This is a genomic window from Tsukamurella sputi, assembly GCF_007858445.1.
Taxonomy (GTDB): Bacteria; Actinomycetota; Actinomycetes; order Mycobacteriales; family Mycobacteriaceae; genus Tsukamurella; species Tsukamurella sputi.
The window spans coordinates 222,998-335,208 of sequence record NZ_VIGV01000004.1 but is presented as its reverse complement, the minus strand read 5'-3'; the positions used below and the strand labels follow the sequence as shown (position 1 = coordinate 335,208).

Below are 112,211 nucleotides of genomic sequence, written 5' to 3'. Positions count from 1 at the left end.
ACCCCGGGCGAGGCGGTCGACGAGGCTATCGGCACCGTCGACGTGCGGCTCGCCGTCGACGAGATCTCGTCCTCCGGCGGCACCCCGCTCGTCGTCGCCTACGCCGAGCCCGGCGCGGCCCCCAGGCTGCAGGGCGTCGTGCACCTCAAGGACGTGGTCAAGGCGGGCATGCGCGAGCGCTTCGCGCAGCTGCGCGAGATGGGCATCCGCACCGTGATGATCACCGGCGACAATCCGTTGACGGCCAAGGCCATCGCGGAGGAGGCCGGCGTCGACGACTACCTCGCCGAGGCCACCCCCGAGGACAAGCTGGCGCTGATCAAGCAGCAGCAGGAGGGCGGCCGCCTCGTCGCGATGACCGGCGACGGCACCAACGACGCGCCCGCGCTCGCGCAGGCCGACGTGGGCGTCGCGATGAACACGGGCACCTCCGCCGCGAAGGAGGCCGGGAACATGATCGACCTGGACTCCGATCCGACGAAGCTCATCGACATCGTGGAGATCGGCAAGCAGCTGCTCATCACCCGCGGCGCGCTGACCACCTTCTCCATCGCCAACGACATCGCGAAGTACTTCGCGATCATTCCCGCGATGTTCGTGCCCCTGGCCCCCGGCCTGGACGTGCTCAACGTGATGCGCCTGCACAGCCCGCAGTCGGCCATCCTCTCGGCGGTCATCTTCAACGCGCTGATCATCGTCGCGCTGATCCCACTGGCGATGCGCGGGGTGAAGTACACCGCGAAGTCGGCCGACAAACTGCTCGCGCGGAACCTGACCATCTACGGCCTCGGCGGCATCGTGGCCCCCTTCCTCGGGATCAAGCTGATCGACCTCGTCGTCGCTCTGCTCCCGGGGCTCTCCTGAAAGGCTCTGACATGCTCAGTTCCACACCCCGCCAGCTCCTCGCCGGCCTGCGCATGCTGATCGTCATGACCGTCGTGCTCGGCGCCCTGTTCCCCCTCGTCGTCTGGGGCGTGGGGCAGGTCGCCTTCAGTGCCAAGGCGAACGGCTCGCAGATCGAGCAGAACGGCGCCGTCGTCGGGTCCGAGCTGCTCGCCCAGAAGTTCGACGGTCCGCAGTGGTTCCACCCGCGGCTCTCCTCGGGCGGCTACGACACCCTCGCCTCCGGCGGCACCAACCTCGGTCCGAACAGCGACAAGCTGGTCGCGCTCATCGCCGAGCGCCGCGCCACCGTCGCCAAGGAGGACGGGGTGGCACCGTCGGACGTGCCGACCGACGCGGTCACGGCGAGCTTCTCCGGCCTGGACCCGCACATCTCCCCCGCGTACGCGCGGCAGCAGACCGCGCGCGTCGCGAGGGCGCGCGGTCTGGCGCCGGAGCGGGTGACCGCGCTGGTCGCCGCGCACACGGAGGGCCGCCAGCTCGGATATCTGGGCGAGCAGCGGGTTAACGTGGTGACGCTGAACGCCGCGCTCACCGACCTGGCCGCGGCGAAGTAGGCCGGGCACGGCAGGAGGGGCGACATGCCGAAGGGACAGCTGCGCGTCTACCTGGGTGCCGCGCCGGGTGTGGGCAAGACCTACGCCATGCTCACCGAGGGCGCGCGTCGCGCATCGCGCGGGACGTCCGTCGTGGTGGGCTACGTCGAGACCCACGGTCGCCCGCAGACGGAGGCGCAGGTGCAGGGCCTGCAGGTGATCCCCCGTCGCCGCGTCGAGTACCGCGGCGCGGTGCTCGAGGAGATGGACGTCGACGCCGTCATCGCCGCACACCCGACGGTGGCGCTGGTCGACGAGCTCGCGCACACCAACGCCCCCGGCTCGCGGAACGAGAAGCGCTGGCAGGACATCGCCGAGCTGCTCGACGCCGGGATCACCGTGATCACGACGGTGAACATCCAGCACCTCGAGTCCCTCGGCGACGTGGTCGAGTCGATCACGGGTGTGCGGCAGCGCGAGACGATCCCCGACACCGTCGTGCGGCGGGCCGAGCAGATCCAACTCGTGGACATGACACCCGAGGCGCTGCGGCGCCGCATGGCGCACGGCAACATCTACGCCCCCGCGAAGGTGGACGCCGCACTCTCGCACTTCTTCCGCATCGGCAACCTCACCGCGCTGCGGGAGTTGGCGCTGCTGTGGCTCGCCGACCGGGTCGACGAGAAGCTCGAGCAGTACCGCTCCGAGCAGGGCATCTCCGCCGCGTGGCCCACCCGCGACCGGACCGTCGTGGCGCTGACCGGCGGCCCGGAGGGCGGCACGCTGCTGCGGCGCGGCGCCCGGATCGCGGCCAAGGGCGCGGGCGGCGAACTGCGCGCGGTGTACGTGGCGCGCAGCGACGGCCTGTCCGGGGCGTCGCCCGCCTCGCTGGCGCAACTGCGCCAGCTCACGGAGTCCCTCGGCGGCACCTTCCAGATCGTCACCGGCGATGACGTGGCCGCCGCGATCCTGCAGTACGCGACCTCGGTCAACGCATCGCGGATCGTGCTCGGCAAGTCCCGGCACCGCGCGCTGACCTCGGTGGTGCGGTGGCCCGTCTCCGACGCCGTGATCGAGGGCTCCGGCGACATCGACGTGCAGGTCGTGACGCACGAACGGGCCGCGGGCGCGGGCCGGCGAAGGCTCCTCCCCCGCATCGACGGCCCCGAGCCCGTGCTGCTCGGGAAGCGCCGCACCATCGCCGGCTGGGTGCTGGCGATCGCCGGGCCGGTGATCCTCACGGCGCTGCTCGCACAGACCCGGCAGTGGCACTCGCTGCCCACCGAGCTGATGCTCTTCCTGATGCTCACCGTGGCGGTGGCGCTGGTCGGCGGCATCCGCCCGGCGGTGCCCGCCGCCATCCTCGGCTCGGTACTGCTCAACTACTACTTCGCGCCACCGCTGTACACGTTCACGGTGGCCTCCGGCGAGAACGTCTTCGCCGTGGCGATGTTCGTGCTCACCGCGATCGCCGTCGCCAGCGTGGTCTCGATCGCGGCCCGGCAGACCGCCCGGGCCGCCCGGGCCCGGGCCGAGGCGGACGTGCTCAGCGGCCTCGCCGACACCCTGCTCGCCGCGGAGAACGCCGACGACGAGATCCCCGCCCTGCTGGACGAGGCCATGGTGACCTTCGGGCTGCGCGGCGCCTCGCTGCTGCGGCGCGCCGACGCCGACTCGCCGTGGCAGCTGGTCGCGGGGCGGCGAGAGTCGCCGCTGAGCCCCGATGCGGGCACGGACGCCGCGCTGGTCGGCGACACCGTGGCCCTCGCGGTCAACGGCGATCCGCTCAGCGCGTCCGAGCACGGCCTGCTCGTCGCCTTCGCGGCGCACGCCGCCGCCCGGTTGGACCGCGAGGCGCTGAGCGCGGAGGCCAAGCAGGCGCGCGCGCTGGCCGAGGGCAACCGTGCGCGGACCGCCCTGCTCAGCGCCGTCTCACACGACCTGCGGACGCCGCTCGCCGGGATCAAGGCCGCGGTGAGCTCGCTGCGCAGCGACGATGTGGAGTGGTCCCACGAGGACGAGGCCGAGCTGCTCGCGACCATCGAGGAGAGCGCCGACCGGCTGGACTCGCTGGTGGGGAACCTGCTCGACATGTCGCGGCTGCAGTCCGATTCGCTGACCCTGCTGACCCGCGAGGTGGGGATCGAGGAGGTGCTGCCCGCGATCTGGACCGCGCTCCCCGACGCCGACCTGGCCTTCGATTTCGCCGAGGACGCCCCGACCGCGCTGGCCGACCCGGGCCTGCTCGAGCGGGTACTGGCCAACCTCGTCGAGAACGCGGTGCGGCACTCGCGCGGCGGGCCCGTCACGGTCGGCGTCTCCGGCGTCCACACGCCCGACGGAGACCGGCTGCAGGTGCACGTGCGCGACCGCGGGCCGGGCGTGCCCCAGGAGCAGCGCGAGGCGATGTTCAAGCCCTTCCAGCGGATGGGCGACGCACCGGCCGGCAACGGCGTCGGCCTGGGACTCGCGGTGGCCCGCGGCCTCACCGAGGCGATGGGCGGGACGCTCACCGCGGAGGACACCCCGGGCGGCGGCCTGACGATGATCGTGGACCTGCCCGCCGCGCAGCCGGTGGACAGTGGTGAGGTGGTCTCGTGACATTCGTTCTGGTGGTCGACGACGAGCCCGCGATCCTGCGGACCCTGCGGATCAACCTCAAGGCCCGCGGGTACGAGGTGGAGACCGCGGCCGACGGGCGGTCGGCGCTGCAGATCGCGCGCGAGCGCACGCCCGACGTGATCGTCCTCGACCTGGGGCTGCCCGATCTCGACGGCACCGCGGTGCTCGCGAAGCTGCGCGAGTTCTGCACCTCGCCGGTGATCGTGCTGTCGGCGCGGCACGGCAGCGACGACAAAGTCGAGTCGCTCGACATCGGCGCGGACGACTACGTGACGAAGCCCTTCGCGATGGACGAGTTCCTCGCCCGCGTGCGCGCCCAGGTGCGGCGGACGGGCCTCGTGGACGCCCCGGCCCCCGCGCGGACCGAGGCCTTCGAGGTGAACTTCGAGGCGCGCACGGTGACCCGCGACGGCGCGACGGTGCGCCTGACCCCCACCGAATGGAAGATCGTCGACGTCCTGGTCCGCAACGCCGACCGCCTCGTCTCGCAGCAGACCCTGCTGCACGAGGTGTGGGGCCCGTCGTACTCGCGCGAGACCAACTACTTGCGCGTCTACATGGCGCAGCTGCGCCGCAAGCTGGAGCCGGACCCCGCGCACCCGCGCTACTTCGTGACCGAGCCCGGCATGGGCTACCGCTTCATCCCGTAGGCCTTGATCCCGGGGCGGAGTCTCCGGTCGGCCCGCGGGCTCCGGTCAGCGCTCGACGACCGTGCCCTGGTGGAACATCACGGACCACCGGTTCTCACGGCGGCGCCAGACGGTGAGCCGCCGGGTGACCCGCTCGCCCTGCACCAGCGTGTAGGTGAGGAGGTACACGGAGGCGCCCATCGCCCTGACGTGGAACTCGCTGGTTTCCCAGTCCGATTCGTCCTGCGGCGTGGTCAGCCGCTGCTCGATCACCTTGCGGACGTGCTCGCGGCTGTACCGCTTCCCCGAGGCGCCGACCTCCCAGAAGTCCGGTGCCACGGTGTCGTCGAAGTCGGCGAGCGAGCGCCACGCCGGGCCGTGGAAGACGGGTTCGCGGTGGCGCAGGTCCGCGAGCACCTCACGCAGCTCCGGCGCCGTGGTGCGGTCCGGTTCGTACGCCTCCTCCATCACCTCCTAAGGCTATCCTCACTGCCAATCCCGGGAGCGCGAGGGCACCGACAGGTCCATCCGCTGCAGCCGGTCGGCGACGACGGTGACGGCGCCCTCCGCGTTCTGCAGCCTCCCCCGCACCAACAGCGCGGGCGCCGATTGCGCCAGCCTCCGATAGCGCGCCCACAACCCCTGACTGCACACCACGTTCACCATTCCGGTCTCGTCCTCGAGGTTGATGAAGGTGACGCCGCCCGCGGTGGCCGGCCGCTGCCGGTGCGTGACGGCGCCACCGACGAGGACGCGGTCACCGTCGGGCAGCCCGAGCAGGCGGTCGGCCGGGACGACGCCGAGCTTCTCGAGGGTGGGTCGGAGGAACTCCGTGGGGTACTTGCCGACGGTGACCGACGTGGCCCACACGTCCGCGGCGGCGAGCTCCGTCTCGCTCATGCCGGGCAGGGCGGGCGGCGCGCCCGCGGTGGCGGTACCGGGCAGCCGATCGGGGCGCTCCCGCGCCGCGGCGCCGGCCTCCCACAGCGCCTGCCGGCGGTCCCGGCCGAAGCAGTCCAGAGCCCCTGAAGTGGCGAGGGCCTCGGACTGCGCCACGGTGAGCTCGACGCGGCCCGTGAGGTCCGTCAGGCCCGCGTAGGGACCGTGCGCGGCGCGGTCGGCGACGATGCGCTCGGCGAGTTCGTCGCCGATGGTGCGGATCGCAGCGAGCCCGAGCCGCACCTCCATGCCCGCGTTCTCCAGGTCCGCCCACGGCAGGCTGCGGTTCACGCACGGCCCGTGCACGGTGACGCCGTGCCGCCGCGCGTCGGCGACGAGGGACTGCGGCGAGTAGAAGCCCATGGGCTGGGCACGCAGCAGCGCGGCGCAGAAGGCCGCGGGGTGGTAGAGCTTGAACCACGAGGAGTAGAAGACCAGCGACGCGAACGACTGCGAATGACTCTCGGGGAAACCGAAGTTGGCGAACGCCGCGAGCTTCTCGAAGATCCGGTCGGCCACCTCCCCCTCGATGCCGTGCCGCTGCCGCGCACCGTCGTAGAAGCGCTGCCGCAGCTGCTCCATCTTCTCGGTGGAGCGCTTGGAACCCATGGCTCGACGCAGCTGGTCGGCCTCCGACGGGCTGAAACCGGCGACGTCGGTCGCGAGCTGCATGAGCTGCTCCTGGAACAACGGCACCCCCAGCGTGCGGTCGAGAGCCTTCCACATCGACGGGTGCTCGACGGTGGGCTCCTCGAACCCGTTACGACGGCGGATGTACGGGTGCACCGAGCCGCCCTGAATGGGACCGGGGCGGATGAGGGCGACCTCGACGACCAGGTCGTAGAAGGTGCGTGGCTTCAAGCGCGGCAGCGTGGCCATCTGGGCGCGGGACTCCACCTGGAAGACGCCGACGGAGTCGGCGCGGCAGAGCATCTCGTAGACCTTCTCGTCCGTGAGGTCGAGCTGCGCGAAGTCCACCTCGATGCCCTTGTGCTCTCCCAGCAGATCCTTCGCGTAGTGCAGCGCGCTGAGCATGCCGAGGCCCAGCAGGTCGAACTTCACCAATCCCGCCGCCGCGCAGTCGTCCTTGTCCCACTGCAGCACGCTGCGGTTCTCCATCCGGGCCCACTCGGTGGGGCAGACATCGGCGATGGGGCGGTCGCAGATCACCATGCCGCCGGAGTGGATGCCCAGGTGCCGCGGCAGGTCCGCGATCTGCGCCGCCAGCTCCACCACCCGGTCCGGAATCCCCTCGGGTACCGGATCCTGCCGCCAGCCGTAGCTGGAGACCTGCTTGCTCCACGCGTCCTGCTGGCCCTGCGAGTAGCCGAGCGCCCGCGCGGTGTCGCGCACCGCGGACCGCCCGCGGTAGGTGATGACGTTCGCGACCTGCGCGGCGTACTCGCGGCCGTACTTCTCGTAGACGAACTGGATCGCCTCCTCGCGGCGATCGGACTCGATGTCCACGTCGATGTCGGGCGGGCCGTCGCGCTCGGGAGCCAGGAAGCGCTCGAACAGCAGCTGGTTGCGCACCGGATCCACCGCGGTGATGCCGAGCGCGAAACACACCGCCGAATTGGCGGCGCTCCCGCGCCCCTGGCACAGGATGTCGCTCTTCCGGCAGAAGTCGACGATGCTGTGCACGATGAGGAAGTAGCCCGGGAAGGTCATCGTCTCGATCACGTTCAGTTCGTGCTCGATCTGCCGGTAGGCCTTCGGGTTCGACTCCGGCGGGCCGTAGCGCTCCAGGGCCCCGCGCCGGGTCAACTCGCGCAGCCACGTGGCCTCCGTGTGGCCCGGCGGGACGTCGAAGGGCGGCAGGTTCGGCGCGATCAGCTTGAGGCTGAAGGCGCACTCGGCACCGAGTTCGGCCGCGGCCGCGATGGCACCGGGGTGCTCGGGCAGCAGGAGCGCCATCTCGTCGCCCGAGCGCAGGTGGTCGCCACCCGCCGCCGGAAGCCATCCGTCCAGCTCGTCGAGGCTGCGGCGGGCCCGGATGGCCGCGAGCGTGGACGCCAGGCGGCGTTGGTCCGGCCGGGCCATGTGCGCGCCCGTGGTGGCGACGGTGCCCACCCCCATGCGGGCGGCCACGCCCGCCAGGAGGTGGTTGCGCTCGTCGTCCTCGGGGACGCCGTGCACGGTGAGCTCCATGCTCACCCGCTCCTCCCCGAACCGGTCGATGAGCTGCGCGAGGGCGGCGGCGGCACCGTCGGCCCCTCGGGCGGCGAGGCCGCGCCGCACCGCACCCTTGCGGCAGCCGGTGAGGATCTGCCAGTGGCCGCCGGCCCACTCGGCGAGCCGATCCGGATGGAAGCGCAGCAGCCCCTTCTCCCCCGCCTCCATGTGCGCCTCCGCCATGGCGCGGGAGAGGCGGCGGTAGCCCTCCTGCCCGCGGGCCAGCACCAGCAGGTGCTCACCCGGCGGATCCTCGGAACCGGTGCGCTCGGCGTCGTGCTGCAGGGACAGCTCCGCCCCGAAGACCGTTGGAACGCCCAGCTCCAGCGCGGCCTCGGCGAACCGCACCACCCCGTAGAAGCCGTTGTGGTCGGTGACCGCGAGGGCCTTCAGCCCCAGTGCGTGCGCCTGCTCGACCATCTCCTCCGGCTGCGCGGCACCGTCGAGAAAGCTGAAGGCGGTGTGCGCGTGCAGTTCCGCGTAGGGCACGCGCGAGGAGCCGGGTCCGCCGCCGGGCGGCGGGACGTAGGGCTCCCGCTTGCGGGACCACGCCGGGGAGTCGCCACCGTCACCCGGAGCTTCCTCCGCCCGGCGCACCGGGGCCCGGCCGGAGAGCACTCGCTCCATCTCCGACCAGCTCGGCCCGTTGCTCCAACCCACACCCCGATAATACGCTCATACGTTCGATCAACCGATCGGTGATCCGCGGCGTAGGCGCGTGAGCAGGACCAGCAGCGCGGGCATCGGGTCGTAGCCGTCCGTCGGCATCGCGAGCTGCCGCGTGATCAGGGCGTCGGTGGCGTCCATCACCAGTGCGGACTCGGTGATCCCGAGGCCGATCGCGGCGCCGATCTTCTCGCCGACCTCCTCGACCGCACGGCGTCCGCGGCGCAGCGGCTCCCGCAGGTCCGGCTCCACCGAGGCCGCGGCGAACAGGTTGAGCCGCGCCACGCCCCGCACCCGGCCGGCCCCGATCGACCAGCGGACGAATTCCGCGAGGCGCTCCGCCACTTCGCCCGGCGTGGACTCCTCCACCCCGTCGAAGGCCGCCCAGAAGGCGAGATCCTCCTCGACCATGCGATCGACGACGCCGCGGACCAGCGCGGCCCGCGAGCGGAAGTAGTTGGACGTCGTACCCGCGGGCACCCCCGCAGTGCTGTCGACGGCGCGGTGCGTCAGTCCGCGGAGCCCGAGCGTGCCGAGCACCTCGATCGCCCCGTCCAGGACCTCGTGACGTCTTCCCATGAGCGAGGACTGTACCCAATACTACGTATGTAGTACGGTGGAGTCATGACCACGGCAGCGATCATCGGCGGCGGAATCGGCGGCCTCGCCACCGCCGCACTCCTCACTCAACAGGGATGGGAGGTGGAGATCTTCGAACGCGCCTCGTCGCTGCCCACCACCGGCACCGCCCTGGGAATGTGGCCGGAGGCCATGGCCGTGCTCGAGCGGGTGGGAGCGGCGGACGCGGTGCGGGCGATCGGCATCGACCAGCGGATCGCCGAGATCCGCAGCACCGACGGCCACCGGCTCGGCCCCGAGATCCAGGCCAAGGGCGCCACCGTCATCATCTCGCGGCCGCGCCTCCTCGAGGCACTCGCGGCGTGCGCACCGGCGATCCGCTTCGGAGACAGGCGGTCCGACCTGGCCGGCCTGGACCACGACGTGATCGTCGGTGCCGACGGCATCGGCAGCATCACCCGCACGCACGTCGTCGGACACGAGGTGGCGCCGCGTCCGCTCGGTGTCGACGTGCTCATCGGGCGCTGCCCCGGTGAGACCGACACGTTCACCGAGTACTGGGGTCCGGGAAGACTGTTCGGCGTGACGCCGCGCGACGGCGGCTACATCAACTGGTACTCCGAATTCGACCCGCGCGCCGTCCCCGCGGGCACCCCGGACCCGGACACCGATCCGCGCGGCTTCCTCCGGGCCATGTACCGCGACTGGGATCCGCGGGTGACCCGGACCATCGAAGGCATCGAGGTGGAGACGGCGCTGCACTACCGCTCGCGCGACCTGCCGCGGCTGCCACGGATCGTGCGCGACAACGTCGCCCTGATCGGCGACGCCGCACACGCCATGGCTCCCAACCTGGGGCGCGGGGCCTGCGAGACCCTGCTGGACGCGGCGGCGCTGGCCGATGCCCTCGGCGCGGCCGCGGACGTCGACGATGCGGCTACCGCCCTGCGCGCCTACGAGGCGGCACGGCGCCGGGCCGGACAGCGCACCATGCTGCTCTCGCGGATGATGCGGCACACCGCCCTCACGTCGCGGCTGCGCACGCCGCGGGATCTCCTGATGCGCGCCGTGGCCGCGGTGGCGTGAGCCCCGTCAGCCCTCGTCGGCGAGGCCGGGGGTGATCCTGGAGAGCGCGGCGCGCAACGCGGTGACGTCGCCCGGAGTGAGGCGGTCGAAGACCAGCCGGCGCACCTCCTCGACGTGGCCACGGGCCGCGCCGTCGAGCGCCGCGAAACCCTCGTCGGTGAGCTCGGCGTACGCGGACCGCCCCTCCGCGTGCCGCACCAGCCAGCCGCGTTCGCTCAGCTTCCGCAGGACGTGCGACAGGCGCGAGGGCGAGGAGTTGGCGGCCTCCGCCAGCGCCGACAGCCCGAGGGTGCGCTGCGGGGCCTGGGACAGTTGCGAGAGCACCATGAACTCGTAATGGGTGATCCCGGCGTCGGCCCGCAGCTGTGTGTCCAGCTTCGCCGGCAGTCGCATCGCCACGTGGATCAAGGGCAGCCACGCCGCCATCTCCTCGTCCGACAACCACCGGGTGCTCCCCGCGTCCACCATCACACCCCCGAACATCACGTGGAGACCCAGTTTACCGGCTGCGCATTTCGGTGAACGGCGCATCACCGAGGTGGGTACATTGACCGTATGAGCAGTCCGACCACGACGCCGGGACCGACCTCCGATGCGGAGATCCCCGCCTACCTGGAGGCCCTCGGCATCCCCGGCCTCGCGGACATCCACGTGCACTTCCTCCCCGAGCCGATGCTGGTCAAGGTGTGGGACTTCTTCGATCGCGCGAGCGCGGAGTACGGCCGGGAATGGCCGATCCGCTACCGGTTCGACGAGGACACGCGGCTCGACCTGATCCGCGGCATGGGCGTGCGCGCGATCCCCGCGCTGACCTACCCGCACAAGCCCGGGATGGCCGTGTGGCTCAACGACTGGTGCGCGGAGTTCGCGCGCCGCGTGCCCGACGCGATCCACTGCGCCACGCTCTATCCCGAGCCGGGGGTGGGCGAGTACGTCGCGCAGGCCGTCGCCGACGGCGCCCGACTGTTCAAGATGCACGTCCAGGTGGGCGTCTTCGCGCCCGACGACCCGCTGCTCGACCCCGCATGGGAGACCCTTGTAGCGGCACGGATCCCCGTGGTGATCCACGCCGGCTCCGGCCCCGTGGAGGGCCCGTACACGGGTCCCGACCGCGTGGCGGAGGTGCTCCGGCGCCACCCCGAGCTGACGCTCGTCATCGCCCACCTCGGCATGCCGGAGTACGACCGCTTCGCCGATCTCGCCGAGCGCTTCCCGAACGTCCACCTCGACACCACGATGGCGGCCACCGACTTCACCCAGCGCACCGCACCGATGCCGCCCGGTTACGTCGAGCGGCTCGGGGCGCTGGCCGACAAGGTGGTGCTGGGCAGCGACTTCCCCAACATCCCGTACGACTACGCGCACCAGCTCTTCGGCCTCGCCCGCTTGGGCCTGGGCGACGAGTGGATGCGCAAGGTGCTGTGGCACAACGGTCGCGCCCTACTGGAGCGCGCGGGCGCCTGAGTCCGGGCCGATACGATGGCCCCATGCAGATCCGGCGCGCCGTGGTGGCGCTGCTCGTCGCGGGGACCCTCGCGGCGTGCGGCGGCGCCCCGTCGGCGCCCGAGGCCCTCTCCCTCGAACGCTCGAAGGCCCGCTTCGAGCAGGTGGGCGTCGACGAGACCCGCGCGGACGTGACCGCACTGGTGGCCGCGGCCACCCGCCTGGGAGCGCGGCTCGCGGTGGGCGATCCCCGCGCGGGGAGCACCGCCGTCTCGCCCTGGTCCGTCCTGAACCTGCTGGGCATGCTCCGAGCCGGCGCGAAGGACGAGACCGCCGGGCAGCTCGACACCGCCGGGCTCGGTGCGGCCGGGAACCTGCCGCGGGCGATGGCGGCCCTCACCGGCCAGACCGCGCAGTGGGCGGGAGACCCCGGCACCGTCCCCGCGAGCTCCCCGCCCCCGACGCCGCTGTTCCAGTCGCAGGTGGCACTACTGACGGCGAAGCAGCCCGAGGACCGCCGCGTGCGCGCCGACTACCTGGACCGCCTTTCCGCCTCCTACGACACCGGCGTCTACCCCGTGGACTTCGGCCCCGGCATCGGCGAGCCGCTGGGCGAGTGGGTCGCGGTGAACACCGGCAGCAGCTTCACCTCCGCCCCGCTGCGCACCGATCCGGACACCCGGCTCGCCGCCGCGACCACCGCCTACCTCGCCGCCGCGTGGCGCTCGCCCTTCGACGCCGCCCGCACCCGGCCCGCACCGTTCACCGCCGCCGACGGCACCGTGCTCGATCCGGCCACCATGCACGGCACCGTGCCCGCGCGCGTGGCCGCCGGCGAGGGCTACACCGCCCTGCAGCTCGACTACGGGACGACGCTGGCGCTGCAGATCGTGGTTCCCACGCCCGGGACACCGCTCGCCGACGCCGCGAGCGAGGGTCATGCCACCGCGGCACGGATCGCGCTGGCCGGCGCACCGTCGGCCTTGCACGAGGTCAGCCTGCCGAAGTGGCGCGCCGCCACGTGGACCTCGCTCGTGGCCCCGCTCCGGGATGCCGGCCTGACGGGGCTGTTCGCGGGCCCGGGGCTGGACGGCATCGCCCCGGGATCCCCGACGCTCGCCGACGCCCGCGCCGCCGCCGTACTCACCGTGGGCGAGAAGGGCACCGCGTCGGACGCCGCGACGACTCCCGCAGCCCCCGAGCCCGCGCCCGGACCCGCCCCCTTCGTCGTGGACCGTGCCTTCGCGTACTCCGTGGTGGACACGGCGACCGGGCTCCCCTTACTCATGGGAACGGTCAGCCGCCCGGGCACTTAACACCCGAACCCGCGTCTACTATTGCTGCATCAAAATTGTTCTCAGGGTTATCTTTTCGCCAAAGTCTCGACTTCACGTTAAGGTTGAGACATGACCTCGACGTTGACCCGCCCGCTCCGCGCGGCGGCTCGTTCCGCGTGGGCCCTCACGGGCACCGCGCTGCTCGCCGTGCTGATCGCGCTGGTCGCGGGTGGCGCCGCCTTCCTCGTGGCCGCGGGGACCACTCCGCCCGCCCCCGCTCAGGAACGGGAGAACGCCGAGAACACGCGCGTCGCCCTCAAGGCGGCCGATGAGTCCCGCGCCCTGTTCGGGCTGCTGTCCAACGCGGTCGTCTCCGCGAGCACCGGGCTGAACACCTCGGCGAGCTCGGTGCCGCAGATCTTCGACAGCGTCGACACCGCCAAAACCGGTGCGGAACAGTTGGTCTCCGGGCTCGATGAGGCCTCCTCCCTGTCCGCGGCGCTGAACCAGGTGAACCGCGCGACGGCGGCCCTGGGCGGCGCCCTCGAGCGGACGCAGGGCCTGCAGCAGGTGACCGCCGGTACCCGCGCGACGCTGGTGGCGCTGCGGGGACGCCTCCTCGAGCATCCGTCGCCCGGGTCGGCCGAGGCGGTCGCGCAGCTCGACCGCGCGCTGGCGGGTTCGAAGGGCGTGGGCGCACTCGACGACGTGGCGGGGCTGCGCAGCACTCTCTCGACCATGACGGGCAGCCTGAGCAGCGCCTCCGCGAACGCGGACGCCTCGCTGGCCTCCGCGCGGAGCGCCGCCCGGCAGCTGCGGGACGGACTGACGAAGCTGGCCTCGGCCCGCAAGGACGTCAACGCCTCCGTCGCCAATCTGACCACCGGCGTCGGCCAGCTGAAGACGGCACTGGGCGCCATCGACGGACAGCTCGCCCTCACGCAGACGCGACTGCGCTCCGTGACCAGCGCTCCTGCCCCGGCACCCGATCCCGGCATCGCGCGTCCCCTCGCGTGGGCGCTGGTCGTCGGCGGCGCGGCGGGCACCGTGACCTACCTGGTCTCGCTGGGCGTCGCGCACCTGCTGCGCCGCCGGACGGACGCCTCCGACGCCGAGGTAGTCGCCGAGCCCGAGGCCGTCGCCGGCTCTGAGGCCGTGGATACCGCTGCGGCGGAGAATGGTACGGCGGAGACCGCCGAGACCGGCCACGGTCGCGTGCTGCCACCCGTCGTGGCGGAGGACGGCACGCCCATCGAGGACACTCCCGCCGACGAGGCCGAGGCCTCCGCTGCGCCGGCCGCATCCGACGACGCGGACCCGGTCCGGCCCGAGGGCACGGCGCTCACGCCCGGGAAGCGAGCGAAGCACCGTCGGAACCGGTTCCGCGCAGCGCCGGCCGACGACACCAACCCCTATCTCTCGGTGGCCTTCTCCGGCAGCGCGGGCTGACCCGCGAGGGCGGCGCTACTCGTACACGCCCTCCACCTCCCATCCGCCGGCGTACTGCAGGAGCAGCGCCCGCCCGTCGTCACGGCCCGGCGCCGGCTCGAGCAGTACCTGGGCGCGGGCGCGCGGCTCGGCGGTGCCGTCCGCCCACCACCGCTCGTCGATCAGCCACGGCCCCGCCCACCAGCTGAGCGTCCAGTCGCGCGAGCCCCAGGCGAGGTGCGTGGGCTCGCCCGTGAAGGCCCCGCGCTCGGTGACCCGTACCGCCTCCCCCGCGGCATCGGTCACCGTGACCGCGGCACCCGTGATCAGTACCGCGGGCGCGGGTTCCGGCATCCGCCCCGGCCACGGCGCCGCCGGATCGTGCGCCGGGACCACCTCGTCGCCCAGCGGTACCCAGGTGACCCGCTCGGCCGGACCGCGGCCGCCGCTGCGCACCGCCATCCGCACCGCCTCTCCCCCGAGCAGTCCCTGCACCCGGACCAGGGCCCGGCGGAACCGGGCGGCGGCATCGGCATCGTCACCCCACATGCCCGCCTGGAGCGCGCCCGCGTCCACCACCTCGACCGGTTCGAGCCGCAACAGGGAGATGGGCGCTCCGGGGCCCGCGCCCGAACCCGCGCCCCGTTTCGCACCCCGGCCCCCGGTGAGCCAGCCGTCGATCTGCCAGCGCACCCTGTCCGCAGTGCCTTCGGGGGTGAGCGGTTCGGCGCAGCGCCAGATCCGGCTGTGCCGCTCGCCGTTCTCCGCGATCGCCGAGACCTCCAGCCGCAGGCAGGCCACGCCCGCCGCGGACAGCTTCCCGTGCAGCTCCGAGGCCAGGGCGCGGCCGGCGAAGGCCGCCGCGTCGACCCGGTCGATCGGTGGATCCGGCCGCAGCTCCACCTCCAGCCCGGGCGGCAGGGCCGCGGTGGACGGCGGCCGGTCCGGCACTGCGCGGGCCTGCCGGTGCGCGGCGATCGCGTCGGTCCCGAAGCGGGTGGCGACGTCGGTCGCGGAGAGCGCCGCGAAGGCCCCGACGGTGCGCAGCCCCAACCGGCGCAGCAGATCCAGCAGCTCGGTGCGATCGCCGGCGGCGAGCGCCGGCTCGGCCCCCAGCTCGGCGATGGGCAGCGGCGACAGGAAGAGCGGCGACTCCCCCGGCGGCACGACGACCCCGCGCCGGGCGGCCAGGGCCGCGGTGAAGACCTCGTCGGCGATGCCGACGAGGGACTCCACCCCCACCGACGACGCCGCGTCCACCAGTCGCTCCGCCGCCTGCTCCTCGCCGCCGAAGAAGCGCACCGCGCCCCGTGCGGGGATCACCACGAGGCCCGGGCGCAGCACCTCGATGAGCGGGATCAGCGCGGCCACGGCTCCCGCCACGGGTTCGAAGAGTCGCGCGTCGCGCCCCTCGTCGGCCTGGGTGACGTGCAGCCCCGGGCATCGGGCCTGCGACTCGCGGCGCTTCATGCCGCGCCGCACCCCATCGGCCCGGGCTGCGGCGTTGCACGCCACGACGCGGTTGCCGTGCAGCACCGCGACCGGGTGGTCGGGCGCCAGATCCGCATCCGCCGCCGCGGCGGCCGCGGGCCAGTCCGGGCACCACAGCGCGAGGATGCGCTGCTCCTTCGCGACGGTCGCGGTCACCGGGCCACCGCCAGTCCGGTGTTCGACGGTGCCGCGCCCCGGTAGGGGTTGACGCAACCGCGGCCGCGGGCGGAGAAGACCAGGTCGATCCCGCGGATCCGGCCGCGGCCGGGGCGGGAGCCGAGGCCGGTGTATCCCTGCACCCGCGCCCCGAGGTGCAGCGAGGCGCCCTCCCAGCGACCGCCGGTGACCAGCAGCACCGATCCCCGGGAACGGGCCCGGGCGGCGATCGCCCGGCCCCGGCTGGGCGGCACCGCGATGCCGCCCAGCTCGCACAGCACCACGTCGGCACCGTCGAGCAGGATCGAGGCGACGGCCACCGGATCCGCGAGCGGGCCCTCGATGAGCGCGATCCGCTCCGGATCGGCCCCCTGTTCGAGTGCGGCGGCCATACCGAAGCCGGACACGCCGCACAGAGCGACGCTCGATCCCGCCCGCGAGACGCTGGCCACCAGCGAGACCGCGAGCGAGCCCGCGCCCGCGATCTCGGCGACGGCGCCGCGCGGCAGGCCCCCGCCCGGAAGCATCCGGGCGAGCTCCTCATGGACCGGCAGCACACCCGTTCCGATCTGCGCGGATTCATCCTGCAGCGGCACCTCCCTCGGTGCGCGCGCCTTCGCCGGACGATGCTTCTCCGGTAGCGCCGCGAGCCGCTTGCGCAGCTCCGCCAGCTTCTCCTCGCGGTCTCCGGCCAGCGCTTGAACACGTGCGGACACTTGTCACACCCCTCCCCTACTTTCGGATCCCGCGTCACCGATCAGTGCGGAAGCCGAGCCACGGGGAAGACATGACTAGAACTTCTGTTCGATCTGATCTCAGCGTAGATCCGCGCTCCGAACGCCGTCAAGCGTCGAGGTAGGAGAGGTTTCCGTAGCGCGATGCGCACGGCGCATCACGGGATCGGCGCAGCTCACAGCCGCTTTCCCACAGCGAGGCGATGCGTCGCGCCCATCACCTCGGCATCCGGCCACAGCCCTCGGAATGACAGCAGTCAAGTATCCCAAGGTACATGTTTACACCCACACTGGTTCGCCTCAATATAGCGTGTAAGCATGACCACTACCTCCGACCTGATCGAGAAGCTTGAGTACGCCTTCGAGGCCGGTCGGTTCTCAGGCGACACAATCTACGCCGAGAGTGAGACTGCCCACACGTTGGGCAAAGAGAGGTTTGACGAGGCGGTCCGCCTGACTCGTCGCGAGTGCCCATTCTCGGACGCGGAAAAGGCTGCCGAGCTTTACGGCTGGGCGGCAGGGATTTCCAAAGCGAACAACCTCGGCTACGAAGAGGATTGTGAAGCGCGCTTAGCGATGTTGCTGGAGTGGGTTGTTGTCCCGAACAGGGATGAGGCGCGCCTTCGGGCCTCTCAGTTGATGTACGAAATCGGCGAACGATTTCTCGTCCGGGGCGAAAAGAACCTGGGAGCAATGCAACTTACTAATGGTGCGTTAGCAATCGCAGAGATGAATAATGCCACTCCCGCCCAGCAGGAATCTGCGGCAGCTACGCTTCGCCGTGCATTAAAAATGCGAGCGCCTGGCTCAGCAGATTTCGCCTACGGTCTGACCAATCTCGCAGTTATCGAGACCCAGCAAGTCGGGAGATTGCCGAAAACGGAGCGGTCGGCTGCGTACAGGAACGTGCTTCGAAAGCTAAATAGAGCGAACAAGCTGTTTGTAGCGAACAAGGAGAGGGTGCCTCGTTCGATATACCAGGACGCCGTGCTGGAAGCGCTTACCCGCTGGTTGTCCCACGAACTCGACTTGGCCAGAGACAAGGCCTATTCAAGCTCAATTCCCGAGTCAGAGAACGTAGACCTTAGGGGACTATCGAAAGCAGAATACGTATCAGCAATAGTTTCCAATTTTGCTGCACTAGGCCTAGACTCGCTTCCTGAATGGGTGCCTAAACCTGAACCAATCACACAGGCCGCGATCGCCAAGATTCCGATGTTTGAGGATTGCATTAGGCGGGCGAAAAGCTACCTAGACGCGACTACATCGACACATGCCCCGATCCATCTCAAACTGTACAATCTGCGACGGATGGCACGCCAGGAAGTTGACTTCCCATATAGTGCGATGGACAACTTATTTTCTTCAGGGCAGTCGGAGCTGTTCCTCATGTGGGCAGTAAAATGCATGAAATGGCAAGACAGTGTTGCTCCCCCCGAGGACGGACGATATCGGAACTTGATGAAGCGTTCTGGGCAATGCATCCGAACACTTCGAGCTACTTGGTCTGATCGCGACATCGAGAGACTTCTGGCGAGGAATCCCCTTGAGTTCCGCTTCATTGCCTGCGAGTTGGCTCGATTGGGAGAGTGGCAAGATTCGTTCGAGTTACTAGAGGCAACACGTGGGCTCGTATCGTCGAAGACCCTGAACGATGACACCGACAGGTTAAGTAATGTCGTCGATTCTTTAACCTGGGTGCATGTCACGAATAGTCCGATGGGGACATACGCGGTGTGTCTCCGAGACGGGAACTTTTCCGGGCGCGAGTTCCCTTCTCTTAATGGTTCCAAATTGTCAGCCCTTTTCGCGAATATCACGGGCTCTGGACTGCTACTCGAGCAGAACGCAAAAGGGCCGACCGCGGCGAATACGGCACAAGAGATCGCGCGTGCAATAGCGCCTGTGGGAGACTGGATCTTTGAAGCTTCTGGGGCCGAGATCGTCCTGATGCCAGGGGGCTACTACCAAGCCTTTCCCGTGTGGTCAATAGGTATGCTAGGCGAGGCCGTTTCGAACGACGAAAAGCGGGTAAGCAATTCTCCGTCAAGGAACATCGCTTACAAGAATTCCGTTGCTCGCGCTCAGCGGCATCAGCGTCGACCCTTGATTGCGATTGAAGAGGCTAGCTCTGCTCCTGGGTTCGACCCGCTCCCGTGGTCCCAGCACGAGCCTAGAGTCCTGTCTTCGATATGCGACTCTATCGAAGTTGAGACCAGCCCGGCGACATTTGATTCTCTGTCAAACTCACTTGCCAGATCTCTGGCCACGCATTTTACGGGGCACTCATACGCAGACCCCAATCCGTATTTTTCAGCGATTGTAACCTACGGGGAACGTGTAACTGTCGGAGATCTACTTGGGTTGGAGATTTGCAATGATCTGGTAGTCCTGGGATCATGCCAGTCAGGACTAGCGCTCAACTTCATGCAGCAAGACGAATACCTCAGCATTCAGTCGGCTATATTCTACGCGGGTGCCAGGTACTGCATCGGGACATCATGGCCGGTGAAGGATTACGTTGCTTTCGCATTCAGCGTGCAGTTCTATTCGGCGATGAAGGGGCTTCGTCACGCCGGTGACGTTGGATTCGCCACCACGCGGGAGTCGGTTGCACATGTGGTTCGCTGGATGCGCAACTCAACACTTGAAGATGTCAATAGACTATTTTCCGAGCACCGGGTTCCGCTACTGGAGGGCGATCCTGCGGCGCCAGCTTTTAGGTACTACGACTGGGCGGCCTTCGGTGTAATCGGCACATCCTTGTGAACTGACGGAGACTTCCATTTGGCGTTGTCGGCAAGGACGCGCGCGGTCCAACTCTGGCGGCGTTTCCACACCTTACGTACTGATCCACGCCACCCAGCAGTCCTCAAGCAACCTGTTCAGTTCATCGCCCATATTGGTTAGACGCACCAGCCAGGCGATCGGTTCCCAAGCCGTCCCGCGCGCCTCACGTACGCGTGTACACGTCGATGTGCGCGCATTGCGCAGTCGGGCGCGCAGCATTGCGCTCGGGAGCCGTGTGGACGTGCTGCACGTGCTGTTGCTGGTCACGGCGCTGACGTGGCTCTTTCCCTACGCCTTGGAGTGCCGGCCCCAGTCACTTATGGTCCTCACGTTCAACCGTGAGCAAAGCTCACGACCCCACCGAAAGGACCAATCATCGTGGCTACCAACAACTTCACCAGCATCGAGGCCGCCGAGAAGGTCAGGACTCCCGACGCTATGGCGTCTCGCAAGTTCCTCCGCGCGGTCGGCTACGATAAGCGCGCCGAGGAAGGACATGCACGCTACGCGTTCGGCTCCAAGGACTTGACCGCTCTCAAGCGCCAGTACGGGGCCTACCTCAAGGAGCAGGAGGCCAAGCGCACCAAGGCCGACGACGCGACCGACGAAGCCTGACCACACCCAACGGGAACATCGCCTCCGCTCTCATGCGGGGGCGGTGGAATAGACCCGGCTCAGGGCGCCCTGTAAGGGACGTCGGATGTGGTCACCGCGACGTGACTCAGGTCAGGTTGACCGGCTAAGAATCTCTCGATCGAGTATTTTCGGGCCTCTTCATGCGGGCCCGGACCAACCATAACCTCACGCACAGACTTGGGATCGAAACCGATCCGCATTCGCGGAATCAACCCTAATGCGGACTGTGAATAGAAGGTCTCCGCACCGCCAGATATACAGATACGTCGTTCCCGCTCCGGCCAGAAGGACTGGTGCTTCAAGAGCATTGATATCTCGACTAGTCGCCTAAGAAACGCCCGAAGAGACGGGGATTGATCGTAGGTTAGATCGCCTTCCTTCCCTGCTCGAGTTCCCTGGAGAAAATCGTTCACCGCTTCGTCTACGCGCTTTTGCAGGTTCCATGTCTGATACTCAACAAGCGCTGCAGTGATCGTTGGCTGGTCTGTTAGCGTGGCACCACTCTCATCCACCTGTTGGATCGATTCTTCAAACGCTTGTCCGTCGAACTGAATTGAGTACCCCCCGCCTCGGTTGCCATACGCCTGCCACTGCGTCAGTGAGTCGCTTGCACACGACAGACATGAGACAAACGGAGCGCTGTCCCGAAGCAAGGTGTCGCGCGAGGTCAATGCTGCAGCACCCACGAACTGGTACAGCTTGTGCAGGACGTTCGCCGTGCTAGTCCATTCCTCGTCAGCCTCCTTGTCGACCAGTTTCGCGGCCTCCTTCTCACCATGCTTGAGCAATTCATTGATCCAGGATAGGCCAAACTCGATCTCGGACGAGTCGTTTAGGTAGTAGGTATGAGTGGCCCAGATTTGACTGCTTGAAAGTATCCCCCACAAGCCTCCAATATCGGTGTAGTGGAACAAACCCATGTCATCGTGCCACGGGTCGACTCGCGAGGCGTCGAGGTTGTAAGACCAGTTCGCAAGACTGAATTCGGTGTTCGCCTCAGGGGGCTTAATCTTCACGGCCACGCAGAAAGCATCCCAGGTAATCCCGACATGCTGTGACCGATTCGCCGCATGCACGACCTCCGGTGAGCGCGTGTTGGGCTCTCAGCACCGATCTCAGGCGCTGCTACGCGCCTCGGAGCTTGACCCGTCCACATGGAAGAACACGATCACGTCGTATTGCGCGGGATCACGAAGCCAACGACCAAGCTGCGGACGATCGAACGGCGAGCTCTTACCTGCCGACACATCGACATCTTCGGCCACACCAACCACGTCGTACCCACGTGCCTGACATAGCTCCTGACATGCGGCAAGCTGACGTTCAGGGCTTGTGGTCGCGTCGGTCACGCGAGACAGTCGAACAAGGTCTTCAGGTGTGCGCTGAGGGCTGCCCCTAGTGCCTATCCCGCGGCGCGCAAACGATCAGTGCTCTCATGAAGTGATCCCAGCCGCCACTCCCGAAGATCGCCGCGTCCGACTTCACCGCGCCCGGACGAATGCATGCGGATCGCCCGCATACCGGGGCGATCCGCCTTCATCGAGCGATCGGAGTATCAGCCCACGCGGTTCGGATCGTGGTGCGCGGAGGCGGCCGCGACGGGCGACAGGTCCGCCGTCGCCGCGTCGACGGTCGGTGTCCTGGTGATCAGCTTGTGCCCCCACCACAGCCCGAGGAACAGGATCAGGGCCGCGTACGTGGTGAACCAGAGACCGATGCTGGGGCCCGAGCCGGAGTCCTGGTAGGCGAGATAGCCCTGGCCCGCGATCACCGCGATGGACATGAGCAGCGCCACGATCGGTCCCGCCGGGTACAGCCACGCCTTGTACGGCAGCGCGTCGAGCGAGCGGCCCTGCACGTTCCACGCCCTCCGGAACTTGTAGTGCGCCCATGCGATGCCGATCCAGGTCACGAAACCGGCCACGGACGAGGCCGCGACCAGCGCGGTGTACGCGGCACCGTCGCCGACGAAGCTGGTCAGGAAGCACAGCGCGCCGATGGCCACCGTCGCCGCCGTGGCCGCCACGGGAACGCCCGACCGGGAGACCTTGGCGAAGATCCGCGGGGCGTTCCCGTCGACCCCGAGCCCGTACAGCGCGCGGGTCGCGGCGAACAGGCTGGCGTTGCCGGCGGAGAGGATGGCGATGAGGATGACGGCGTTCATGATCGACGCCGCGGCGTCGATGCCAGCCAGCTTGAAGACCAGCGTGAACGGCGCGACGGCGACGTTCTCCTCCGAGGCGTCCAGCAGCTCGGGGCTGGTGTACGGGATGAGGAAGGAGATGATCGTCAGCGTCCCGATGTAGAAGACCAGGATGCGGAAGAAGACGGTGCGCACCGCCCGCGGGATGGCGCTCTTCGGCTCGATCGCCTCTCCCGCCGCGACCGCGATCATCTCCGTGCCCTGGAAGGCGAAGCCGGCGATGAGGAAGACCGAGAGCATGCCGAGCGGCCAGTTCACGAAGGGCGCATCGCCGACGGTCCAGTTCGAGAAACCGGGGGACGGGCCGTCGCCGACCACACCCAGCACCATGAGCACGCCGACGATCAGGAAGACCACCACGGCGATCACCTTGATCGAGGCGAACCAGAACTCCGCCTCGCCGAAGGCCTTCACCGCGAACAGGTTCAACGCCAACAGGCCCGCCAGGAAGATCAGCGACCACAGCCACGAGGGCACGTCGGGCAGCCAGAACTTCATGATCAGGCCGCCCGCCACCACCTCCGCGGCCAGCGTGATCGACCAGTTGAACCAGTAGTTCCATCCGGCCGCGAAACCGAAGGACTTGCTGACGAACCGGGTGCCGTACTCCTCGAACGGGTTGCTGCACGGCATGTAGGCCGACATCTCGCCGAGGCTCTGCATGAGGAAGAAGACCATGACGCCCATGAGCGCGTAGGCCAGAAGGGCGCCACCGGGGCCGGCCTTGCTGATCGTGGCGCCGGACGCCACGAACAGGCCGGTGCCGATCGCGCCGCCGAGCGCGATCATGCTGATGTGGCGACTCTGCAGACCTTTGCGGAGAGTTTCGTCTGGGGTGATTCCAAGCGGGCTGGACACCCGATGAGAGTAGCGACCCCGACACCGCTGCGGTTAGCATTCGCAGCGTCATGTTCTCCTACGACACCCGATCCGCACTCGCGAGCGCCGCCGACCTGGTGAACACCGCCCCCGACGCGCGCACCGAACGCGTCGAGCGCCTGCCCGACGTCGATGCGCTGCGCGCCTTCGTCGAGCGCTGGGGATGGACCGGACCGATCCCCCTGCGTGAGGACGAGCTGAGCCGAGTACACGCCGTGCGGCGCGTCCTGCGGGGCCTCTGGGACCTCGCGGGCGACGAGGCCGGCACCGTCGACCTGGTGAACCGGATGCTGCGCGATGCGGCCGTCCTCCCGCAGCTCGTCCGGCACGACGACTGGCCGTACCACCTGCACGGCTGGAACGACGCGACGCCGATCGCGGAGCGCTTCCTCGCCGAGCCCGCGATGGGCATGGTCGACGTGGTGCGCGCCGGTGCCCTCGATCGGCTGCGCCGCTGCGCCGCGCCGGACTGCGCGGGCGTGCTGGTGGACTTCAGCCGCAACAGCTCCCGCCGATTCTGCGACGACGGGTGCAACAACCGCTTGAACGTGGCCGCGTACCGCGCGCGCCGGGCCTGACCCTTAGGATCAACGGCGTGGCGGAATCGACGGGTGCGGGCGGAGCGATCAGGGGCGTTCCCGGGCCCGACTACCTCGTTGCCGGACGATACCGCCTGACCTCCAAGATCGGCGGCGGCGGCATGGGCGCCGTGTGGCTGGCCCGCGACGAACGCCTGGAGCGCGACGTGGCCGCCAAGCAGGTGATCTCCACCGCGGGCCTCACCGAGGAGGAGGCGCAGGAGCTCCGCCGGCGCGCACTGCACGAGGGGCGTCTCGCGGCACGCCTGCAGCACCGCAACGCCGTCGCGATGTACGACGTGGCCCTCGACCGCGGCGAGCCCTGGCTGGTGATGGAGTACCTACCCTCCCGCTCGCTCGCCCAGGTCCTGCACATGACGGGCACGATGCCGGAGCGGCAGGTCGCGCAGATCGGCGCACAGATGGCCGATGCCCTCATCGAGGCCCACGAATCGGGCATCATCCACCGCGACATCAAGCCCGGCAACATCCTCATCGCCAACCGCGGCCGGGCGTCGGGCACCGTCAAGCTCTCGGACTTCGGCATCGCCCGGGCCAAGGGCGACGAGGCCGGCCCCGCCGGCATCATCACCGGCACGCCCGCCTACTTCGCGCCCGAGGTCGCCCGGGGCACCGAGCCCTCGGAGGCCTCCGACCTGTACTCGCTGGGCGCCACGCTGTACACCGCGCTCGAGGGTGCGCCGCCCTTCGGCGTCGACGAGGACTCGATCGCTCTACTGCACAAAGTCGCTCTGGGACAGATCAATCCGCCCAAGCACGACGGTCCGCTGATCCACGTGATCCTCGACATGCTGCAGCCGAGCCCGAAGCGCCGCCCCTCGCTCACCGAGGCGCGGGACCGGCTCGCCGTGGTCGCCGCCGGCGGCGGCAATCCCGCGGCGATCCTCAGCGCACCGCTCCAGGCCGGGGACGGCGCGCCGGCCGTCTGGCTCCGACGGTCCGCCGGCGAGCGGACGCCCGGCGACCGGGCGGGGTCGGCGCGCACGGCATCGTCGGGCCCGATCGAGCGCAAGCGCCCCGTCCCTCCCGCGCCGCGGCCGAGCACCTACACGCCGCCGCCCGTCGCGCCGCCGTCGAAGATGTCGAACGCCGTGCTCGCGGCATGGATCATCGGCGGCTTCATCCTGCTCGCCGCGATCGTCGCGGGCGTCATCATCGCCCTGGGCTGAGCCCCGCGATCAGTCCGCGAGGTGGCGCGTGTGCGCCCAGCGGGTCAGGGCGTTGCGGTTGCTCTGCTGCGTCTTGCGGAGCACGTTCGAGGCGTGCGTCTCGACGGTCTTGACCGAGATGAACAGGTCCTCGGCGATCTCCCGATAGGTGTACCCCCGGGCGAGCAGGCGCAGCACCTCCAGCTCACGAGGGGTGAGCGAGTCGAGCTCCGGGTCCAGCGCGGGCTCCGGCACGGGCGAGCGGCCGGTGAACGAGTCGAGCACGAAACCGGCGAGCCTCGGAGAGAAGACCGCGTCGCCCTCCGCGACGCGGCGCACCGCATCGGCCAGCTCCTGCCCCGAGATGGTCTTCGTGACGTAGCCGCGGGCGCCGGCGCGGATCGTGGCGATCACGTCCTCCGCGGCGTCGGACACGCTGAGCGCCAGGAAGACCGGCGCCTTCTCCAGCTTCGCGCGCGGGGCACCGTCGGCCACGCCGCGCAGCACGGCGACACCGCCACCGTCGGGCATGTGCACGTCGAGCAGCACGACGTCCGGTGCGGTGGTCAGGATGCCGGAGACGGCCTCCCCGACGGTGCCCGCCTCACCCACCACCTCGATGGCGTCCTCGCGGGCCAGCTCGGCGCGCACGCCGGACCGGAACACCCCGTGATCGTCGACCAGGAACACCCGGTAGCTCACGCACTCTCCTCCGCATTCTCCGGCGCGACGCTCTCGTCGTCGCCGATCCTCGCCATCGACAGCCGCACCTCGGTACCCCGGCCCGGGGAGGTGCGCACCGCGACGCTGCCGCCGCGACGCTCCATCCGGGACCGGATCGACTTCGCCAGGCCCTGCCGGTCCGACGGTACCGCGTCCGGGTCGAATCCGACGCCGCGGTCGCGGACGAAGACGGAGACCGTGCGGTCGTCGACCTCGGCGTAGGTGTCGATGCTCTCGCACCCGGAGTGCTTGGCGGCGTTCACCATCGCCTCCTTGGCCGCGCCGAGCAGGGCCGTGAACCGATCGTCGACCCCGAGCTCCGCGCCCTCGACATCACCCACGGTGATCACGTCCACCGCCACCGAGTGCGCGTCCTCGACATCGGCCGCGGCGGCCTTGAGCGCCGCGGCGAGGGACTGCGCGGGAGCCTCCGCGCCGCCGAACAGCCACTCGCGCAGTTCGCGCTCCTGGCTGCGCGCGAGGCGCTTGACGGCGGCACCGTCGGCGGACTGCTTCTGGATCAGGGCGAGCGTCTGCAGCACGGAATCGTGCAGGTGCGAGGCGATCTCCTCCCGCTCGATGGTGCGTACCCGGGCGGCGCGCTCGGCGCTCAGGTCGCGCCACATGCGCACCCAGACCGGCACGGTGAGCAGCGCGACGCCCACCAGGGTGAGGACGACGGCGGCGAGCGCCGTCGGGAGTGCGGCCACGTCCACACGGCCCAGGAAGACCACCGCCAGCCCGACGATCACCAGGGTGACACCGCCCAGCATGCGCAGCCAGGTGATCAGGCGCGAGCCGCCGCCGTGCGTGGTCGACGGGCTGCGGGCCGAATCCGCCTCGCGCCAGACCAGGGCGGCGCCGACGCCGATGACGATCACGGGGACGACGAAGCCGGCGCTGGTGCTGCTCGCCACCGAGGCGAGGGTCGCGGCACCGACCACGCCGAGCACTGCCAGCGCGAGGCCCTGCCTGCGCTCCGCGGGGTCGGGCGGCGCTGTGTCGGCGCCTGGGCGGCACATGAACCACAGCAGCGCGTACATCACCACGCCCGCGCCGAGGAGCGCGAGCAGGGTGAAGGCGATGCGGACCTTGACGGCGTCGACGCCGAGGTGATCGGCGACGCCCCCGCACACGCCGCCGATGACGGCGCCCCCGTTGCGGCGGTGCAGACGGGGGTAGGTCGGGGCGGGGGCCGGCTGCACCTGCGGCGGCACGACGGCGGGCGCCGGCACGGCCGGACGGTACGTGGCGGCAGGCGTCCGTACCGCCTGCTGCCAGTTCTGCCAGGCCTGCTGGCGAGCCTGGTGCCGCGCCCTCCGGCGCTGCGTGAGTCTGCTCATGATCCCTCGATGGTGGCACGGATCGTGGCGCACGGGTATCGGGGAAGCCCCTGAATCCCGGTCGCACCCCGAGTCGCGGACCGGGGAATTCAGGGTAGATCCCGATGGACCGGGGCCGCCGCGCCCCGCAGGATCGAAGGCATGGATACGACAACCCTCTCCAGCCAGGTACGGCAGATGTGGGAGACCAGGCCGCTACGGGCCCGGCAGGCGCCGATCGGCGGCGTGTGCACGGGATTCGCGCGCCGCTACCAGGTGGACGTCGCGCTGGTGCGCGCCGCCTTCATCGGTGCGACGGTGTTCGGCGGGCTCGGTTTCGTCGCCTACATCGTCGGAATCTTCGTGCTCCCCAAGGAATCCGAGTACGCCTACGGCACCCCCGTCCAACGCTCGGGCCCACCGACCTTCGTGCTCATCATCGCGGCGGTGCTCGCCGTGACCTTCGGCGGTGGCATGAGCTCCTCATGGCCGGGCGCCGGATTGATCAGCCTGGCCCTGCTGCTGGCCGGTTGGTACGCGCTGCACCAGCGTCTGCCGGTGCCGCCGCCCGGCACGGCCGTCTCCACGCGACTCGCGCCGGCCGCCCCCGTCGGGGCGTGGCAGCCGCCGGCCGCACAGTTCCCGTGGCAGCCCGTCTGGACGCCGCCCGCGGGTGCCCAGGGCTCCCCCGCCGCACCGCCGGCCACGCCTCCGGCCCCGGCGCCGGAGGACGACGGGACTCCGGCGCAGGCATCGGAGCCCGCGGCCCCGACCGGGCCGGCCGCGGCACCGTCGGAACCGGTGAACCTGCGCAGGGCTCCCGAGTCCGCTCCCACCGTGCAGACCCAGCAGACCGAGGAGATCCACCCGCCCCGCTGGGATCCGTTGGGCGCGGCCCCCTTCGCCTGGGATCTCCCCGAACCGGCCGCGGCGACCGCACCCGCCCCGGTCACGCCCAAGCGGCGAACCCGCGTCACCCCGGTGACGCTCGGCATCGCGCTCCTGACGGCGGCCGCCATCGCCACCGTCGACCTCGTTCTCGGCGTGTCGATCTCGCCCGTCGTCGCCGCCGCCATCGTCCTCGGAGTGGTGGGCGCCGGACTCGTCGTCGGCGCCTTCCGGCGCAGCGGCTACGGCCTGCTCGCCGTCGCGATCCCGCTGGCCGGCTTCGTCGTCGTGGGCACGATGGCGCAGAGCGTGATGACCGGCCTCGCCGACGCACCGCGCGGCGACCGGCAGTTCACGATCGCCGACCCGAACGCCCTGCAGGAGCAGTACGTCCTGCAGGCGGGATCGCTGAAGCTCGATCTGCGCGAGCTCACCCTGGACCGCGACCGCACGCTGACCACGCGAGTGGGTGTGGGCGAGACCCGGATCCAGGTCCCGCAGGACATGAACGTGAAGGTGCGCTGCACCGTGACCGTGGGTGACGCCCAGTGCCCCGACGGCCTGAACGCATCGCCGAAGCCCGGCGGCCCGACCCTGACGATCGACGCCCAGAGCAACGTGGGCAGTGTGGAGGTGGACCGTGTCCGCTGAGAAGACCACGGCCGGTAGAACATCCGCCTCGCCCGCCCTGCTCGTCGCCGGGATCGCCGCCCTCGCCATCGCCGCCTGGGCGATCGTGGGCGGCCCCCGCCTCGTGGATGCCCGCACCCTCCTCGGCTTCCTCGCGATCGGCGCCGTCGTCGTCGCGGGGGTGACCCTGATCAGGCCCCGAAGAGGCTCCGATTCCGCTCCGCCCACTGCGCCAGGCTCATCGGCGGACGGCCACTGAGTTCCTCGACCAGCGAGTTCGCCTCCTGCCGGTACCGGCGGGAGGCGTCTTGCAGGTCCAGGTACCAGCCGGCCATCTCGTCGCCCATCTGGGCGGCGAGCGCGGTCTGCGCCGCCTCCCGGCCGACCTGCTCGAACCGGACCGGGCGCCCGATCCCCTCGCCGATCGCCGCGGCCATCTCCACGCGGGTGAGGAAGCTCGGCCCGGTGAGCTCGTAGACCTTCCCGACGTGCGGGGCCCGCTCGTCCGCGGCGAGGAGCGCCGCGGCGACGGCGGCGATGTCCTGCATGGCGATCGGTGCGCTGCCGGCATCGGGGTAGGGCTCACGGACCACGCCGGTGGCGACCTGTCCGGCCCAGCCGGCGAAGTTCTCCATGAACTCGCCCGGCCCCAGCACCGTCACGTCGATCCCGCTGGCGAGGATCGTGTCCGTGAGCGCCTGCCAGTGCGCGCTGCCGGACGTGGCGACCACGTACTGCACGCCGGCATCCTTCGCGCGCCGGAGCACCTCCGCCGCCGTCGGCTCGTAGGGCGCGAGGTACATGGCGGTCACGCCCTCGAAGGCGCTGCCGTGGGCACCGTCGAGCGTCTGCGGCTTGCCGATGAAGCCCCGGAACGCCTCGACTCCGTGCGGCAGTGCCGCTTTCGCGGGGTTCGTGGTGAGCGCGCGGATGTCCGTCACGCCCCGCGCCAGCAGCTCGTCGACCACTTTCCGCCCGATGTTCCCCGTCGCACCCGTCACCAGAATCGTCATGGCATCGACGGTACCGACGGCAGCGGTCAGAAGCTGACCGTTACTCCCACTCGATGGTCCCCGGCGGCTTGCTCGTCACGTCGAGCACCACACGGTTGACCTCTTCGACCTCATTGGTGATGCGGGTCGAGATGACCTCGAGGGTCTCGTAGGGCACGCGCGTCCAGTCCGCGGTCATGGCGTCCTCGGAGCTGACGGGCCGCAGCACGATCGGGTGGCCGTAGGTGCGGCCGTCGCCCTGCACGCCCACGCTGCGCACATCCGCGAGCAGGACGACGGGGCACTGCCAGATGGTGCCGTCGAGGCCCGCGGCGGTGAGCTCCTCGCGGGCGATCGCGTCGGCCTTGCGCAGCAGGTCCAGCCGGTCCTTGGTGACCTCGCCGACGATGCGGATGGCCAGGCCGGGCCCGGGGAAGGGCTGGCGGCCGACGATCTCCTCCGGCAGGCCGAGCTCGCGGCCCACGGCGCGGACCTCGTCCTTGAACAGCAGGCGCAGGGGCTCGACGAGCGTGAACTCCAGGTCCTCCGGCAGGCCGCCCACGTTGTGGTGGCTCTTGATGTTCGCCGTGCCCGCGCCGCCGCCGGACTCCACGACGTCCGGGTACAGCGTGCCCTGGACCAGGAACTCCACCTTCGTGTCCGCGTTACCGACGACCTCGCTGACGGCGCCCTCGAAGGACCGGATGAACAGCTCGCCGATGGTCTTGCGTTTGGTCTCGGGGTCGCTGACTCCGGCCAGGCGGTTCAGGAAGGTCTCCTCGGCGTCGACGGTGACCAGGCGTGCGCCCGTCGCGGCGACGAAGTCGGTCTGGACCTGCTCACGCTCGCCCTGCCGGAGCAGACCGTGATCGACGAAGACACAGGTCAGACGGTCGCCGATGGCCTTCTGCACCAGCGCGGCCGCGACGGCCGAGTCGACGCCGCCGGACAGGCCGCAGATCGCCAGGCCGCTCTCCCCGACCTGCTCGCGGACGTCCGCGATGAGCTGCTCGGCGATGTTCGCCGCGGTCCACGTGGGCTTCAGCCCGGCGATCTCGTACAGGAAGCGCGTGAGCACCTCCTGGCCGTGCGGGCTGTGCAGCACCTCGGGGTGGTACTGGACGCCGGCCATCTTCTTCTCGACGTTCTCGAACGAGGCGACGGGGGCGCCGGGGGTGGAGGCCACCGTCGTGAAGCCCTCGGGGGCGACCTGCACGGCGTCGTTGTGGCTCATCCACACCGGCTGCTCGGCGGGCAGGCCCGCGTGCAGCAAGCCCTCGCCGTTCGGGGTCAGCGTGGTGCGACCGAACTCGCGCCCGCCCGTGTTGGCGACGGTGCCGCCCAGCGTGCGGGCCATCATCTGGAAGCCGTAGCAGATGCCGAAGACCGGAACACCCAGGTCGAAGACCTCGGGGTCGAGGTTGGGTGCGTCCTCCGCGTACACCGACGCGGGGCCGCCCGACAGCACGATGGCGGCCGGGTTCTTGGCGCGCACCTCGTCGGCGGTGATGGTGTGCGGCACCACCTCCGAGTAGATCCGCGCCTCGCGGACTCGGCGCGCGATCAGCTGCGCGTACTGCGCGCCGAAGTCGACGACCAGAACGGGGTTGGGTGAGGAGTCCGTCACCCGGGCCAGTCTAGTCGCGGGCGGCGGCGCCCCACGACATCAGGGCGGGACATCAGGGCACGTCCACCAGGTCCCACAGCGGCACGTGGGCGTACCAGGGGAAGTCGTCGGGCGTCACGTGGACCTCGCGCCCGGCGAGAATCGCCTCGTTCTCACCGCGCGCGTGCGGGGACAGGACGTCGATGGCAGCCTCGGCGACGCGCTGGAGATCCGCCCCGTCGAACCGGGCCCACAGCACCCGGCAGCGTCGGTCCGCCGGGGGCACCAGCGGGTGCTCGACTGTCCACTGGCGGTGGAGCGACGGATCCTCCGGAGAGGCCGTGAACTCGAACGACGCCGCGCTCGCGGCGAGCCGGTCACCGATCGACGCGATGACGCGCGGCTCGTCGTCGGGTCGGATGAAAACGGTCACGAGCGGGAATCCTGCGGACATGCGGTCACGCTACGACGCCGGGCCCGCCCTGGTCATCAGGGTTTCTCCGGGTCCCTCCCCTGATCCGTCGACGTTCAGGCCTCGCGGCGGCGGACCATCTCCGTGATCCAGATCGGGGCGAAGGGCGAGACGCAGCCCTTCGACACCGGGTAGTCGGCGAGCACCTGCAGCTCCTCGCCGATCTCGATCGCGCGGGCGCGCCGGGACTCGTCCTCGATCCCGATGGTCGCGAGGGTCTCGTTCATCGCCCACTGCAGCTTCGGATCGGCGTCGCGCATGTCGCGCTCGATCTCGTCCAGGAGCGCGTCCCGGTCCAGGTCGGCCGTCGTGACCGCGTGCGTCGTGAGCGTCCACCCGGCCGCGCGGACCCGCGGGTCGGCATCGCCCCACCACCGCGCCCGCAGGTCGGCGGCGTGGAGCGACTTCTTCACCAGGTAGTTGAGCAGCCAGTCGTGCGCCTTGTCGCTGCGGGTGGAGCGCAGCATGGCGTCCAGCTCGTCGGCCGAGAACTGCTTCGGCTTCACGATGAGCAGCGCCACCAACTGGGCCGCCACATCGCCCGAGGTCCACAGGTCGGCGGCCAGCTCGTGGTCCGTACCGAGCGACTTCGCCAGCGCCCGCAGCTTCGTGAGGTTCACGCCGTGCGGGTCACCGTGCCGCTCGTTGACGGCGCGGGCCTTCGGGTCCTCCAGCGCCGCCAACTCGGCCAGTACGTCGTCGACCTTCGTCATGGCATCGACGGTAGCGCCTGTGAATCCACGGCCGTACCGACCCACGAGGCCAGATCCGGCCTCCTGTAGCCGCTGAGCCGTGGATTCACAAGGGACGTCAGGCCTGGGAGTCCTGCGATTCCTGCGCCGGCCGGACCTTGGGCAGCGGCAGCAGCAGCTGGCCGGGGGCGCCCGCGGGCACCGCCGGCGACGTCGGCGCGACCGGCGCGATCCGCTGGTAGCCGGTGCCCTGCGCGGGACGCGGGTCCTGCTCGCCCTTGTTCGGCCACAGCGACGCCGCGCGCTCGGCCTGCGCCGCGATCGACAGCGACGGGTTGACGCCGAGGTTCGCGGAGATGGCGGCACCGTCGACCACGAACAGCGACGGGTAGTTGTGAATGCGGTGGTACGGGTCGATGACGCCCGTCTCGGGGGTGTCCGAGATCGCGGCGCCGCCGAGGAAGTGCGCGGTCATCGGGACGTTGAAGATGTCGCCCCAGGTGCCGCCCGCCACGCCGTTCAGCTTCTCCGCGCCGATCCGCGCCGCCTCGTTGCCCGCGGGGATCCACGTGGGGTTCGGCGCGCCGTGGCCCTGCTTGGAGACCATGCGCCGCTTCTTCGAGCCGGGGATCTTCTTCGTGTACGTGGTGATCGAGTTGTCGAGGCTCTGCATCACCAGCAGGATCAGCACGCGCTGGCCCCAATCCTTCTGGGTGAGCAGCAGCTTCAGGTCCGACGGCTTCTTCGCGAGGCCCTTGACGAAGCCCGAGAGCCGGGTTCGGCCCGCGCCACCGTCGACCAACAGGGTCTGCAGCAGGCCCATGGCGTTGCGGCCGGGGCCGTAGCGGACGGGCTCGATGTGCGTGTCCGGTGTCGGGTAGAAGGAGCTGGTGATCGCGACACCCTGCGAGAGGTCCTGCTCGGGGTCGGCGTGCACACGGGCCGACCCCAGGATCGACTCGGAGTTGGTGCGCGTGAGCACGCCCAGGCGGTCCGAGAGCTTCGGCAGCGCGCCGGTGTCCTTGAGCGAGTGCAGCAACGTCTGCGTGCCCCAGGTACCGGCGGCGAAGACCACGTTGTCGGCGGTGTAGACCGTCCGGTTCTTGCGCGCGACGGCACCGGTGCGCACCGTCGACACCTCCCAGACACCCTTGCGACCCTCACGCAGCCCCGTCACGGTGGTCATCGGGATGAACCGCGCGCCGCCCGCCTCAGCCAGGTGGATGTAGTTCTTCATCAGCGTGTTCTTCGCGCCCACGCGGCAGCCCGACATGCACTGCCCGCACTCGGTGCAGCCCGTGCGGGCGGGGCCCGCGCCGCCGAAGAACGGATCCGGATCCGTGCGGCCCGGCTGGTTGAAGTACACGCCCACCGGCGTCTCGGTGAAGGTGTCCGCGACACCCATCTCCTCCGCGATCTGCTTGATCACGCGGTCCGACGGGGTCTCGTGCGGGTTCTTCACCACGCCCAGCATGCGACGGGCCTGGTCGTAGTACGGGGACAGCTCGTCGTCCCAGTCGGTGATGTGCTTCCACTGCGGATCGTTGAAGAACGGCGCGGGCGGCTTGTACAGCGTGTTCGCGTAGTTCAGCGAGCCGCCGCCCACGCCGGCGCCGGCGAGGACGACCGCGTCGTTGAGCAGATGGATCCGCTGGATGCCGTACAGGCCCATCTTCGGCGCCCAGACGAACTTCTTGAGGTTCCAGGTGCTCTCGGCGAAGTCCTCGTCCTCGAATCGCTGACCGGCCTCGAGCACACCGACGCGGTAGCCCTTCTCCGTCAGGCGCAGCGCCGTGACGCTGCCGCCGAACCCGGAACCGATCACGAGCACGTCGAAGTGATCGCCCGACTTCTGCGCGATTGCCTTTGCCATCTGGCACTCCTCACCCGTCCACGAGGACATGTGTCTCCACCGAGCCGCGGCTGAACGGCCCTACTGACGGGTAACGGTACTACTAAACGCCACTCAATAACAGGCCTTCGCGCTCAGTACGCGACGTTCAGTCCCACCTTCTGGAACTCCTTGAGCTCGCTGTACCCGGCCTTCGCCATCGACCGGCGCAGGCCCCCCACCAGGTTCAACTGGCCGTTCGGCTCGGTCGACGGGCCGGTGAGGATGGTCTGCAGCGAGGGCGCCGCTCCGGCCGGGGCGTCCTCGCCCGCGTCGAGTCCACCGAGCTGCGCGGGCGCGACCGCGCCGCGCGGCATCGACGGATGCGCCGCCACCGACGGCCAGTACCAGCCCTTGCCCGGCGCCTCGGCGGCGATCGCCAGCGGCGCGCCCAGCATCGTGGCGTCGGCGCCGCACGCGATCGCGCGCGCCACGTCGCCCGCGCTGTAGATGTCGCCGTCGGCGATGACGTGCACGTACCGGCCGCCGGTCTCGTCGAGGTAGTCCCGACGGGCCGCCGCCGCGTCCGCGATCGCCGTCGCCATCGGCACGCCGATGCCGAGCACCTCGCGGGTGGTGGTGGCGCCCTCGGCCGAGCCGTAGCCGACGATGACGCCGGCTGCGCCCGTCCGCATGAGGTGCAGCGCGGTGCGGTGATCGCTCACGCCGCCCGCGACCACAGGAACATCCAGATCGCCGATGAAGGTCTTGAGGTTGAGCGGCTCCCCCGCCGAATCCTCGGCCGAGACGTGCTCCGCCGAGATGATCGTGCCGTGGATCACCAGCAGGTCGATGCCCGCCTTGATCAGCACCGGCGTCAGCTCGCGGGCACGCTGCGGCGAGACGCGCACGGCCACCGTCACCCCGGCGTCCCGCACCCGGCCGACGGCCGCGGCGAGCAGCTCCGGATCGAGCGGCGCGGCGTGCAGCTCCTGCAGGCGGCGGATGGCCGCGATGCCGGTGATGTCGCCCGCCGCCAGCTCGACGACCTGCTCGAGCTGGGCCTCCGCGTCGCGGTGCCGGGAGAACAGGCCCTCGGCGTTGAGCACGCCCAGACCACCCAGCTTGCCGAGCTCAATCGCGAAGTCCGGCGAGCCGATCGCATCCGTCGGGTGCGAGAGGATCGGGGTGTCGAAGCGGTACGCGTCGAGCTGCCAGGCGGTGGACACCTCCTTCGAGGAACGGGTGCGCCGCGACGGGACGATGTTCACGTCCTGCAGCTCGTAGGTGCGCCGAGCCGTGCGGCCCATGCCGATCTCAACCATGTCGCGCAACGCGCTCAGTCCTTCCGATTCCGGAGCGGCCGCTCCGAATGTGCCTGGTCAGCAGGGTCTCTAGCGCGTGGTGTAGTTCGGCGCCTCGACCGTCATCGTGATGTCGTGCGGATGCGATTCTTTCAGACCGGCCGCGGTGATCTGCACGAACTGGGCGCGGTTGAGGTCCTCGATCGTCTGGCTGCCGGTGTAACCCATGGCCGCGCGGAGGCCACCGGTGAGCTGGTGGATCACCGAGCTGAGCGGGCCGCGGAAGGGCACGCGGCCCTCGATGCCCTCGGGGACCAGCTTGTCCTCGGAGAGCACGTCGTCCTGGAAGTAGCGGTCCTTCGAGTAGGACTTGCCCTGGCCGCGGCCCTGCATGGCACCGAGGCTGCCCATGCCGCGGTAGCTCTTGAACTGCTTCCCGCCGACGAGGATCAGCTCGCCCGGCGACTCCGCGGTGCCCGCGAGCAGCGAGCCGAGCATCGCCGTCGACGCGCCGGCCGCGAGGGCCTTCGCCACGTCGCCCGAGAACTGCAGGCCACCGTCGGCGATGACGGGGACACCGGCCGGCGCGCACGCCGCCGTCGCCTCGAGGATCGCGGTGATCTGCGGGGCGCCGACACCCGCGACCACGCGCGTGGTGCAGATGGAGCCGGGGCCGACACCCACCTTCACGCCGTCGACGCCGGCCGCGACCAGCGCCGCCGCACCGCTCCGGGTGGCGACGTTGCCGCCGATGAGCTGGACGTCGTCACCGATCTCGTGCTTGAGCTTCTCGATCATGTTGAGCACGCCGCTCGAGTGACCGTGCGCCGAATCGACGACCAGCACGTCGACGCCGGCGTCGCGCAGCGCCATCGCGCGCTCCCACGCCTCGTCGCCCGCGCCCACCGCGGCGCCGACGAGCAGCCGCCCGTCGGAGTCCTTGGTGGCGTTCGGGTGCTGCTCGGTCTTGACGAAGTCCTTGACCGTGATGAGCCCGGTGAGCCGGCCGCTGCCGTCGACGATGGGCAGCTTCTCGATCTTGTGCCGGCGGAGCAGGCCCAGCGCGGCCTCCGCGGTGACGCCCTCCTGGGCCGTGATCAGCGGCGCCTTGGTCATCACCTCGGCGACGGGGCGCTCGAAGTCCACCTCGAAGCGCATGTCGCGGTTGGTGATGATGCCGACCAGCGTGCCCTTCTCGTCCGTGACGGGCAGGCCGGAGATGCGGAACCGTGCGCACATCTCGTCGACCTCGCGCAGCGTGTTCGACGGGCTGCAGGTGACCGGGTCGGTGACCATGCCGGCCTCGGACCGCTTCACGGTCTCGACCTGCTGCGCCTGCGCCTCGATCGACAGGTTGCGGTGCAGTACGCCCATGCCGCCGTTGCGGGCCATCGCGATGGCCATCCGCGCTTCGGTGACGGTGTCCATCGCGGAGCTGATGAGCGGCACCTTGAGCGTGATCTCGCGGGTGAGCTTGGTCGAGATGTCCACGCCCGACGGGATCACGTCGGAGGCGGCGGGAACGAGGAGCACGTCGTCGAAGGTGAGACCGAGCATCGCGACCTTCGCGGGGTCGTCGCCCCCGATGAAAACATTGCCGGATGTGGGCGCGGAAGAGGCGGAGCGCGTCATGTATCCATGGTACGCGGCGGATTCCTGGGTCCGTACAGCGCGTGTGACTGGCCTTCCCCGGCCGTTTCTGCGTACCGTGGAGGCGTGCGCAACAATCTTCCCCCCGGTCTCCCGCCGGACCCGTTCGCCGACGATCCGAGCGATCCCACCGCCGCCCTGGACTCGCTCGACCCCGGCCAGCCCCTCGACCCCGCCGAACGGCTCGCGGTCGAGGAGGACCTCGCGGACCTGTCCGTGTACGAGGCGCTGCTCGCGCACCGCGGCGTCCGCGGCCTCGTGATCTGCTGCGACGACTGCCAGGAGGATCACTACCACGACTGGGACATGCTGCGCGCGAACCTGCTGCAGCTGTTGGTCGACGGCACCGTCCGGCCGCACGAGCCCGCCTACGATCCGGCGCCCGACGCCTACGTCACGTGGGACTACTGCCGCGGCTACGCCGATGCGGCGATGAACCTCGCCAACGAGGACTGACCGCCGCGGGCACCACCGCAGCACGACGAAGGCCCCCACCGCGAGGTGGGGGCCTTCGTCGTTCCATCCCGTGGGGACTACCGCGGGAAGAGCTCCTCCGGTGCGACGGTCAGGACGGACGTGGCCGCGGCGCGGCGGTCGTCGTCGTGGCCGTCGGCCTGGGCCGCGACGTGGTGGTCGTCGGCGACGTCGTGGTCGGCTCGGTGGTCGTGGTCGGCTCCGTGGTCGTGGGCGTCGTCGTGGGCACCGTCGTCGTCGGCTCCGGCGTCGTGGTCGGCACCGTCGTCGTCGGCGTGGTGGGGCGCGGCGTCGTCGGGCGGGTCGGATGCGTCGTCGGCAGCGGGACCGTGGTGGTCGGCTCCGACGTCGTGGTCGGCGGCACCGAGGGCGAGGGCTCCGGCGGACGCGTCGAGGTGGGCAGGTCGGTGGAACCGACCGGCAGCCCCGCGCGCGCCTCCGCGGCGCGGATCCGCTCCTCGAGCGCGGCGCGGTCCTTGTCGTTCTTCACCTTCGCGGCCTGCTGTCGGGCACTGACCAGGGCCGTCTGCGCGGCGGCCTGATTGCTGGCGTCGATCTGCTTGTCCGCGTTCTCGAGCTGCGCCTTGACCTCCGAGGTCGCCATGGTCTGCGAGGCGGCGTCGGAGAAGACGACCTCCTTGACGCTCCACAGCGGACCGTCACCCGGGCTCGCCGAGTTCACGAGCACCGTGCCGCCACCGAGGATCGCGACGGCGGCCGCCGCGGCGCCGGCCACCAGGCCGAAGCGCCGGCCGCGCCGCGAGGGCGCATCGCCGATCGGCGTGACGTCGCCGCCATCGTCGTCCGACGGTGCGCCGCCGGTCACCGGGACCGGGGGCGGCGCTACCGGACGGGTCTGTCGGGCGGGGCGGAAGCCGCGCCCACGACGCCCGGTCTCGGTGGCCGCGACCAGCTCATCGATCGACGGCCCGGAGGGAACCGGGGTCGTGACGATCTCGTCGCGCCAGTCGGCGAGGAGCGATGCGAGCGCGAACTCGGTCTGGTCCACGGTGCTCACGGCACCACCGGCGGCGAGCGCCTCGATCAGATCGTCGTCCCGGCGGACCGCGGCCACGTCGACGGGAGCACCGTCGTCGGTCACGCGATCGACGAAGCCGGTGTCGTCGGCACCCACGCCGCGCGGCGCTCCAGGACGCATGGGACGCATCGGAGGACCAAGACGGTGAGCGGCCGTGCGCTCGGGGTCATGGGGGTCGAAGCGCCCGTGATCGGCGCCGCGCCCGTCCTTGTCGTCGGCCATGTCAGTTCTCACCTTCTTTCGCGATCTGGTTCTTCAGCTTGGTCAGCGCGCGATGCTGAGCCACACGGACGGCACCGGCGGTGCCGCCCACGGCCTCCGCGGTCTCCTCGGCCGACAGGCCGACGACCACGCGGAGGATCAGGATCTCGCGCTGCTTCTCGGGGAGCGTGCTCAGCAGGCGGGCCATGTCACGGCTCGCCTCAGTGGCGAGCGCGTGGTTCTCGGGTCCGCCTTCCAGCGACGCTCTCTCCGGAATCTCGTCGACGGGGTCGGATTTGTTACGCGCGGCGCTGCGGAAGCCGTCCGCGACCTTGTGCGCGGCGATGCCGTACACGAAGGCCATGAACGGACGCCCCTGGTCTTCATACCGGGGCAGAGCCGTCATCACAGCCATGCACACCTCCTGCGCGATATCCTCAGCCGACAGCGAGTGACGCTCGCCACCACCGACCCGCGCGCGGCAGTACCGCACGACGAGAGGACGGATGGAATCGAGTACGTCTGCGAGCGCCGACCTGTCGCCGCGCGCTGCCTCGCGCACGGCCCGGTCGAGCTCCTCACCTGTCAGATTCATCGCCAGCCTGCATTCCGCCGTTACACCCCTGCCAGATCCGCGCCATCACGAATCCATTCCGCCTCCAGAGCGGCCACGACAGTCGTCATGGCCCCGCCCCGCCCCTCTCCTGGCGATCCGCTGATCATTTTTGCACCGGCCCACCTTAGAGGATTCAACCCCGACTCCGTGGCCGTGCGGTACGCCTTGCCCACAAGTTCTTCGGCGCGCGCGGCGTCGCCCGAGGCCATCGCCGCGGCACCCGCGATGAGCAGGGTCTTCGCGTGGTGACGGGGCCTGGCCGCTCCAGGATCCGCCGCGAGCAGTGCATCCACCGACGTCGCCGCACCCGCGGCGTCCCCCGAGTACACGGCGAGCTCCGCGGCGACCCAGTCCCTGCGCAGGCGCGCGCGGGGCACCGTCCACCACGGGACCGGTGCGTCCGGTCGGACGTCGGCCCGACCGGCTCCGGCCGCCTCCTCGGCGAGACACTCGTCCGCGCGCGCGAGCAGCGCGCCGCTCAGCGCGTACCGTCCGGTGCCCAGAGCGTCCGCAGCGAGCCCCACCGTCGCATCGACCGTCAGCGCCACAGCCAGACTGCAGCCGGGTTCCCCATCCTGTGCGGATGCAAGGGCGAGGGCGGCACCGTCGGGCCCGGTGGCGGCCCGATGACGCCCCGACTGCCGCAGCATCGAGGCATCCAGGCACCGCGCCGCCGAGGCGAACGGGCCGTCGGCGATCCGGGCCGTCAGGGCGCGCGCGGCAGCGAACCGGCCCTCCCCCGCCCGCGCGACGGCCCGCAGCCAGAGCCGGCCCCCCGGCCCGTCGAGCGGACCGACGGGACCGCAGTCGACACCGAACGCCCCGACGAGGAGAGCCTCCGTGGAGACGCCCGATTGTCCAGTTTCCAAAGATTTAACCTTCCAGAATTTGCAGCCGTGACAATGGATCACCAGGGTCATTCGCGGGCGTCGACGTTACAATCGTGTAAGACGATTTCCGCTCCTCAGCCGATCAGGGTCACCTCATAGTTACGGCGTACGACAATTCAAAACATATCACTACCTGCATCGATCATGCGACGCACCCGCGGTTCACGGTCGCAATTCCGCAGCTGCATACCGCTGAGACGAATGAACACGACGTTAATTTTCACCGTGATCGAAACACCCCTCGGATACGCTCCAGCGGGTTGACCTTCGTCTAGCGAACTGCCTACGGTGAGAGCGCGAGAGGAACAACGACGTTTCCACGCCCGCGAGACCGCCGAGTGTCTGGAGAATGCGCATGCCTCAACCGAACGAACTGCCCGGTCCGAACACGGACTTCTGGGACTGGCAGATGCACGGTGTGTGCCGCGGCGTGGACAGCTCGGTCTTCTTCCATCCGGACGGCGAGCGCGGCCGGGCGCGCGCCCAGCGGGAGCGGCGCGCCAAGGAGCTGTGCCGCACCTGCCCCGTTCTGACGCAGTGCCGGGCGCACGCCATCACCGTCGCCGAGCCCTACGGCATCTGGGGTGGCCTGTCGGAGTCGGAGCGCGCAGCACTGGCCTCCAAGTCGCGCGTGAAGGCGAACCGCATCGCGGGCTGAGCCCGCCCCGGACGACGGAGCGCCCCCGACCGGCTGGTCGGGGGCGCTCCGGTTTCGTACGGGCGTGCTCGGGTGATCCCTAGTGGGAGTGGCCCGCGTGCGCGTCCTCGGCCTCCTCGGCCGGCTTGTCGACGACGGTGGCCTCGGTCGTGAGGATCATCCGCGCCACCGACGCGGCGTTCACCACGGCGCTGCGGGTGACCTTGACCGGGTCGATGACACCGTCGGCGATGAGGTCGCCGAAGGCCAGCGTGGCGGCGTTGAAGCCCTTGCCGGTCTCGGTGACCTGGTTGACGATGACGGCACCGTCCTCGCCCGCGTTGGTGGCGATCCAGAACAGCGGGGCGGTCAGAGCGCGACGGAAGGCGCGCACGCCCAGCTTGTAGTCGCCCTCGGCGCCGTCCTCGAGATCGGCCAGCTGCGCGCTGACCTTGACCAGGGCGGTGCCGCCGCCGGAGACGATGCCCTCCTCGACCGCGGCACGCGCGGCGGAGACGGCGTCCTCGACGCGGTGCTTGCGCTCCTTGAGCTCGGTCTCGGTGTGCGCACCGACGCGGATCACGGCGACGCCGCCGGCCAGCTTCGCGAGGCGCTCGGAGAGCTTCTCGCGATCCCAGTCGGAGTCGCTGTTCTCGATCTCGGCCTTGATCTGCGCGGCGCGCTGCTGCACGTCCTCCTTGGAGCCGGCACCGTCGACGATGGTGGTGGCGTCCTTGGTCACCTCGACGCGCCGGGCGCTGCCCAGCAGGTCGATGCCGGCCGTGGCCAGCGTGAGGCCCAGGTCGGTGTTGATGACGGTGCCGCCCGTGACGATGGCGAGGTCCTCGAGGAAGGCCTTGCGGCGATCACCGAAGAACGGCGCCTTCACGGCGACGGCGCGGATGGTCTTGCGCAGGGTGTTGAGCACCAGGGTCGACAGGGGCTCGCCCTCGACGTCCTCGGCGACGATGAGCACCGGCTTGCCGGTCTCGACGATCTTCTCGAGCAGCGGCAGGAAGTCCGGCAGCGAGGTGATCTTGTCGCGCACCAGCAGCACCAGGGCGTCGTCGAAGACGACCTTGCGCTCCTCGAGATCCGTGACGAAGTTCGGGGAGATGTAGCCCTTGTCGAACTGCACGCCCTCGGTCACGACGACGTCGGTCTCGACGCCCGAGCTCTCCTCGACGGTGACGACGCCGTCGGCGCCCACCTTGCCCATCGCGGAGCCGATCATCTCGCCGAGCTCGGCGTCGCGCGAGCTGACGGTCGCGACCTGTGCGATCGCCTTCTCGCCGTCCACCGCGGTGGCCTGCGAGATCAGGATCTCGGCGGCCTTGTCGGCGGCCGCACCGATGCCCTTGCCGAACTCGATCGGGTTGGCGCCGGCGGCGACGTTGCGCAGCCCCTCCTTGACGATCGCCTGCGCGAGCACGGTGGCGGTCGTGGTGCCGTCGCCGGCGATGTCGTTGGTCTTGGTCGCGACGGACTTGACCAGCTGGGCGCCCAGATTCTCGACCGGGTCCTCCAGCTCGATCTCCTTGGCGATCGTCACACCGTCGTTGGTGACGACGGGGCCGCCGAAGGCCTTCGCCAGCACCACGTGGCGGCCACGGGGGCCGAGCGTGACCTTGACCGCGTCGGCGAGCTCGTCGACTCCGGCCTCCAGGCTGCGGCGCGCCGACTCGTCGAATGCGATTTGCTTAGCCATGTTTGAAAGCTCCTCAGCTCTGCGGAAACGGCCGGACCGCCCCGCCCCGGCTGTATCCCAGGGGGTCGGGGCGGTCCGGAATTCGCACGGTGTGCGCCGTTACTTGCCGATGACGGCCAGGACGTCGCGCGCGGAGAGCACGAGGAACTCCTCGCCGTTGTAGTTGAACTCGGTGCCGCCGTACTTGCTGAACAGCACGGTGTCGCCCTCGTTGATGCCGGTGGGAACCCGGTTGCCCTGCTCGGTCACGCGGCCCTCGCCGACGGCGACGACGGTGCCGGTCTGCGGCTTCTCCTTGGCGGTGTCCGGGATGACCAGGCCCGACGCGGTGGTGGTCTCGGCCTCGGTGGCCTTGACCAGGATCTTGTCGTCAAGCGGCTTGATGTTCACGCTCGCCACAGTTCGCCTCCATGTGTGGAATCTCTGTCAGTTTGGGTGGCCCGAAAGTCACAGCCGTCGTCGCGGGTGCCGGCGTCACCTTGTACGTCCGGGTTGCCCCGTCCGCACGAACCACTTAGCACTCTACCCACGGGAGTGCTAGCACTCAAGGGCGGCGTTGCGATAGATCAGTGGGTCAGGTGCTCCACCATCAGAACCTGCAGTTCACCGACGAGGAAGCCGAGGATCGCGCCGACCATGATGAGCGTCTTCTCATCGGCCTGGAACGCCGGCCGCAGCACCCCCTCGAACTCGTCGGGCGTCATCGCAGCCATCTTCTGCACCATCGTGGTGCGGATGTCCAGCTTGGCGTCGAGGTAGTCGTTGGCATCGGCCAGCATGACCGGCATCGAGGTGACGAAGTCGTCGGCACCCGCCCGCGACATGGCCGCGATCCGGGTCATGTCCAGGCCGCCCGCGACCTTCCCCACCGTGCCGCCGACGGCACCCCCGACCATCCCGACCGCGTCGGCGACCACGCCGACCAGGTTGCCCGCGGTCAACGGACCGAGCCCCACCTTGCCGAGCCCCAGGTTCTCCGAGTTGCTCCGCAGCGCCTTCTCGACGCTCGGGATCTCATCCTCCATCGCCTCCCGCAGCACTCCCGCCACGACCGTCACCAGCTGATCGCGCTGCGGCCCGGTGAAGAGAGACCGGACCAGCCGCTCCGCAGTCAGCACGCGGGTGGCGATGAGCGCGCCGTACTCCTCGGAGACCGGGAGGCGATGCTTCTGGAACAGGCCCTGCCACGGGATGACGCCGAGATACTTCTTCGGCTCCTTCGGGTTGAAGATCAGGCGCAGCGCCGCCCAGTCGGTGAACCAGCCGGTGAAGAGGCCGAACAACGGCATGATCCACGGATTGCGGAAGAGCGCCCAGCACGCGGCCTGCAGCAGGCCGATGAAGAAACCGAAGACAAGGCCGCTGTTGCGGATGAAGGCGAACTCCCGGCGGCCGACGTCGAGGAACATCTTCTCCAGCACGTCGGGATCGGCCAGCACCTCGCGCGTGACCATCTCCTTGAGATCGAAGACCTCGTCGATGTTCTCCCGGATCGCGGCGACCAGCTTCGGCACGAGGTCCCGCGCGATCACCTGCGCGCGCTGGATCACCAGATCCTTGGCCGTGGTGGGGAGCAGGTTCCACAGCGCGGGCTGGTACTCGGCGGCGACCTCGGGCACGATCCGCGCGACCTCGCGGCGCAGCTGTCGCTCCATCCGGTCGCCCAACTCGTCCGGGTCGACCTTCTCGAGGATGTCCGACGCCGAGACCAGCCGGTCGGTGAGGGTGTCGCACAGCACCTCGACCATCTGCGGTGCCCGCTTCGGGATGATGCCCTGCCAGCCGAGCTTGCCGATGCCCTTGAAGGTGTGCGGCCGGAACATCATCCGGATGGCGACGACCTTGGTGCCGTAGCCGATGAGGGCCGCGATGATCGGCATCGAAGCGTAGACGAGCCAGTTCCGCTGAACGTCCGCAGTGATCTCGGCCCACGACTGCATGGCGTCACCCTACGCAGCGGGGTCGGCCCCGTGGGGCCGATCCGCGCAGGTCACCCGACGGTGCGCCGTCCCCGCTCCGAGCGCGCGGCGTAGCTCGCGCCGACTCCGAGCAGGGTGACGCCGACCAGGAGGAAGGCGATCACCCGGACCACTCCGTCGAGGGCGGCGAGGTCGAACAGGAAGAGCTTGGCGACCGCTCCACCGATGAGCACCAGGCCGGCCACCGCTCCCCCGTCGCGGCGGCGCTGCAGCAGCAGGTACGCGCCGGTCGCGATCCACAGGAGGGTGGCGAGGCCGTGGCCCCAGCGGGCGCCCTCCGCACCGGCGAGCGCCCAGCCGAGATTCGCGAGCAGCGCGGTAGCCGCGCCCAGAGCGGCGATGCCGCAGACCACCCCGATCAGGCTCCGCGTCTCCGCGGACACCCACGGCACCAGGCGCCACGCCGCGACGACCGCGAAGGCGAGGGCGAGCGCGGCTGCGGCGATCGCCGGCAGACCGCCCGCGCCGGGGACGGTCCCGTCGAGCAGGGTCACCGTCGGCCCGTATTCCGCGAGGGCGAGGACGAGGCCCATCCCGCCCAGCGCCGCAGCGGCCCAGCAGGCCGACGGTGCGCGGCCGGCCGCGACGAGACCGCCGACCGCCGACGCGAGCACGACGGCCGGCAGCGAGCCGGCGGGCACGGAGACCAGCGCGCCGATCAGGGCGCTGAAGGCGGCCGCCCCGAACCACACCGCACGCACCGGCGACGCCGTTCCGGGCATGACGCCGAGGGCGATCGTCGCCGCGACGAGGGCGAGGGCGGCGAACGCCGAGGCCCAGTCGGGAGCGCCGGCCATGGCGAGGAGAACGGGTGCCAGGGTGACGAGACCCGCCGCGACGAGCGGCCACGAGCGGGCGGCACGCGCGTGGGCATCGGCGGCCGCGAGCAGCCCGACGACGGCGCCGAGCACGGCGCCACCGAGGATCGGGAGCGCATCGGACTGCGCGGCGGCGAGGGCGAGGACCGCGAGGGTCCCGGACGTGCCGACGGAGCGCACCACGTGCAGCCACGGCCACGCGGCGGGACGGGCGACGCCGAGCGAGGCGATCGCGAGGATGAGCGTGAAGCCGCCGAGCAGGTAGCCGTTGTCGGCCAGCGGCGGCGCCAGCAGGTAGACGGGGCCGAACAGGGCGATCCCGAGCCACTGGCTCTTCCACCGCGCGGCCAGCGCCAGCCCGCCGAGGGCGATCAGTCCGGAGAGAGTGAGCCCGACCGTCGGGTGGACCCAGTCGTAGATCCCGGTGACGGCGACGGTGTCGAGGTAGGCGGCCGCGATGCCGGTGGCGGCCAGCGCCGGGCCGCCGATCCGGCCGCCGGGACGTCGGTGCAGCCAGAGGGCGGCGCCGAGGAGCCCGACGGCGAGCGCGGCGCCCAGCCCCACGCGCACCGCGGGCCCGAGCAGGCCGGCCTGCGCCGCGAGCACGAGGAGCAGCGCGACGCCGATGAGCGTGACGAGCACGCCCGCCCCGGCCAGCACCCGCGCGACGGTGAAGATCGACGCACGGGCGGGCCCGGCGGTGACGGGCCCGCGCGCGACGGGCGGGGCGGGGAACGGGACGGGCGGGGGCGGGGCCGGCCGCGGGTGCGGCGCCGGCGCGGGCGCCGTCCGGGGAGCCGCGGACGTCATGAGCACGGGCGCGGCGCCGGGCCGCTGCACCTGCGCCAGCTGGCCCTGCATCCATTGCAGCCGTCTGACGGTGATGTCGAGTTCGACGGCGAGCCGGTCGATCCGGGGGTCGGTGATGGTCATACCCCTACGCTGCCGCGCCGGGGCGCGGCGCGGCAGCGTAGGACTACTCAGTTCGCGACGGTACTTCCCACCTCGGACGGGGCCCGCGAACCGGCGGCGACACCGTCGGACCCGCGACCGCGGGAGAGGGCCCGCACCGACACCGTGCCGGCGAGGCCGACGAGGGTGAGCCCGACGACGACGGCGATGGCCGTGGTCATGCCCGGCAGCAGCTGTCCGGGCAGGGCCTGGGAGCCCGCGCTGGTGGTGATCGCGGTGACGACGGCCATCATCACGGCGCCGCCCACCTGGATGAAGGTGTTCAGCAGGCCGGATGCGAGGCCCTGCTCGTCGTCGTCGACACCCTCGGTGGCCTGCGAGTTCACGGCCGGGAAGGTGAGGGCGAAGCCCACGCCGAGCAGCAGGATCGTCGGGAACAGGAACAGCCAGTAGCTGGCCCCGGCCTCGGCGCGGAGGAACCAGACGTACGCGCCGAGGAAGGCCGTGAGGCCGATCGCGACGAGCACGGTGCTGTTCACTCGGTCGAGCACGGCGTCGATCTTGGTGGCCGACGCGACGACGAGAAGCCCGGCCGGCAGGAAGGCGAGCGACATCGCGACCGGGCTCCAGCCCAGCGAGTCCTGCACGTACAGGGTCACCAGGAACTGGAAGGCCGCGTAGCCGCCGAACATCACGAAGCCGGCGAGGTTGGCGTGCACCAGCCGGACCGAACGCAGGATGCCCAGCCGGACCAGCGGATGCCGGTGCTTGGCCTCGATGACGACGAAGGCCACCGCGAGCAGCGCGGACACCGCGAACAGGGTCAGCACCGTCGGCGAGGCCCAGCCGAGGTGGGGCGCCTGGACCACGGTGTAGACGAGGATCAGCAGCGCGCCGGTGGAGGTGAGGGCCCCGGCCACGTCGAAGCGCTTGAGCGCGAAGGTCTCCGACGGGGCGGTGCGAGGGATGACCTTCCAGCCCAGCACGACGAGCGCGAGCGCGATCGGGCCGGGGAAGAGCAGGGTGAGCCGGTAGGAGACCTCGGTGAGCAGGCCGCCGAAGACCAGTCCCATCGAGAAGCCGGAGGCTCCGGCGACCGTGTAGATGGAGAAGGCCTTGTTGCGCGCCGGCCCCTCCGCGAAGGTCGTGGTGATGATCGACAGGCCCGCCGGGACGGTGAACGCCGCGGCGACGCCCTTGACGAAGCGCAGCGCGATGAGCGCGGCGGGGAGGTCGACGAAGGCCGTGGCCACGGATGCCACGCCGAAGACGAGGACGGCGCCGAGGAAGACCGGACGCCGGCCGATCAGGTCCGCCGCGCGGCCGCCCAGCAGCAGCAGGCCGCCGTAGCCGAGCACGTAGCCGGAGACGATCCATTGCAGCGCAGACGGTTCCATGCCGAGCGCGGATTTGATGGAGGGCAGGGCCACGCCCACCATCGAGATGTCGAGGGCGTCGAGGAACAGGGCGCCGCAGAGGACGAGCAGGAGCAGCCAGGTGGTCCGGGTCCAGCCGGACGCGGTGGTGACGTGGAGTTCTTCCCGCCCGGGGTTCGGGGTCGACGGTGCTGTCGGGGGTTCGTGTGTCGTGGTCACCCCGAGAACTCTATGCGCACGCATTAATTGTGTCTACATTTATTTCTCAGGAATATTTCTGGGCCGTCGGATGTAGACTGCGGACATGAGCGTGAAAGACCAGGTGGCGGTGGATACGTGCACTCCCGCCGACGATGCGCTGGCGGCGCAGTGGCACCGCCTGATGCGGGACTACTCGCGGATGACGTGCGCTCTGGATCGCGCGCTGGGCGCCCACGGGCTCACCTCGTCGGAGTTCGAGGTGCTCGAGCAGTTGGTACGGGCCCGCACCGCCGACAGCGGCAAGGTCCGCATGTCCGACCTGGCCGAGCACGTGCACCTGTCCCAGTCCGCGCTCTCCCGGCTGGTCGCACGGCTGGAGAAGGACGGGCTCGCCACGCGCAGCATGTGCGAGAGCGACCGCCGCTCCGTGTTCACCGCCATCACCGACAGCGGCCGGGAGCGCTACGACGCGGCTCGGCCGACCCAGCGCGCGGTGCTGCGCGCCGAGTCGGCCGAGTGCGAGATGCGGGAGTACCTCTGCGGCGAGGAGTGACTACTCCGCGTCCGCCGGTGCGGGCTTCGGGATCAGCAGCGCGATGACGCCGGCCAGCACCGCGGCGACGGCCGCGACCACGAAGATCGTCTCGAAGGCGCCCTGCGTCGGGATCACGTGTCCGGCCATGGTGACCGACTTCGCGGAGATGATCGCCGCGGCGACCGCCGAGCAGATCGTGGTGCCCAGCGAGCGCATGAGCGCGTTGAGGCCGATGGCCGCGCCGGTCTCGTTCTGCGGCACCGACGACATGATGATCGTCGGCATCGCCGCGTAGGCGATCGCGACGCCGACGGTGCCGACGATCGAGGCCAGCGAGAGCTTCCACGCCGCGTCCATGAGGAAGTAGGCCAGCACGTAGCCGGCGGCCACCACGAAGGCGCCGATCGCGAGGGTGACGGCGGGACCGACCTTCTTGATCAGGATGCTCGACACGGGCGCGAAGATCATCATCATGATGCCGCCGGGCATCATCCACAGACCGGCCTCGAGCATGCTCTTGCCCAGGCCGAATCCGGTCGCCGTGGGGTACTCCATGATCTGCGGGACGCAGAGCATCATCGCCATCATGCCGAAGCCGATCGTGACGGTCGCGATGTTGGTGATGAGCACGCGGGGCCGCGCGGAGGTGCGAAGGTCGACGAGCGGGTCGTCGTGGCGGAGCTCGTAGAAGCCCCACGCGAGAAGGACGACGAGGCCACCGACAAGCAGGCCGATCGTGGTGCCGGAGGACCAGCCCCAGTCGTTGCCCTTCGAGACCGCCACCAGGGTGGAGACCAGGCCCACGGCGAGGCCGATCGAGCCGATCACATCGATGCGCCCGCCGACACCGGGGGCACCGTCGGGCAGGACGAACAGGACGGCGGCCAGGATGAGCGCGGCGAGCACCGTCGACACCCAGAACAGCATGTGCCAGTCGTAGGTCTGCGCGATCCACGCCGACAAGGGCAGGCCGATAGCGCCGCCGACACCGAGCGTCGCGCTCATGGCGGCGACGGCGGTCGCGGTCATCGACGGCGGGGTGACCTCGCGCATCATCGAGATGCCGACGGGGATGAAGGCCATCGCCAGCCCCTGGAACACCCGGCCGGTGAGCATGAGCAGCAGGCCACTGGACAGCGCGGCCGCGAGCGAGCCCGCCACCAGCAGCGCGGCGCTGAGGATGAGGACGCGGCGCTTGCCGATCATGTCGGCGAGGCGGCCGCCGATGGGCATCGCGACCGCGGCGGCGAGCAGCGTGGCCGTGATGACCCACGAGGCGTTGGCCGACGTGGTGTTCAGCAGCTGCGGCAGTTCGGGCTGGATCGGGATCACGAGCGACTGCATCAGCGCGGCCACCATGCCGCCGAAGCACAGGATGACCACGGTCACGAGTGGATGGTTCCGGCGGGAGCCGCTCGCGAGCGTGCCCTCCGGCGCGGTAACGGTGCTGGTCACGAAGACCACCTCTCTACGCGGGGAACGACTGCATGTGTGTAACATACACATCGTTGAACTGTGCAACCATATGCCTCGGCCCCGCACCGTGCAACACGGACATTTCCCAGGAGGACCCATGGATGACGCGGCCCGCCGGCTCGAGCGCGAGATCAACGCACTGGGGCAGCACATGCGCGCCCGCCCCCGGACCATGGGGTTGCACCTCGACCGGTCGGCGTACCACGTGCTGCTGCTCCTGGACTACGCCGGGCCCAGCACGCTCAAGGAGATCGCCGTCGCGCTCGAACTCGAGCAGTCGACCGTGAACCGGCAGGTCAACAAGGCCATCAGCCAGGGACTCCTCGAGGCCGACGGTGCCCTCTCGGGGCCCAAGCGCATCCGCGCGACCGAGGCCGGGCGCGCCGCCTACCTGCGTGACCGGAAGGTGAAACTGCAGGGCATCGGAGAGATCCTCGGCGACCTCGACGAGGCCGACCGCGAGGCGCTGATCGGCGGGCTGACCGCGCTCAACGCCGCACTGGCGGCGCGCGCGGAGGAGCGCTGAGCCTCAGCCTGGTCCTACAGCTTGGTGCGGGTCACCGACAGGCCCGGATCGGTGGCGGCGCCCAGGTCGGTGGGCGTCGGGTCCGCATCGATCACGTGCGCCCCCAGGGTGGCGATCATGACGCCGTTGTCGGTGCACAGTCGCGGCTTCGGTACGCGCAGCTCGATTCCCGCGGCGTCGCACCGCTCCTGCGCAAGGCTGCGGATCCGCGAATTCGCGGTGGCACCGCCGCCGAGCACCATCGTCTCGACGCCCACGTCCTGCGCAGCGCGGATCGCCTTGAAGGTCAACACGTCCGCGACGGCCTCCTGGAAGGACGCGGCGATGTCCGGCACGTTCAGCTCGCGGCCGGCCGCCCGCTCCGCCTCCACGTGCCGCGCGACCGCGGTCTTGAGACCGCTGAAGGAGAAGTCGTTCCGCGCGTCCTGCTGACGCATCATGGCGCGGGGGAAGCGGATGGCCTGCGGGTCACCGTCTTCCGCGAGCCGATCGATCACCGGTCCGCCCGGGTAGCCGAGACCCAGGAGCCGGGCCACCTTGTCGAAGGCCTCGCCCGCGGCGTCGTCGACGGTGGTGCCGAGCTCGACGATCGGCGCGCCCAGGTCGGTGACGTGGAGCAGATGCGTGTGCCCGCCGGAGACGAGCAGCGCCACGCACGGCGGCATCGGCCCGTGCTCCAGGGTGTCGACGGCGACGTGTCCGCCGAGGTGGTTGAGGCCGTAGAAGGGCACGTCCCACGCCGCTGCGTAGGCCTTCGCGGCCGCGACGCCCACGAGCAGGGCGCCGGCGAGGCCGGGGCCGATGGTGACGGCGAGCGCGTCGGGGCGATCGACGCCCGCGGCTGCGAGGGCGCGATGCATCGTCGGGACGATCGCCTCCAGGTGGGCGCGCGAGGCGACCTCGGGCACCACACCCCCGAACCGGGCGTGCTCGTCCTGCGATGAGGCCACCTCGTCGGCGAGCAGTCGGGCGGTGCGGGACTGCGGATCCCACTCGACGACACCGACGCCGGTCTCGTCGCACGAGCTCTCGATGCCCATGACGATCATGCGCGCTCCCCCTTCGGTTCCCGCTTCATCGTGTACGCGTCGGCACCGGAGGGCCGGTAGTAGTTCTTCCGCACCCCGACGGTGGCGAATCCGTTGCGCTCGTACAGGGTCCGGGCGGTGTCGTTATCGGTGCGGACCTCGAGGAAGACGGCGCCGCCGTGCCGGTCGGCCTCGTCGAGCAGGGTGCGCAGCAACGCGAACCCCACTCCCCTGCCCTGGTATTCGGGATCGACGCCGATCGTCAGGACCTCGGACTCGGGGAAGAAGGTGTTTCCCAGCAGGCCGATCCCGGCGTAGCCGACGAGTCGATCGCCCGCCTCGGGGTCGCGTGCCGCGAAGAAGCGGGTGTGCCGCTCGGGCGCGAACGAGGGTGCGGGCCAGGGGCTGTCACCTGCGAAGAGGATCTGCTCCAGCTCCGCGCACCGATCGGCCTCGTCGGGACGCAGCGGTCCGATCGGGATCTCAGGCACGTGCGGCCGTTTCGACGGCGTCCGGACGGCGCAAGTACAGCGGCACCAGTGGTTGCGGCGCGGTGCCGAGTAGGTGCTCACCCACTGCGACGAGGCTCGACGGGCTCGGCGACCCCTCGACGACGCGCGCGCCCTCGGTGTCCAACTCGGCCGGCTTGATGACGCCGGGCCCGGCGGTGCGGACACCGTCGGTGTAGCGGGCCCAGTAGACCTCCTTGCGCCGCGCGTCCGTGACCACGACGATCTCGCCCGGCTCGCCGTGCGCGATCGCGTCGAGGCTGCACACACCGTGCACCTCGATGCCGAGCGCATCGCCGAAGGCGGCGCCGGTGGCCATGCCGACCCGCAGGCCGGTGAACGGGCCGGGGCCGCAGCCGACGATGACGGCACCCAGGTCCTCGCGGCGAAGACTCGCCTCGGCGAGGCATTCGAGCAGGTAGGGCACCAGCACCTCCGCGTGGCCGCGGGCGTGCGTCCGGTCGCGACGGGCGAGCACCGCGCCGGTCTCGGAGTCGACGATGCCCACCGTGAGCGCCGGTGTGGCGGTATCCAGGGCGAGCACGTACATACCTGCAGGTTACCGCCTCACCGGCGCCCGTCCCGAATCCGCTCGGGCATCAGGATGGGAGCATCAGGCCCCGCACGACGCGCGCCATGACGACCCTGATCTCATCGAGTGCAGAATCGCGGTTCTCCGCACGACTGACGTAGAGCGCCGATTCGTCCAGCATGCCGAGCAGCAGATGAGCGACGGCGCGAGTCGGCTGGGGCGCGATCGTCCCCTGTTCGACCGCCCGAGTGATCACTGTCTCGATCAGCGCGATTCCGTACTTCTCGCCCCGGGCACGCCAACCTTCCCAGCCGAGTACCGAGGGGGCGTCGATCATCGTGATACGCGTGACGCCGGGGTCGGCGATCGCATCCATGAAGCTGTCGACAGCGACGAGCATCGTCTCGACCGGGTCGAGCTCGCCCGCTGCGAGCACAGCGCGGGCCGCGACGCCGATCGTGCTCTCCTCCAGTGCGTCGAAGACGGCCTCGAACAGTCCGCGCTTGTCACCGAACTGGTGATAAAGCGCACCGCGGGTGACGCCCGCGGCTTCGACTATCGCCTGCGTCCCCACACCGGCGTAGCCGTGCTCGCCGAACAGCGTTCGCGCCGCGCGCATCAGTGCAGCGCGGGTCGCGGCCGTTCGTTCCGCCTGCGTCCGACGTCCCCTCGGTTCTGCACCATTGACTTCCATACAGGCTGCACGTAACTTTCATACCGATTGACTGTAACTGCACCCCGACATTAACCCTCGACCACTCGAAGGATGCGCCATGCGGTGGTTCTACCTGGTCATGATGGTCATCAGTACCGTGGTGCCGTGGGTCAGCTTCGGCGGGTTCTTCGCCGCCGAGGGACTCGATCCCCCTCTCTTCCTGACGAGTCTGTTCCCGAACGGGGCGGCGTCCGGCTTCACCGCCGACGTGTTGCTCTCGATCGCCGTCTTCCTGGTGTGGTCGGCGACGGACGCGCAGCGCACGGGCGTGCGCCGGTGGTGGCTCGTAATCCCGACGACCTGCCTCGTCGGGCTGTCACTCTCGCTTCCGCTGTACCTCTACCTGCGGGAGACCCGCGCCGTCCCAGAGGCCACCCGCGGCGCGGCGACCGCACCGCCAAGAGCGCCCGCGTGAGTTTCGCCTCCCTCCGTCCGGCACCGCCGACTTCATCGAGAATCAGGGACTGCGGGGGGGTGCGCGCTCGTGGGCGACGACACGGGCGGCGCGAACTGCCAGTGCCTGCCGCGGGACCTGCCGCGAACTGGTCGGGCGGGTGGTGCTCACGAACTGCGACGCCTTCGACACTCTTCCGCCGCAGCCCTCCCCGCGCTACTCGCGCTACTCGCGCTACTGCGGTATCGCGTACTGATCAAGCCGATCACGTCGACTCTGAAACGGCCAGCACTACGCCGCTGCCCGTCGGCTTCGGTCTATTGGTCACTGATCCCGATCGACCCCTCCTCCTCCCCCCGGAGCGACGCCAACACAAGCGGCGGCGAAGATCCGTCGGACCACGCGCGTGTCTCGCCGACCGCGCCCTTCAATCCCACGCTGAGGCGCAGGCTCGCCGCCGCCTTCGGGGACGATCACCCGGGCGGCACGCGGTTCATCGAGGTCGAGGGTGAGCACGCCTACTTCCCACCAACCAGCCTTCGTTCCCTCAACCAGCCGCAGGCGGTCATGCCGGCGATCGCCAAGGCCCGCTGGTACAGCGCCTCGCGCACCGCTCGACCCACTAGAAGGGAGGCGGCTCGTCGGGCGGCGGGTGGTGCGCGGGGTCACGCCCGGTAAGGACCGTTTCAAGGCGATGGTCGATGGCGCTGAGGCTCTCACGTTCTCGGTCGAGGGCGCGCAGATGCGCCGCGCGGAGACGCTCGCGGCGCTGGTGTTCCCGTTGGAGTCGCGTGAGCCCACTCGGCAGTGACGTCTTCCGAATCCGGGTGGAGGTAGGTGCGGTCCACGCGACGCGGGCAAGGTCGGGGAACAGCGCACGCACGGTACGGCTCGGGTCGACGATCACCCGTTGGCCGGTGGGGCCGATCCAGAGGATTCGGCCGTCGGACATGCGTGCGTCGGTCCAGACACCTGCGGTCTTGAGCTGATGGTGCGGCACGCAGAGGGGCTGCCCGTTCACAGCACTGGTCGCGCCGCCCCGGGCGGGAGCGTCATGGTCGTACTCGCGCGAGTGGTCGAGCTGACAGCGGGACGCAGGCCGGGTGCAGAACGGGAACACGCAGCGCGGGTAGACGAACGCGAGATAGCGGGTGAGGTCGGCGGAGAACCGGTATCCGCTGCTGCCCTGCGCGATCACCAAGGCCCGCGGGCTCACGACCGGCCCGGACGGCGCGGTAGCGGGGCTCTGGCCGTCCGCATCCGGGGTCGCCGGAGGCAGAGCTCGCCCCTGTACCTCAGTCGGTGATTCCGCATCCGCTGGGGCGGAATCATGTGCTGAAGGAATGACTTCCGCAACCGATGCCGATGCCGAGTCCGCGACGTCGACCACAGGCGGACCCGCGTGGCAGCAGCGGGCGGCGACGAGGACCGCCGACGGCGCTGGGCGCGCCACGTCGACGCCCGTCGCGCGGAACCAGGCCGATCGCGGCCCGGATCCCGCAGGCCGACCGGGCTGCACAGGAAGGTGCTCGCGTTCGACGCCCGCATCAGGAGGAGGGTGCACTGCCGCAGCATCATCAGCATCGTTAGCAGGGTGCGCGTCTGCAGCAGCCGGTGTTTCCGTGGCAGCGCCCGAGTCATCCGTGTCGGGGAGTTCGACGCCGAACGGGCGGAGCACAGCGTCGTCGCGGGCGGCGAGATCGCGGGCGTGCTGGGCGGTCACCGGACCGTGGCCCATCAGGAACCCGGAACCGGTGTGGCCCGGATCGGCGAGCGTTTTCTCGTTGACCACCACGTGGATGAGCGTGCGGTACCGGACGACGACCCGCGCGCCCTCGTCGTCGGCTCCGCAGTCGCCGGCCGGTCGGGCTTCCCGTACAGGGCACCCCTCGTCCTCACACCAGCACCCGAGCGTGACGAAGCCGCGGATCAGCATCATCAAGCCGTCCGCTCGGCGCTGCGCCGCCGTGCGCGGGTCACCGTCGCAGACCGACGCGGCGATCCCGTCCACCCGGACGTCGAGCTCGCGCCCCTCGTGTGCCGTCAGCAACGCGTACGCCGCGGCCATTCCGTCCTCGGCGGGCCGGACCGTCAGCCGGCGATCATCCTCCGCCATGCGCCGCCTGCGTTCGGCGGCCACGGGGTCAATGTCCTGCACCAGCCGATCCGCCGCCTCGCGCAGCGCCGGCACCGAGACGATCGACAGCGGATCCTCGGCCAGCAGCTCGGCGAGCTGATCGTCGAATTCGAGTGCCTGCGCGCCGGTGAGCGCCCGCGCCCGGCTCAGCGCCTCCATCCCGCCGCGCGGGGACAGGACGCCCCGCCCGATCAACGCGAACACCCGCGGGAGCCGTTCGACGAATCCCACCGCCTGCTCGATCACCGTCTCGGTGGCCGTCGACCCGATCCGCAACGCGACCGAGATCTCCGCCTTCACCGCCGCATACGCCGCCGACAGCTCCCGCCGCACCGCGTAGAAGTCGGCACCGCCCATCGGATCCGACGACAGGAACGCCGACTCGCGCTCCCCGTACCGGTCGCGGAACAGCGCATACACCGCCGAGACGGTCCGGCAGAAGGCGAGGTTCTCGCACCGTCGCTGCTCCAGCAGGGCCGGCCCGAGCTGCGCGGACCCCGGCACACCCTCGACGAACTCCGGCGGCAGTAGAGCCTCCGGAAGGTTCGCCAAAGCGCCGGACCCGTTCATGTCTTCATCGTACACCTGTTCGATTATTGTGCAAGAGCAGAAGGTGACGAGAACCCTCGAACTTGTCAGTGCAGGGGAGCACGATGGAGTCATGAGCGAGAACACCGAAACCCACCCCGACTGGGCGCCGCTCGTCCGCGGCCTGCACACCCGGTTCCGCACCCGTGATTTCACCGCCGGCCTCGAACTCGTGACCGCGTTCGCGTCAGCGGCCGAGGAGGCGAACCACCACCCCGATCTCACATTGCGGTACGGCACCGTCGACGTGCTGCTCTACAGCCACGACGCCGGCGGCGTCACCGACCGGGATCGACGGCTCGCGGCGCGGTTCTCGGAGATCGCCCGCGAACGGGACGTCAGCGCCCACCCCAGTGAATCGTCGGTCGTCGAGCTCGGCCTAGACACCGCGGACGCTGCGGAGATCGCGCCCTTCTGGTCCGCGCTGCTCGGTGCCGAGGTCCAGGACGACGACGGCGGTCTCGAGGTCCAGCGGCACGGCGCCGATGCGATCCTGTGGTTCCAGCGCACCGAACCGCACGAGCCCCCGCGGCAGCGCTTCCACCTGGACGTCTGGGTGGACCCGCGCGAGGCGCGGGACCGCATCGACGCCGCCGTCGCGGCCGGAGGACGCCTGGTGTCGGACGCGCATGCCCCGAGCTTCTGGGTGCTCGCCGACGCCCAGGGCAATCACGCGTGCATCTGCACCGCGACCGGCCGGTCCTGACGGTCAGGCCCCGTCGACCCACTCCCAGGTCACGGTGCGCACGTCGGTTCCCTCGGCCCGACGGAGCCGGATCATGAGGTGGCGATCGGTGAGTCGCTCCGCGACGCCCTCTCCCCACTCGACCACGACGACGCAGTCCTCGAGGTCGGTGTCGAGATCGAGCGCGTCCAGCTCGTCGAGGCCGCCGAGCCGATAGGCGTCGACGTGCACGAGCCCGGGGCCGCCGGACGGGCCCGGACGGTGCTCGCGGGCGATGATGAACGTGGGTGAGGAGACGCGGCCGAGTACGCCGAGCCCCGCAGCGATCCCCCGAGTCAGCGCGGTCTTGCCCGCGCCGAGGGGACCGTCGAGGATCACGAGATCACCGGCCGCCAGCTGCGCGGCGAGTTCCCGGCCGAGCGACTCGGTGTCCTCGACCTCCGGCAGGACGCGCTCGCCACCGCGCGGCGCGGCGCTCACGCGGGCACCGCCCGCGCCACGAGATCGGCGATCGCCCGCGCCACCCGCGGTGCGGATTCGAGGATGAGCATGTGCCCGGTCTCGGCGAGCACGATGAGCTCCGAGTCGAGTTCCTCGGCGAGCGCCTTGGACTTGCGCAGCGGCGTCATCCAGTCGTGATCACCGCAGACCACCGAGGTCGCGATGCGGCGCAGCACGGGGAGAGCGCCCCGCTCGTCGTACTCCTCCAGCGCCGGCATGAAACCCGCGTACGTGCCGAGAGGCGCCGACAGGCTCATGGTCGACGAGAACTCGGTCATCGTGGCGCTGCGGTCACCGGGCGCGTAGGCGCCCGCGGTGATGAAGGGCGTCGCGATAGGCGTGATGATCTCGCGCCCGCGGCCCACGACCGAGGGCAGGAAGCGGATCGCGGCACGGACCACGTCGAGCACCGGATTGCGCAGCGCGGCAGCCAGCCCCACGTCGGTGAGGGCGTGCGATGCGGTACCCAGCAGCGATGCGCCCACCACACGGGAACCGATCAATTCGGGGTGCCCGGTGGCCAGCGCGCAGATCGCCATGCCGCCCATCGAATGCCCGACCAGCACCACAGGTCCCGTGGGGATCAGGGTCCGGATGACGGTGGCGATGTCGTCCCCCAGCAGACCGACGGTGCTCTGCTCGGGCGTGCACGAGCCGGAGTCGCCGTGGCCGCGGCAGTCCGGGAAGACCATCCGCACGTCGTCACCCCAGCGCTCCTGCAGTTCGTTGCGCACCAGGACCCACGACCCCGTGCGGAGCGTGAAGCCGTGCACGAAGAGCACCGTGACCGGGGCGTCGCGCGGTCCGACCTCGCGGACGTGCAGGGGCACACCGTCGACGCTCATCACGATCGATTCGCGGTCGGACCGGAACACCAGATCGTCCGGAGCCACCGGATCATCACCGGCGCCCCGGACACCGAGCACCCGTGCGGCGGCGGCGATCCCGGTGAGCGCCGCCACAGCTACCCCGGTGCCGAGGCCCGCCAGCAGCGCGGGCCCCGCAAAGTGCTCGGGAATGTGGACGCGGCCACGGTTCTCGTCGTTCACTGCTCCCCCGGGTACGTCCGGACGGCGCGCCCACGCACGCCGGTCAGGACCTCGTAGTCGATGGTGCCGAGTAGCTCCGCCCAGTCGGAGGCGCGATCCGCGCCGGGCGCGTCTCCGAAGAGGACCGCGGTGTCGCCCTCGGAGACCCCGCCGCCGTCGGGGCCGAGGTCGATCACGCTCTGGTCCATACAGACCCGACCTACCTGCGGGAACCGCCGGCCGCCGATCGCCACCTCGATCCGGCCGCTCAGCGGTCGCCACACACCGTCGGCGTACCCCGCGGGGATGAGCCCGACGACGGTGTCGCGGGGCGCTGTCCAACTGTGCCCGTAGCTGACGCCGTCGCCCCGGCGGATCCGCTTGATCAGGATCACGGGCGCGGCGAAGGTCATCACCTGCCGCAGCCCGAAGTCCCTGCCGGGCACCGGGATCCCGCCGTAGAGAGCGATGCCGGGGCGGACCAGGTCGAAGTGCAGATCGGGGCGGGTGAGCGCGGCCGCCGAGTTCGCGGCGTGCACCTGCGTGGGCGCGAGCCCATGTGCCCGGGCGTCGGCGACGGTGGCGGCGAGCGCGTCGCGCTGCACGTCCAGGAACGGGTGCCCGGGCTCGTCGCCGTGCGCGAGGTGGGTGAAGACGCCCTGCAGCTGGACGTGGCCGGCGCGCTCGGCGTCGACGAGGCCGTCGCGGACCGCGACCCATTCGGCGGCGGACACTCCGTTGCGGCTGAGTCCGGTGTCGACCTTGACGTGCACCACTGCCGGCCGCCCGACGGCCCGCGCGGCGGCCACGACGGCGGCCAGCTGGCGCGGCGAGCTCACGCCCAACCGCACGTCGGCGTCGATGGCCCGTTCGTACCCGCTCGTGCTCAGCCAACTCAGCAGCGGCACCGTCACGCCGCCCTCGCGGAGCGCCACGGCCTCGTCGACGGTGGTCACGCCGATCTCGGTGGCGCCGCCGGCGAGCACCGCGCGGGCGACGGGCAGCGCGCCGTGGCCGTAGGCGTCAGCCTTGAGCACCGCCATCACCGCGGCGCTCGGCGCGTGGTCGGCGACGATCCGCGTGTTGTGCGCGACCGCGCCCAGGTCGATCTGCGCGGTGAGGCGCTCCAGGCCGGACGCGGGAATCGATGTCTTCATGGCGCTGCTCAGCCTAGTCGCGCAGCACGTCGCGCAGGACGCCCGGCACCGCCGCGCTGATCGCGGATGCGTGCGTCGGGGCGCCGTCGGCGGCGCGGGCGGCCGCGAGTCCGTGCACCCGCGCGGCGCACGCCGCGGCGTCGAGGGGCGCGAGACCGGAGGCGAGGAGCTTGCCCACGAGGCCCGTGAGCACGTCTCCCGAGCCGGGCGTGGCCGCCCAGGACGAGCCCGCGGTGTCGGCCACGACGGCGCCGTCCGGGGCCGCGATCACGGTGACGTGCCCCTTGAGCAGCACCGTCGCGTCGAACTCGCGGGCCGCCTCGCTCGCGGCGGCCACCCGGTCGTTGCCCACCGGCCCCGCGAGCCGGGCGAACTCGCCGGCGTGCGGGGTGAGCACCGTCGGCGCGGTGCGGCCGGCCAGCAGGCCCGGGTGCTCGGCCAGCAGGGTGAGCGCGTCCGCGTCGAGCACCGTCGGGAGGTCCTGGTCCAGGACGCGGGCCAGACGGTCCGCGGCGGCACCGTCGACACCCATGCCCGGACCGGCCGCCCACGCCTGCACCCGCCCCGCAGTCGCGACGTCCGCGCTCGCCACCGTCTCGGGCCAGGCGCTGAGGACGGCCTCGCCGGCGGTGCCGGCGTACCGGACCATGCCCGAGCTCGCGCGGATCGCCGCGCCCGTCGCCAGCACCGCGGCGCCGGGATAGGCCTCGCTACCGGCGACGATGCCGAGGACGCCGAGGCTGTACTTGTCGTCGGCCGGCCCGGGGACGGGCCAGAGCGCGGCCAGGTCGGCGTCCTCGAAGGAGCGGAGCTCGCCGGGGCCGAGCGCCAGACCGATGTCGATCAGCTCGACCCGGCCGCACCGGGCGGGGGCCAGCGCGTGCACGGGCTTGAGCGCACCGAAGGCGACGGTGACCGCGGCCGTCACCGCGGGGCCGTGCACGACCCCGGTACGTACGTCGACGCCCGACGGGGTGTCGGCGGCGACGATCGGCGCGGCGATCCCGGCGACGAGCTCCGCGGCCTCGGGGCGCAGCGCGCCCCGGGCGCTGATCCCGACGATGCCGTCGATCACCAGGTCGGGGCGCGTCGGTGTCCCGACGACCCGCCCGCCCGCACGACGCAGCGCGCGCAGCCCAGCGGCGTGGGCACGATCGGGGGCCAGCAGCACCGCCTCGACGGCCACGCCGCGCCGGCGCAGAAAAGCCCCCGCGAAGAGCGCGTCACCGCCGTTGTCACCCGAGCCGACGAGGAGGGTCACGCGGCGCCCGGCAGTGCCACCCGTGCGGGCGAAGAGCTCCTCCGCGCAGACGCGCGCGAGGCCGTACGCGGCACGGCGCATCAGCGCACCGTCGGGCAGGGACGCGAGGAGCGGTGCCTCCGCCGTACGCACGGAGTCGGGATGGTGATAGTGCCGCACGCCGCCACGGTACGGCAGAGCTCGCGCGCTCGGTGGGGGGTCGCGGAGCGGCCGACCTCGGCGCGCGACGGCGGTCATCCGCTAACGTGAGCGGCGTGACGGATGCGAACAAGCTGGTGAAGCAGTTGCAGCGCCGCGGCCCGCACCGCGTGCTCAAGGGCGACCTGGGCGTCGCGGGGCTGCCCGGCGTGATCTACACGCCCGAGAGCGGCTCGAACCTGCCCGCGGTGGCGTTCTCGCACGATTGGCTCACCCCGTCGAAGCGCTACACCAAGACTCTGCAACACCTCGCGTCCTGGGGTTTCGTGGTCGCTGCTCCCGATACCGAGGGCGGCGTCCTGGGCTCGGACGGGCGTCTCGCGATCGACCTCGGCACCGCACTCGACGTGATCACCGAGGTCCGCCTCGGCGACGGCGCCATCACGGTGAACAAGGCCAAGCGGTCCGTGGTCGGTCACGGCTGGGGCACCGGTGCGGCGCTCATCGCGGCCGCCGCGGATCCCCGCATCGAGTGGCTCGCGGCGCTGTTCCCCGCGCCCACGTCGCCGCAGGCCGAGAAGGCCGCGACCGGGACGCACGCGAACGCACTGATCCTGGGCGCGCCCGGCGACGAGCACTCCATGACCTCGAACGCCGGCGTCCTCTCGCTGCGCTACTCGGGGCCGACGGAGCTGCGGATCGTTTCCGACGCCGTACCCGGCGGGCTCGCGGAGGGCATCTCCTTGCGCGGCGCTCTCGGCGCCGGCGGCTCCGACAAGACCACGCAGAAGAGGGTCCGCGCGCTGCTCACCGGCTATCTGCTGGGCGGGTTGGCCGACGACAAGGAGTACAAGGCCTTCGCCGAAGTCGGCGCCGATCTGGGCGAGAGCTCCTTCGTCTGGGATCCCGACGCCGAGCCCGAGCAGCCCAGCGCCCTGCAGCGCCTCCGCAGCCTGGCCTGAACCGGCTCTCAGCCGGCGCTGAGCCAGGACTGCGGCTGCTCCGTGCCGGCGATCACCGGGATCGGCCGGGTGATCTCGGCGGGCTCGGGGGTGGCACCCGCGGCCCGCATCAACTCGTCGAACAGGTCCCTCCGCGCAGCGATGCGGACCGCGCGCGCATGGTCCTCCGGATGGGGATCGGTACTGCTCATCGTGGCTCCTACGTTCCGCTGACCGCGAATTCGGCACCGGTGCCCTGCTCCGCGGGCGCCTCGGGCGGACACGGCTCCTCCGCAGGGGCGGGGTTCTGCCCGCCGACCTTCGGCGGCGTGGCCGGCCCCGTGGGCGGTGCCGTGGGTCCGGCGCCCCCGGCGGACGGTGTCGCGCCTGCGCCCGAGGGAGTCGCTCCCCCACCCGCACCCGTCGGGGTCGTTCCGCCGTTCGCGCCCGTCGGGCCCGAGGACGGCGAGGCCGGCGTGGCACCGGTCCCCGTGTCGTTCGGCGACGGGGTGGCGCCGGTGGCCGGCGAGGGCGTGGCGCCCTCCTTGCCGGCCCCCTCCTTGCCGGCTCCCTCCTCGGCTTGCACCGGGGTGAGCCTGCCGTCCTCGCCGACCGTAAGGGTCACCTTCTCGGTCGTCCCGTCCGGCTTCTTCACGGTGACCTCGACCGTCTTGCCGTCCGGGCTGAGGGTCGCGGTCACCGTGCGACCGAGCGCGTCGGTGCCCAGCACCTTCTCGCCCTTCGTGTTCTTGTCGGCGTCCTTGCCGTCCTTGGTGTTCGAGGTGTCCTTGTCGGAATCCTTGTCCTGATCCTTGCCGCCGCCGGTCTTGTCCTTCTCGCCCAGGCCCAGCTGCTCGGCGATCTTGGGCAACAGCTGCGAGAGCCACGACGTTCCGCTGTCCTTCCCCGTACCGGTACCCGCACCGGGGGTCGAGCTCGCCGGGGTGGTGGCCGACGGGGTCGTCGCCGACGGACTGGTCGACGTGGGCGTCGTCGGGCTCGTGCCCGACGGCGTCCTCGTGGGGCTCGCCGTGGTCGTCGTCGGGCTCGCCGTCGGGCTCGCCGACGTCGGGGCGGTGCTCGACGGGGAGGACGACGTAGGAGATCCCCCACCACCGCCGCTACCGGTGCCGCCACCCCCGTTGCCTCCGCCTCCGTTGCCACGGCCCCCGGTGCCGCCGCCCTTGCCACCGTTACCGCCGCCCGGGACCTCGGTGGTGCTCCCCGTGATCGTGCCGAACGACGGCGCGGGGAAGGCCGACGAATCCATGGCCTTCGCGGCCGCCGGCACTGTGGCGTAGGCGTTGCGGATCGTGGTGCTCGCCGTCGTACAGGCTCGGGTGAAGGTGGCCAAGTCCTCGGCCAATTGCTTCTCGAACCGAGCTCTGAGGTTGTTGACTTCCGTGGCGGTCAGCGCTCCCATCGTGAGCAACCCCGCCGTCAGCTTCAGGCCGCTGCCCCAGCCGATGGTGAACTCCTTCATGGTGAACTCGCTGAGCGCGGCGATCTTGGTCGCCACCGCACCGACCACCGCGTCGGGCACGTTCTCCGCCGCCTCCGCGGTGCGCTCCAGCACCGTGGCAGCCGGCTCACTGCGATTCTGATGCGCGTTCAGCGTGGTGACCGCCGCACTGCCCGCGTTATCGGGCCACGCGGTCTGCACACCGGCGCGTGCCCCGGCCTGATCCGTCACGGCCTGCCGCGCCGCGGTCGCCCGGCCCCGCAGCATGACCGCGTCGCCGCGGAGCGAGTCGAGGTGGATGCCCTTCTCGTTGTCGTACGCGCGGCAGATCTCATCACGCCAGTCCGGCCAATCCCGCGGGGACAGCCACGTCGCGATGTCGAGCATCTCCTTGAAGTACTGCAGGCACGCCGCGCCGCCGTCGAGCATCTGATCGACGGTCTGCTCCGCCATGGGTCAGACTCCGTTGACCGCGGCGGCGCCGCTGTCGTCGGTCGTCGTGTGAGCGGAGGCCGACGTGGTCAAGCCGGTGCCGCAGGCCCGCGCGCCCAGCTGCCACGCGTCGACGCCTTTCGCCAGGGTCTCCATCGCACCGGCGTATGCGGCGCCCTCCGCGGAGTACTCCCGGCCGAAGTGACCGGCCGTGGCGGTGAATCCGCGGATCCGGCTGGCGATGGTGCCGAGGTTGTCCGCCACCGTCGAATAGCTGCCGCCGGCTTTCGACACCGCGGCCGGGTCGATCTTTGTGCCCATGCGATCCCCCTCGCTCAGACGTCCCCTTATTCATTGGACGCATCAGCGGGCCGATCGGTTCCCGCAGGATCCCTCAGATCACGCCCGCGGCGCGCACCGCGTCGAGCAATCCGGTGGGACGGGCGTCGACGGGGAGCGGTTCGACCTGCGCGAAACCGCACCCGATGGCGCGGGAGGCACCGTCGGCCTCGGCGCTGTCACCGACCATGAGCACCCGCTCCGGCGGGAGGCCGAGCGCGGCGGTCGCGGCGCGGAAGACCGCGAGATCCGGCTTGGCGTGGCCCACCTCGAAGGAGAGCACGAACTCGTCGACGAGGCCGTCGATACCCTCCCGCTCGAAGGCCGGGCGGATGTCGTAGCCGATGTTCGAGAGCACGCCGACCCTGAGGCCGGCGTCGCGCACCGCGCGGAGCACGGCGGCCGTGTCGGGGTAGATCGTCCAGTTCAGCGGGTTCGAGAACTCGCCGTAGAGCCGCTCGCGCTCGTCCGCGTCGTCGACGCCGGAGTGCTCGAGGACGTGCAGGTAGGCGCCGCGATGGTCGGCCGACGAGAGATCCCGCGCATGCCAGGTCCGGCGCGCCTGCTCGTCCATCGGCACGGGCTCGCCGACGGGCACCGTCATCCGGTGCAGGAGCTCTCGCTGGGCGGCATCGTCGAGGACGCGCCCCGCGGCGTCGGTGAGCTCGGCGAACCACGCCGGGTCCGGCTCGAGCCGGAACAGCGTCCCCGAGAAGTCGAACAGCACGCCCTCGTAACCGGTCATGCCCACACCGTACCGGTTATGAAAACGTTTCGACAGATGGTTTCAGGAGATGAGACCGGCCAGCCGCTCCGCAGTGCCGCGGGCGACCTCCTCGGTGGGCGCCTCGACCATGACGCGGACCAGCGGCTCCGTGCCCGACGGTCGCAGCAGTATCCGGCCGGCCCCGCCCAGTGCGGCCTCCTCGGCGGCCAACGCCGCGGCCAGGTCCGACGAGGACATCGCGGCGGCCTTGTCGGTGACCTTGACGTTGACCAGGACCTGCGGCAGGACGGTGAGCACGGAGGCCAGCTCGGCCAGCGACGAGCCGGTCTGCGCCATGCGCTCCATGATCTTCAGGCCGGTGAGGACGCCGTCGCCTGTCGTGCCGAGAGCCGGCAGCACGATGTGACCGGACTGCTCACCGCCCAGCGCGTAGCCACCGGTGCGCAGTTCCTCGAGCACGTACCGGTCGCCCACCGCGGCGGTTCGCAGCGTGATGCCCGCGGCCTTCATCGCGAGGTGCAGGCCGAGGTTGCTCATCACCGTGGCCACCAGCGTGTGATCGGTGAGCTCGCCGGCCTCCTCCATCGCGATGGCGAGGATCGCCATGATGGCGTCACCGTCGACGGTCCGGCCGGACGCGTCGATGGCGAGGCAGCGGTCCGCGTCGCCGTCGTGACCGAGCCCCAGGTCGGCCTCGTGCGCGAGCACCGCCGCGCGCAGGCCCTCGAGGTGGGTCGAACCGCAGTCGCGGTTGATGTTGAGCCCGTCCGGAGCGTCGTGGATGGCGATCACCTCGGCACCCGCGTCGCGGTAGGCCCGGGCGGCCACCGTCGAGGCGGCGCCGTTGGCCGCGTCGACGACCACCTTCAGGCCGGCGAGCGGGACGTGCACCGCCGACTCGAGGTGCGCGACGTAGCGGTCGACGGCATCGAAGGCGCGCTTGACGCGGCCGATCGCGGCCCCGGTCGGGCGCGGCGGCGCGGGATCGTCGAGGGCCGCCTCGATGGCGTCCTCCTGCGCATCCTCGAGCTTGTGCCCACCACGGGCGAAGAACTTGATGCCGTTGTCCGGCATGGGGTTGTGCGAGGCGGAGATCATCACGCCGAGCGCGGCGTCGTACTCGGCCACCAGGTGCGCAACGGCGGGCGTGGGCATCACGCCGACGAGCAGCACGTCGACGCCCGCGCTGGTCAGGCCCGCGGAGACCGCCGCGGAGAGCATCTCCGACGATGCCCTCGGGTCCCAGCCGACCACCGCGAAGGGCCGTTCACGGCCTTCCGGATCGTGCGCGCCCAGCACGGCGGCAGCCGCGGCCGACAGCCGCAGCGCCAGATCGGCGGTCAGATCCTTGTTGGCCAGGCCGCGCACACCGTCGGTCCCGAACAGACGCCCCATGAAGAAAACCTCACTGATGAGAAGTGGTGGAGAAACGCGCCAGGGCAGGCACTCGCACGAATGCGAATACCTGCCCTGGACGGTAAGACTGCAATCAGCGCTTGCTGTACTGCGAAGCCTTGCGGGCCTTCTTCAGGCCGTACTTCTTGCGCTCGACGGCACGCGGGTCACGCGTGAGGAAGCCGGCGCGCTTGAGCGCGGGGCGATCCTCGGGCGAGACCTCGATCAGCGCGCGGGCGATGGCGAGGCGCAGCGCGCCCGCCTGGCCCGACGGGCCGCCACCGGTGAGGTTGGCGGCGATGTCGAAGGACTCGAGACGCTCGACGGTGACCAGCGGGGACTTCACCAGCTGCTGGTGCAGCTTGTTGGGGAAGTAATCCTCGATGGTGCGGCCGTTCAGCACGAAGTTGCCGGTGCCGGCGGTCAGGCGCACGCGGACCACGGCCTCCTTGCGGCGGCCGACGGTCTGGATGGGACGCTCGACGACCACGGGGCCGCGGGGGGCACGGGTCTCGGCAGCGGCCTCAGGGGTCTCGGACGTGTACTCGTTGGGAACGACCTCTGCGTCGCCCTCGAAGTTCTCGATCGTGTCGCTCACTGCTGCGCCACCTGCTTGATCTCGTAGGGAACCGGCTGCTGCGCGGTGTGGGGGTGGTTCGGGCCGGCGTAGACCTTCAGCTTGCCGCCGATGGCGCTGCCCAGCTTGTTCTTGGGGATCATGCCGAGAACGGCCTTCTGCACCACGCGCTCCGGGTTCTTGGAGCCGAGCACCTCACCGATCGAGCGCGAGCTCAGGCCGCCCGGGAAACCCGAGTGGCGGTAGTGCCGCTTGTCGGTGAGCTTGGCGCCCGACAGGGCGACCTTCTCAGCGTTGATGATGATGACGTAGTCGCCGCTGTCCACGTTGGGGGCGTAGGTCGGCTTGTGCTTGCCGCGCAGCAGGTTGGCAGCTGCGACAGCGAGGCGGCCGAGCACCACGTCGGATGCGTCGATGACGTGCCACTGCCGGGTCACGTCACCCGCCTTCGGGGTGTAAGTAGGCACAGGAGATCCTCTGCTCGATGGTTCGGTGCCGGTCCCATGTGCGGCAAGAGCACCCCCGGCGACCAACGGAGACCCGGGACTCGACTCCGCGTCACCCCCGAAAGGGCAGCGCGGCGCCACACACCAGCGCACCAGAGTACGCGGGTGCCCACCAGCAGGTCAAAACGTCGCCGACGGTGCGCTCGCCCCCGCTCGGCGGGGCGGCTCCCGGAAGCACGGCGCACGCACCCCAGGTGCGGGTTCAGGGTGCGGTCCCGGGTCTTCCCCGATGTGCTCGCGCACCGTCGGGAAATACCGTTCCGTTCATGACGACCCCGACTGTGGAGACGCCCGCGGCGACGGCCTCCGAGACCCCGCCCCCGCGCTGGACCACCGCCCAGCTCATCGGCTTCCGCCTGCTGTTCACCCTCGGTGGCGGCCTGACGATCCTCTCCGTCTTCGGCAGCCTGCTCCTGCACGTCGTGCTCGCGCCCGTGCAGGGCGTCTTCGGGCGGCTCGGCGCCCTGGTCACCGGCACCGAGTACCAGGCGATCGTCGACACCAGCTCCGGGGATTCGGTCGCGATCTGGCAGTACCACGCGGGCTGGGCCGCGACGGCCGTGGTGATCACCGTGGTGTGGACGCTGCTCGACCGGCGCGCCACCGACTACCGCGCCCTGGGCGGCCTGCTGTGGCAGGTGGGCCGGATCGCGCTGGCCTCCGGCATGATCTTCTACGGCCTCGGCAAGGCGATCCCGTCCCAGTTCGTGTTCATGCAGCTCCCCACCTACGCCTTGCAGCCGGCGGGCGACATCAGCCGGATGAACATGCTGTGGGGCTTCATGGGCGCCTCGGACGGCTACTCCATCGCGACCGGCCTCGTCGAGCTGATCTCGGGACTGTTCCTGCTCTCCCGGCGCACGTGGATCCTCGGCGCCCTCGGCTCGATCATCTCGATGGTGCAAGTGGTGCTCATGGACACCTTCTACAACGTGCCGGTGAAGTGGCTCTGCTTCGAGTTCCTGCTGATCGCGCTCACCCTGCTCGCTCCGCAGTGGATCAACCTGATCCGCGTGGGCTTCGGCCGCGCCGCGGGCCCCGCGCCCCGGATCTGGCGCGCGGCGGGCGCCGACCGCGCCTGGCTGCGCCGCACAAGCATCACGGTGGCCGCGCTGATCCTCATCGTCACCACGGCCCTCGGGACCTTCATGGGCGTGTCCTCCCAGTTCGCCCTGAAGCAGCCGCGCACCACGCTCGACGGGGTGTGGCACGCCACCTCCTTCCGAGTGGACGGCAGGGAGGCGACCGTCGCCGAGGACCCGTGGATCAACATCGCGATCACGCACCGCGGCCGCGGATTCTGGGAGTTCATCGGCGACGGCTACACCAACCTCGTCACGCAGGACAACAGCGCCCGCGTCACGCCCTGGCTGCTGACGATCGACGACGGCGCGCTCACCGTCAAACCCCGCAAGTCCGCCCCGGAGACGGTGCTGAAGTACACGCAGCCCGATCCCGACCGGCTCGTGATCACCGGGCGGCTGGACGGCCGCGAGATCGCCGCCGACTACGCGCGCCGGCCGATGCAGCGCCAGTCCGAGGAACTCCGGTTCACCCACCCCACGCCGGACAAGGACGCACCGACTCTCGACTTCCCGTGATGTCCGGTTACATCTGTCACTAGGAGTGATCGTGAGTGAGCCATACGATCGGGGCATGAGCGCACCTCAGAGCCCGATGAGCCCGATGGCCCCGGTCGGCTCGGCCGGCCCCTTCGGCCCGGCCGGGCCGGTGACCCCGCCGGCGCCCCCGGCGCCCGAGCCGCAGTGGTCCGGCGCGCAGAAGCTGGCCTTCCGCCTGCTGTTCGTGCTCGGCGGCGGCATCGTGCTGCTGTCGCTGTACGGCAACGCGGGTCTCGCGCTGCTCTGGAAGTCGACCGGGATCTGGTGGGCGCTCGCGCAGATCGGCAGCTACATCAGCCGCGGCGAGGGCGTCGACATCGTCGTCTCCTCGGGCGGCGACAACATGTGGCAGTGGTGCATGCACCTCGGGTGGATCGTCGTCGGACTGGTGATCGTGGCGGTCTGGACGGCGCTCGATCGGAACCGGCCGAACTACCGCTCGCTGCTGGGGCTGTTGGGCGTGCTGGCGCGGTTCGTGCTGGCGATCTCGATGATCATCTACGGCCTCGCGAAGGCGATCCCCACGCAGATGGGGTTCATGATCCTGCCCTCGCACCAGTTGCAGCTCACCGGCGACACGAGCATGTTCACCACGCTGTGGGGCTTCATGGGCGCGTCGATCCCCTACATGGTGATCACCGGCCTGATCGAGCTGACTGCCGGCATCCTCCTGCTGTGGCGCCGGACGACACTGCTGGGCGCGCTGATCGCGATCGTGGCCATGGGGCAGGTCTTCCTGCTCAACCTGTTCTACGACGTCCCGGTGAAGCTCGTGGCGGGCGAGCTGCTGATCGTCGCCGTCGCACTCACCCTCCCGGCGGCGCCGAACCTCCTGCGCGTCGTCTTCAACCGCCCCGCGCCGACTCCGGTGACGCCGCTCCCCGTGGCCGGCGCCGGTCCCGCGTGGTCGCGGATCACTGGCCAGGCCGTGAAGTTCTCGGTGGCGGGTCTGATGTTCGTCCTGATCGCGGCGCAGGGCGTGCTGATGACCTACGTCATCCACACGCCGCGCTCCGATCTCGACGGTGTCTGGCGGGCCACGTCCTTCTCGATCGACGGTGCGCCGGCGGGCCTGACGCAGCGCGACCCCGCGCCGTGGTCGAACGTCGCGATCACTCTGCGCGGCAGCACCTCGAACACGACCATCGCGGCGCTGGGTGAGCAGTACGACAGCGTCGTGACGCAGGAGCCCTCCGGCTACACCACGGCATGGCGGCTCGATCTCGACGGCGACGTCCTCGAGCTGCGCAAGCGGGAGGAGGACGCTCCCCTCCGGGTGACAGCGCGACTGGAGGGCGATCGGCTGCACCTGACCGGCACCCTGCGCGGCAAGAGCTTCGACGGTGTCTACGAGCGGCGTTTCATGGAGCGGGAGCGCTCGCACTTCCGGTTCGTCCAGCCCGACGATCCCGGCGCCACCAGTCCGGAACAAGGAGGTTCATGACATGACCAGGCCCTTCCGATTCGCGGTGACCGCGCTGCCGGTGCCGCAGCTCGGCGACTGGGCGAGCTACGCCCGGTCGGTCGAGTCCGACGGTTTCGACGTGCTCGCGCTGCCCGAGAACTATCCGCTGCCCGACGGTTTCACGTCGGCCGCGGTGGCGTTGGGTGCGACGTCGACACTGGAGGTAGCGAACTACGTGGTCGCCTCTCCCCTGCACGACCCGAAGCACGCGGCGTGGCAGGCGCATTCGCTCGCGACGATCAGCGGTGGCCGGTTCCGGTTCGGCATCGGCACGGGCAGGCCCGCCGTGGCCGCCGACGCCGCCGCGCTCGGCGTGCCCTACGGGACGGGCGCCGAGCGCCTGGCACGGGTGGTGGACACCCTCGACGCGCTGGCCGCGCTCGACGGTGCCGGCCACACCCCGGTGCTGATGGCCGCCGGCGGCCCGAAGGCCCTTGCGGTGGCGCGGGAGCGGGCGGACACGGTGGCCGTGGCGACGGCCCCCACCACCACGGCGGAGCGCCTCGCGGAACTCACCGCGCCGCTGCGGGACCGGGTGGAGCTGGCGTGCTCGATCTTCGCGGTGAACGGCATCGCGCCCGACTATGTGAGCGCCTTCGTCGGCACCGACCTCGACGCCCTCCGTGCGGTGGACTCCCCCGCGCTGGTGGACGGCTCGGCGGAGGAGATCTGCGAGACCCTGATCCGCCGCCGCGAGCAGTACGGCTTCTCGCTCATCGCGCTCGGCGGGCACACCCTCGACGCGATGCGCCCGGTGGTCTCGCGCCTGGCCGGCACGTGACACGCCGACGGTGCCCGTCCCCCACGGTCTGGGCGCATGATGGAGGCATGCGCCCAGAACTGAGGTCCGTGCCCGGGGCCACCCCGCGGGGCGTGGTGTTCGGCGGATGCGGGCGAGGAAGCTCTCGTACAGGCCCCGGGCGAGACCGCCGCTGCGGCGCGCGATGACCACCTTGAGGCCGATGTCGCGCGCCTGGGGCAACAGGTCCAGCAGCGGGGCCAGCGGGTTCCCCGCTGCACTGGCGACCAGGTCGTAGTCGTCGACGATCAGGTAGATGTCCGGCCCGGTCCACCAGGAGCGTTCCTTGAGCTGTTGCGGGGTCACATCCGGACCCGGGCACCGTTGTCGGAGCACCTGCACCAGGTGGGTGACCATGGGCGTCAACGCATCCGCCGACGAGGCGTATCCGGCGAGATGATCCCCGTCGACCACGCCGAGCAGCGTGCGCCGGTAGTCGACCAGGACGATCTTCGTCTGCTGCGGGGTACCGCCGGCGACGAGACCGGCGACGATCGTCCGCAGCGTCTCCGTCTTGCCGCATTCGCTGTCGCCGAGCACGAGGAAGAAGGGCTGCGCCTCGAACTGCAGAGTGGCCGCGGCCAGTTCGGATTCGCCCACTCCGAAGACCACGTGCGTGGACGGCGCGTCTCTGCGCACGGGGATCCGGTCGCGGAGCACCCGATCGGGCAGCATCCGGACCTCGGGCGCACGCTCGTCGTACTTGTCCGCGAGCGCGACCACCGCGGCCTCCTGCCCCGCGGGCAGGTCGTCGTCCGTCGTGCAGCACGGCAACGCGACCAGCATGTGCAACTGCTCGGAGGTGATGCCGCGCCCGGGGCGACCCACCGGCACCGAACCGGCTACCCGGCGCCCCATCTCCGAATCCATCGGGTCGCCGAGCCGTAGCTCGATCCTGGTACCCAGCTGGTCCTTCACGGCGGGCCGTACCTCGCCCCACCGGGACGCGGAGATCACCAGGTGCACGCCGTAGGACAGGCCCTGCGCCGCGACGGCGTTGACCTGCGGTTCCAGAGTCTCGAACTCGGTGCGCAGAACCTGCCAACCGTCGATCACCAGGAAGACGTCGCCGAACGGATCCGTGGCCGCCGCCGGGTGGGCGCGGTACTGCGCCATCGACGCGACCCCGTGCTCCCGGAAAGCGGCCTCGCGCCGGCGGATCACTCCCGTCACCTCGGCGACGGTGCGGCGCACCCGATCCGGGTCGAGGCGGCCCGCCACCGACCCGACGTGCGGAATCCCGGACACCGCGGCCAGCGAGCCGCCGCCGAAATCGAGCACGTAGAACTGGACCTGCCGCGGCGTGTGCGTGAACGCCGCCGAGACGATGAGCGTTCGCAGGGCCGTCGACTTGCCGGACTGCGGTCCTCCGACGACCGCGACGTTGCCCTGCGCACCGTTGAGATCCACGACCAGGAGGTCGCGCCGCTGATCGTAGGGCCGGTCGACGACACCGATGGCGACCCGCAGGGGCGTGGAATCGTTGCGGCGCAGATGCTCCGCGAGCTCGCCGACGGCCGCCGATTCGTCGAGCGGCGGGAGCCACACCTCGTGCGCCGGCAGACCGTGCCCGGCCAGGCGGGCCACCATCGTCTGCAGCAACGACGGTGCGCCGTGCACCGGGCCCGAGGCCCCGGCACCCGCGACGGGGTGCGGATCGCCCGGCTGGGCCGGGATCCGCATCAGTCCGTCGGGAAGCCCCGTGCGCCGCCGCTCGATCGGCGCGGGCGCGTTGAGGTACTCGCGCACCGTGGCACTGCCCACCGCGCTGCGCCGCGCCGCCGATGCGGCCGCGACCGGCGGCTCGTACTCCCCCGAGACGTAGCAGGCGTGGAACCTCCGCGGCGGGTCCGCGTCGAACTTCAGGAAGCCCGCTCCCGGCGTCGACGGCAGATGGTAGGCGTCCGGGACTCCCAGCACGGCGCGGGATTCGCTGGCGGAGAAGGTCTTCAATCCGATCCGATAGGACAGGTGCGAATCCAGGCCGCGGAGCTTGCCCTCCTCGAGCCGCTGCGAGGCCAGCAGCAGGTGGATGTGCAGCGACCGCCCGAGCCTGCCGATCGCGACGAAGAGCTCCGCGAAATCCGGCTGCTGCGAGAGCAGTTCGGAGAACTCGTCCACGATCACGACCAGGGCGGGCATCGGATCCAGTGGAGCGCCGGCATGACGGGCCTTCTCGTACTCCCCGACGTTGGCGAAGTTGCCCGCGCGACGCAGCACCTCCTGGCGACGGTTCATCTCGCCGGAGAGCGCGTCGCGCATGCGGTCGACCATCGCGATCTCCTCCTCCAGGTTCGTGATCACCGCGGCGACGTGATGGAGCGATTCGAGACCGAGGAAGGTGGCGCCGCCCTTGAAGTCGACGAGCACCAGGTTCAGCGCCTCGGGCGGGTGCGTGGCGACCATGGACAGCACCAGCGTGCGCAGGAACTCGCTCTTGCCGGAACCGGTGGCGCCGATGCAGAGGCCGTGGGGCCCCATCCCGTTCTCCGCTGCCTCTTTCAGGTCGATCTCGACCGGCTCGCCGCGCGGCCCGACCCCGATCGGCACCCGCAGCCGTTCGCGGGCGGTGCGCTCGCGCCACACCGACTCGGGAGTGATGGTCGCCGCATCGGCGATCCCGATGAGCGCGGGCAGACCCGGATCCGCCGGCCCTGTCTCCCCGTCGAAATCGAGGAGCTCGGCCATGGACGCCGGACGGAACCGGCCGATCCGGCGGGCGGTGACCTGTGCGGCGCCCGCGGTCACCGCGTCCGGCTGCGCGAAGTACTCCACGCCGGCCGCGCTGCGCGCGCCGAGCCGCCGCGACTCGTCGATCACCAGGTGCAGGCCGCTGCGCGCGGCGAGGGAGTCCGGCTCGGGCGACAGGTCGAGGACCGTGACCCCGTCGATCCCCACGGCCGCGTCGAGGACCCCACCGGGCGTCACCGCGATACCGCGGTCCAGCAGGATCACATAGTGCGGGCGGGCGGGGTCCACCGGCGCCGAACGGGCGAACGCGCCGCGCCCCGAGAGGTCGGCGGCGATCGCGTCTTCGAGCTCGGCCGCCGATCCGTACACCGAACGCACCGGGCCGAGGCCGTCGCACTCGACGGGATGCGCCACGTGGGGAAGCCACTTCAACCAGCTCCACTCGGCGGAGTCGACATCGGGCGTCGCGGCCACGATCCGTACGTGATCCGGACCGTGCAGCACGGCGAGCGCCACCAGCATCGCACGCGCGGTGTCGAAGACCTCCGCGCGCGGACCGCTCAGTCCCACGGCCGGGAACCCGCGCAGGGCGACCGCGACGGGCAGCCCCGGCACCGATGCGCCGTACCGCACGAACCGGCGCAAAGCCACCGTCGACACCGGTTCCAGATCCTCCAGCGGCCCGGTCTCCGGCGGCACCAGCCGCGTCGCGAGGCGTTGGCCGCCCACGCCCACGCGCACGTGCAGGAAGTCCGGATCGGCGGGGCGCCGCTCCCACATGCGCCGGGAGCCCACGCATCCGGGCAGCGCCGCGGGATCCGGGTGGATCCATTCGAGGGCGGCGCGCTGCTCGGTCCGCGTGCGATCCACCTGGGTACGGATCTGCCCCAGGTAGCGCAGATAGTCCTTGCGGTCCTCGTTCAGCTCTGCCGCGGAGGCCCCGTTGCCCTGCTTGTTCATCCCGTACATGCCGAACATCGACATCAGCATCATCAGGGGGAACATCATCATGAACGGGCTCTGCATCATGGCGCTGCCCGAGGTGAACATCAGCGCGATCATGCCGATCACCGCGACCACCATGACCACGGGCAGCAGCTTGCCCAGCAGGCCGCCGGGCACGGCGCGAGGGATCTCGGGCGGAGCCTGCAAGGCGACCTCCCCGCCGGGCGTACGGGGCGGCGCGAGTCGCTGCTTGCGTGCGAAACCCTCTGTGACCGGCTCGAAAACCACGTCGGTCGTGTCAGCCACCCTCGGCCTCCCCCGGGAATGCGGCACGCCCCCACGCGCCGTCGTGGCACCACTGTGCACCGCCACGGCGGCGGAGGGCACGGTTTCGGCGAACTTCGCGGGAACGGGAACCGATCACCCCGCTGGTGCGTCCAATCAGTATCGGGCCCTTTCACGGGCACGGGCGAGGGCATGCGAGGGGGCGTTGTGACCGACACCCTGGGGGAGACATCGACCGAGGTGGCGCGGCTCAGTCGCGTCTCGGTGCTGTGCGGCGGATCGCAGGTGGACGTCTCACTGCCGTTGATCACGCCGACGGAAGTGCTGATCCCGGAACTGGTGCGGCTGTTCGGGGATCGGATCGGCGGCTCCGCGGAGTCGGCGTGGTCGCGGCCGTGGCGCCTCGCGCCGGTCGGCGGAGAGCCGCTGCCCGGGCCCCGTACTCCCGCGGACGCCGGCATCACCGACGGTGCGCTGTTGGTCCTGTTCGTGGCCGACGCTCCGCCACCGCCACCGGTCTTCGACGACGTCTTCGACCGCACCGCGGCCGATCTCGTGGTAGGTCGCCGCTGGGACGAGCGCGCCGCGTCGACCGTCGGGCTGGTGGTGCTCGGGCTGGTCACCCTCGCGACGGCGGCGGTCTCGCTCCGGCTGGGCCTCGCGCTCCGCAGCGCCGACGGTGCCCGACCCGCGGTCGATCACGTCTTCGCTCAGCTGTGGTGCGCCGCCGCCACTTTCGCGCTGCTCACCGGCTCGGTGCTGTCCGCGCGGCGCGCCGCGGCCCCCGGACCACTGCCCACCGTCCTCGCGGTGTGTGCGGCCGTGCTGGCGGGCGTCACCGGCGCCCTGGTCGTGCCGCTCGGAGCCGACGGGCGCTACGGACCGGCACATGCCCTGTTGGCCACGGCGATGTCGGCGATCACGGCGCTGGTCGCGATCCGGTTCACCGGCCGCGGCACCGTGGTCCACACCTCCGTGCTCACCGCGGCGGCGCTCGCCGGCCCCGCCCTGTTCACCGCCCTCTGGCTACCGGGCCGCCGTGCGGCCATCGCCGCCACCGTCGCGATCGCCGCCTACCTCGTGCTGGTCTTCGCTGCCCGCATTGCCGCCGTGGCGGCCCGCCTCCCGCTGCCGCACGTCCCCGCCGCGGGCGAGCGGATCGATCCCATCGACGACGATCCGCCGCCCACCGTCGCCGGAATCGGCGCGGTGGCTTCGGGACTCGACGACGAGAGTCCGGAGCGCGAGGCGCCACACCGCTCCGATCTGGCTCAACTCATCTGCACCGGGATCACGGTGGGTGCCGCGGCGGCGGGCACTGTCGCGACCCTTGCCGTCGGCGCCGCGTCGCGCGGGATCCCCGGGCATCAGCTGGCATTCGCCCTGGTGATGGCACTCGCGTTCTGCCTGCGCGGCCGGACGCACGCCGAACCGCTCCAGGCGGGCGCAACGGTGCTCGGCGGCGCGGTGATCGCGATCGGTACCGCGACCAGCCTGGCCTGGGGGTACGGCTCCTGGCCGGTCGTCGGGCTGGTCGGGCTGGCCCTGATCGGCGCCCTCGCGCTCGCGTGCGGCACCGTCGCCCCCACGATCGTCTTCAGCCCGGTGCAGCGTCGCCTCGCGGAACTCGGCGAGTACCTGACGATCGCCGCCGCGGGCCCGCTGCTGGGATGGGTGTGGGACGTGTACTCGACCGTCCGGAACCTCTGATGGGCAGGCGCATCCGGGCCACGACGGCCGCGGCCCTGCTGGCTCTGGCGGTACCCACCGTCTCCGGCGGGCCCGCATCCGCCGACCCGCCACCCGACGGAGCGCCACGCGGTCCGGTCGCACCACTGGCACCGACGGTGCAACGCACCCAGTGCAACAGTCTTCGCACGCAGCCCGGAACCGATTACAGCCGTGCCGATCACGTCGCGCGGTCGTTGCGATTCGACCTGGCGTGGCGGTTCACCCGGGGCGAGGGGCAGAAGGTCGCGGTGATCGACACCGGCGTCAGTCCGCACCCGCGGCTCGGCGAGGTGATCGCCGGCGGAGACTACGTCTCGTCGGGCGACGGGCGCGACGACTGCGATGCCCATGGCACGGCGGTCGCCGGGATCATCGCGGGGCGGCCGGCGCCGAACGACGCCTTCGCGGGCGTCGCCCCGGCGGCGTCGATCATCGCGATCCGCCAGGCCAGCGCCGCCTTCGAGCCCCAGCAGCGGGGCGTCAACAGCCACGGCAATGTCACCACCATGGCCTACGCGGTGGTCCGGGCCGTCGATCTGGGCGCCACCGTCATCAACATCTCGGAGGTCGCCTGCGGCGGCTCCACCGCCGCCCTGGGCGACGACGCGCTCGGGCGCGCCGTGCGGTTCGCGGCCGAGCGGAACGTGGTGGTGGTCGCGGCGGCCGGCAACGTCGGCTCCGGGAGCGCGTGCGCCGAACAGAACACCGAGCCGGCAGCGCCGGTGACCTTCGCATCGCCGGCCCGGTTCGCCGACCACGTGCTCGCCGTCGGAGCCACCGAGCCCGACGGCCGCGCCGCGCAGTTCTCCCTCGCCGGCCCGTGGGTCTCCGTCGCCGCACCCGGCACCGACGTGACCACTCTCGAACCACGCGGGACCGGCCTCGCCAACGCCCAGACGACCCGCTCCGGCGTCACGCCGCTGGCCGGGACCAGCTACGCCGCACCGTACGTGGCCGGTGTCGCCGCGCTCGTCCGGGCACGCTTCCCCCAGCTGAGCGCCGCACAGGTGCGCGCCCGGATCCTCGCGACGGCCCGCAGCTCAGCGGGGACGAGCGGGGCGGGCATCGTCGATCCGGTGGCCGCGGTGTCCGCGGCGCTTCCGGGCGAAGCACCGACACCCGGGCGCCTCGAGGTCACCGCCGGTCCGGCGCCGGACACGCGTCCCCGCACGGTCGCGCTCGCCGGGGTCGCGCTGGTGCTGGTTGCCGCGATCGGTGCGTGCCTCGCGCGTCGCTGAGGATCAGCGCGAGACCGAGATCGGCGTCCCGTCACGGGTGACCGACGCCGCACTGCGCGTCAAGTCCGGCCCTGCGGGGATCGCGGACAGCACGGACCAGGCCACCGGTCGCGGCTTGTGCTTGAGCCCCAGGATCTGTGCCGTCTCGCTGTTCGGAATGCCGAAGCGCACACCCGAATCGGAGACGTAGAAGAGTCCGTCCCGCCGTTCCCCACCCGGCTCGGCCGCCACGACGTACTCGCCCGATCCGGACGGGATCGCCGCCGCGTCCAGCGCGTCACCGGAGCCGTCGGCGCCGGCCAGGGTCACGGGTGCCGCGGAACCGGGAGTGCTGCGGAACGTGCGCAACTCGACCGCGCCGCCGCCCTGCCCGTCCGCCGACGCGGCGGCGCAGGCCACCGGTGCGTCCCGTACCGTCCGGAGCGCGGGCCGCCGATCGGGCAGGCCGCCCACCGGGACCGAGCGGCGGACCGCGGCCGCCGCGATCGTGGACGCGGGCACGGTTCCGATCGGCGCGCCCGCCGGATCCCCTGCGCGGATCAGGTCGGCCGCCCACTCGCCCACCGGCTGCACGCCGTCGGCGAGCACCACGTACAACCGGTCACGATCGGTATCCGCGACCCGGACGACGTCGGCGACCCGCGTCCCGGTGATCGCGGACGACGGCTGGCCCCGGCTCGGGATCACGGGGACCGCGACCGGGTCGATCGACGCGAAGGCGTTGAGCAGGTGCGCGCTGACAGCACGCGGCGCGGCACCGTCGAGCCCGGCGACGCGACGCACCACCGGATCCGCCGGATCCACCGCGGCGCGCACACCGCGGAACAACAGGAAGTGCTCGTCCCCTCGCCGGACGAGGATCGCGCCGTCGTCGGCGCCGCCCTCGTCGACCGACGAGACCATCGTGTCGAGCGAATCCCGCGCAGTGGGCTTGTCCGACGGGGCCGGCCGCGTCCGGTCGCAGAGCAGCCACGGCACGGCCCCGTCGTTCCACGCGGAGACCGGGCCGAGGATCTGCGCCGGCGCACCGACGATCCCGACCTCCGGCCCCCTCCGGAATGCGCTGAGCCGCTTGTCCTTGACGGAGGTGGGTCGCGCGGCCTCACCCACGACCAGGCGCGCCGAGGCGAGGCCGGTGACGGGATGGAGCACGTCGTCCGCCCGGACGTACAGGGCACCGGACTCCTTGGCGAGCACGATCTTCGCGTCGCCCACGGCGCCCTGTGGGCGCAGGAGCGCCAGGACACCGCAGGCGCCGGTGACCACGAGCGCGAGGACCAGTCCGACGATGAGCGAACGCGACTGCGAGGCCATCGGGTCGGAGATCATGCGCGGATCACGCCGCAGCAGAGCGTGGTCCATCCGGCGAAGGATGAATCGATAGCCGCTGACCTGCGCGCGTGTGGTCAATTGCTTGCGCATGAAGCCGCCCTCCCCCAAGGTGCGTGCCGACCGCTTCCCCCGAAGCGATCGTCGTAGCGGCCAGAATACGGTACTTTCGGCGCACGGCAGCACGTTTCGGGGGAGACGGCCGCGCCATCACAGGGGGAGACCGCATGGTTCACGGAACTCGATCGACCGGACTCGTCGCGCCGGGGCGGTGGCACCGCGCCGCCTGGCCGAGTACCGGCGCCGTACTGCTCGCCGAGGCCGCCGCGGCGTCCGCGGGGCTCGGCACCGCCGCTCTCGACGGCCCGCACTGGGCCGCCGCCACCGCGGCGCTCGCCGTCGGGGCGGGCACGCTGCTCCGCGTCCGCGGCACCTCGGCGGCGGAGTACGCCGCGGACCGACTGGGGATCCGCGCCACGGCACGTTCGCACGCGGGCACCGCGCCATCGCCCGTCGGCGGGGAGGTCGGGGCGCGTCGCACCGATCGCCTCCTGACGATCTTCGTGCGGTTGGCACCGTCGGCACCGCAGCTGGTGGGGATGTCGCGCAGAGAGGATCCGGCGGTCCCGCTGGGCGCTCTCGCCGCACTGCTGCGGCACGCCGACACGCCCGCGGACCGCATCGACGTTCTCCTCGCGGGTGGCAGAGTGCCGGGCGAGCCGCCGGCGCCACGCATGCGCTACCAGCAGCTCCTCGGACCGTTGCGCCGCTGGGCCGCCGCCGACGTGCTCGTGGCGGTCACCATCGATCCCGCCGACTGCGCGGCCGCGTGCGTCCGTCGCGGCGGTGGGCCCGAGGCCGAGTTGCGGGTGGCGGCGCTCGTGGCGCAGCGCGTCGTCGATGTCCTGTCCGCGCGGGGGATCTCCGCCCTGCCCCTGACTCCCGCCGAGACCGCACAGCTCGGCCCGACCGTGCCCGCCGATGCCGTCCCGTGCGATCCTGAGGCGCTCGCGAACGGCGATCTCGCCGAACTGTTCACGGCCGACGCCCCCGGGCGAGCGGGACTCTCCGTGCGCGCCGATGCGGGCGGCGGGATCCGGCTCAACGCCTGGAGATCGCCGGACGCCACCGACGCCCGGCCCGCCCGCGGCGCCCGCGACGTGGCCGGGCCCGAGGATTCCCTCGAGCGCCTGCACCTCCCGCGCGGGGGATGCGGCCAGATCCTGGGGTCGGACGCGACCGGCGGGCCGGTCTCGGCGCGCCTGCACGGCCGCGGCGTGCGCACCGTCTGGGCCGCCGTCGCCGACGATCCGGCCCGGCAGCTCGTGGAGCGAGCCGTCGCCACCGGGGCGCGCGTGCTGATCGTGACCGGCCGGCCCGCGATGTGGCAGCCGCTGGTCTCGTGGGTGGGATCGCCGCGGCACCTCTGGGTCTCGGGATGGCGGTATCCGCAGCAGGACGCCGGCGTTGCGCACGCCGACTACACGGTGACGGTCCTGGACGGCACGGCCTCCGGCCTGCCTCCGGGCTCGCTCGAGCCCTCGGGCACCGTCTGGCGGATCGAGCAGGCCGGGATCTCCCCCGTGACCGAGGCGGACGTCGTCGTGAGCCAGCCGATGCCCGGAATGCTCACCGTGCGCACCGACGGCGCCGCGGCCACCCTTCGCCTCGTGGCGTAGGGGGCCGCGGACGCGGAAACGGGTCCGGCGGCCGCGAAGCCGCCGGACCCGTCCTCCGCCTGCCTGGACCGGGTTACGCCCAGCCCGCCGCGGCCTGCGAGTTGGTCTGCTGCATGGACACCACCGCGTTCTCCGCGGCGGTCTTGACCCGCGTGAGCAGGTCGTTGATGTCCTCGAAGCTGGTGTTCCACCGCGTCTGCACCGCCTGGTAGGCGGTCGCGGAGTCCGGATCCTCCCACGCGGACGCGAACTTGTTCTGCTCGGAACGGATCGCGTCGGCCTGCTGCATCAGGATCGTGGTGCGCTGCGCGATGTCGTCGAGCGCGCCCCGGATCGTGGCGTAGTCGTAGCGGATCATGTCGCTCATGGTGTGGTCCCCCTAGGTCTTGTCGGATGCGATCAGAGGCTCAGAGCCTGGATGTCGGAGGAGTTCTGGTCCTCCTGCGTGCGGTAGCTGTTGGTGTTGCCCGACAGCATGGTGCTGATGTCGACGAGTGCGGCGTTCACCTTCGCCGCGCTCTCGTCCCATCGGGCCATCACGCCGAGGAAGGCGACCTGGGCCGCACCGGCCCACACCCCTTGCGTCGCCTCCACATCGCCGCGCAGCTGGCCGAGGGTCGTCTTCATCTGCGCCCCCAGATCGTCCAGCGTGTCCGCGCCGGTCTTCATCGCCGCGAGTTCGGCCTTGGTCCCCATGTCGTGCTCCTCCCCGCCGGACGTGCCGGCACGTCTCGGCCGCACCGGAATGGTGCGTGCCGTCCCCCGGTCACGGCGTCCAGCCGCCGCCGGGAAGTTCCTCGCAAGCGCGCCGCAGCGCCCTGCCGATCCGGTGCGCGCTGCCCTCGGCGACGGAGATCCACGTCCCCGCATCCGGTTCGCCCGCCGTCCGCACCACGACCCGCCCCGCGGGCGAATCGATCACCGCCACCACGGATCCGCAGCGGTGCGCGCCCGCGTGCACGGTGAACTCCACGCTGCGCCGCGAGCGGGCGAAGACCCGCCCGATCAGGCGAGCTGCGTCCGCGTCCACTCCGATCGCGCGCAACGCCGCAGCGATCTCCCCCTCGTCGCCCGCTCGCAGGGCCGCACGCCCCGCCTCCGCGGGAAACGACGCCGCCACCGCGGGATCCGCCGGCGATGCGGTGCCCAGCACCGGAGCCACGAGCACCGCCAGGCGGTCGGCCGTGCCGTCGCAGTGCGGCAGGTCGACGGTGGCGGTGCCCGCGGCCCGTACCACCCGCGCGGTGAGATGCCCCGAGCGGGCGAGACACAGCCGGGCGTCCATCGTGCCCGTGGCCCTGGCTTCGATCCGCACCTGAGGCGCTGAGAGCACCTCCAGGGCGGTGATCTCATCGCCGTCGAGCTCGCCACCGGCGGCGGGTTCGTCCGCGATCGGCCCCGGTCCGCGCCGCGGGTCGGGCGGCGTCCAGAGCACGGCCGGCACCTCGGTACCGAAGCGCGCGCTCAGCTCCGCCACGGATCGCGTGTTCACAGCTCCTCCGCTGCGGTCTCGCCGTGGGATCCGAGCACCGCCGGAGCGGCATGGATCACGAAGGCGTCCGGTTCGTCGTCGAAGCCCTCCGCCGGTGTGGCGCCGGACGAATGGACCGCGTGCTTCCCCGCTGCCGCCGCACCTGCGGCGCCGAGCATGCCCGCGGGCATCATCGGGAAGCCGCGTCCACCGGCCGCCGGTGTGGTCGATGGCGCCGCGACGGGCCTGCCGCCGCTCGCCTGGTCCCGCTGCACCGCGCCGATCGGAAAGGCCGAGAGCGGGGCGGCGGGCACTCCGGACGCGCCGCCGCCACGGCCTGCACCGGCGCCCGCGCCCGACCCCTTGTCCTTGGCGGGCTTGTTCCGCGAACCCGGCACCTTCGGCGGTGCCGCGAACTCCCACGGCGCCCGCAGCGGTTCCGCGGCACGTTCGAAGCCGACCATGACCGCCGCGGCCGTGCCGTGCGCCTGCTGCTCCGCACGCTCGGAATCCACAGCGGCGCCGACGAGCGCCGCGAGAGCCGGATCCGCGCCGCCGGCGGCCGCGGCGGCCTCAGCGTTCTCCCGGTCCGTCCGCATCCTGGTCGCGTCCGCGACCGAGGGCATCGCCCGCGCCGCGGTCTCGTACGCGGCGGCCTGACCGGCGAGTTTGGCCGCGTACTCCGCGAGATCCGCCGAGTGCCGGGCCAGCCATCGTGCGTACTCGGGGAGCGGCCCCGTCCGCCGGACGGCTGCATCCTCCCGTCCCAGATCGACAGCACCGTCGAGCCGGACGACGAGACGGTCCAACTGGATCGCGGCGGCGCCGTACGCGGAAGCGAGCCGCGCCGTCTCCTGTGCGGCCGTGGTCAGCGGATGCACGCCCGCCGCGCCCAGCAGATCACCCGCGAGCCGCTCCGTGCTGCGCGAGAACCAGTCGACGCCGGTGAACCCCGGATCGCTGCGCACCGTCAGACCGCCAGGCCCAGGGTGCCGGCGAGCTCCGCATCATCGCGCTGTACAGCAGTGACGTGGCCGGAAACGGCCTCCCCGAGCCGCCGTAGATCGGCGGCCGCCGTGGTCGCGGCGCTCAACTGCGCCTCCCCCATTCGGCGCGCGGTGTGCGCCACCGCCTGCGAGACCTCGTCGTGGCCCGTGGCGGCGGGCGCTGCGTGCGCCTCGAACCGCTTCTGCGCGCCGCGCAGGTCCTCGACGATCCGCTCGATGCCGCGCGCGATCTCCCGCGCCTCGTGCGGATCCATGCTCAGCTTGGTACCGGTCACGTCGTCCACTCCCCCCGAAGTTCCTTCTATCCATTAGACGCACCGGCGAGCGGCACGGTTCCCCTTCTCTTACAGGCGCAGTTCCACATCCGGCTCGTACGATTCGGCGGGGAGCGCGTCGCCCACCACCTGCGGACCGACGATCGGCAGGTCACCGAGGACGCTCTCGCCGTTGTCGCTGGTCACGAGGTAGTCCGGAACGCTGTGATCGCTCGCCGCCGCACCGCGCGCCCCTGCGGCGCCCGCCGCACCCATCGGCATCATCGGCGCCATTGCACTCCGCGCCAACACATCCGAGGAGGCGGGGATCGTCCGCGCGCCGCCGTCGGCGACCGGAGTCCGCGCCGCGGGCGCGCTCGACTGCGGCTGCGCGAGCGCCGTCGCCGCCGCACCCACCCCGCCTCCGATGCCGGCTCCGCCGCCGACTCCGGAACCGCCCACGACCCCGGTTCCGTTGGCGGCCACCGGAGTGGTCGCCGGGAAGCCGTCCTTGGGGGACTCGCCCACGTCTGCGGCATCGTCCTTCTCCGCGGAGGTCTCGGCGAGTCCGCTCAGCGCCTCCCCCGCCGAGGCGGCGACTCCGACCGCGGTCTTGACCGCGCCGGACACCGTATCGGTGGCGAGCTTGGCGACACCTGTCACCGCTCCCGTCACCGCCGAGACGACGCCGGGTACGATCGCGGCGGCGGCCTGTGCGGCCGTGGTCGCGGCCGTCGTCGGCGGCGAGGCGACCGGGACCTTGCGGCCGGCCGCGCCCACTTGCGCGCTCAGAGCGGCCAATTGGCTCTTCGTCCGGGTCACGACCTCGGTGGCGTGCGCGAGGTGCTCCTGCGCTGCGGCGACGGCCGCGGCCTGGCCCGGTGGGAGCCACAGCGACGGGCCGAGCGCGGAGATCACGGCCATGAAGGAGTCGATGATCGCCTGCAGCTCGGCCTCGCCGGTGCCGACGACGGTCGCCGCCTCGCCCACCGCCGTGGACAGCTCCGCCCCCTGCTCCGCCGCCAGCCCGGTGCCGGTAGCGGCCTCCACACTCTTCCCGGTGGCCGCAGTGGCCGCGGGGCCCTGCCAGACCGACGAGAGCTGGCTGATCGCCTGCATGCCCGCGGACACACCCTGTTCGAGCGCCTTCGACGCCCCGGACAGCGCTGCGGACGGATCGAGCCCTTCGAAGCTGCCCGAGCCGAAGGTCGAGAGCAGATCCGTCATCGGTTTGACCAGACCGGCGACATCGAACCCCGGGACCTGCGGCGCTTCCGGTACGCCCTTCGGCGGCGCCGGGAGTTCCTGCTGCGGCGGCTTGTCGGGCGCCGTTGGCACCGGCGGTAGTCCGAGAGCGGCGAGCACCTCGTTCACCGGCCGATCGAGAAGGGCGCGGATCTCCGGATCGAGCGCCGCATCGGGCGCGGCCGGGGCCGCCGGATCGGCCGCGGGATCGGCCACCGTCAGATCCCCGCGGCACTCAGCCCGGCGACGTTCGCCGCCTCCGTGGCGCCGTAGGCCGCGACCGTGGCCGCCGATGACGACGCGATCGCGCCGTACAGGACCGCCAGCTCCGCCACGGACTCCACATGGACGGCCTGCGCCGCGGTGAAGGCCGCGAGGAAGTCCTGCCCGATGAGGCCGAGCGCCGGATTCAGCGCCGCGACGTTCGCCGCCGCGTCCACGGAACCCGCCGTCGCGACCGCTGCCCCGATCCCGGCATGGGCGGCTCCGAAGGCCGCGATCGCCGAATTGACCGCCAAGAACATTGCTCTCCCCCATCATCTGCGGCGGGCCCGGTGCGAAGAGCCCTCATGAATTGGACGCACCAGCTGCGGAATCGGATCCCGATTCCCTTCCGGCCCGCACTCAGCCCGGTGCGAACTCCGCGTGGAAGCGCTCCATCACCGCGGCGCGGCGCGCCTGTACCTCGCGTGCCGCCACCGCGCACACGTCGACGATGCGCCGGCCGAGGACTGCGCCATCGGACGCGCACGCCGCGGGCGTGAGCGTGAGACCGACCAGCGCGCACACACCGTCGAGCTCCACGCGGATCGCGCCGTCCGGGCTGGACACCGCCACCCGGACCTCGTCGAGCTCCGTACTCGCGCGGCGGAGCACCCGGAGCTGTTCGTGGGCGCGGGCCTCGATCCGGTCCATCTCCGCGTTCATCACGCCCTCCGCAGCCAGGTGCCGACCACGTCCTCGGCCACCGCCTCGGCCTCCGCGACCGGTTCCGGTAGCCGCATGGCGCGCACCACGTCCGCACCGACGCCGGCGCGCTCCAACTCCGCCCGGCGGCGCAACCCGGCGGTGATCGCCGCCTGACGGCACAACCGCACGATGGCGTCGGCGAGGTCCTGCGGCTCGCGGCGCAGCTCCGTCCGCTCGATCGCGATCTGCAGCGGCGTGCCCTGATCATTGGCGCGCACCCGTAGCCCGCCGTTCGCGGATGTGGCGATCGTCATCTCTCCCCCTTCATGGTTCAGTCCTCCTGCACCGTGCCGACGGCGCGTTCGCACGCCCCGGCCAGCGGAGCCGCCGAGCGCCCCGCCTCACAGCCGACGCTCAGCTGGGCCGCCCCCGCGACCACGACGTACCAGTCCACGAAGCGCTCGGCGTCGATCCGTTCGCGGTAGCCGATCACTTCGCGTCCGCCGACGCGCGTACTGGGATTCAGGTCGCTGATGCGCTGGTCGGATCGCCGTCCGAGGGCCGCCTCCAGATCGGCCGCGACCGCCGCGGTGTCCGACGGGGCGCGCAGCCGCGTCCGGACCACGGTGACGCGGCGTCCGTCGCCCGCCTCCGCGAGCCGCCGGTCCGGGCCGGGTTCGGTGACCGCCCACTCCCGGGGCAGGTCCACCGAGGCACCGTCGAAGGCGACGCGGACGAAACTCTCCGCGGGCGGCGCGGGCCTCTCCGGCGCCGACGGGACCGACTCCGGCAGGCACGCCACGGCGCTCGCCGCGACCACGCCGACGGTCCCGGCCCCCGCGACGAGCAGCGGCCACCTCCGCCGAGCCCGATGCCCGATCGCTCGTTCCGGCGGTTCGCGGGACGGAGGACCGGACGCCTCCGGCTCCCGCTCCGGCGCGGTGACGGCGAGGACGTCCTCCGGGTCGACGCGCACCACGCGCCACAGCCCCGCGGTCGCCAGGGCGGCGCGAACCGTGCGGTAGGCCTCGGGCGGACCGTCGACGAGGGCCTGGTCGATGTCATCGTCGAAGACCACGCGCGCAGCGCGAACGGGATCCGGATGAGAGGCGGCGGCAACGGCCCGCCAGGCGCCGTCGGTGAGCGCGAGGACGTGCGCCTGCGCGATCGGCCCGCGGCACTCGAGGACCAGCGCCCGGCGGCAGTACAGCACGCCGCCGGTACGGACCAGGGCCTCCGCCCGGGGAAGGATGCTCGCGGCGACGCCGAGCGATCCCGCCGCGGCCTCGATCAGGCTGCGGCGAGGAGCGCCGAAAACACTGGGGGCGAGCACGACCCAGGACCGCGACGGTGCGCTGCCGCTCACCGCATCCGTGAGCCACTGCGACCACCGGCGGGCGGCGAGTGCGGGCGCGGCGAACTCGTCCACCTCCGCCGGCGCGAGCACCGACCGCACGGCGCCGTCCGGCCCGCGTACGTACCATTTATCCCCCGCGCAATCGATGACGATGCGCTCCGGGTCCCCCAACCCGATCATGCGGGGAGATTAGCGCGCGGCGGACTCCACCGGGGCGGCTTCGGCGGATTCGCGCTTGCGGGCGCGGCGGCGGGAGATCACGGTGACCGCGATGGGGATGATGATCGTCAGTGCGGAGCCGATGAACAGCACCTCGAGGTTGTTCCGCAGCAGCGGGATCCCGCCGAGGAAGTAGCCCAGCAGCACGATGCCGTCGCACCACAGGACCGAGCCGAGCACCGAGAACAGCGTGAACTTCCGGTGATCCATCTTCGAGAAGCCGGCCAGCACCGGCACCAGCGTGCGGACGATGCCGATGAACCGGGCGAAGAGCACCGTGAACGGGCCGTACTTGTCGAAGAAGGCGTAGGTCTTGTCCACCGGGCCCTGCCCGATGAAGTTCATGATCCTGCCGCGCATCACCTTCGGCCCGGCGTACCGACCGAGGGCGTAGCCGCACTGGTCGCCGATGATCGCCGCGATCGGCAGGAACAGCAACAGCTGCCACAGGTGCGCGAAGGGCTGCGGCTGCGCCGCGAAGATGCCCGCGGTGAACAGGATCGAATCCCCCGGGAAGATGAATCCCACGAGCAGGCCGGTCTCGATGAAGATCAGCAGCACCAGGCCGATCAGGCCCGCGGAGCCGAGGAAGCCGGTGACGTCGAAGGGGTTCACATCAGCCGAGTATCCACGCGGTGGGCATCGCGATCATGAACTGCGGGCGAACGGCGTCCCAAGCTCCGTCAGTCGCCGCAGCAGCCGCCCGCGCCCGTCCCGGCACCGTCGACCTCGCGCTTCTCGCGGGTGACCCGGTTGCGCTCGGCGAGCTCGTCGTCCGCGGGGTAGTCCACCCGCACCAGGGTCAGCCCGCACGCGGCGGCCACGTTGATCGCGCTGGAGCGCTCGCGCTCCTCGAGGAGCCCGGCCACCCAGTCGGCGGACCGTCGACCCTCCCCGACCGCGGCGACCGCCCCGACGAGGGAACGCACCATCGACCAGCAGAAGGCGTCGGCGCAGACCTGCGCCGTGAACACCCCGTCATCGCCCTGCGACCAGGAGAAGCGCTGCAGCTCGCGGACCGTGGTCGCGCCCTCGCGGCGGCGGCAGAAGGCGGCGAAGTCGTGCAGGCCCAGCAGGCGGTCGCTCGCCTCCTGCATGCGCTCCAGATCGACGGGCCGCCGCCATGGCGCGGTATCGCGGGCGCGCAGCGGGTTCGCGCCGAAGGGGGCGTCGGTGAGGCGGTACTCGTAATGGCGGCGCAGCGCCGAGAAGCGGGCGTCGAACTCCGCGGGCGCCTCGGTGATCGCCGTGACCCGCACGTCCTGCGGGAGCATCCGCGCGAGCCGGCGTACCAGACCGTCCGGCAGCGCGACATCGGTGTCGAGGTGCGCGACCTGCCCCGTCGCGTGCACGCCCGCGTCGGTGCGGCCCGCGACGGTGAGCTGCACCTCCGTGCGCAGCACCGTGCCGATCGTCTCCTCCAGCACGCCGCACACCGTCCGGCGCTCGGGCTGGCGGGCCCAGCCGCTGAAGTCGGTACCGTCGTAGGCGATGTCGAGGCGATGGCGAGTCATATCGCCGTCAGACTCTACCGGGGCGAGGCCGGTGCCAGGCCCGCCGCCAGGCCGTCCAGGTAGCGCGTGAGGGCGGTATCGAGCAGCACGTCGGCGTCGTACGGGTAGCTGGTGTGCAGCATCTCCGCCATCGCCGGGAAGCGGTCGGCGGGCGCCACCGCGCGCAGTTCGCCCAACTGCGTGTCGATCCACTCGTCCTCGGTGACGCCCGTGGCGGCGCGGTCGGCGAGTTCCGGCTCGATCGTCGCGCCCAGGCCCCGCACCAGGTTCAGCAGGCACAGGTACTCCGTGAACGCCGCGCGCGGCGGCAGGCCCGCGGAGCGCAGCGCGCCCAGCAGGTGCTCCGACATCGGCATCGCGCCGGGCATCACCGACGGGCGGGTCATCGACATCGCCGCAGCCAGCCAGGGATGCGTCTTCATGGCCTCCCACAGGGCGCGGAGCACCGCCTCGACGTCCTCCCGCCACGCGGCGGTGCGGGGCGGCAGGTCCAGCTCTCCGAGCACGCGGTCCAGCATCGCCGCCTGCAACTCGTCGCTGCTGGGCACGTACCGGTACACGGCCATCGTCGGGATCTCCAGGGCCGCCGCGAGCCGCCGCATCGACACGGCCTGCAGCGATTCGGCGTCGGCGATCGCGATGGCCGCGGCGAGCACGTCGGCCGTGGTCAGCTCCGGGGCGCGCGGGCGGTCCGGACGCCGGACCACGCTGCCGCGGCCCGGGGCCGAGTCGATCAGCCCGTCGGCCTGCAGCAGAGCGAGCACCTTCGAGGCGGTGGCCATCGCCACCCCGTGATCGCGCATGATCGCCCGGGTCGACGGTGCGCGGTCCCCCGGCCGCAGCCGGCCCGACGCGATGCGCTCGCGTAGCACCGCAGCGATCTCCTCGGCACGGGTCACGGCAGCGCCGATGCACTAGTGCACTTCTTGCTTATTTCCACGTCAACACTGTAGCGCGATGCACTCGATACGGCGTACGTTCGCACTATGAATCAGCTTCGAATCCTCATCAGCGGCGCGTCCATCGCCGGTCCCGCCGCAGCCCTCCTCCTCGCCCGCCAGGGCCACCGCGTCACGATCGTCGAACGCGCACCGTCGCTCCGGGCGGGCGGGCAGACCGTCGACCTGCGCGGCGCGGGCCGCACCGTCGTCGACCGCCTCGGTCTCGGTCCCGCCACCACTGAGCGGCTGCTCGACCAGCGCGGCCTCGTCAAGGTCGACGCCCGCGGGCGACGCGGCGCGACCATGCCCGTCGAGGCCTTCGGCGGCAACGGCGTCGTCTCCACCCACGAGATCCTGCGCGGCGACCTCGCCGAGGTGCTCGTCGGCGCCGTTCCCGACGACGTCGAGTACCTGTGGGACGACACCGTGACCGCGATCGAGCAGAACGGCGACGTCGCGCGCGTCGACTTCGAGACCGCGCCGCCCCGGGAGTTCGACCTCGTCATCGGGGCCGACGGCCTCGGCTCCGCCGTGCGGCGCGCCGCCTTCGGCCCGGACGCTGCCGCGCTCGTCCCGATCGGCCTGCGGTACGCCTGGTTCACCGCCGAGATCGACGAGGACACCCGCGGCTGGTACCTCATGCACACCGCACGCCGCGGCCGCGTGGTCTCGGTGCGGCCGTCGCGCACCGACGGCAGCGTCAAGGCCGGTCTCGCGATCCGCGGCACCGACGCGCGGCGACTGAGCCGAGAGGAACAGTTCGCGCTGTTCGAGCGGGAGTTCGCGGACCTCGGCTGGGTGACCCCGCAGCTGCTGCGCGCCATGCGCACCGCCGACGACTGGGCCTACCAGGACCTCGCGCAGGTGAAACTCGACGCGTGGACCCGCGGCCGCGTCGCTCTCGTCGGCGACGCCGGCTACTGCCCCACCCCGCTCACCGGCCTCGGCACCACCCTCGCGCTCGTGGGCGCCTACGTCCTCGCCGGCGAGCTCGGGCGGGCGGGCGGTGACGTGCCCCGCGCGCTGGCGCGGTACGACGCCGTGATGCGGCCCTTCGTCCGGCCGGCGCAGGAGCTGCCGCCCGGCAGCCCGTCCGGATTCGCGCCGATGGGCCGGATCGGCATCGCGCTCGGCGACCTCACGTACCGCACGGCGACGACATGGCCGATGCGGCTGGTCTGGGCGGCACAGTTCGGAAAGGCCGACGGGATAGACCTGCCCGCGTACGCCTGAGCGGCTACCGTCGGGACGATGACCGTGACCGCGCAGACCGTGACCGTGACCAGTGATCTCCCGCCCGCCATGCTGTTCGCCGCGCTCACCCGGCCCGCGGTCCACGCGGCCGCCGACGGCTCCGGGATGCTCCGCGGCGTCTCCGCCGACAGCCCCGAGACGATCACGGGTGTCGGCGACGTCTTCGGCATGGAGATGACCGCCGAGGACGGGCGGGAGTACTCGGTGGACAACCACGTCACCGTCTTCGAGCCGGACGCCCGCATCGCGTGGCTGCCCGCCGGCCGCGGGAAGGAGCCCGTCGGCGTCGAGTGGACCTGGGAGTTCATCCCCGAAGGCGACGGGACCCTCATCGCCGTGACCTGTGACTGGTCGCGCGTGACGAACGAGGCCTATCTCGCGCGGTTCACCCTGCCGCGGGTGTCGGTGGAGAAGGTGCGAGCCACCGTCGACTCGGTGATCGCGCTTCTCGGTTGAAAGATCTCCGTCGCCGCTCCGAACCCGCGGTCGGAACACGCCGCACAGGGGGTTCGAGCGGTGATCTGTGCAACGACGAAGCCCGCCACCTGCGATGCAGGTGGCGGGCTCGCGTGCGTGGGTGACTACTCCGAGTCGGAGGCGTCCTCCTGCTGCGACGGCGGCAGCGAGTAGCCGGCGGCCTCGGCCGCGGCCTCGTCGGCGAACCAGATCTCGGCGACCGTCGAATCGAAGAAGCGGGTACCGGGACGGTGGTACAGCTTCGAATCGGCGTTGCCCTTGATCGGGAAGCCCTCGGGAGCCTCGTTCACGTCCTCCAGCGGCGCGTGCGCACCGGCGGGAAGGTCGGAAGCCGACTCCTCGGCGATCTCCGCAGCCTCGACGGCGGCGGACTTGGCAGCGGCCTGCGAGGCAGCGACGCGGGTGGCGCGCGAGGCCTCGGTGGCGGCGAGCTGCTCGGTCACGATCTCGATGACCGCCATGGGGGCGTTGTCGCCCTTCCGGTTCTCGGTCTTGATGATCCGGGTGTAGCCGCCCTGACGGTCGGCGACGGCCGGAGCGATCTCCGCGAACAGCACGTGCACGACGTCCTTGTTGCGGATCTCCTTCATGACCTCGCGGCGATTGGCCAGCTTGCCGTGCTTGGCATGGCTGATCAGCTTCTCCGCGTAGGGACGCAGGCGCTTGGCGCGGGACTCGGTGGTCTCGATGCGGCCGTGCTCGAAGAGCGCAGTCGCGAGGTTCGCCAGAATGTGCTTCTGGTGCGAGGCCGAGCCGCCCATGCGGGCGCCCTTAGTGGGCCTAGGCATTGTTTCTCCTGTGGGTGGTTAAAAGAAGAGCTCGGGTCAGAGCTGCTCGGTCTCGGCGTAGTCCTGATCGTCACCGTCGCCCGAGAACGACGGCTCGTCGCTCCAGGTGCCGGTGGCGGGGTCGTAGCCGTCGACCTGCGACGGATCGAACGACGCGGGGCTGTCCTTGAGGGCCAGACCCAGCGCGTGCAGCTTGACCTTGACCTCGTCGATCGACTTCTGACCGAAGTTACGGATGTCGAGAAGATCGGACTCGGTGCGGGCCACGAGCTCGCCCACGGTATGCACACCCTCGCGCTTGAGGCAGTTGTACGAGCGCACCGTCAGGTCGAGGTCCTCGATCGGCAGCGAGAACGCCGCGATGTGGTCGGCCTCGGCCGGCGACGGCCCGATCTCGATGCCCTCGGCCTCGACGTTGAGCTCGCGGGCCAGGCCGAAGAGCTCGACCAGGGTCTTGCCGGCCGAGGCCAGCGCGTCCCGCGCGGTCATCGAGTTCTTGGTCTCGACGTCCAGGATCAGGCGATCGAAGTCGGTGCGCTGCTCGACACGGGTCGCCTCGACCTTGTAGGTCACCTTGAGCACGGGCGAGTAGATCGAGTCGACCGGGATGCGGCCGATCTCGGCGCCCGACGCCTTGTTCTGCACGGCCGGCACGTAGCCGCGGCCCCGCTCGACGACGAGCTCGATCTCGAGCTTGCCCTTGTCGTTCAGGGTGGCGATGTGCAGGTCGGGGTTGTGGACGGTGACCGACGCCGGGGGGACGATGTCGCCCGCGGTGACGGCGCCCGGCCCCTGCTTGCGCACGTACATGGTGACCGGCTCGTCATCCTCCGACGAGACGACCAGGCCCTTGAGGTTCAGGATGATGTCGGTGACATCCTCCTTCACGCCGGGGACCGTGGTGAACTCGTGCAGCACACCGTCGATGCGGATGCTGGTCACGGCCGCGCCCGGGATGGACGACAGCAGCGTGCGGCGGAGCGAGTTGCCCAGCGTGTAACCGAAGCCCGGCTCCAGCGGCTCGATGATGAACTTCGAGCGCGCGTCGGAGATGACCTCTTCGCTGAGGGTGGGTCGCTGCGAGATGAGCATTGAGTATTCCTTCTCTCTGGGCGTCCGCTATTTGACGCCCGTAGAGGGCCGCCGGCGATCTGCCGGCGGCCCGTACTACTTACTTCGAGTAGTACTCGACGATGAGCTGCTCCTGGAACGGAACGACGATCTGCTCACGCTCGGGCACGCGGTGCACGAGGATGCGCAGGGTCGACGGAACCACCTGGAGCCACGCCGGGGCGGTGCGCTCGCCGAGGGTCTCACGCGCGATCTGGAACGGCGTGGTGCCGAGCGACTTCGGGCGGACGTCGATGATGTCGTACTGCGAGACGCGGTACGAGGGCACATCCACGCGGACGCCGTTCACCGTGAAGTGACCGTGGGTCACCAGCTGGCGGGCCTGGCGGCGAGTACGCGTCAGGCCGGCGCGGTACACGACGTTGTCGAGACGGGTCTCGAGGATCTGCAGCAGGGCGTCACCGGTCTTACCGGTGGCGGCCTTCGCCTCCTTGTAGTAGCGGGAGAACTGCTTCTCCATCACGCCGTACATGAAGCGGGCCTTCTGCTTCTCCTTGAGCTGCAGGAGGTACTCGGACTCCTTGATCCGCGCGCGGCCGTGCTGGCCGGGCGGGTACGGACGACGCTCGAACGCCTCGGAACCGCCGACGAGGTCGACGCCCAGACGACGGGACTTACGGGTGACAGGGCCGGTATAACGAGCCATGGTTTCTCTCTCCTACCTTCCCTAGACCCGACGCCGCTTGGGCGGACGGCAGCCGTTGTGCGGCTGCGGCGTCACGTCGGAAATGGTGCCCACCTCGAGGCCTGCGGCCTGCAGCGAGCGGATTGCGGTCTCGCGACCCGAACCCGGGCCCTTGACGAAGACGTCGACCTTCTTGACGCCGTTCTCCTGCGCCTTGCGGGCAGCGTTCTCGGCGGCGAGCTGCGCGGCGAACGGGGTGCTCTTGCGCGAGCCCTTGAAGCCGACGTGGCCCGAGGAGGCCCAGCTGATCACGTTGCCGTTGGGGTCCGTGATCGAGACGATCGTGTTGTTGAACGTGCTCTTGATGTGCGCGTGGCCGTGCGGGACGTTCTTCTTTTCGCGACGACGCGAAACGCCCTTCTTCGCGCCCGTGGCGCGCGACTTCGGAGGCATTACTTCTTCTTTCCGGCGATGGTCTTCTTCGGACCCTTACGGGTGCGAGCGTTGGTCTTGGTGCGCTGGCCACGCACGGGCAGGCCACGACGGTGGCGGATGCCCTGGTAGCACTGGATCTCGATTTTGCGACGGATGTCGGCCTGCACCTCGCGGCGCAGGTCACCCTCGACCTTGTAGTCCGTGCCCTCGATGTAGTCGCGGAGCTTGGTCAGGTCCTCGTCGCTGAGATCCTTGCTGCGCAGATCCGGGCTCACACCGGTCTCGGCGAGGATCTCCGTCGCGCGGGTACGGCCGATGCCGTAGATGTAGGTCAGTGCGATCTCCATGCGCTTCTCGCGCGGGAGATCGACACCCATGAGACGTGCCATTCTTGGCGGTTTCCTTCTTCTAAGTCGGAGGTCTGCTCCCCGTCCGTCCCCGGTGGTTCCGGCGCTTTCACGCCGGCCGAGGCCCCGGCCTCCGAGCCGGGGGTTGACAGGAGCTCGTCTGCTCCTGCTGGTGCGGGGAGGTCATCGTGTGTTCAAGCGGCGAACCGCTCGAAGCGCACCGATCTAGCCCTGACGCTGCTTGTGCCGCAGGTTCTCGCAGATCACCATGACCCGACCGTTACGGCGGATCACCTTGCACTTCTCGCAGATCGGCTTGACGCTGGGGTTGACCTTCACGTCAGTCCTATCCAGTTGTTCTCAGTGTTTTTCAGACGCCGCCACCGGTAGCCGGAGGGGTGCCACGACACGCACGACGAAGCCGCGCACGCACGCGATGATCCAGTGTACGCTTCGCCGACCGTCGCCCCAAATCCTCGCCCGAGCGGCCTCTCATGCTAGCCTCAGGAACGATCGGCGATGCACTATTCGCCACTCTTGATTCCCGAGATCTGATACCTCGATCGCAAAGGACCCGCGATGCGTCTGTCCCTCCTCCGCCGGGCGAGCGTCGCCGCGGCCACCGCCCTCGGCGTCACCGCGTCGTCCCTCGTCGTCACGGCCCCCGCGTCCGCGGCACCGCGCATCGTGGTGGGACCCGGCTCCGAGATCGACGTCGTGCAGAAGCGGACCGGCGACGGCATCGAGGTGTCCGCGTGCACGCTCGGCGTCCTCGCCCTCACGCCCAGCGGCGAGCGCGTGGGCGTCACCGCGGGCCACTGCGGCAGGGCCGGGCAGGACGTCGCCGTGCCCGTGCCCGGCAGCGACCGCACCATCGCCGCCGTCGGCAAGATCCGGCAGTCGTCGAACCCCAAGGTCGACAAGGACGGCCGGGTCGCCGACCTCAACCAGCCCGACTGGGCCACGATCACCTTCATGAAGGACGTACCGCTGAGCCCCGCACTCGGCCGGGTCAAGCCCACCCGCGTCGGCCGCGCCGTCATCGGCGACCAGGTGTGCCGCCAGGGGCGGACCACCGGCTGGCAGTGCGGCAAGGTCGTCGACGTCGCGCCGACGCGCATCCTCACGGACCTCAAGGGCGACCACGGCGACAGCGGCGGGCCGCTGGTGCGCCTGTCCGACGGTGCCGCGCTCGCGCTCACGACCGGCGGTATCGAGCTCTCGACGAACACCGGCCTCATGTCGGAGTTCATCGATCTGCAGTTCGTCTTCGGCCAGGCCGGCGGCCTGCGCCTGGCCGTCTAGGTCCCCGACGACGAAGAAGACCCACCCCGCGGGGTGGGTCTTTCTCGTATCCGGATGCGTACTACGCGGTCACTTGTACCGGTAGACGATGCGCCCGCGCGTCAGGTCGTACGGGGAGAGCTCCACGACGACCCGGTCCTCGGGCAGAATTCGAATGTAGTGCTGCCGCATCTTGCCGCTGATGTGTGCGAGCACCTTGTGCCCGTTCTCCAGCTCGATGCGGAACATTGCGTTGGGGAGCGGCTCGACGACGCGGCCCTCCACCTCGATGGCTCCGTCCTTCTTCGCCATACCCTCCACGATCCTGTTGTCTTCAGCGGACGCCGTGTGCGACCTGTGCCCCTCCTGAGCGGACGGGCATGCGGCCGAACGCCGCGCTACCCACCTATTCTACGCGCTCAGGACTCGTCCGACGAATCCTGGCCGGAACCGCCCCCGCCGCTGACGAGGTGCAACGCGAGTTCGACGGAGTCGGGCACGAAGTCCGCGGGGTCCGCGGCGACGGCCGCGAGCAGATCGTCGGGCGCCATCCACTCGCCGCTCTCGACCTCCTCCGGCTGGTGCACGACGGCACCGTCGTAGACGCAGACGTACTGGAAGCACACGAACCGGGTGCGCGGGTCCGCGTAGTCGCGCACCCCGACCGACCGCAGCTCCACGCCGTGCACCCCGAGCTCCTCGAAGGCCTCGCGCGCGGCACCGTCGTCCGGGGACTCCCCCGCCAGCAGCACCCCGCCCGCACAGAAGTCCCGCAGCCCCGGGTAGACGTCCTTGACCGGCGTGCGCCGGTGCACGTAGATCCGGCCGGCGGAGTCGAAGACGAGGATGCCGGTGGTGCCGTGCCGCAGGTTCTCGGCGCGCACGCGGGAGCGGGGCGCCGCCCCGCACGGGCGTCCGGCGTCGTCGTACAGCGCGACGATCTCCTCCACTGGCATGCGCCTCCTCGTTTTCCCACAGTATGAGCCAAACCCTGGACAGCGCGACGCCGGTGCACTTGTATCGGGGCCATGAGCAATCCGGACAGCCCGAACTGGCATTTCGAGACCACCCAGATCCACGCCGGGCAGACGCCCGACGGTGCGACCAACGCACGTGCGCTCCCGATCTACCAGACCACGTCGTACACGTTCAACAACACCGATCACGCCGCGGCGCTGTTCGGGCTGGCCGAGCCGGGCAACATCTACACCCGCATCATGAACCCGACGCAGGACGCCGTCGAGCAGCGGATCGCCGCACTCGAGGGCGGCGTCGCCGCGCTGCTCGTGGCCTCCGGGCAGGCCGCCGAGACCCTCGCGATCCTCAACGTCGCCGAGTCGGGCGATCACATCGTCAGCTCGCCGTACCTCTACGGCGGCACCTACAACCTGCTGCACTACACCCTCGCCAAGCTGGGCATCGAGGTCACCTTCGTCGAGAACCCGGACGATCTGGAGCAGTGGCGCGCCGCCGTCCGGCCCAACACCCGCGCGTTCTTCGCGGAGACCATCTCCAACCCGCGCGGCCACGTGCTCGACATCGCCGGCGTCTCGGGCGTGGCGCACGAGAACGGGCTGCCGCTCATCGTCGACAACACCGTGGCGACCCCGTACCTGCTCAACCCGCTGGCGCACGGCGCCGACATCGTGGTGCACTCCGCGACCAAGTACCTCGGCGGCCACGGCGCGGCGATCGGCGGCGTCATCGTCGACGGCGGCAACTTCGACTGGACGCAGGGCCGGCACCCGAACTTCACCACCCCGGACCCGTCGTACCACGGCGTCGTCTTCGCCGACCTCGGCGCTCCCGCCTTCGCACTCAAGGCCCGCGTGCAGCTGCTGCGAGATCTCGGCCCCGCGATCTCGCCGTTCAACGCCTTCCTCCTGTCGCAGGGCATCGAGACGCTGAGCCTGCGTGTGGAGCGGCACGTGGAGAACGCGCAGAAGGTCGCCGAGTACCTCACCGGCGCCGACGGCGTGACCGACGTGATCTACGCCGGCCTCCCGTCCTCGCCGTACCACGAGCGCGCGAAGGAGCTGCTGCCCAAGGGCGCCGGCGCCATCGTCGCCTTCGAGCTGGCCGGCGGCGTGCCCGCGGGCAAGGCCTTCGTCGACGCGCTGTCGCTGCACAGCCACGTCGCGAACATCGGCGACGTCCGCTCGCTGGTCATCCACCCCGCGTCGACCACGCACAGCCAGCTCACCGAGCAGGAGCAGCTCGAGGCCGGCGTGACGCCGGGCCTGGTGCGCCTCGCCGTGGGCATCGAGCACATCGACGACATCCTCGCCGACCTGCAGCTGGGCCTGAAGGCCGCGGCGAACGCGTCCTAGGGATCCGCTGATGCGCGCGCTGCGGTGGTTGCGACGGGCCCTCGGGTCCGTCCTTCGGGACGACGGTGCCTGGACCGCGGCCGTGCAGCGCGGGTGCACCTAGCACCGCCTGTTCACGACGACACCCCCGAGTCACGGACTCGGGGGTGTCGTCGTCTGCGCTCAGCGCTCCAGGGCCGCGCGGACCTGGTTCTCGAGGGCGACGGTGGCGGATCGCGGCAGGTCGATGAGGCCGTCGAGCTCGGCGCGGGCACGCTGGTAGGCCTGCTGCCGCTCCGGGCCGGTGGCCGACCCGTCGAGCGCGACGGCCAGCAGACGCTGAGCCTTCGCGAGGCGCTCCTGCTCCAGTGGCGAGAAGTCTCCGCGGCGGCGGCGCTTGGCCTCCTGCTCCGCGACGTCGAAGGCCGCGGCGTAGGCGTGCACCGCGTCGCGGTACTCCTCCACCCCGTCGGCCTGTTCGAGATCGTCGGGGCGGAGGAGATCCGCGCGGCGCTTCGCCTTGTGGAAGTCGACGGTGAGCGGCTCCCGCATGTCGACCATCATCGGGAAGTCGAGGATCGTCGCGAGGTCCGTCTCGTAACCGAACCAGCGGGTGTCGACGGCGTCGTGCTCGGCGACCGCCCGCTGCAGCTCACGCTTCGCCGCCGCCGCGTCGACGCGGCCCATGCCCTTCGCCTGGGCCACGGCCGCCTTGGTCTCCTGCTTGATGCGGTAGCGCTCGAGACGGCGGTTCGCCCGCTTCTCGTTCCACACCGCCACAGCACGGACACCACCGGCGGCCGGCCCACCCAGGACGAAGACGAGCCACCAGTGCTCGAACAGCCATTGCACGGCACCAGCTTACTTACTCAGCGGAAGTGTCACCGTTCGTTCGCCGCTCCGCATTGGCCACGATCACGTCGTGCACGTACTGCGCCAGACCCGGCGCGATGTCGTCGTAGTGCTTCGTGAAACGCTCGTCCGCGAGGTACATCTGCGCCAGGCACACCTGCATCTCGTAGCTGCAGTCGTAGAACTTCTCGATGCTCGCGCGGTGCTGCTCGGCGAGGGCGCCGCCCTCCGCCGAACCCGGCGCGACGCCGCGGGCCAGGCCGTCGGCGAGCGCCGCCTCCAGGGCGTCGGTGTCGGCCTTGATCCGCTTCCAGTCGTCCTTGTCGAACTGCGCGGCCCGCTGCTGGCTCTGCTCCCACTGCGTCGTCCCGCCCCAGCGCTGCTCGGCCTCCTCCGCGTACTGCTCGCCCATCCAGTTGTCGCCGAAGATCTCGGTCTGCTCCTGCGCGGTCAGCTGGACGCCGCTCCTCTTGCTGCTCATCATTTCCTCCACGGCCGCGACCATCCAGTGCAAACGATCGATCCGGTCGGACAGCAGTTTCCGTTGCTGCTCCAGATGCGCCATCGCATCCGCCGACGGGTCGTCGAGCAGGGTCGCTATCTGCTCGAGGGGGAAGCCCAGCTCGCGGTACGTGAGCACCTGGTGCAGACGTTCGACGTCGGCGTCCGAGTACACGCGGTAGCCGGCGCGCGTGCGGTCCGACGGCACCACGAGCGCGATCTCGTCGTAGTGGTGCAGCGTGCGCACGCTCACGCCGGTCAGGCGCGCCACCGCGCCCACCGTGAGAGGGTTCCTGTCGTTCACGCCGACCACACTGGTCCCTCACGTCGCGTGAGGGTCAAGAGCGTCGACATCGCCGCAGGTCAGGGACGCAGGGTGAGGATCCGCGGGCCGTCGGCGGTGACGGCGACGGTGTGCTCCCAGTGGGCGGCGCGGGCACCGTCGTCCGTGACGACGGTCCAGTCGTCCTCGAGCACGGAGGTGTCCGGGGTGCCGAGGGTGAGCATCGGCTCGATGGCCAGGGTGGAGCCGACGACGAGGAGCGGGCCCTTGCCCGGGTCGCCCTCGTTGGCGAGGAAGGGCTCCATGTGCATCTCGCGGCCGATGCCGTGGCCGCCGTAGCCGTCGACGATGGCGAGATCGCGGCCCAGTCGCGCGGCCTGCGCGTAGGTGGCCGTCTCGATGGCGTGCGAGACGTCGGTGAGGCGGTTGCCGTCGAGCATGGCGGCGATGCCGGCCTCCATCGCCAGGCGCGTCGCGTCGGAGAGGTCCTGATCCTCCGCGGACAGCTCGCCCACGCCGAAGGTCCAGGCCGAATCGCCGTGCCAGCCGTCGACGATGGCGCCGCAGTCGATGGACACCAGATCCCCGGCGGCGAGCAACGTCTCCCGGTTCGGGATGCCGTGCACCACGACCTCGTTGACCGACGAGCAGATCGAACCCGGGAAGCCGTGGTAGCCCTTGAACGAGGGCACCGCGCCGGCCTCGCGGATCACCGTCTCGGCGACCTCGTCGAGCTCGAGGGTCGAAACGCCGACGCGGGCGGCATCGCGGACCGCGACGAGCGCGCGGCCCACGACGGCGCCCGCGGCGGCCATCGCGTCGAGCTCTCCCGCGGAGCGGAAGGGCACGGTCTTCTTACGGCGGAAACGACTCACTTGTCGAGCTGCGCGGTGACGCGGCCCAGCACCTCGTCGACGCTGCCCACGGCGTCGATGTGCGTGACGAAGTCGCCGTAGTAGTCGAGCAACGGTGCGGTCTGGTTGGCGTAGACCTGCATACGGTTGCGGATGACCTCTTCGGTGTCGTCCGCGCGGCCGCGGGCGAGCATGCGCTCGACGACGGTGTCCTCGGGGACGTCGAAGGAGACCACGGCGTCGAGCTTCTCGCCGCGCTCGGCGAGGATCTCGGCCAGCGAGTCCGCCTGGTCCGTGGAGCGCGGGAAGCCGTCGAGGATGAAGCCGTTCTTCGCGTCGGGCTCCGTCAGGCGCGAACGCACCATGTCGACGGTGACCTTCGACGGGACGAGCTCGCCCGCGTCCATGTACTTCTTCGCGTCGACGCCCAGCGGGGTGCCCTCGCTGATGTTCGCGCGGAACAGGTCACCCGTCGAGATGTGCGGAATCCCGTACTTCTCCGACAGCCGTTCGGCCTGCGTGCCCTTGCCCGCCCCGGGAGGGCCCAGAATAACCAGTCTCACTTGAGGAATCCTTCGTAGTTACGTTGCATCAACTGACTCTCGACCTGCTTCGTGGTGTCGAGCGCCACGACCACGATGATCAGGACCATCGTGCCGCCGAACGGCAGGTTACTCATGTTCGAGCCGCTACCGGTGAGTTCGATGAACAGGTTGGGGAGAATCGCGATGATGCCGAGGTACAGCGAACCGGGCAGCGTGATCCGCTGCAGCACGTAGTTCAGGTAGTCGGCGGTCGGCTTGCCCGGGCGGATGCCCGGGATGAAGCCGCCGAACTTCTTCATCTCGTCCGCGCGTTCCTCCGGGTTGAAGGTGATCGCGACGTAGAAGTAGGTGAAGAAGATGATCAGGGCGAAGTAGATGACGATGTGCCAGGTGCTGCCCGGGTTCACCAGGTTCGACTGGATCCACTGCACCCAGCCGGCGGTCGAGCCGCTGGCGACGAGCTGGATCACCAGCTGCGGCAGGTACAGCAGCGACGAGGCGAAGATGACCGGGATGACGCCGGCGGTGTTCACCTTGAGCGGCAGGTAGGTCGACGAGCCGCCGTACATCTTGCGGCCGACCATGCGCTTGGCGTACTGCACCGGGATGCGGCGCTGGCCCTGCTCGACGAAGACCACGGCGACGAGGATCACGAAGACCGCGAAGCAGACCAGGCCGAAGGCGAGGCCGCCCTGGCTCTGCAGGATCTTCTGGCCGTCGGACGGGAGACGCGAGGCGATGCCCGCGAAGATCAGCAGCGACATGCCGTTACCGATGCCGCGCTCGGTGATCAGCTCACCGAACCACATCACCAGGATCGCGCCGGCGGTCATGGTCACCACGATCACGATGAGCGTGAAGATGTTGTCGCTCTTGTCGATGATGCCGGGGCAGTCGGGCAGCAGGTTGCCGCGCGAGGCCATGGCCACGATGGCGGTGGCCTGCAGCAGCGCCAGCGCCACCGTCAGGTAGCGCGTGTACTGCGTGATCTTCGCCTGGCCGGCCTGCCCCTCCTTGCGAAGGGTCTCGAAGCGCGGGATGACCACCATCAGCAGCTGGATGATGATCGACGCGGTGATGTACGGCATGATGCCGATCGCGAACACCGACAGCTGCAGCAGCGCGCCACCGGAGAACATGTTGATCAGCGAATACACCTGGCCGCTGTCGCCGCTGGTGGCCTTGTCGACGCACTTGGTGATCGTCCCGAAGTTCACACCGGGCGCGGGCAGCGTGGCGCCCAGCCGGTAGAGCACGAGGATGCCCAGGACGATCAGGATCTTCCGCCGCAGATCCGGGGTCCGGAAGATCGGGACTAGGGCCGAAAGCACACATCCTCCTGGCAGCCGGGCGGCCCGGACGGGCCGCCCCACGCTCGTGGACACGCGTTCCGCCCGCGGCGGAACGCGACATCCTCATGGGTAATCCTGCAAACGTATGAACTCTAACAGCCGCACTCATCGGGGCTGTTCACGGCGGGTACCGCCCGGCAGGAGACAGACGGGGAGCCGTGGGGGCCGCGAAACGAGAGCCGCGGTAGGCACCGGTGACCGGCGCCTACCGCGGCGTCCACGATTCGCGCGCGAGGACTAGGCCTCGGCCGACGGCTTCAGCTCGGTGGCCGAGCCGCCCGCGGCCTCGATCTTCGCCTTGGCGGCGCCGGTGACCTTGGTCGCCGTCACGTCCACCTTGACGCTGATCTCGCCGTCGCCCAGCACCTTGACGACACGGTTCTTGCGAACCGCACCGGCGGCGACGAGCTCGTCGATGCCGATGGTGCCGCCCTGCGGGAACAGGCGAGCGATGTCGCCCACGTTCACCACCTGGTACTCGACGCGGTTGCGGTTCTTGAAGCCCTTGAGCTTCGGCAGCCGCATGTGCAGCGGCATCTGGCCGCCCTCGAACGCCACGGGGACGTTCTTGCGCGCCTTGGTGCCCTTGGTGCCGCGACCGGCGGTCTTACCCTTCGAGCCCTCACCGCGACCCACGCGGGTCTTGGCGGTCTTCGCGCCCTTAGCGGGACGGAGATCGTGCAGCTTGATAGCCATTGCTTACACCTCCTCCACTTCCACGAGATGCGAAACGACCTGGATCAGGCCGCGGTTGACGGGGGTGTCCTCACGGACGACCGACTTGCGGATGCCCTTGAGGCCCAGGGTGCGCAGGCTGTCGCGCTGGTTCTGCTTGAGCCCCACGAGGCCCCGCACCTGGGTGATCTTCAGCTCTGCCATGACTTACGCTCCCTGACCTGCACGGGCGCGGAGCATGCCGGCCGGGGCGACGTCCTCGATGGGCAGGCCGCGACGAGCCGCGACCTCCTCGGGACGCTGCAGCTCCTTGAGAGCCGCCACGGTCGCGTGCACCACGTTGATGGCGTTGTCCGAGCCCAGGCTCTTGGCGATGACGTCGTGGACGCCGGCCGCCTCGAGCACGGGACGCACGGCGCCACCGGCGATGACACCGGTACCCGGGCTGGCGGGACGCAGCAGGACGACGCCGGCCGCGGCCTCACCCTGGACCGGGTGCACGATGGTGTTGCCGATCATGGGGACGCGGAAGAAGTTCTTCCGAGCCTCCTCGACACCCTTCTGGATGGCCGCAGGAACTTCCTTGGCCTTGCCGTAACCGACGCCGACCATGCCCTGGCCGTCGCCCACGATCACGAGGGCGGTGAAGCTGAAGCGACGACCACCCTTCACGACCTTCGAGACGCGGTTGATGGTGACAACCTTCTCGATGTAGTTGCTCTTCTCGGCCTCGTTGCGGCCACCGCGCTGATCGCGGTCGCGGCCACCACGACCGCCGCGGCGGTCGTTCGAGTTCTCGTTGTTCCCGGCGGGGCCGTTGCTACCGCCGTCACGACGCTGACGTCCGGGCATCAGGCGACCTCTCCTTCGATGGAAAACATGCTGGTACGAGTCATCAGAACGCCAACCCGCCTTCGCGAGCGGCGTCCGCGAGCGCGGCGATCCGGCCGTGGTACTTGTTGCCACCACGGTCGAAGACGACGGCGTCCACACCGGCCGCCTTGGCGCGGGCGGCGATCAGCTCGCCGACCTTCTTGGCCTGGGCAGACTTGTCGCCGCCCGCGGCCTTCACGTCCGCCTCCAGCGTCGACGCCGCGGCCAGCGTGTGGCCCTTGAGGTCGTCGACCAGCTGCACGTGGATGTGGCGGCTGGAGCGCTTGACGACGAGGCGCGGACGCGCCGCGGTGCCCTCGATCTTCTTGCGCAGGCGGAAGTGGCGACGAGCCTTGCTCGTACGACGACGAGTCGAGACGTCCTTGCCAGCCGGAATGCGCTTGTTCTCAGTCTGAGTTGCCATGAGTTACTTACCCGTCTTTCCGACCTTGCGACGGATCTGCTCACCCTCGTACCGCACGCCCTTGCCCTTGTAGGGATCGGGACGACGGAGCTTGCGGATGACCGCCGAGACCTGGCCGACCTGCTGCTTGTCGATGCCGGACACGGAGAACTTGGTGGGGCTCTCCACCGCGAAGGTGATGCCCTCGGGCGCCTCGATCGGCACCGGGTGGCTGAAGCCCAGGGCGAACTCGAGGTCCTTGCCCTTGAGCGCCACGCGGTAACCCACGCCGTAGATCTCCATCTTCTTGGTGTAACCCTCGGTCACACCGGTCACCATGTTGGCGACCAGGGTCCGCGACAGGCCGTGCAGCGCGCGGTTGCGCCGCTCGTCGTCGGGACGGGCCACCACGATGGCGCCCTCTTCGTTCTTCGACACCGAGATCGGCTCCGCGATCGTCAGCGCAAGCTGGCCCTTGGGCCCCTTGACGGTGACGTCCTGGCCGGAGATCTGCACGTCGACGCCCGCGGGAACGACCACGGGGTGCTTACCAATACGCGACATAGTTCTGCCCCCTTACCAGACGTAGGCGAGGACTTCGCCGCCCACGCCCTGCTTGGCTGCCTGGCGATCCGTGAGGAGACCCGAGGACGTGGAGATGATCGCCACGCCCAGGCCACCGAGGACCTTCGGCAGGTTGGTGGACTTCGCGTACACGCGCAGACCGGGCTTCGACACGCGGCGCAGGCCGGCGATCGAACGCTCACGGCTGGGGCCGTACTTCAGCGAAACGACGAGGTTCTTGCCCACCTCGGCGTCCTCGGTACGGAAGTCGGTGATGTAGCCCTCACGCTTGAGGATCTCGGCGATGTTCGCCTTGATCTTCGAGTGCGGAAGCGTCACCTCGTCGTGGTACGCCGAGTTGGCGTTGCGCAGACGGGTCAAGAAGTCTGCGATCGGATCAGTCATGGTCATGACAGATTCGTCTACCTTTCTCGCAGCGGTTCCCATGCATCGACGGCGCTCTGGTGCCCTGACGAATCAGGGCCTGGAACGTCCGACGGTGGGCCTACTACGAAGCAAACCGTCCTGCAATACCGTTGCACTGCAGGGATTCCGGACCGGCGAACCGGTTCGGGGAAGTGCGCCGGCCATGCTCGAAGCACGACAGGCAACCTCACTAGTGTAGAGAAGGTGCCGGTCAGAGTCGAATCGGCGAGGATTCCGGGCTCCGCCGGCCGGGCCTTGTCCCCCGGTGCCGGGCGGCCTACCGTGAGGATCATGCCCTCGGTGAACGATCTCGTGCGCGATCCCCGGCTCTACCGGGCGGCCGCCGTCGGCCAGGCGGCCGACGCGGCCATCTGCGTCCAGCCCGTCCCGTACGTCGCCCGGTGCCTCGACGACGTCGGCTGGCCCGACGGTGGCCGCTGGTTCTTCCCGCTGGTCAAGGGCGCGTCGGCACTCGGGCTCGCCGCGGCGCCGCGGTGGCCGGGGCTGGCCCGGCTCACCGCGGTGATGCTCACGCTCTACTTCTGCGTCGCGGTCGGCCTGCACGTGCGGGCCCGCGACCTGCGTCTGAACTTCGCGGCGGCCACCACGTTCCTCGCCTTCTACGGCGCGCTCGCCGCGAGCGGGCCGCCGGTCAGTTCACGCGCAGCGTCGTCGTGACCGGGGTGCGGTTGCTGGTCAGGTCCAGGACCGGGCAGTGCGCGTCGACGACGGCCGTCAGCTCGCGGTAGCGCTCCTCGGTGTCCGGTCCGGTGATGTCGACGGTGACCCGCACGGCCGTGAAGCCCGGGCGCACCGTCTCGTCGAGGCCGAAGAAGCCCCGCACGTCGAGATCGCCCTCGGCGCTGAGCTTCAGCTCGTCGATCGTGATGCCCAGCTTGTCGGCGTAGAAGCGGTAGGTCACAACCTGGCAGGACAGCAGCGCACCGAGGTAGGCCTCGACGGGGTTGATCGCGGTGTCGTCGCCACCGAGCGTCGGCGGCTCGTCCACGGCGAGGGTGTGCTGGCGCGCGGTGGTGACACTGCCGACGGTGCCCTGGGGCACGGCCGTCGCCGAGAAGACCACGTGAGCGTTCGCCACGTTGCGGGTCACGGCCTGATCGGTCGCGTCGATGATGGCGGCGAGGGAGCCGGTGGCGGATGCGGTCATGGATCTCAACTCTCGTGACGGGGCGGATGCGTGTCGTCGCGGAACATATGTCCGTTCCCGCGGCCGCACAGCGGTTGCACTCAGCGTGATTGCCTGCCGCTACCCTGAGTCGGTGTCCAGTTCCGTGACGGTCGCCCTGCTCGCCGTGCTCACCACAGCGGGCCTGGTCGCGGCCGCCGTCACCGACGGTCCGCTGTCGATCGCGCTGGCGGTCGTGACCGTCGTGGTCGCGGCGGGCCTGGCGTGGCGGCTCCGGTCCGCACCTCCGGGCGCCGCATCGGTGGCCGCCTTCGTCACCGGCATCGTGATCGTCTCCGCCGGACTGCCCGCGCTCGCGATCGCCGGCGACTGGTCGCAGATCACCTCGTCGAGCTCGCAATCGGGCCACGGATCGGTGGATCGATCGGCGGAATTACGGAGAGCGCTGGACAGGGCCGCCGAATCGCTCCCCGGAGGCGCCGATGCGATCCTGTCGATCGACATCGACGGGATCTCGACGCAGGTTGCGGTCCTCGACCTGCAGAAGGGCGAGCAGGTGTCCTCGAGCTACTCGCAGTCGGGTGGCGGGTGGACCGCGCTGACCCGCACTCGAGTCAACGACCGCGCCGACGCGGTCTTCCGCCGTGCCGACATCGCGGGCCTCGACCTGTCCGCGGCCTCGGCGAAGGTGGACGCCGCGGCGAGGAGCGCCGGTCTCGACCTTTCGAAGCGCTGGGAAGCCGACGGCGTGGTGCTCGCCCGCCGCAGTTCGGACAAGAAACTTGTGGCCACGTACGACGTCACCTCGCGGTTCAAGTTCGAGACCGATGGGGCGGGCAACCTCCCCGACAACCTTTCGTTGGCCACGGTCGACGGCCTACTCCCGGTCGCAGAGCGGCTGCTGCGCGCCAACGGTTTCGATCCGACGAAGCAACAGATCGAGGAGATCAGCTACCACGCGATGTCCGAGAGCGCGTCAGCGGTCGGATTCCCCCACCACGGCACCGTCGAGTTGGAGGTGACGCGTCCCGGTAAGCGCGGAACGGTGACGGAGTCCATCGGCCGATTCCCGGAGGCCCGGCTCTACGACTCCGACGGGTCGGGATCGGGCCGGTTCGCCCTCACGACCCTGTCGGCGGCGGCGATCGAGAAGGCGCGCGCCGACGTCGAGCAGCGTTCCCGCGTCCCCGCCGTCGACGCCCATGCCGTCTCTCTGAGGGTCGCCCGCGACACCGACTCTCCGGGCTGGACCCGCGGAGACCTTCCCCCGGTCCTGCAGCTGGGCCTCGGCCCGACCTCGAAGGACAGTGCCTACTACCGGATGGACGGCACCTTCCTCAGGTCCGCGTCGTGAGCCGGCGGACCGTCGCGACCTCGGCGTCGCGGTAGGGGCGACCGTCAGGCCAGAGCAGGTCGTGGAACCACTGTTGCGGCTGGCGCACCCCGACGTAGGGCTGCTTCCACGAGTCCCACGGGTAGTAGGTCTGGCTGCGGCCGGCGACGAAGCCCCACTGGTAGGCGTCGATGCCGAGTTCCTTGCAGATCGGCAGGATCGTCTCGATGGTGCTGCCCTGCGGGCGGGCCATGTACTCGGTGAGCAGCATCGGCCGTCCCTGCTTCGCGAGGTCGGCGGCCATGGCGCGGAACTTCTCCGGCGGGTCGTAGCTGTGGAAGCTGATCACGTCGGACTGCTCGAGCTGGATGGTGCGGATCTCGGGCCGGGTATCGGCCCAGACACCGGAGGTGAGCGGCTGCGTCGGGGCGCCGGCGCGGGCCCACGCGAAGGCCTGGGGCAGCAGCTGCGCGACGCGGGCGACCTTGTCGGGCGGGCTCAGCGGGTACGAGTCGGCCAGATTCTCGGGCTCGTTCCACACGTCCCACGCGACCACCCGGGGGTCGTTGGCGAAGGCCTTGACCACGCCGGTCGCGTAGGCCTGCAGTGCCGCGGTGTCGGCGTTCGTCAGGCCGGCGGCGCCGGGGCTCTGCACCCACGTCGAGTTGTGCACGCCGGGGGTGGGCTCGCGCTGCACGCCCGGCTTCGGGTTCGGGTCCCAGCACGAGTCGAAGAGCACGAACATGATCTTGATGCCGTTGTTGTTGGCGATGGTGAGGAAGGCGTCGAGCCGCTGCACGAAGCCGGTCGGATCGGCCGTCCACAGCTGGTCCTGCAGGAAGACGCGCATCGTCGTCATGCCCAGGCCCCGGGCCCAGCCGAGCTCGAGGTTCATCCGCACCGGGTCGAAGGTCTGGGCCTGGAACATCTCGAACTGGTTCCCGGCGTTGGCGTTGATGTAGTTCGCGCCGACCATCCACGGGTTCTGGGCGCGCCACTGCTGCGCGCGCTCGGGCGTCCACCGGGTCGCGGGGCCGGCCGGGGCCGCACCCGGCGTCGTCGGCCCGACGGTGCCGCCCGCCCCGGCTCCGGAGCCGGGGTCGGCGGCCGCCCGCGCGGCCAGCATCACGGCCGGCAGCGCGGCGGCAGTCCCCAGCAGAACCCGTCGAGTCACAACAGTCACACAGTCACCATACGCAACACCGGTCACAACTCGGTGAAGGTGAGGTCCTGCCGCGCGTCGTGAAACCGGCCGATTCCGGGCGCGCGACGTCGTATTCGCATCGCGCCGCAGATTTCGACCGGTTTCGGGACGAGTGTCAGCTCTCGATGGCCTTGCGGGCCTCGGCCTCCAACTCGGCGCGGAAGCGGGGCGGCGCGGGCAGGACGCCGCGGTCGACCAGGCGATCGACGGTGCTCACCACCTGGTTCAGGTAGGCGGCCCGCTCGGCGGCGACGCTGGACGCCGCGTGGCGGTACAGCTTGAGGCCGCGGTCCAGATCACGCACGTCCTCGTCGGCGAGGCCGGCCGAACCGGTGCTGCGGGCGTACCGGTCCGCGGCGTACCAGCTGGTCCGCAGGTCGGTGACGGCGTCGATGTAGTCGGCGCCCGGCGCGGCACCCGGATACTCGTCGGTGCGCAGCGCGCTCGCGTGCTCCAGCGCGTCCTGGAAGGCGATCACCTTCGGTGAGCTGAAGTCCCACATCGCGGGGAAGCGCAGCAGCATCTCGGGGTCGAGCTCGTACGCGGCATACTCGGAGAGCACCTCGTCGTGCCGCGCGGCCGCGCGTTCCCACAGCGCCCTGCCCGACGGTGCCGGGGCCGGCTCGGGCGTGGACCGCTGTCGCGGCCGCGGTTCCGACTGCCGTGGGGGCGCGACGAATCGCAGCGGATCCTCCCGCCGGAGCTTCGACGGGTCGCCGTTGCCGCCGAGCAGCAGGATCATCACGACGACGAGCGCACCGCCGATGAGCACCATGCCGTAGGGACCCGCGAACCGCAGGGCGAGCAGCCCGATCGCCGCCACGCCGAGCGCTCCCGCGATGGCCGTGTTACGCATCGGAATCACCCACAACGGACAGCCTAGACGTCAGGCCGCGAGCGCCCGCTCCCCCACCGGCGCGGTCACGACGGCACCGTCGGGCGACGGGCTCCGGGCGATGCGCGCATAGGCGACCGCCATCGTGCCGGCGGTGCCGAGCAGGGCCGCGGCGGCGAGGTAGCCGCTCTGCGCCATCGGCACGCTGAGGTACCGGACGGACAGCAGGACGGCGGTGAAGGCGAGCGCGCCGCCCACGACGGTGGCGATGCGGCGCGAGTGCCAGCCGTCCTCGGGGCGGACCAGCGCGGACTCGAGGGTGAGCGCGAAGACGAGGCCGGCCACGAGGTCGACGCCGTAGTGGGCGCCGAGGCCCAGGGTCGCGGAGATCGTGCAGACCCACCAGAAGACGCCGAACACCTTGAGCAGCCGCGGTCCGCGCAGCGCGTGCAGCAGGATCGCCGTGGCCCACGCGGTGTGCAGGCTGGGCATGCAGTTGCGGGGCGCGGCCTGGCTGAAGTACGCGGAGACCGGCTCGAGCGAGGTGGGCACGACGTGCGGCCAGACGTTCATCCAGCCCGCGCCGGCCACCTCGTTGCCGAATGCGTACGCCGGGCCGACCACGGGGAACAGGAAGTAGACGATGGGGCCGATCGCGCCGATCAGGATGAAGGACCGCACGATGTGGTGCCGCGGGAAGCCCTCGGTGGAGCTGCGGCGCAGCTGGAAGAACGCCACGACGGCCGCGCCCACGGGAAGGTAGGTGTAGACCTTCGTGATCAGCCACAGGTACCAGCCGTGCTCGTGCACGAACCGGCCCATCACCCACGACGGGCTGCCGAGCGCGCGATCGGCGACCTCGACGAAGTGATCGGCGACGTAGGGCAGCGCCTCCATCGTGAGCCCCAACCACACCGACGAGCAGGCGTTGGCGACGATGAGGATCCCGGCGACGCCGGCGGCCTTGAGCGCCGCGGACTGCTCGCGGCCGGTCAGGCGCAGGCCCGCGTAGCCGGCGAGGGCGACGAGCGCCCACATCACGCCGTTGCCGAAGTGCAGGGGCGAGCCGGCGACCAGGCGCTCTGCGTTGAACAGCACCTCCACGCCGACGACGACGCCGGCGAAGGGCAGTCGCAGGCGCGCGGGCATGCACATCAGGGCCAGCGCGAGGGCGGCGGTCTTCACCTCGCCGGTGACGGGACGGCCGACGAAGTCCTTCGCCAGGCCCTCGATCGGTCCGGGCAGTCCGTAGACCGTCGCAGCGGCCTGGACGGCGGCCACGAAGACGAGGACCGCGAGCACGGCCCAGGCCCAGGGGCGGTTCCGGAAACCGCGGCGGGTGTGCTCACCGCGCGGACCTCGCGGGAGCGCGAAGTCTGCACGCACCAACATGAGATGACAGCATAGTGAACACAGCGGTAACTGCGTGAATCCGATCCGCGATTCGTGACGCGGATCGCCCTGCACACGGCGCTGCGGGCGCCTGCGCGAACGCTCTCCCGGGCACGCCGGAGACGACGAAGGGCGCGCATCCCACAGGTGGG

General features: G+C 70.8%; 112 protein-coding genes and 2 pseudogenes (1 of these 114 cut by a window edge). 33 read left to right on the top strand and 81 right to left on the bottom strand.

The window, feature by feature from the left end:
• The 4 genes in view from kdpB to FK268_RS14500 are tightly spaced (at most 24 nt apart) and all read left to right on the top strand, a layout consistent with a single transcriptional unit that may run on beyond the window.
• Positions 1-864: the 3' end of a potassium-transporting ATPase subunit KdpB gene (gene kdpB / locus FK268_RS14515; RefSeq protein ID WP_205124483.1), read on the top strand. Its footprint begins 1,251 nt before the window's first position; the window shows 864 of its 2,115 coding nt (coding positions 1,252-2,115); its start codon lies off the left edge, out of view; its stop codon occupies positions 862-864.
• 11 nt (positions 865-875) lie between these two features.
• Positions 876-1,460 carry a potassium-transporting ATPase subunit KdpC gene (kdpC, locus tag FK268_RS14510; protein WP_146435266.1) on the top strand — a complete coding sequence of 195 codons (585 nt, stop codon included), beginning with the start codon at positions 876-878 and terminating at the stop codon, positions 1,458-1,460.
• Positions 1,461-1,484: 24 nt separating this feature from the next.
• Entirely contained in the window at positions 1,485-4,040 is a 2,556-nt protein-coding gene (locus FK268_RS14505) for an ATP-binding protein (RefSeq protein WP_146435264.1), read from the top strand.
• Positions 4,037-4,711, top strand: coding sequence for a response regulator (locus tag FK268_RS14500; RefSeq protein WP_146435262.1), 675 nt, complete (start codon positions 4,037-4,039; stop codon positions 4,709-4,711). The genes FK268_RS14505 and FK268_RS14500 overlap by 4 nt, the downstream gene beginning before the upstream one ends.
• A 45-nt stretch (positions 4,712-4,756) precedes the next feature.
• On the opposite strand, the gene FK268_RS14495 is transcribed toward FK268_RS14500, so the two are convergent.
• Genes FK268_RS14495 through FK268_RS14485 form a run of 3 tightly spaced genes read right to left on the bottom strand, consistent with a single transcriptional unit; the run spans position 4,757 to position 9,049 of the window.
• Positions 4,757-5,158, bottom strand: coding sequence for a nuclear transport factor 2 family protein (locus FK268_RS14495; RefSeq protein ID WP_146435857.1), 402 nt, complete (start codon positions 5,156-5,158; stop codon positions 4,757-4,759).
• Between the two features lie 18 nt (positions 5,159-5,176).
• Positions 5,177-8,464: an error-prone DNA polymerase gene (locus tag FK268_RS14490; RefSeq protein ID WP_146435261.1), complete on the bottom strand. Its 3,288-nt coding sequence runs from the start codon at positions 8,462-8,464 to the stop codon at positions 5,177-5,179.
• Positions 8,465-8,491: 27 nt separating this feature from the next.
• Complete coding sequence (locus FK268_RS14485; RefSeq protein ID WP_146435259.1) at positions 8,492-9,049, bottom strand: TetR/AcrR family transcriptional regulator; 558 nt, start codon at positions 9,047-9,049, stop codon at positions 8,492-8,494.
• 45 nt (positions 9,050-9,094) lie between these two features.
• On the opposite strand from FK268_RS14485, the gene FK268_RS14480 reads away from it, so the two are divergent.
• Positions 9,095-10,135, top strand: a complete 1,041-nt coding sequence (locus FK268_RS14480) for an FAD-dependent monooxygenase (RefSeq protein ID WP_146435257.1) — start codon at positions 9,095-9,097, stop codon at positions 10,133-10,135.
• 6 nt (positions 10,136-10,141) lie between these two features.
• Here FK268_RS14480 and FK268_RS14475 read toward each other — a convergent pair whose 3' ends face one another.
• The gene (locus tag FK268_RS14475; protein WP_146435256.1) at positions 10,142-10,618 is read right to left on the bottom strand and encodes a MarR family winged helix-turn-helix transcriptional regulator; all 477 of its coding nucleotides are present in this window, start codon (positions 10,616-10,618) and stop codon (positions 10,142-10,144) included.
• 72 nt (positions 10,619-10,690) lie between these two features.
• Between FK268_RS14475 and FK268_RS14470 the strand changes: the two genes are divergently transcribed.
• From FK268_RS14470 to FK268_RS14460, 3 genes are all read left to right on the top strand, one after another.
• Positions 10,691-11,599 (top strand): amidohydrolase family protein, encoded by a 909-nt coding sequence (locus FK268_RS14470; RefSeq protein ID WP_146435254.1) that lies wholly within the window; start codon positions 10,691-10,693, stop codon positions 11,597-11,599.
• A 23-nt stretch (positions 11,600-11,622) separates the two neighbouring features.
• Positions 11,623-12,894, top strand: a complete 1,272-nt coding sequence (locus FK268_RS14465) for a serpin family protein (RefSeq protein WP_146435252.1) — start codon at positions 11,623-11,625, stop codon at positions 12,892-12,894.
• A gap of 90 nt (positions 12,895-12,984) precedes the next feature.
• A complete protein-coding gene (locus FK268_RS14460; RefSeq protein ID WP_146435251.1) occupies positions 12,985-14,304 on the top strand; it encodes a hypothetical protein in 1,320 nt (439 codons plus the stop codon).
• A gap of 15 nt (positions 14,305-14,319) precedes the next feature.
• Here the strand turns inward: FK268_RS14460 and FK268_RS14455 are convergent, their stop codons facing one another.
• Both FK268_RS14455 and imuA' read right to left on the bottom strand, forming a co-directional pair.
• A complete protein-coding gene (locus FK268_RS14455; protein ID WP_146435249.1) occupies positions 14,320-15,930 on the bottom strand; it encodes a DNA polymerase Y family protein in 1,611 nt (536 codons plus the stop codon).
• Positions 15,927-16,646: a DnaE2-dependent mutagenesis accessory factor ImuA' gene (imuA', locus tag FK268_RS14450; protein WP_146435247.1), complete on the bottom strand. Its 720-nt coding sequence runs from the start codon at positions 16,644-16,646 to the stop codon at positions 15,927-15,929. Before imuA' ends, FK268_RS14455 begins: the two co-directional genes overlap by 4 nt.
• Before the next feature lie 336 nt (positions 16,647-16,982).
• Between imuA' and FK268_RS14445 the strand changes: the two genes are divergently transcribed.
• Both FK268_RS14445 and FK268_RS14440 read left to right on the top strand, forming a co-directional pair.
• Positions 16,983-19,433 carry a CHAT domain-containing protein gene (locus FK268_RS14445; RefSeq protein ID WP_146435245.1) on the top strand — a complete coding sequence of 817 codons (2,451 nt, stop codon included), beginning with the start codon at positions 16,983-16,985 and terminating at the stop codon, positions 19,431-19,433.
• Between the two features lie 399 nt (positions 19,434-19,832).
• Positions 19,833-20,069, top strand: a complete 237-nt coding sequence (locus FK268_RS14440; RefSeq protein WP_146435242.1) for a hypothetical protein — start codon at positions 19,833-19,835, stop codon at positions 20,067-20,069.
• A 59-nt stretch (positions 20,070-20,128) separates the two neighbouring features.
• Here the strand turns inward: FK268_RS14440 and FK268_RS14435 are convergent, their stop codons facing one another.
• The 3 genes and pseudogenes from FK268_RS14435 to FK268_RS14425 all read right to left on the bottom strand — a co-directional run bounded on the left by FK268_RS14435 (position 20,129) and on the right by FK268_RS14425 (position 23,151).
• Positions 20,129-21,112 carry a DUF2971 domain-containing protein gene (locus tag FK268_RS14435; protein ID WP_146435240.1) on the bottom strand — a complete coding sequence of 328 codons (984 nt, stop codon included), beginning with the start codon at positions 21,110-21,112 and terminating at the stop codon, positions 20,129-20,131.
• A gap of 126 nt (positions 21,113-21,238) precedes the next feature.
• Positions 21,239-21,496 (bottom strand): annotated as a pseudogene (locus FK268_RS14430) (recombinase family protein); the annotation flags it as partial.
• 149 nt (positions 21,497-21,645) lie between these two features.
• Positions 21,646-23,151, bottom strand: a complete 1,506-nt coding sequence (locus tag FK268_RS14425) for an amino acid permease (RefSeq protein WP_146435234.1) — start codon at positions 23,149-23,151, stop codon at positions 21,646-21,648.
• Positions 23,152-23,201: 50 nt separating this feature from the next.
• Between FK268_RS14425 and FK268_RS14420 the strand changes: the two genes are divergently transcribed.
• Together FK268_RS14420 and FK268_RS14415 are read left to right on the top strand one after the other, a co-directional pair.
• Positions 23,202-23,750 carry a CGNR zinc finger domain-containing protein gene (locus FK268_RS14420; protein ID WP_146435231.1) on the top strand — a complete coding sequence of 183 codons (549 nt, stop codon included), beginning with the start codon at positions 23,202-23,204 and terminating at the stop codon, positions 23,748-23,750.
• A 17-nt stretch (positions 23,751-23,767) separates the two neighbouring features.
• Positions 23,768-24,940, top strand: a complete 1,173-nt coding sequence (locus FK268_RS14415; RefSeq protein ID WP_146435229.1) for a serine/threonine-protein kinase — start codon at positions 23,768-23,770, stop codon at positions 24,938-24,940.
• Positions 24,941-24,949: 9 nt separating this feature from the next.
• Here FK268_RS14415 and FK268_RS14410 read toward each other — a convergent pair whose 3' ends face one another.
• Both FK268_RS14410 and FK268_RS14405 read right to left on the bottom strand, forming a co-directional pair.
• Positions 24,950-25,621, bottom strand: coding sequence for a LuxR C-terminal-related transcriptional regulator (locus FK268_RS14410; RefSeq protein WP_146435226.1), 672 nt, complete (start codon positions 25,619-25,621; stop codon positions 24,950-24,952).
• The gene (locus FK268_RS14405) at positions 25,618-26,985 is read right to left on the bottom strand and encodes an ATP-binding protein (protein ID WP_146435223.1); all 1,368 of its coding nucleotides are present in this window, start codon (positions 26,983-26,985) and stop codon (positions 25,618-25,620) included. Before FK268_RS14405 ends, FK268_RS14410 begins: the two co-directional genes overlap by 4 nt.
• 141 nt (positions 26,986-27,126) lie before the next feature.
• Here FK268_RS14405 and FK268_RS14400 point away from each other — a divergent pair, with 141 nt between their 5' ends.
• Both FK268_RS14400 and FK268_RS14395 read left to right on the top strand, forming a co-directional pair.
• Positions 27,127-28,503 carry a PspC domain-containing protein gene (locus FK268_RS14400; protein WP_146435220.1) on the top strand — a complete coding sequence of 459 codons (1,377 nt, stop codon included), beginning with the start codon at positions 27,127-27,129 and terminating at the stop codon, positions 28,501-28,503.
• Positions 28,493-28,741: a hypothetical protein gene (locus FK268_RS14395; RefSeq protein WP_146435217.1), complete on the top strand. Its 249-nt coding sequence runs from the start codon at positions 28,493-28,495 to the stop codon at positions 28,739-28,741. The genes FK268_RS14400 and FK268_RS14395 overlap by 11 nt, the downstream gene beginning before the upstream one ends.
• Here the strand turns inward: FK268_RS14395 and FK268_RS14390 are convergent.
• From FK268_RS14390 to guaB, 7 genes are all read right to left on the bottom strand, one after another.
• Positions 28,674-29,495, bottom strand: coding sequence for an SDR family oxidoreductase (locus tag FK268_RS14390; protein WP_146435215.1), 822 nt, complete (start codon positions 29,493-29,495; stop codon positions 28,674-28,676). The two genes, FK268_RS14395 and FK268_RS14390, sit on opposite strands and share 68 nt — an antisense overlap.
• A 40-nt stretch (positions 29,496-29,535) precedes the next feature.
• The gene (gene guaA / locus FK268_RS14385) at positions 29,536-31,101 is read right to left on the bottom strand and encodes a glutamine-hydrolyzing GMP synthase (protein ID WP_146435212.1); all 1,566 of its coding nucleotides are present in this window, start codon (positions 31,099-31,101) and stop codon (positions 29,536-29,538) included.
• Between the two features lie 52 nt (positions 31,102-31,153).
• Entirely contained in the window at positions 31,154-31,534 is a 381-nt protein-coding gene (locus tag FK268_RS14380; RefSeq protein WP_146435209.1) for a hypothetical protein, read from the bottom strand.
• A 74-nt stretch (positions 31,535-31,608) separates the two neighbouring features.
• Positions 31,609-32,265, bottom strand: coding sequence for a DNA alkylation repair protein (locus FK268_RS14375; RefSeq protein WP_146435206.1), 657 nt, complete (start codon positions 32,263-32,265; stop codon positions 31,609-31,611).
• Between the two features lie 97 nt (positions 32,266-32,362).
• Positions 32,363-34,117, bottom strand: coding sequence for an FAD-dependent oxidoreductase (locus FK268_RS14370; RefSeq protein WP_146435203.1), 1,755 nt, complete (start codon positions 34,115-34,117; stop codon positions 32,363-32,365).
• Positions 34,118-34,230: 113 nt separating this feature from the next.
• A complete protein-coding gene (locus FK268_RS14365) occupies positions 34,231-35,409 on the bottom strand; it encodes a GuaB3 family IMP dehydrogenase-related protein (protein WP_146435200.1) in 1,179 nt (392 codons plus the stop codon).
• A gap of 60 nt (positions 35,410-35,469) precedes the next feature.
• A complete protein-coding gene (gene guaB, locus FK268_RS14360; protein ID WP_146435197.1) occupies positions 35,470-37,011 on the bottom strand; it encodes an IMP dehydrogenase in 1,542 nt (513 codons plus the stop codon).
• Between the two features lie 84 nt (positions 37,012-37,095).
• Here guaB and FK268_RS14355 point away from each other — a divergent pair, with 84 nt between their 5' ends.
• The gene (locus FK268_RS14355) at positions 37,096-37,485 is read left to right on the top strand and encodes a DUF5319 domain-containing protein (protein WP_126196527.1); all 390 of its coding nucleotides are present in this window, start codon (positions 37,096-37,098) and stop codon (positions 37,483-37,485) included.
• A 109-nt stretch (positions 37,486-37,594) separates the two neighbouring features.
• Here FK268_RS14355 and FK268_RS14350 read toward each other — a convergent pair whose 3' ends face one another.
• The 3 genes from FK268_RS14350 to FK268_RS14340 are packed head-to-tail and all read right to left on the bottom strand — an operon-like array spanning position 37,595 to position 40,228.
• A complete protein-coding gene (locus tag FK268_RS14350; protein WP_146435194.1) occupies positions 37,595-38,764 on the bottom strand; it encodes an anti-sigma-D factor RsdA in 1,170 nt (389 codons plus the stop codon).
• Between the two features lies 1 nt (position 38,765).
• Positions 38,766-39,338: a sigma-70 family RNA polymerase sigma factor gene (locus FK268_RS14345; protein WP_146435191.1), complete on the bottom strand. Its 573-nt coding sequence runs from the start codon at positions 39,336-39,338 to the stop codon at positions 38,766-38,768.
• 20 nt (positions 39,339-39,358) lie between these two features.
• Positions 39,359-40,228 (bottom strand): hypothetical protein, encoded by an 870-nt coding sequence (locus tag FK268_RS14340; protein WP_146435188.1) that lies wholly within the window; start codon positions 40,226-40,228, stop codon positions 39,359-39,361.
• A 376-nt stretch (positions 40,229-40,604) separates the two neighbouring features.
• Here FK268_RS14340 and FK268_RS14335 point away from each other — a divergent pair, with 376 nt between their 5' ends.
• On the top strand, positions 40,605-40,907 hold the full coding sequence (locus FK268_RS14335; RefSeq protein WP_146435186.1) for a WhiB family transcriptional regulator: 303 nt from the start codon (positions 40,605-40,607) through the stop codon (positions 40,905-40,907).
• 79 nt (positions 40,908-40,986) lie between these two features.
• Here the strand turns inward: FK268_RS14335 and groL are convergent, their stop codons facing one another.
• The 5 genes from groL to FK268_RS14310 form a co-directional block, all read right to left on the bottom strand.
• Positions 40,987-42,594 carry a chaperonin GroEL gene (groL, locus tag FK268_RS14330; RefSeq protein ID WP_146435183.1) on the bottom strand — a complete coding sequence of 536 codons (1,608 nt, stop codon included), beginning with the start codon at positions 42,592-42,594 and terminating at the stop codon, positions 40,987-40,989.
• Between the two features lie 99 nt (positions 42,595-42,693).
• Positions 42,694-42,993, bottom strand: coding sequence for a co-chaperone GroES (gene groES, locus FK268_RS14325; RefSeq protein WP_146435180.1), 300 nt, complete (start codon positions 42,991-42,993; stop codon positions 42,694-42,696).
• A gap of 167 nt (positions 42,994-43,160) precedes the next feature.
• The gene (locus FK268_RS14320) at positions 43,161-44,534 is read right to left on the bottom strand and encodes a DUF445 domain-containing protein (RefSeq protein ID WP_146435177.1); all 1,374 of its coding nucleotides are present in this window, start codon (positions 44,532-44,534) and stop codon (positions 43,161-43,163) included.
• 50 nt (positions 44,535-44,584) lie between these two features.
• Positions 44,585-46,324 (bottom strand): DUF2339 domain-containing protein, encoded by a 1,740-nt coding sequence (locus FK268_RS14315; protein WP_146435173.1) that lies wholly within the window; start codon positions 46,322-46,324, stop codon positions 44,585-44,587.
• A 47-nt stretch (positions 46,325-46,371) separates the two neighbouring features.
• Entirely contained in the window at positions 46,372-47,922 is a 1,551-nt protein-coding gene (locus FK268_RS14310; protein WP_146435170.1) for an MFS transporter, read from the bottom strand.
• 61 nt (positions 47,923-47,983) lie between these two features.
• On the opposite strand from FK268_RS14310, the gene FK268_RS14305 reads away from it, so the two are divergent.
• Positions 47,984-48,433 (top strand): MarR family winged helix-turn-helix transcriptional regulator, encoded by a 450-nt coding sequence (locus tag FK268_RS14305; protein ID WP_146435167.1) that lies wholly within the window; start codon positions 47,984-47,986, stop codon positions 48,431-48,433.
• Here the strand turns inward: FK268_RS14305 and FK268_RS14300 are convergent, their stop codons facing one another.
• The gene (locus FK268_RS14300) at positions 48,434-49,915 is read right to left on the bottom strand and encodes an MFS transporter (RefSeq protein WP_146435164.1); all 1,482 of its coding nucleotides are present in this window, start codon (positions 49,913-49,915) and stop codon (positions 48,434-48,436) included.
• 73 nt (positions 49,916-49,988) lie between these two features.
• On the opposite strand from FK268_RS14300, the gene FK268_RS14295 reads away from it, so the two are divergent.
• Positions 49,989-50,417 (top strand): MarR family winged helix-turn-helix transcriptional regulator, encoded by a 429-nt coding sequence (locus tag FK268_RS14295; RefSeq protein WP_158636120.1) that lies wholly within the window; start codon positions 49,989-49,991, stop codon positions 50,415-50,417.
• A 14-nt stretch (positions 50,418-50,431) separates the two neighbouring features.
• Here the strand turns inward: FK268_RS14295 and tsaD are convergent, their stop codons facing one another.
• From tsaD to FK268_RS14280, 4 genes are read right to left on the bottom strand one after another with little or no spacing between them, the layout of a single operon-like run.
• Positions 50,432-51,466 carry a tRNA (adenosine(37)-N6)-threonylcarbamoyltransferase complex transferase subunit TsaD gene (gene tsaD, locus FK268_RS14290; RefSeq protein WP_146435158.1) on the bottom strand — a complete coding sequence of 345 codons (1,035 nt, stop codon included), beginning with the start codon at positions 51,464-51,466 and terminating at the stop codon, positions 50,432-50,434.
• Complete coding sequence (gene rimI / locus FK268_RS25035; protein ID WP_231707085.1) at positions 51,463-51,936, bottom strand: ribosomal protein S18-alanine N-acetyltransferase; 474 nt, start codon at positions 51,934-51,936, stop codon at positions 51,463-51,465. The genes tsaD and rimI overlap by 4 nt, the downstream gene beginning before the upstream one ends.
• Positions 51,929-52,504, bottom strand: coding sequence for a tRNA (adenosine(37)-N6)-threonylcarbamoyltransferase complex dimerization subunit type 1 TsaB (tsaB, locus tag FK268_RS25030; RefSeq protein ID WP_231707084.1), 576 nt, complete (start codon positions 52,502-52,504; stop codon positions 51,929-51,931). Before tsaB ends, rimI begins: the two co-directional genes overlap by 8 nt.
• A 49-nt stretch (positions 52,505-52,553) precedes the next feature.
• Entirely contained in the window at positions 52,554-53,105 is a 552-nt protein-coding gene (locus FK268_RS14280) for a TetR/AcrR family transcriptional regulator (protein WP_438695990.1), read from the bottom strand.
• Positions 53,106-53,259: 154 nt separating this feature from the next.
• Here FK268_RS14280 and FK268_RS14275 point away from each other — a divergent pair, with 154 nt between their 5' ends.
• Complete coding sequence (locus FK268_RS14275; protein WP_146435149.1) at positions 53,260-53,616, top strand: DUF2834 domain-containing protein; 357 nt, start codon at positions 53,260-53,262, stop codon at positions 53,614-53,616.
• 601 nt (positions 53,617-54,217) lie between these two features.
• Here FK268_RS14275 and FK268_RS14270 read toward each other — a convergent pair.
• Positions 54,218-56,302: a DUF222 domain-containing protein gene (locus FK268_RS14270; RefSeq protein WP_158636119.1), complete on the bottom strand. Its 2,085-nt coding sequence runs from the start codon at positions 56,300-56,302 to the stop codon at positions 54,218-54,220.
• A 91-nt stretch (positions 56,303-56,393) separates the two neighbouring features.
• Here FK268_RS14270 and FK268_RS14265 point away from each other — a divergent pair, with 91 nt between their 5' ends.
• On the top strand, positions 56,394-57,026 hold the full coding sequence (locus FK268_RS14265; protein WP_146435143.1) for a 4a-hydroxytetrahydrobiopterin dehydratase: 633 nt from the start codon (positions 56,394-56,396) through the stop codon (positions 57,024-57,026).
• Positions 57,027-57,029: 3 nt separating this feature from the next.
• Here the strand turns inward: FK268_RS14265 and tsaE are convergent, their stop codons facing one another.
• The 4 genes from tsaE to FK268_RS14245 are packed head-to-tail and all read right to left on the bottom strand — an operon-like array spanning position 57,030 to position 61,111.
• Entirely contained in the window at positions 57,030-57,485 is a 456-nt protein-coding gene (gene tsaE, locus FK268_RS14260; protein WP_146435139.1) for a tRNA (adenosine(37)-N6)-threonylcarbamoyltransferase complex ATPase subunit type 1 TsaE, read from the bottom strand.
• The gene (locus FK268_RS14255) at positions 57,482-58,555 is read right to left on the bottom strand and encodes an alpha/beta fold hydrolase (RefSeq protein ID WP_146435136.1); all 1,074 of its coding nucleotides are present in this window, start codon (positions 58,553-58,555) and stop codon (positions 57,482-57,484) included. Before FK268_RS14255 ends, tsaE begins: the two co-directional genes overlap by 4 nt.
• Positions 58,552-59,691 carry an alanine racemase gene (gene alr / locus FK268_RS14250; RefSeq protein ID WP_146435134.1) on the bottom strand — a complete coding sequence of 380 codons (1,140 nt, stop codon included), beginning with the start codon at positions 59,689-59,691 and terminating at the stop codon, positions 58,552-58,554. Before alr ends, FK268_RS14255 begins: the two co-directional genes overlap by 4 nt.
• Before the next feature lie 13 nt (positions 59,692-59,704).
• Positions 59,705-61,111: an NAD(P)H-hydrate dehydratase gene (locus FK268_RS14245; protein WP_146435131.1), complete on the bottom strand. Its 1,407-nt coding sequence runs from the start codon at positions 61,109-61,111 to the stop codon at positions 59,705-59,707.
• A 95-nt stretch (positions 61,112-61,206) separates the two neighbouring features.
• Between FK268_RS14245 and FK268_RS14240 the strand changes: the two genes are divergently transcribed.
• Positions 61,207-62,052 (top strand): dienelactone hydrolase family protein, encoded by an 846-nt coding sequence (locus tag FK268_RS14240; protein ID WP_231707083.1) that lies wholly within the window; start codon positions 61,207-61,209, stop codon positions 62,050-62,052.
• A gap of 8 nt (positions 62,053-62,060) precedes the next feature.
• Here the strand turns inward: FK268_RS14240 and FK268_RS14235 are convergent, their stop codons facing one another.
• The 7 genes from FK268_RS14235 to rplM all read right to left on the bottom strand — a co-directional run bounded on the left by FK268_RS14235 (position 62,061) and on the right by rplM (position 67,430).
• The gene (locus tag FK268_RS14235) at positions 62,061-62,243 is read right to left on the bottom strand and encodes a hypothetical protein (RefSeq protein ID WP_146435125.1); all 183 of its coding nucleotides are present in this window, start codon (positions 62,241-62,243) and stop codon (positions 62,061-62,063) included.
• Between the two features lie 8 nt (positions 62,244-62,251).
• Positions 62,252-63,946 (bottom strand): hypothetical protein, encoded by a 1,695-nt coding sequence (locus FK268_RS24770; RefSeq protein ID WP_193560285.1) that lies wholly within the window; start codon positions 63,944-63,946, stop codon positions 62,252-62,254.
• Between the two features lie 3 nt (positions 63,947-63,949).
• Entirely contained in the window at positions 63,950-64,246 is a 297-nt protein-coding gene (locus FK268_RS14215) for a hypothetical protein (RefSeq protein WP_146435117.1), read from the bottom strand.
• A gap of 73 nt (positions 64,247-64,319) precedes the next feature.
• A complete protein-coding gene (locus FK268_RS14210) occupies positions 64,320-65,009 on the bottom strand; it encodes an HAD family hydrolase (RefSeq protein WP_146435113.1) in 690 nt (229 codons plus the stop codon).
• 42 nt (positions 65,010-65,051) lie between these two features.
• Entirely contained in the window at positions 65,052-66,386 is a 1,335-nt protein-coding gene (gene glmM, locus FK268_RS14205; protein ID WP_146435111.1) for a phosphoglucosamine mutase, read from the bottom strand.
• A 94-nt stretch (positions 66,387-66,480) separates the two neighbouring features.
• On the bottom strand, positions 66,481-66,984 hold the full coding sequence (rpsI, locus tag FK268_RS14200; RefSeq protein WP_146435108.1) for a 30S ribosomal protein S9: 504 nt from the start codon (positions 66,982-66,984) through the stop codon (positions 66,481-66,483).
• Positions 66,981-67,430 (bottom strand): 50S ribosomal protein L13, encoded by a 450-nt coding sequence (gene rplM / locus FK268_RS14195; protein ID WP_146435106.1) that lies wholly within the window; start codon positions 67,428-67,430, stop codon positions 66,981-66,983. Before rplM ends, rpsI begins: the two co-directional genes overlap by 4 nt.
• A gap of 305 nt (positions 67,431-67,735) precedes the next feature.
• On the opposite strand from rplM, the gene FK268_RS14190 reads away from it, so the two are divergent.
• From FK268_RS14190 to FK268_RS25325, 3 genes are read left to right on the top strand one after another with little or no spacing between them, the layout of a single operon-like run.
• Positions 67,736-69,070 carry a hypothetical protein gene (locus FK268_RS14190; protein WP_146435103.1) on the top strand — a complete coding sequence of 445 codons (1,335 nt, stop codon included), beginning with the start codon at positions 67,736-67,738 and terminating at the stop codon, positions 69,068-69,070.
• Between the two features lie 55 nt (positions 69,071-69,125).
• Positions 69,126-70,535, top strand: coding sequence for a hypothetical protein (locus FK268_RS14185; protein ID WP_146435100.1), 1,410 nt, complete (start codon positions 69,126-69,128; stop codon positions 70,533-70,535).
• 1 nt (position 70,536) lies between these two features.
• On the top strand, positions 70,537-71,337 hold the full coding sequence (locus FK268_RS25325; RefSeq protein WP_146435855.1) for an LLM class flavin-dependent oxidoreductase: 801 nt from the start codon (positions 70,537-70,539) through the stop codon (positions 71,335-71,337).
• Here FK268_RS25325 and eccCa read toward each other — a convergent pair.
• Positions 71,326-75,279 (bottom strand): annotated as a pseudogene (gene eccCa / locus FK268_RS14175) (type VII secretion protein EccCa); the annotation flags it as partial. The gene FK268_RS25325 and the pseudogene eccCa overlap by 12 nt on opposite strands.
• Positions 75,280-75,483: 204 nt before the next feature.
• Here eccCa and eccD point away from each other — a divergent pair.
• Positions 75,484-76,986 carry a type VII secretion integral membrane protein EccD gene (gene eccD, locus FK268_RS14170; RefSeq protein WP_158636118.1) on the top strand — a complete coding sequence of 501 codons (1,503 nt, stop codon included), beginning with the start codon at positions 75,484-75,486 and terminating at the stop codon, positions 76,984-76,986.
• Positions 76,986-78,245, top strand: a complete 1,260-nt coding sequence (gene mycP / locus FK268_RS14165) for a type VII secretion-associated serine protease mycosin (RefSeq protein ID WP_146435093.1) — start codon at positions 76,986-76,988, stop codon at positions 78,243-78,245. The genes eccD and mycP overlap by 1 nt, the downstream gene beginning before the upstream one ends.
• A 3-nt stretch (positions 78,246-78,248) precedes the next feature.
• Here the strand turns inward: mycP and eccB are convergent, their stop codons facing one another.
• Entirely contained in the window at positions 78,249-79,667 is a 1,419-nt protein-coding gene (eccB, locus tag FK268_RS14160; RefSeq protein ID WP_146435090.1) for a type VII secretion protein EccB, read from the bottom strand.
• 134 nt (positions 79,668-79,801) lie between these two features.
• Here eccB and FK268_RS14155 point away from each other — a divergent pair, with 134 nt between their 5' ends.
• A complete protein-coding gene (locus tag FK268_RS14155) occupies positions 79,802-81,253 on the top strand; it encodes a type VII secretion protein EccE (RefSeq protein ID WP_146435087.1) in 1,452 nt (483 codons plus the stop codon).
• Positions 81,254-81,326: 73 nt separating this feature from the next.
• Here the strand turns inward: FK268_RS14155 and FK268_RS14150 are convergent, their stop codons facing one another.
• The 13 genes from FK268_RS14150 to FK268_RS14095 all read right to left on the bottom strand — a co-directional run bounded on the left by FK268_RS14150 (position 81,327) and on the right by FK268_RS14095 (position 90,128).
• Positions 81,327-81,620, bottom strand: coding sequence for a WXG100 family type VII secretion target (locus tag FK268_RS14150; RefSeq protein WP_146435084.1), 294 nt, complete (start codon positions 81,618-81,620; stop codon positions 81,327-81,329).
• Positions 81,621-81,652: 32 nt separating this feature from the next.
• Complete coding sequence (locus tag FK268_RS24245; protein WP_158636117.1) at positions 81,653-81,949, bottom strand: WXG100 family type VII secretion target; 297 nt, start codon at positions 81,947-81,949, stop codon at positions 81,653-81,655.
• Between the two features lie 70 nt (positions 81,950-82,019).
• Positions 82,020-82,745 carry an ESX secretion-associated protein EspG gene (locus FK268_RS24240; protein ID WP_158636116.1) on the bottom strand — a complete coding sequence of 242 codons (726 nt, stop codon included), beginning with the start codon at positions 82,743-82,745 and terminating at the stop codon, positions 82,020-82,022.
• On the bottom strand, positions 82,742-83,692 hold the full coding sequence (locus tag FK268_RS14135; protein ID WP_158636115.1) for a PPE domain-containing protein: 951 nt from the start codon (positions 83,690-83,692) through the stop codon (positions 82,742-82,744). The genes FK268_RS24240 and FK268_RS14135 overlap by 4 nt, the downstream gene beginning before the upstream one ends.
• Positions 83,693-83,694: 2 nt before the next feature.
• Entirely contained in the window at positions 83,695-84,006 is a 312-nt protein-coding gene (locus FK268_RS14130) for a PE domain-containing protein (protein ID WP_146435073.1), read from the bottom strand.
• 69 nt (positions 84,007-84,075) lie between these two features.
• The gene (locus tag FK268_RS24235) at positions 84,076-85,446 is read right to left on the bottom strand and encodes a WXG100 family type VII secretion target (protein WP_158636114.1); all 1,371 of its coding nucleotides are present in this window, start codon (positions 85,444-85,446) and stop codon (positions 84,076-84,078) included.
• Positions 85,447-85,448: 2 nt separating this feature from the next.
• Positions 85,449-85,754, bottom strand: a complete 306-nt coding sequence (locus FK268_RS14120; protein WP_146435070.1) for a hypothetical protein — start codon at positions 85,752-85,754, stop codon at positions 85,449-85,451.
• Positions 85,755-85,854: 100 nt separating this feature from the next.
• Positions 85,855-86,157 (bottom strand): YbaB/EbfC family nucleoid-associated protein, encoded by a 303-nt coding sequence (locus FK268_RS14115; RefSeq protein ID WP_158636113.1) that lies wholly within the window; start codon positions 86,155-86,157, stop codon positions 85,855-85,857.
• Positions 86,157-86,453 carry a hypothetical protein gene (locus FK268_RS24230; protein WP_158636112.1) on the bottom strand — a complete coding sequence of 99 codons (297 nt, stop codon included), beginning with the start codon at positions 86,451-86,453 and terminating at the stop codon, positions 86,157-86,159. Before FK268_RS24230 ends, FK268_RS14115 begins: the two co-directional genes overlap by 1 nt.
• Positions 86,454-86,470: 17 nt before the next feature.
• A complete protein-coding gene (locus FK268_RS14110; protein ID WP_146435064.1) occupies positions 86,471-87,676 on the bottom strand; it encodes a type VII secretion-associated protein in 1,206 nt (401 codons plus the stop codon).
• A gap of 9 nt (positions 87,677-87,685) precedes the next feature.
• Positions 87,686-88,330, bottom strand: coding sequence for a DedA family protein (locus tag FK268_RS14105; RefSeq protein ID WP_146435061.1), 645 nt, complete (start codon positions 88,328-88,330; stop codon positions 87,686-87,688).
• A 68-nt stretch (positions 88,331-88,398) separates the two neighbouring features.
• Complete coding sequence (gene truA / locus FK268_RS14100; protein ID WP_146435058.1) at positions 88,399-89,229, bottom strand: tRNA pseudouridine(38-40) synthase TruA; 831 nt, start codon at positions 89,227-89,229, stop codon at positions 88,399-88,401.
• A 14-nt stretch (positions 89,230-89,243) separates the two neighbouring features.
• Complete coding sequence (locus FK268_RS14095) at positions 89,244-90,128, bottom strand: GntR family transcriptional regulator (RefSeq protein ID WP_146435055.1); 885 nt, start codon at positions 90,126-90,128, stop codon at positions 89,244-89,246.
• An 87-nt stretch (positions 90,129-90,215) separates the two neighbouring features.
• Here FK268_RS14095 and FK268_RS14090 point away from each other — a divergent pair, with 87 nt between their 5' ends.
• Complete coding sequence (locus FK268_RS14090) at positions 90,216-91,403, top strand: FAD-dependent monooxygenase (protein ID WP_146435052.1); 1,188 nt, start codon at positions 90,216-90,218, stop codon at positions 91,401-91,403.
• Positions 91,404-91,421: 18 nt separating this feature from the next.
• Positions 91,422-91,880: an SRPBCC domain-containing protein gene (locus tag FK268_RS14085; RefSeq protein ID WP_146435049.1), complete on the top strand. Its 459-nt coding sequence runs from the start codon at positions 91,422-91,424 to the stop codon at positions 91,878-91,880.
• 125 nt (positions 91,881-92,005) lie between these two features.
• On the opposite strand, the gene rplQ is transcribed toward FK268_RS14085, so the two are convergent.
• From rplQ to rpmJ, 6 genes are all read right to left on the bottom strand, one after another.
• Positions 92,006-92,689 carry a 50S ribosomal protein L17, sunset domain variant gene (gene rplQ, locus FK268_RS14080; protein WP_146435046.1) on the bottom strand — a complete coding sequence of 228 codons (684 nt, stop codon included), beginning with the start codon at positions 92,687-92,689 and terminating at the stop codon, positions 92,006-92,008.
• A gap of 36 nt (positions 92,690-92,725) precedes the next feature.
• Entirely contained in the window at positions 92,726-93,781 is a 1,056-nt protein-coding gene (locus FK268_RS14075) for a DNA-directed RNA polymerase subunit alpha (protein ID WP_146435043.1), read from the bottom strand.
• A gap of 79 nt (positions 93,782-93,860) precedes the next feature.
• Entirely contained in the window at positions 93,861-94,466 is a 606-nt protein-coding gene (gene rpsD, locus FK268_RS14070) for a 30S ribosomal protein S4 (protein ID WP_068532986.1), read from the bottom strand.
• Positions 94,467-94,487: 21 nt separating this feature from the next.
• Entirely contained in the window at positions 94,488-94,898 is a 411-nt protein-coding gene (rpsK, locus tag FK268_RS14065) for a 30S ribosomal protein S11 (RefSeq protein WP_068532990.1), read from the bottom strand.
• Positions 94,898-95,269 (bottom strand): 30S ribosomal protein S13, encoded by a 372-nt coding sequence (rpsM, locus tag FK268_RS14060; protein WP_146435040.1) that lies wholly within the window; start codon positions 95,267-95,269, stop codon positions 94,898-94,900. The genes rpsK and rpsM overlap by 1 nt, the downstream gene beginning before the upstream one ends.
• A gap of 183 nt (positions 95,270-95,452) precedes the next feature.
• The gene (gene rpmJ / locus FK268_RS14055) at positions 95,453-95,566 is read right to left on the bottom strand and encodes a 50S ribosomal protein L36 (protein ID WP_024332746.1); all 114 of its coding nucleotides are present in this window, start codon (positions 95,564-95,566) and stop codon (positions 95,453-95,455) included.
• Positions 95,567-95,806: 240 nt separating this feature from the next.
• Between rpmJ and FK268_RS14050 the strand changes: the two genes are divergently transcribed.
• On the top strand, positions 95,807-96,532 hold the full coding sequence (locus tag FK268_RS14050; protein WP_146435037.1) for a S1 family peptidase: 726 nt from the start codon (positions 95,807-95,809) through the stop codon (positions 96,530-96,532).
• A 69-nt stretch (positions 96,533-96,601) separates the two neighbouring features.
• On the opposite strand, the gene infA is transcribed toward FK268_RS14050, so the two are convergent.
• Together infA and FK268_RS14040 are read right to left on the bottom strand one after the other, a co-directional pair.
• Positions 96,602-96,823, bottom strand: a complete 222-nt coding sequence (gene infA, locus FK268_RS14045) for a translation initiation factor IF-1 (protein WP_005140011.1) — start codon at positions 96,821-96,823, stop codon at positions 96,602-96,604.
• 107 nt (positions 96,824-96,930) lie between these two features.
• Complete coding sequence (locus FK268_RS14040) at positions 96,931-97,467, bottom strand: NUDIX hydrolase (RefSeq protein WP_146435034.1); 537 nt, start codon at positions 97,465-97,467, stop codon at positions 96,931-96,933.
• Between the two features lie 72 nt (positions 97,468-97,539).
• On the opposite strand from FK268_RS14040, the gene FK268_RS14035 reads away from it, so the two are divergent.
• Positions 97,540-98,841: a bifunctional o-acetylhomoserine/o-acetylserine sulfhydrylase gene (locus FK268_RS14035; RefSeq protein WP_146435033.1), complete on the top strand. Its 1,302-nt coding sequence runs from the start codon at positions 97,540-97,542 to the stop codon at positions 98,839-98,841.
• 162 nt (positions 98,842-99,003) lie between these two features.
• Here FK268_RS14035 and FK268_RS14030 read toward each other — a convergent pair whose 3' ends face one another.
• The 11 genes from FK268_RS14030 to rpsH all read right to left on the bottom strand — a co-directional run bounded on the left by FK268_RS14030 (position 99,004) and on the right by rpsH (position 106,133).
• Positions 99,004-99,672: a hypothetical protein gene (locus tag FK268_RS14030; protein WP_146435031.1), complete on the bottom strand. Its 669-nt coding sequence runs from the start codon at positions 99,670-99,672 to the stop codon at positions 99,004-99,006.
• Positions 99,673-99,685: 13 nt separating this feature from the next.
• Complete coding sequence (locus FK268_RS14025) at positions 99,686-100,477, bottom strand: MerR family transcriptional regulator (protein WP_146435028.1); 792 nt, start codon at positions 100,475-100,477, stop codon at positions 99,686-99,688.
• A gap of 59 nt (positions 100,478-100,536) precedes the next feature.
• Positions 100,537-101,331, bottom strand: a complete 795-nt coding sequence (map, locus tag FK268_RS14020) for a type I methionyl aminopeptidase (RefSeq protein WP_146435026.1) — start codon at positions 101,329-101,331, stop codon at positions 100,537-100,539.
• Positions 101,328-101,873 (bottom strand): adenylate kinase, encoded by a 546-nt coding sequence (locus tag FK268_RS14015; protein ID WP_146435023.1) that lies wholly within the window; start codon positions 101,871-101,873, stop codon positions 101,328-101,330. Before FK268_RS14015 ends, map begins: the two co-directional genes overlap by 4 nt.
• Positions 101,870-103,186 carry a preprotein translocase subunit SecY gene (gene secY, locus FK268_RS14010; protein ID WP_146435021.1) on the bottom strand — a complete coding sequence of 439 codons (1,317 nt, stop codon included), beginning with the start codon at positions 103,184-103,186 and terminating at the stop codon, positions 101,870-101,872. Before secY ends, FK268_RS14015 begins: the two co-directional genes overlap by 4 nt.
• Positions 103,187-103,444: 258 nt before the next feature.
• Positions 103,445-103,903 carry a 50S ribosomal protein L15 gene (gene rplO, locus FK268_RS14005; RefSeq protein ID WP_146435019.1) on the bottom strand — a complete coding sequence of 153 codons (459 nt, stop codon included), beginning with the start codon at positions 103,901-103,903 and terminating at the stop codon, positions 103,445-103,447.
• A 3-nt stretch (positions 103,904-103,906) separates the two neighbouring features.
• Entirely contained in the window at positions 103,907-104,086 is a 180-nt protein-coding gene (gene rpmD, locus FK268_RS14000; protein ID WP_068522648.1) for a 50S ribosomal protein L30, read from the bottom strand.
• Between the two features lie 3 nt (positions 104,087-104,089).
• Positions 104,090-104,734, bottom strand: coding sequence for a 30S ribosomal protein S5 (gene rpsE, locus FK268_RS13995; protein ID WP_068533010.1), 645 nt, complete (start codon positions 104,732-104,734; stop codon positions 104,090-104,092).
• A 43-nt stretch (positions 104,735-104,777) separates the two neighbouring features.
• Complete coding sequence (gene rplR, locus FK268_RS13990; RefSeq protein WP_146435015.1) at positions 104,778-105,179, bottom strand: 50S ribosomal protein L18; 402 nt, start codon at positions 105,177-105,179, stop codon at positions 104,778-104,780.
• 3 nt (positions 105,180-105,182) lie between these two features.
• Positions 105,183-105,722, bottom strand: coding sequence for a 50S ribosomal protein L6 (rplF, locus tag FK268_RS13985; RefSeq protein ID WP_146435012.1), 540 nt, complete (start codon positions 105,720-105,722; stop codon positions 105,183-105,185).
• A 12-nt stretch (positions 105,723-105,734) separates the two neighbouring features.
• Positions 105,735-106,133 carry a 30S ribosomal protein S8 gene (gene rpsH, locus FK268_RS13980; RefSeq protein WP_068533016.1) on the bottom strand — a complete coding sequence of 133 codons (399 nt, stop codon included), beginning with the start codon at positions 106,131-106,133 and terminating at the stop codon, positions 105,735-105,737.
• 306 nt (positions 106,134-106,439) lie between these two features.
• Here rpsH and FK268_RS13975 point away from each other — a divergent pair, with 306 nt between their 5' ends.
• Positions 106,440-106,826 (top strand): DoxX family protein, encoded by a 387-nt coding sequence (locus tag FK268_RS13975; RefSeq protein ID WP_146435009.1) that lies wholly within the window; start codon positions 106,440-106,442, stop codon positions 106,824-106,826.
• Here the strand turns inward: FK268_RS13975 and FK268_RS13970 are convergent.
• Positions 106,801-107,316 carry an OsmC family protein gene (locus tag FK268_RS13970; protein WP_146435006.1) on the bottom strand — a complete coding sequence of 172 codons (516 nt, stop codon included), beginning with the start codon at positions 107,314-107,316 and terminating at the stop codon, positions 106,801-106,803. The genes FK268_RS13975 and FK268_RS13970 overlap by 26 nt on opposite strands.
• Before the next feature lie 112 nt (positions 107,317-107,428).
• Here FK268_RS13970 and FK268_RS13965 point away from each other — a divergent pair, with 112 nt between their 5' ends.
• Positions 107,429-108,649, top strand: coding sequence for a hypothetical protein (locus FK268_RS13965; protein WP_146435003.1), 1,221 nt, complete (start codon positions 107,429-107,431; stop codon positions 108,647-108,649).
• Here the strand turns inward: FK268_RS13965 and FK268_RS13960 are convergent.
• The 3 genes from FK268_RS13960 to FK268_RS13950 form a co-directional block, all read right to left on the bottom strand.
• Complete coding sequence (locus FK268_RS13960) at positions 108,633-109,754, bottom strand: cellulase family glycosylhydrolase (RefSeq protein WP_146435853.1); 1,122 nt, start codon at positions 109,752-109,754, stop codon at positions 108,633-108,635. The genes FK268_RS13965 and FK268_RS13960 overlap by 17 nt on opposite strands.
• Positions 109,755-109,947: 193 nt before the next feature.
• Positions 109,948-110,688, bottom strand: a complete 741-nt coding sequence (locus tag FK268_RS13955; protein WP_146435000.1) for a hypothetical protein — start codon at positions 110,686-110,688, stop codon at positions 109,948-109,950.
• Positions 110,689-110,718: 30 nt separating this feature from the next.
• Positions 110,719-112,059 carry a phosphatase PAP2 family protein gene (locus FK268_RS13950; protein ID WP_146434997.1) on the bottom strand — a complete coding sequence of 447 codons (1,341 nt, stop codon included), beginning with the start codon at positions 112,057-112,059 and terminating at the stop codon, positions 110,719-110,721.
• Positions 112,060-112,211: the final 152 nt, after the last annotated feature.

Coding starts and splice junctions, on each gene's coding strand:
- kdpC (WP_146435266.1), top strand. CDS start 876: ATGCTCAGTTCCACACCCCGCCAGCTCCTCGCCGGCCTGCGCATGCTG.
- FK268_RS14505 (WP_146435264.1), top strand. CDS start 1,485: ATGCCGAAGGGACAGCTGCGCGTCTACCTGGGTGCCGCGCCGGGTGTG.
- FK268_RS14495 (WP_146435857.1), bottom strand. CDS start 5,158: ATGGAGGAGGCGTACGAACCGGACCGCACCACGGCGCCGGAGCTGCGT.
- FK268_RS14485 (WP_146435259.1), bottom strand. CDS start 9,049: ATGGGAAGACGTCACGAGGTCCTGGACGGGGCGATCGAGGTGCTCGGC.
- FK268_RS14480 (WP_146435257.1), top strand. CDS start 9,095: ATGACCACGGCAGCGATCATCGGCGGCGGAATCGGCGGCCTCGCCACC.
- FK268_RS14475 (WP_146435256.1), bottom strand. CDS start 10,618: ATGTTCGGGGGTGTGATGGTGGACGCGGGGAGCACCCGGTGGTTGTCG.
- FK268_RS14470 (WP_146435254.1), top strand. CDS start 10,691: ATGAGCAGTCCGACCACGACGCCGGGACCGACCTCCGATGCGGAGATC.
- FK268_RS14465 (WP_146435252.1), top strand. CDS start 11,623: ATGCAGATCCGGCGCGCCGTGGTGGCGCTGCTCGTCGCGGGGACCCTC.
- FK268_RS14460 (WP_146435251.1), top strand. CDS start 12,985: ATGACCTCGACGTTGACCCGCCCGCTCCGCGCGGCGGCTCGTTCCGCG.
- FK268_RS14445 (WP_146435245.1), top strand. CDS start 16,983: ATGACCACTACCTCCGACCTGATCGAGAAGCTTGAGTACGCCTTCGAG.
- FK268_RS14420 (WP_146435231.1), top strand. CDS start 23,202: ATGTTCTCCTACGACACCCGATCCGCACTCGCGAGCGCCGCCGACCTG.
- FK268_RS14405 (WP_146435223.1), bottom strand. CDS start 26,985: ATGAGCAGACTCACGCAGCGCCGGAGGGCGCGGCACCAGGCTCGCCAG.
- FK268_RS14400 (WP_146435220.1), top strand. CDS start 27,127: ATGGATACGACAACCCTCTCCAGCCAGGTACGGCAGATGTGGGAGACC.
- FK268_RS14390 (WP_146435215.1), bottom strand. CDS start 29,495: ATGACGATTCTGGTGACGGGTGCGACGGGGAACATCGGGCGGAAAGTG.
- FK268_RS14380 (WP_146435209.1), bottom strand. CDS start 31,534: ATGTCCGCAGGATTCCCGCTCGTGACCGTTTTCATCCGACCCGACGAC.
- FK268_RS14375 (WP_146435206.1), bottom strand. CDS start 32,265: ATGACGAAGGTCGACGACGTACTGGCCGAGTTGGCGGCGCTGGAGGAC.
- FK268_RS14370 (WP_146435203.1), bottom strand. CDS start 34,117: ATGGCAAAGGCAATCGCGCAGAAGTCGGGCGATCACTTCGACGTGCTC.
- guaB (WP_146435197.1), bottom strand. CDS start 37,011: ATGACGCGCTCCGCCTCTTCCGCGCCCACATCCGGCAATGTTTTCATC.
- FK268_RS14350 (WP_146435194.1), bottom strand. CDS start 38,764: ATGGCCGACGACAAGGACGGGCGCGGCGCCGATCACGGGCGCTTCGAC.
- FK268_RS14345 (WP_146435191.1), bottom strand. CDS start 39,338: ATGAATCTGACAGGTGAGGAGCTCGACCGGGCCGTGCGCGAGGCAGCG.
- FK268_RS14335 (WP_146435186.1), top strand. CDS start 40,605: ATGCCTCAACCGAACGAACTGCCCGGTCCGAACACGGACTTCTGGGAC.
- groL (WP_146435183.1), bottom strand. CDS start 42,594: ATGGCTAAGCAAATCGCATTCGACGAGTCGGCGCGCCGCAGCCTGGAG.
- FK268_RS14320 (WP_146435177.1), bottom strand. CDS start 44,534: ATGCAGTCGTGGGCCGAGATCACTGCGGACGTTCAGCGGAACTGGCTC.
- FK268_RS14315 (WP_146435173.1), bottom strand. CDS start 46,324: ATGACCATCACCGACCCCCGGATCGACCGGCTCGCCGTCGAACTCGAC.
- FK268_RS14310 (WP_146435170.1), bottom strand. CDS start 47,922: ATGCGTGCGCATAGAGTTCTCGGGGTGACCACGACACACGAACCCCCG.
- FK268_RS14305 (WP_146435167.1), top strand. CDS start 47,984: ATGAGCGTGAAAGACCAGGTGGCGGTGGATACGTGCACTCCCGCCGAC.
- FK268_RS14300 (WP_146435164.1), bottom strand. CDS start 49,915: ATGTTACACACATGCAGTCGTTCCCCGCGTAGAGAGGTGGTCTTCGTG.
- FK268_RS14295 (WP_158636120.1), top strand. CDS start 49,989: ATGGATGACGCGGCCCGCCGGCTCGAGCGCGAGATCAACGCACTGGGG.
- tsaD (WP_146435158.1), bottom strand. CDS start 51,466: ATGATCGTCATGGGCATCGAGAGCTCGTGCGACGAGACCGGCGTCGGT.
- tsaB (WP_231707084.1), bottom strand. CDS start 52,504: ATGTACGTGCTCGCCCTGGATACCGCCACACCGGCGCTCACGGTGGGC.
- FK268_RS14280 (WP_438695990.1), bottom strand. CDS start 53,105: ATGCGCGCGGCGCGAACGCTGTTCGGCGAGCACGGCTACGCCGGTGTG.
- FK268_RS14275 (WP_146435149.1), top strand. CDS start 53,260: ATGCGGTGGTTCTACCTGGTCATGATGGTCATCAGTACCGTGGTGCCG.
- FK268_RS14270 (WP_158636119.1), bottom strand. CDS start 56,302: ATGAACGGGTCCGGCGCTTTGGCGAACCTTCCGGAGGCTCTACTGCCG.
- FK268_RS14265 (WP_146435143.1), top strand. CDS start 56,394: ATGAGCGAGAACACCGAAACCCACCCCGACTGGGCGCCGCTCGTCCGC.
- alr (WP_146435134.1), bottom strand. CDS start 59,691: ATGAAGACATCGATTCCCGCGTCCGGCCTGGAGCGCCTCACCGCGCAG.
- FK268_RS14235 (WP_146435125.1), bottom strand. CDS start 62,243: ATGAGCAGTACCGATCCCCATCCGGAGGACCATGCGCGCGCGGTCCGC.
- FK268_RS24770 (WP_193560285.1), bottom strand. CDS start 63,946: ATGGCGGAGCAGACCGTCGATCAGATGCTCGACGGCGGCGCGGCGTGC.
- FK268_RS14215 (WP_146435117.1), bottom strand. CDS start 64,246: ATGGGCACAAAGATCGACCCGGCCGCGGTGTCGAAAGCCGGCGGCAGC.
- FK268_RS14210 (WP_146435113.1), bottom strand. CDS start 65,009: ATGACCGGTTACGAGGGCGTGCTGTTCGACTTCTCGGGGACGCTGTTC.
- glmM (WP_146435111.1), bottom strand. CDS start 66,386: ATGGGGCGTCTGTTCGGGACCGACGGTGTGCGCGGCCTGGCCAACAAG.
- FK268_RS14190 (WP_146435103.1), top strand. CDS start 67,736: ATGACGACCCCGACTGTGGAGACGCCCGCGGCGACGGCCTCCGAGACC.
- FK268_RS14185 (WP_146435100.1), top strand. CDS start 69,126: ATGAGCGCACCTCAGAGCCCGATGAGCCCGATGGCCCCGGTCGGCTCG.
- FK268_RS25325 (WP_146435855.1), top strand. CDS start 70,537: ATGACCAGGCCCTTCCGATTCGCGGTGACCGCGCTGCCGGTGCCGCAG.
- mycP (WP_146435093.1), top strand. CDS start 76,986: ATGGGCAGGCGCATCCGGGCCACGACGGCCGCGGCCCTGCTGGCTCTG.
- eccB (WP_146435090.1), bottom strand. CDS start 79,667: ATGCGCAAGCAATTGACCACACGCGCGCAGGTCAGCGGCTATCGATTC.
- FK268_RS14155 (WP_146435087.1), top strand. CDS start 79,802: ATGGTTCACGGAACTCGATCGACCGGACTCGTCGCGCCGGGGCGGTGG.
- FK268_RS14150 (WP_146435084.1), bottom strand. CDS start 81,620: ATGAGCGACATGATCCGCTACGACTACGCCACGATCCGGGGCGCGCTC.
- FK268_RS24245 (WP_158636117.1), bottom strand. CDS start 81,949: ATGGGGACCAAGGCCGAACTCGCGGCGATGAAGACCGGCGCGGACACG.
- FK268_RS14120 (WP_146435070.1), bottom strand. CDS start 85,754: ATGTTCTTGGCGGTCAATTCGGCGATCGCGGCCTTCGGAGCCGCCCAT.
- FK268_RS14115 (WP_158636113.1), bottom strand. CDS start 86,157: ATGAACGCGGAGATGGACCGGATCGAGGCCCGCGCCCACGAACAGCTC.
- FK268_RS24230 (WP_158636112.1), bottom strand. CDS start 86,453: ATGACGATCGCCACATCCGCGAACGGCGGGCTACGGGTGCGCGCCAAT.
- FK268_RS14110 (WP_146435064.1), bottom strand. CDS start 87,676: ATGATCGGGTTGGGGGACCCGGAGCGCATCGTCATCGATTGCGCGGGG.
- truA (WP_146435058.1), bottom strand. CDS start 89,229: ATGACTCGCCATCGCCTCGACATCGCCTACGACGGTACCGACTTCAGC.
- FK268_RS14090 (WP_146435052.1), top strand. CDS start 90,216: ATGAATCAGCTTCGAATCCTCATCAGCGGCGCGTCCATCGCCGGTCCC.
- FK268_RS14085 (WP_146435049.1), top strand. CDS start 91,422: ATGACCGTGACCGCGCAGACCGTGACCGTGACCAGTGATCTCCCGCCC.
- rplQ (WP_146435046.1), bottom strand. CDS start 92,689: ATGCCTAGGCCCACTAAGGGCGCCCGCATGGGCGGCTCGGCCTCGCAC.
- FK268_RS14075 (WP_146435043.1), bottom strand. CDS start 93,781: ATGCTCATCTCGCAGCGACCCACCCTCAGCGAAGAGGTCATCTCCGAC.
- rpsD (WP_068532986.1), bottom strand. CDS start 94,466: ATGGCTCGTTATACCGGCCCTGTCACCCGTAAGTCCCGTCGTCTGGGC.
- rpsK (WP_068532990.1), bottom strand. CDS start 94,898: ATGCCTCCGAAGTCGCGCGCCACGGGCGCGAAGAAGGGCGTTTCGCGT.
- rpsM (WP_146435040.1), bottom strand. CDS start 95,269: ATGGCACGTCTCATGGGTGTCGATCTCCCGCGCGAGAAGCGCATGGAG.
- FK268_RS14050 (WP_146435037.1), top strand. CDS start 95,807: ATGCGTCTGTCCCTCCTCCGCCGGGCGAGCGTCGCCGCGGCCACCGCC.
- infA (WP_005140011.1), bottom strand. CDS start 96,823: ATGGCGAAGAAGGACGGAGCCATCGAGGTGGAGGGCCGCGTCGTCGAG.
- FK268_RS14040 (WP_146435034.1), bottom strand. CDS start 97,467: ATGCCAGTGGAGGAGATCGTCGCGCTGTACGACGACGCCGGACGCCCG.
- FK268_RS14035 (WP_146435033.1), top strand. CDS start 97,540: ATGAGCAATCCGGACAGCCCGAACTGGCATTTCGAGACCACCCAGATC.
- rplO (WP_146435019.1), bottom strand. CDS start 103,903: ATGGCTATCAAGCTGCACGATCTCCGTCCCGCTAAGGGCGCGAAGACC.
- rpmD (WP_068522648.1), bottom strand. CDS start 104,086: ATGGCAGAGCTGAAGATCACCCAGGTGCGGGGCCTCGTGGGGCTCAAG.
- rpsE (WP_068533010.1), bottom strand. CDS start 104,734: ATGCCCGGACGTCAGCGTCGTGACGGCGGTAGCAACGGCCCCGCCGGG.
- rplR (WP_146435015.1), bottom strand. CDS start 105,179: ATGGCAACTCAGACTGAGAACAAGCGCATTCCGGCTGGCAAGGACGTC.
- rplF (WP_146435012.1), bottom strand. CDS start 105,722: ATGTCGCGTATTGGTAAGCACCCCGTGGTCGTTCCCGCGGGCGTCGAC.
- rpsH (WP_068533016.1), bottom strand. CDS start 106,133: ATGACCATGACTGATCCGATCGCAGACTTCTTGACCCGTCTGCGCAAC.
- FK268_RS13975 (WP_146435009.1), top strand. CDS start 106,440: ATGCCCTCGGTGAACGATCTCGTGCGCGATCCCCGGCTCTACCGGGCG.
- FK268_RS13970 (WP_146435006.1), bottom strand. CDS start 107,316: ATGACCGCATCCGCCACCGGCTCCCTCGCCGCCATCATCGACGCGACC.
- FK268_RS13960 (WP_146435853.1), bottom strand. CDS start 109,754: ATGCTGGCCGCGCGGGCGGCCGCCGACCCCGGCTCCGGAGCCGGGGCG.
- FK268_RS13955 (WP_146435000.1), bottom strand. CDS start 110,688: ATGCGTAACACGGCCATCGCGGGAGCGCTCGGCGTGGCGGCGATCGGG.
- FK268_RS13950 (WP_146434997.1), bottom strand. CDS start 112,059: ATGTTGGTGCGTGCAGACTTCGCGCTCCCGCGAGGTCCGCGCGGTGAG.